This is a genomic window from Stenotrophomonas sp. CFBP 13724 (assembly GCF_014841975.1).
Lineage (GTDB): Bacteria > Pseudomonadota > Gammaproteobacteria > Xanthomonadales > Xanthomonadaceae > Stenotrophomonas > Stenotrophomonas lacuserhaii.
The window spans coordinates 1,030,765-1,146,107 of sequence record NZ_JACYUW010000001.1; the positions used below are offsets into that span (position 1 = coordinate 1,030,765).

Here is a 115,343-nt window from a genome sequence, read left to right on the forward strand (position 1 = left end):
TGGTTGCCGGCCAGTGCGCCGCCCACTGCGCCTGCCGCGGCTGCGATGTTCTTGTTGCCCCGGCTGCCGCCGGTGTGGTCGGAGATTTCATGGCCGGCGACTGCGCCGACGATGCCGCCCAGCACCGCGCCGGTCGCAGAAGGCGCCGCGCGGCCGGAGGCCACGGTATTGATGCGGGTCACGATGCCGCAGTCCGCGCAACGGTTGGTGTTGTAGTTGCCACCGTTGTTGCTGTAGCCGCTGTTGTTGTTGCCGTAACCGCCGCCGCCGTAACCGGGGGAGGTGGCACAACCGGCCAGGGCGAGGGTGGCGATTGCACTTGCGGCAATGAGCTGGATCTTCATGGGTGGTTCTCCTGGCCAGAAAGAGTGGTAAGGCGTCTGGTGCGCGTGGGAGGATCGTCCTTCTTTGAACGTGAACGGCGTGCCAACCCTTCCCGGGTTTCATGGCTGGCGGATGAACCGCGCCCCGCGGACGAGCGACGCGGCACCTGCGCGGGAACGGCCGAAGAGCCGTTAAAATGGCGCGATGAACGATCAGATCAAAGAACGCTTCGCCGGCGTGGAACGGCTGTATGGGCGCGGATCGCTGGAAACCCTGCAAGCACGCCGGGTCGCCGTGGTCGGCATGGGCGGGGTCGGTTCGTGGGTGGTGGAGGCGCTGGCCCGGTCGGCCGTTGGACACCTGACCTTGATCGATGCCGACGACATCTGCGTGTCCAACACCAACCGCCAGTTGCCGGCCCTGGAAGGCAACTACGGGCGCAACAAGTCGGTGGCGATGGCCGAGCGCTGCCGCGCCATCAATCCGGGCATCGACGTGGACCCGGTCGAAGCGTTCCTGACCCCGGCCAACATGGTCGAGCTGCTGGATCGCGGTTTCGACCTGGTCATCGATGCCTGTGACAGCTTCCGGGTCAAGGTGGAAACCATCGCATGGTGCCGTCGGCGCAAGCTGCCGCTGCTCACCGTCGGTGCCGCCGGTGGCCGTACCGATCCCACCCTGGTGCGGGTGCGTGATGTATCGCGCACCGAACACGATGCGATGCTGGCGCTGATCCGCAAGAAGCTGCGCAGCGAGTTCAACTTCCCCAAGAACGCCAAACGTTACTTCGGCGTGCTGGCGATCTATTCGCTGGAAAACGTGCGCTATCCGCAGGCCGACGGCAGCGTCTGCGGCATACGCCCGGAGCTGGGCCCGGATGCCACGCTGAAGCTGGACTGCGGCGCCGGCCTCGGTGCGGCGACCCACATCACCGGCGCGTTTGCTTTCACTGCGGTGGCCAAGGCACTGGAAATGCTGCTTGCGCCGAAGAAGCCGCAGGCGGAAACGGCCGCCTGAGCGGCCGTGGGCCCCGCCCAGGCGGCGGGGGTCAAGCCGCTGTGGCAGGCAGGCCGAACAGCCGCTGCGCGTTGGCGGCGGTCGCCTCGGCAAGCGCCTGCAGGCTGATGCCACGGCGTCCGGCGATGTGCGTGGCGATGTCATGCAGCCGCGCCGGTTCGTTGCGCTGTCCACGGATGCCTGCATCCGGCTGGTCGGGGGCATCGGTTTCCAGCAGCAGTTGTTCCAGCGGCATGGCCTGTACGAGGCGGTGCAGTCGCTGCGCGCGGTCGTAGGTGACCGGTCCGCCCAGTCCCAGCAGGAAACCCGCCTTGTGCAGCTGCGCGGCCTGTTCGGGGCTGCCTGAGAAACTGTGGACCACCCCGCGCAGTCCGCCCACCCGGCGCACCGCGGCGATCACCGCATCCACCGCGCGCCGCGCATGCACGATCACCGGCAGGTCGAACTCGCGTGCCAGCTCCAGCTGCGCCACGAAATAGTGCTGCTGCAGGTCGCGGTCGAGGTCTTCGATGAAGAAGTCCAGGCCGCACTCGCCGATCGCGCATGGACGCTCGCGTTCGATCCACTGCCGGAGCTCGTCCACGTGTTCGCGCGTGTGCTCGGCCAGGAACACCGGATGCAGTCCATAAGCGGGATACAGCCCCGGGGCCTGCAGGCATACCTCGCGCAGCTTCGGCCAGCTCGCGGCAGTGACGGCCGGTACCACCTGCGCCATCACGCCGGCAGCGCGTGCGCGCGCGATCACCTGCGCACGGTCCGGATCGAACTCACCTGCATCCAGGTGGCAATGGCTGTCCACCAGCACGATCAGCGCAGCTCCAGCGGTGGCTTGGCCGGTTGCCGGGTCTTCCAGCTGGCAAGCAGCAGGGTGCCCATGCCGAGCAGCAGCTCGTCCACGAACAGAATCGGGTCCGGTACCACCAGGGTCACCGCGAACAGGCCGGCGGTGAGTTTGAACAGGGTGGGGAAGCGCAGTCGGCGCGCCCAGTTGAGCAGGGGCAGCAGCAGGGGATTGGCCATCGTCGGGGTCCGTGCGGTACGAGTGCAAACGCTATCATGGGCCTTGGGCGTCAGTTTCCTGAATGGGAGGCCGGGCATAAAGGTTCTGTCGATATTCCGTTCAGGCAGCGCATGCTGCAATCCCCATCGTGAACGTTGCGGGTGGTCCGCAAGGAGCAGGTCATGAAATCAACTACTACTACTGTCCTGGTCGCCGCCGGCGCGCTGCTGGTCGGTGGCATCGCCACCGCCGCCTTCATGAAGAGCGGTGACACTTCTCCTGGTTATGTGACTGCTGCCGACGGCACGCTGCTGCCCGATGGCAGCGTGGCCGATGACGGTGCGCGCACCGACGCGCTGGATGTCGATGCGAAGCGCGGGCTGGAATATGCCGACGTGCTGAAGGTCGCGCCGATCACCCAGAAAGAAAAGGCCTACGCGACGGTCATCGGTACTGAAGCCGTGCGCCAGACCTCCAGCACGCAGACCCCGCACGAAGTGTGCGAGGACGTGGTGGTGCAGGAGCGCCTGCCCGAGCGCGACGGCAATGTCGGCGGCACGGTGGCCGGTGCGGTCATCGGTGGCCTGCTGGGCAACCAGGTCGGCGGCGGCAACGGCCGCAAAGTCGCCACCGCGGCCGGTGCGGTGGCCGGCGGCATGATCGGCAACAACGTGGACAAGCGCCACGTTGGTGGCCGCGTGGTCAACCGTACCGAGCGCCAGTGCCACACCGAAACCACCACCTCCGAGTCGAGCCAGGTGACCGGTTACAACGTCACCTACCGCAATGAGGACGGCACCACCGGCACCATGCGCATGGACAGCAAGCCGGGTAACCGGATCGCCATGGGCAACACCGATGTGGTCAAGGGTTACGACGTGACCTACCGCTATGACGGAGCTGAAAAGACCATCCGCATGAACGACAAGCCGGCCAGCGACCGTCTGCCGGTGGTGGATGGACAGCTGGTCACCCAGACCGCCGCGGCTGATGTGGGCACTACCCGCCAGTAACATCGAACGCGCGTGATTGCGGTACAAGGACAGGTCGGCGCAAGCCGGCCTGTTTTCATTTGCCTGCCCAGGAAACCTGCATGAGCATCTTCGATCTCCGCCTTAAAACCGAGCGCCTGATCCTGCGGCCACCGCAGGCCGTCGATCTGCAGCCGTATCTGGAATTCAGTGCAGACGAGGCGGTGATGTCCCACCTGGGCGGTGTGCAGCCGCCATCGGTGGCGTGGCGCAGCTTCTGCGCGTTGTCCGGTGCCTGGCAGTTGTTCGGCGTTTCGATGTTCAGCGTCATCGAAAAATCCACGGGGCAGTGGGTGGGTCGACTGGGCCCGTGGCAGCCGCTGGACTGGCCCGGTACGGAGGTGGGCTGGAGCATCCGCCGCCAGAGCTGGGGCCTGGGCTATGCCCCGGAAGCGGCGACGGCGGCGATCAACTGGGCCTTCGCCAGCCTGGGGTGGGAGGAGGTCATCCACACCATCGCCCCGGACAACGTCAATTCGAAAACAGTGGCCGCCAAGCTGGGCAGCACCCTGCTGCGGATCGGCGAACTGCCGCCGCCGCATGCCGGCAAACCGGTGGAAGTGTGGGGCCAGAGCCGCGCCGCGTGGCAGGCGAGGCGAAGCCGGTGAACCGCTTGGCAGGCGCGCGTGCTTGCCAGACTGCGCCACGGCATCGCGTGGGCGCTTTGGCCCGCCGTCCCGACCGGCAGCGCACACAACGGGCCTTCACCGGCGCCGAAGGCGGGCGGGGCTAGTCTGGCGTGCCCCCGAACGATGAGGTGATCCCGTGGCCGAATACACCATTGCCGTGCTGGTTGGTAGCCTGCGCAAGGCGTCGATCAACCTTCGGCTGGCGCGCGCGCTGGAGAAACTCGCCGCGGGCAAGGCACGCTTCGATTTCGTGGAGATCGGCGACCTGCCGCTGTACAACCAGGACTTCGACGCCGATTATCCGGCGCAGGGCAAACGGCTGAAGCAGCAGATCCGCAATGCGGATGCGGTGCTGTTCGTCACTCCCGAATACAACCGCTCGGTGCCGGGCGTGCTGAAGAATGCCATCGACATCGGCTCGCGCCCATATGGCCACAGCGCCTTCGCCGGCAAGCCGGCGGCGGTGATCGGCGCCTCCATCGGCGTGATCGGCACCGCGCTGGCACAGCAACACCTGCGCAATATCCTTGCCTATCTGGACATGCCGGTGCTGGGTCAGCCGGAGGCCTTCCTGCACTTCAAGGAAGGGCTGATCGACGAAGCAGGCACCATCAGCAACGCCGGCACGCAGGAGTTCCTGCAGGGCTTCGTCGACCGCTTCCTGACTTTGGTGTCGGTACACGGCAAGGGTGCCTGAACCGGCCGCTGAGCGGGGCGGGTGACCGACGCCTGCGATCTGCGATAATGCAGGCCTGCAGGTGCCGCAACGGCGCCTGTCGCAGGTAGTGCGACGCCTCCGCGCCACGCTGGCCGGGCATTGGCGGATATCCCCCGTTTCTCCACGGCTTATCCACAGGCTTGTCCATGGCGGCAGGGTGGCCCGCATGCCTACACTGATCTCGCCACTTCTGTAGGAAATTCCGCCGCATGGCTGCTCGTTCCGGCTTCAAGTCCGACCGCAGGGAGCGTTCCGATCGCTTCGAACGCGATGAATCGCGCATTGATTCCCTGCGCGTGCCGCCGCATTCGGTCGAAGCCGAGCAGGCGGTGCTGGGTGGCCTGATGCTGGCGCCGGACGCGTTCGACCGCGTCAACGACCAGTTGAACGACGTCGATTTCTACCGTCGCGACCACCAGATGATCTACCGCGCGATCCGCGAGCTGTCCGAGCGTGATCGTCCCTTCGATGCGGTGACCTTGGGCGAATGGTTCGAATCGCAGGGCAAGATGGAGCTGGTCGGCGATGGTGCGTACCTGATCGAGCTGGCCAGCACCACGCCGTCGGCGGCGAACATCGTGGCCTATGCGGAAATCGTGCGTGACAAGGCGGTGCTGCGCCAGTTGATCCAGGTCGGCACGGACATCGTCAACGACGGCTTCCAGCCCGAAGGACGCGAGAGCAGCGAACTGCTCGCCAGCGCGGAAAAATCGGTGTTCGCCATCGCCGAACAGGGCGCGCGCGGGCGCACCGATTTCGTGGCGATGCCCGGTGCCTTGAAGGATGCCTTCGAAGAGCTGCGCAACCGTTTCGAGAACGGCGGCAACATCACCGGCCTGCCGACCGGCTACAACGATTTCGATGCGATGACCGCCGGCCTGCAGCCGACCGATCTGATCATCCTTGCGGCCCGTCCGGCGATGGGCAAGACCACGCTGGCGCTGAACATCGCCGAGTACGCGGCGATCAAGTCGAAGAAGGGCGTGGCGATCTTCTCGATGGAAATGTCGGCCTCGCAGCTGGCGATGCGCTTGATCTCCTCCAATGGCCGCATCAACGCACAGCGGCTGCGTACCGGCCAGCTGGAAGACGAGGACTGGAGCCGGGTCACCGGCGCGATCCGCATGCTGAAGGAAACCAAGATCTTCATCGACGATACCCCGGGCGTGTCGCCGGAGATCCTGCGTTCCAAGTGCCGCCGCCTGAAGCGCGAGCACGACCTGGGCCTGATCGTGATCGACTACCTGCAGCTGATGAGCGTGCCGGGCAACAGCGAAAACCGCGCCACGGAAATTTCCGAGATCTCGCGTGGCCTGAAGGGCCTGGCCAAGGAACTCAACGTGCCGGTGATCGCGCTGTCCCAGCTCAACCGCTCGCTGGAAACGCGTACCGACAAGCGCCCGGTGATGGCCGATCTTCGCGAATCCGGCGCTATCGAGCAGGACGCGGACATGATCGTCTTCATCTACCGCGACGATTATTACAACAAGGAAAACTCGCCGGACAAGGGCCTGGCCGAGATCATCATCGGCAAGCACCGTGGTGGCCCCACCGGCTCGTGCAAGCTGAAGTTCTTCGGCGAGTACACCCGCTTCGACAACCTGTCGCACGACTCGGTGGGTTCGTTCGAGTAACGGCGGTTGCAACGGGTAGTGACGGCCGCTGGCCGTCGTGCCCCGGCTGTTCGTCGGCCTATCCCCGGTTTCGTCGCATACCCGTTGCGTGCCCGGCGGCAGGCAGGAAGTATGACCCCCAGGGCGGCACGGCGCCGCCAGGGAGACTGTCATGAAGACCTTGTTCGCGCTGGGTGTGTGGTGCCTGCTGTTCGTGCTGTGCTGGCCGTTGGCGATCCTCGCCCTGCTGGCATGGCCGTTCGTGTGGCTGCTGAGCCTGCCGTTCCGGCTGGTCGGGGTGACCTTCTCGGCGTTGTTTGCTTTCCTGGGCGCGGTGTTGATGCTGCCGGCCCGATTGCTTGGCGGTGGGCGGGCACAGGTGGCCTGATCGCGGAACGCGTTGTCCCGGCATTTCGCCGAGCATGGCTCGGCGCTACCGTGGCGTGGCAACAAAAAACCCCGCCGCGGCGGGGTTTTTTGATGGCAAGCGTGACGGCCAGCGGCCGTCATTACCGCAGGGCAGGATCAGTTCGCCTTGTGGATCGCGCGCTTGCTCACGGCCATGGCCGCGTCGTGCACCACTTCGGACAGCGACGGATGCGCGTGGCAGATGCGTGCCAGGTCATCGGCCGAACCGCTGAACTCCATGGTCAGCACGCCTTCGTGCACCAGTTCGGACACGTTCGCGCCCACCAGGTGCATGCCCAGGATGCGATCGGTTTCCGCGTGTGCCAGCACCTTGACGAAGCCGCTCGGCTCGATCATCGCCACCGCACGGCCGTTGGCGGCGAACGGGAAGCTGCCGGCCTTGTACGGAATGCCTTCGGCCTTCAGCTGCTGCTCGGTCTTGCCGACCCAGGCCAGCTCCGGCTCGGTGTAGATGACCCACGGAATGGTGTCGAAGTTGACGTGGCCCGGCAGGCCGGCGATCAGCTCGGCAACCGCGATGCCTTCCTCGAAGCCCTTGTGCGCGAGCATCGGGCCGCGCACGCAGTCACCGACCGCCCACACGCCGTTGACGCCGGTGTGGCAATGCGCGTCCACTTCGATCTGGCCACGCTCGTTGATCTTGACGCCGGTGCCTTCGGCCAGCAGGCCCTTGGTGGCGGCGCGACGGCCGACGGCCACCAGCAGCTTGTCCACGACCAGCGACTTCTCGCCTTCGCTGTCGGTGTAGGTCAGCGCGACTTCGGCCTTCTTGCCCTTGCCGGTGACTTCAGCCTTGGACACCTTGGCGCCCAGCTTGATGTCCAGGCCCTGCTTCTTGAACTCCTTCAGCGCGACCTTGCCCACTTCGGCATCGGCGGCGGCCAGGAAGTCCGGCAGTGCTTCCAGGATGGTGACTTCGGCGCCGAGGCGCTTCCACACGCTGCCCAGTTCCAGGCCGATCACGCCGGCGCCGATCACGGCCAGCCGCTTGGGGACTTCGGTGAAGTCCAGGCCGCCGACGTTGTCGACGATGGTCTCACCGTCGAACCTGGCGAACGGCAGTTCGATCGAATCCGAACCGGCGGCGATGATCACGTTGGTGCCCTTCAGCTCGACGATCGAACCATCGTGCTGGGTCACCTTGACCACGTTGTCCTTCTGCAGTTCGCCGAAGCCGTAATACGCGGCCACCTTGTTCGCCTTGAACAGCATGGCGATGCCACCGGTGAACTGCTTGACGATCTTGTCTTTGCGGCCAACCATCGCTTCGACGTCCATCTTGGCGTCCTTGAAGCTGATGCCGTGGTCGCCGAAGATGTGGCCCATGTTCCAGTACTGGCGCGAGGAATCCAGCAGCGCCTTGGACGGGATGCATCCCACGCGCAGGCAGGTGCCGCCGAGGGCGGGCTTGCCGTCCTTGCCCAGCGCGGCGTCGATGCAGGCCGTCTTCAGGCCCAGCTGCGCGGCACGGATGGCGGCGTGGTAGCCGGCCGGGCCGGCACCGATGACGACGACGTCGAATTGTTCAGCCATTTGAGAGTCCTTGATGCATTCCTCGACCCGTGCGAGCGGGCCGGTGGCGCGGTGCGCCGGGAGGCGGGCAGGGCCGTTGGCCATGCCCAGGAACGACAGACCCCTCCCGCGGGCGGGAGGGGTCGGCGGGTCTTACAGGCCGAACAGCATGCGGCCCGGGTTTTCCAGCTGGTTCTTGATGTCCACCAGGAACTGCACCGAATCCTTGCCGTCGATGATGCGGTGGTCGTAGGACAGCGCCAGGTACATCATCGGCGCGATCACGACCTGGCCGTTTTCGGCGATCGGACGTTCCTTGATCGCGTGCATGCCCAGGATGGCGCTCTGCGGCGGGTTGATGATCGGGGTGGACAGCAGTGAACCGAAGGTGCCGCCGTTGGTCACGGTGAAGGTGCCGCCCTGCAGGTCGTCCAGGCCCAGCTTGCCGTCACGCGCTTTCTTGGCGTAGTCGGCGATGCCCTTTTCGATGTCGGCGAACGACTGGCGTTCGACGTTGCGCAGCACCGGCGTCACCAGGCCCTTGTCGGTGGACACGGCGATGGAGATGTCCGAGTAGCCGTGATAGATCACGTCGCTGCCGTCGACCGAGGCATTGACCAGCGGGAAGCGCTGCAGCGCGTTGGCAGCGGCCTTGACGAAGAAGCTCATGAAGCCGAGCTTGATGCCGTGGGCCTTCTGGAACTCTTCCTGCAGCTCCTTGCGCGCGGCCGACACCTTGGCGAGGTTGACCTCGTTGAAGGTGGTCAGCATCGCGGTGCTGTTCTTGGATTCCATCAGGCGGTCGGCGATGCGCTTGCGCATGCGGGTCATCGGCACGCGTTCTTCCGGACGCGCACCACCGGCCTTGCCGGCGCCGCCGTTGCGGGCGTAGTTGACGATGTCTTCCTTGGTCACCGCGCCGCGACGGCCGGTGCCGTCCACGTCGGCCGGGTTCACGCCTTCGGTGATCGCCGAGAAGCGGGCGCCCGGGGGCAGCGAATCGGCAGCCGACTTCGATGCGGCCGGGGCAGCGGCAGTGGCCTTCGGTGCCTCGGTGGCCTGCGCCGGTGCGGCTTCAGCCTTCTTCTCTTCAGCGGCCGGGGCCGGCGCAGCGGCTTCAGCCACCGCGCCTTCCTCGATGATCGCCAGCACCTGGGCGCTGGTGACCGTGTCGCCTTCCTGGAACTTGATTTCCTTCAGCACGCCGTCGACGGTCGACGGGACTTCCAGAACGACCTTGTCGGTCTCCAGGTCAACCAGATTCTCGTCACGCTTGACGGCGTCGCCGACCTTCTTGTGCCAGGTGGCGATGGTGCCGTCGGAGACGGATTCGGGCAAAACCGGGACTTTGACTTCGGTGGCCATGCGGGAGCTTCCTGGGTTCGTATTTCTGGAATAGGGGAGGGTTATTCGGCGACCGAGTCGTCGAACGGGTTGACCAGGGCATCGGCGACCAGCTTCTGCTGCTCGATGACATGGTCAGCCATGTGGCCGGCGGCCGGCGATGCCGAACGCGCGCGACCCGCGTAATGGAGGTTCTGGCCATCGGCGACGCAGAACTGCAGGTGGTGGCGGATCTGGTACCACGCGCCCTGGTTCTGCGGCTCTTCCTGCGTCCACACCACGTCGGTGGCCTTGCCGTACTTCTTCAGTTCGGCAGCCAGCAGCGCGCGCGGGAACGGATACAGCTGCTCCACGCGGATGATCGCCACGTCGTCCTGGCCACGCTTGGTCTGGTCTTCCAGCAGGTCGTAGTAGACCTTGCCCGAGCACAGCACCACGCGCTTGACCTTCTTCGGGTCGGCCTTGGCGTCGCCGATCAGGTGCTGGAACTCGCCATTGGCCAGCTCTTCCAGCGTCGACACGGCCAGCTTGTGGCGCAGCAGCGACTTCGGCGACATCACCACCAGCGGCTTGCGGGTGGTCAGGTGCTGCTGGCGACGCAGCATGTGGAACGCCTGCGCCGGGGTGGACGGGACCACCACCAGCATGTTCTCCAGCGCGCAAAGCTGCAGGAAGCGCTCAAGGCGCGCCGAGCTGTGTTCCGGACCCTGCCCTTCGTAACCGTGCGGCAGCAGCAGGGTCAGCCCGGTCAGGCGGCCCCACTTGGCTTCACCGGCGGCGATGAACTGGTCGATGACCACCTGGGCGCCGTTGGCGAAGTCGCCGAACTGGCCTTCCCAGATGCACAGGGTGCCCGGGTCGGTGGTGGAGAAGCCGTACTCGAAGGCCATCACCGCTTCTTCGCTGAGCAGCGAATCGATGATGGTGGCCTTCTCCGGCGAATCCACCAGCTCGCGCAGCGGCAGGTAGTACTGGTCGGTGTTCTGGTCGTGCAGGATCGCGTGGCGGTGGGTGAAGGTACCGCGGCCGACGTCCTGGCCCACCAGACGCAGGCGGTGGCCTTCGTCCAGCAGGGTGGCGTAGGCGAGGTTCTCGGCAAAGCCCCAGTCGCCCGGGATTTCGCCGGCCGCCATCTTGCGGCGGTCCTCGTACACCTTGGCCACGCGCGAATGCACCTGCACGGTGTCCGGAATGGTGGTGATCTGCTTGGCCAGCGCGGTCAGCTTTTCCATGCCGACGGCGGTGCTGATCGTGTCCGACAGCTTGCCGTCCAGCAGCTTGGGCCAATCCACGAACAGCGGGCTGGTCGGCGGGGTCTTTTCCACGGTGGCCAGCTCGGTGGTGTACTCGCCGCTGTCCAGCTTCACGCGGTAGCCATCCACCAGTGCCTTGCCGGCACCGGATTCGATCACGCCGGCCTGTTCAAGCTGCTCGGCGTACATCTCGCGGGTGGTCTTGTGCTTGCGGATCACCTGGTACATCAGCGGCTGGGTGATCGCCGGTTCGTCGGCCTCGTTGTGGCCCCAACGGCGGTAGCACATCAGGTCGATGACCACATCCTTGGCGAACTTCTGCCGGAACTCGAAGGCCAGCTTGGCGGCGAACACCACCGCTTCCGGGTCATCGCCGTTCACATGGAACACCGGCGCGGCGATCATCTTGGCCACGTCGGTGCAATACAGCGTGGAGCGCGAATCTTCCGGGTTGGACGTGGTGAAGCCGACCTGGTTGTTGACCACGATGTGGACCGTGCCGCCGACGGCGAAACCGCGCGCCTGCGACATCTGGAACAGCTCCATCACCACGCCCTGGCCGGCAAACGCGGCATCGCCGTGGATCAGGATCGGCATCACCTGCTTGCGCGCGGTATCGCTGCGGCGCTCCTGGCGCGAGCGCACCGAACCGGCAACCACCGGATCGGCGATTTCAAGGTGCGAGGGATTGAAGGCCAGCGCCAGGTGCACCGGGCCGCCGTCGGTGCTGACGTCGGCCGAGAAACCCATGTGGTACTTCACATCGCCTGCGGAGGCGTGGTTGTCGTGCTCGAACTTGCCTTCGAACTCGTCGAACAGCTTGCGCGGATTCTTGCCCAGCGTATTGACCAGCACGTTGAGGCGGCCGCGGTGGGCCATGCCTATCACCACGTCCTTGACCCCGTCCTTGCCGGCGTCACGGATGATGGTGTCCATCATCGGGATCAGCGAATCGCCGCCTTCCAGCGAGAAGCGCTTCTGGCCCACGTACTTGGTGTGCAGGTAGCGTTCCAGGCCTTCGGCTGCGGTCAGCCGTTCCAGCGTGCGGCGCTTGGTATCGGCATCCAGCGCGTAATCGCCACCGGCGAGTTCGAGCTTCCTGTAGATCCACTGGCGCTGCTCGACTTCGGAGATGTGCATGAACTCCGCGCCGATCGATCCGGTGTAGGTCGCTTTCAGGCGCGCCAGCAGGTCGCGCAGCTTCATGCGCGGCTGGCCACCCACGCCGCCGGTGCTGAACTCGGCGTTCAGATCGGCATCGGACAGGCTGTGGAACGGCAGGCCCAGGTCCGGCGGGTTGGTCGGTTCGGCAAGGCCGAGCGGATCCAGGCGGGCACCGAGGTGGCCACGCGAACGGTAGGCGGTGATCAGGCGGCCGACATTGCGCTCGCGCTCGTCGCCGGCCCCTTCGCCGGTGCCACTCTTCAGCGCGCCCTTGGCGGCGTCGGCGATGTGCGCGATGACGCCCGAGTGCGGAATGTCACCCGCTTCACGGCCCTGGAAGCCGTCGAAGTAGGCCTTCCATTTGGGATCGACACTGTCCGGGGAGACGAGGTACTGCTCGTACAGGTCCTCGACATAGGAGGCGTTGCCGCCGGCGAGCTGCGATGACTGCGCAAACTGCTTCAGTAGATTGTCCACGATGGAGAGTGATTATTCGCTTTGTGGGGTAGGGCTCTGGAAGTACCCGGCCGACTGGATGAATAGCCATGCACGGGCGCGTTCAAACACCCAAATTGTACCCCCATCCGCCGGGGAAGGGGCGTTGCAGCGACGCGATCGGGGCCCCCGGTGTCGCTGCCAGACAGGTTGCGCGGGGCCGGCGGGCTCAGATGCCGAGGGCGCGCAGCTCGCTGCAATCGCGCGAACGGTCCCAGACGCGCTGCAATTGCTGCTCCAGCGGCTGCGAACGTGAAGGCAGTGCGATGCCGGCCTCGCCCTCGAGGCGATGTCCCATCAGACGAAAGTAGTAGTCGCCTGCATCATTGGCGATGCCGGCCGAGGCCAGCGCCCGGTCAACCGGATCGCTCACCTGGCGGACCTGGACCACGCTGGGCAGGCGCTGCAGCAGGGCCAGCAGCGGCGCACCTGCGGCCTGGACCGCGGCGGCATCATCCACGATGACCCGCAGCTGCTTGTCGTGCGCACGGGTGGCGAAGCGGCGCAAGGCCGCCTGTACGGGAGCGGCATCCAACAGGCCGGGATCCAGCTGGCGGCTGTGGATCCACAGCCGTCGGCGCGCCCGGTGGATGACCGCGGTGGTCACCGCCACGGCGGCCTGCAGCCCTTCGATGGCCGCGGCGGCGCCGAGCGTGCGGCGCATCTGAAGGTGCGCGATGCCGGCCTCTTCGAAGTGTCCGCCTTCGGGAATGAAACCCTGGCGCGCGTAGAAATCCGTTGCCGGGAGCTGGGCATGCAGGTGCACGTGCGGCAGCCCGGCCGCCGCGGCGGCACCTACCAGCTCCTCCAGCATGGTCTCGCCGACGCCCCGGCTGCGCCATGCCGCCAGCACCGCCATGCGCCCGATGCGGCCATCGGGCAACAGCCGTCCGGTACCGATCGGCGTCCCGTCTGCGTCGCGTGCCAGCACGTGGGTGCAGACCGGATCCAACGCATCGCGCTCGAGCTCGGCCGGCACGCCCTGTTCGACCACGAATACCTGCTGGCGTACGCCGTGGATGGCCGCGTGGTGCGCGGCGTGGTCGGCCCGCTGAACGCTGAAGGCGGCCATGTTCAGTGGCGGCGCTGGCCGGCGCCGTCCTCCGGCTCGTCCTCTTCGTCCTCCTCGTCCTCCTCGTCGAAGCTGACCACCACTTCCACGCCGTCCTCATGCACATTCACTTCGCGCACGTCATCGGAAAAGTCATCGACCTCGATGGTGTCCACGGTATCCCGCGCGACCACGATCTCCGCGTCGGCATCCAGCACCTCTTCCACGTCGTCCTCGGCAGCGGGATCGGTCAGCTGGTAGAAGCCCAACACCATCAGTTCCTGCAGGGCCTGCCGGCCCTTGGCGGTCAGGCCGTTCCATGCCGACAGCTCAAGCCGCTCGGCGGCGGCGATGCGCTGCGCATCCTTGACCGACACCGCCAGGTCCAGCCCGCTGCAGTACAGGCTGGCGCCACGCTTGGCACGCCGCCAGGCCAGGCGCGCCCAGGGATGGCGTTCCAGTAACAGGCCGTTGGCCAGGGCGTGGTCGACCTCGTCCAGCGACGGCGCCGGGCCGCTCGGCATCACTTCGCCGGCGGCGCGGTAGGTGGTGATGAAGCGGCCGAACCAGTCGCCCAGCTTGTCCGGGTCGTTCATGCGGATGGCATTGAGCGCGGCCACGACGCGGTTCATCGCCGCCACGTCGATCTCGTTCGGATCCTCCGGCAGCTTCAGGTCGGGGTCCTGGTAGCGGATGCCCTCATCGGCATCCACCACCAGGGTGTCCAGATAATCACTGATCAGTTCGGCCGATGCCGGTGCGCGCATGCCGAAGGAGAAGGTCAGGCAGGCATCTTCGGCCACGCCGTTGTGCGGCACGTTCGGCGGCAGGTACAGCATGTCACCCGGCGCCAGCACCCAATCGTGGCTGGGCTTGAATTTCGTGAGCTGCTTGAGCTCGATGTCCGGGCGGAAATCCAGCGGCGGACGCTTGCCCTTGGTGGATTCGCTGGCATCGATCTGCCAACGGCGATGGCCCTGGCCCTGCAGCAGGAACACGTCGTACTGGTCCACGTGGGCACCGACCGAGCCGCCGGTGGCGGCGAAGCTGATCATCACATCGTCCATCCGCCAGCGCGGCAGGAAATCGAAGTGCGCGATCAGCGCGCGCACGTCCGGGTCCCACTTGTCCACGTCCTGCACCAGCAGGGTCCAGTCTTTTTCCGGCAGGGCGGGGAACACCGATTCCTGGAACGGGCCGGTGCGCACGCGCCAGCCGTCGGTGCTGCGGTCATGTTCGATCAGGCGCGCCAGCACGCCGTTTTCGCAGGCCAGCCCGGCGAGGTCTTCGGGCTGCACGGGGCTCTGGAAGCCGGCGAAGGCGTTGCGGATCAGCAGCGGGCGCTTCTGCCAGTAATCGCGCAGGAAGGTCGCCGGGGCCATGCCCAGCGGCTTGGCGGGGGTGGCGTGGACTTCGATGGCGAAGGTCTTGGCAGTGGAAGCGGATTTGCGTGCGGCCATGGGGGAGGTCCTTGCAGCGGAGACAGGGCGCGGCCTGTGCAGCCGCTGATGGCCTATTGTCCGCGTTCGGACGGGGTGGTGTCGAACGGGTGGGACCCCCTCGCGGCGGGCGTTCAAGCAGGTTGCCGAGGGTGGGCCGAGCGGGGTGGGCTACACGGGGCACGCTGCAAGTACGTCCATGTAAGCTCCTTTCCGCCCATCCAGGGCTCCAAGGGCCCCGTGTAACCCACCCCGCCCGGCCCCTGACAGGTTCCGGGGGCCGCCCGCCGCGCAAGAGGAAAAAGAAACGCGGTAGCGCCGAAGGCAGCGGCAGGAGCCGCTGCCAACGTCGCTTGCGACGGCCCGTAGGGTGCCGGTCAGGACGACCGGCATACCCATGGTCGGCGGAATGTTCCCGTCAGCGGCCCGCTGCGCTCGCCGACCATGGGTCGGCGCTACTGAGGCCCGCAGGTCCCATGGCCGCCATGGACCTGTCGAAGGTGGGGTGGGGTGGGGTGGCGGGGGCGTTGAGCGCCATGGATGGCGCGAAACGAGGCCCGCAGGAGCGGCTCCTGCCGTCCCCCGCCAATCCATCCCGCCCCGCCAACAGGCAGCCCTGCAGCTCAGGCTTTTGACGTTGCTCCGGCTTGAAAAAGCAGGTGCCGGGCGCAGCCCGGTCAACCCCCTTACACCGCGCGGGCGAGCTCGGCTGCCAGGCCGACGTAGCCACCCGGGGTCAGCTCGCGCAGGTGCTGCTTGGCATCGGCCGGCAGCTCCAGCGATTCGACGAACGCACGCATCGACTCGGCGGTGATGCCCTGGCCGCGGGTCAGTGCCTTCAGTTGCTCATACGGGTTGGGCAGGCCATGGCGGCGCATCACCGTCTGCACGGCTTCGGCCAGCACTTCCCATGCCGCGTCCAGATCGGCATCCAGCCGCTGCGGGTTCACTTCCAGCTTGCCGATACCCTTGGCCAGCGAATCCAGCGCCACCTGGGTGTGGCCGAATGCCGTGCCCAGTGCGCGCAGCACGGTGGAATCGGTCAGGTCGCGCTGCCAGCGGCTGATCGGCAGCTTGGCGCTGAAATGTTCGAACAAGGCGTTGGCGATGCCGAAGTTGCCCTCTGCGTTCTCGAAGTCGATCGGGTTGACCTTGTGCGGCATGGTCGAGGAACCGACTTCGCCTTCCTTCAGGCGCTGCTTGAAGTAACCCAGCGAAATGTAGCCCCAGACATCGCGCGACAGGTCGATCAGGATGGTGTTGGCGCGGCGCGCGGCATCGCCGATCTCGGCGATGTTGTCGTGCGGTTCGATCTGGGTGGTGTACGGGTTGAACACCAGCCCCAGGCCTTCGACGAAGCGCTGGGCGAAGGTCGGCCAGTCCACGTCCGGATAGCTGGAAACGTGCGCGTTGTAGTTGCCCACCGCACCGTTGATCTTGCCGGTCAGCTCCACCGCAGCCAGTTGGCGGCGCTGGCGCTCCAGGCGGGCGACCACGTTGGCCAGCTCCTTGCCCAGGGTGGTCGGCGAGGCGGTCTGGCCATGCGTGCGCGACAGCATCGGCTGGGCAGCCTGTGCGTGGGCCAGCGAGCGCAGCGATGCGGCGATGCCATCCAAGGTGGGCAGCAGCACCTCGCGGCGGGCCTGCTCCAGCATCAGCCCATAGCTGAGGTTGTTGATGTCTTCGCTGGTGCAGGCGAAATGCACGAACTCCAGCGCCGGGGCCAGTTCGGCATCGTCCTTCAGCTGTTCCTTGATGAAGTACTCCACCGCCTTGACGTCATGGTTGGTGGTGCGCTCGATCTCCTTCACCCGCGCGGCCTGGGCCGGGCTGAAGTCCTTGGCCAGCGCGCGCAGGCGCGCGGTGGCGGAGGCAGAGAAGGCCGGCAGTTCGATCACGCCGGGCTCCGCGCCCAAGGCCAGCAGCCATTCCACTTCCACCGTGATGCGGGCCTTGATCAGTCCGTACTCGGAAAAAATCGGGCGCAGCGCATCGACCTTGCCGGCATAACGGCCATCGAGCGGGGACAGGGCGAGCAGGGCGGATTCGGACATGTCGGCAGGCAGCTGTGAGACGGCGGGGGCCATATTGTAGGGGCGTGCCTGCTCGACTGTCGAAAACACCGGCAGCGGCGCCGAAGTGACGGTCGGCGGCCGTCACGACCCTGTATCCTGAAACCAGATGCCAGCCTGGGGAACCTGCCCGATGCCAGCCGCAGTTTCCCTTTCCCCCTGAAAGCATGCGGAGTTGATCGGATGAGCAAGCGTTCCAGCACGAATTCCACCCCCGGTTTCCGGACCGAACATGACAGCATGGGCGAGCTGCAGGTGCCTGCCGATGCGCTGTGGGGCGCGCAGACCCAGCGTGCAGTGGACAATTTCCCGGTGTCCGGCCAGCGCATGCCGCGCGGCTTCATCCGTGCCCTCGGCCTGGTCAAGGGCGCGGCGGCGGGGGTCAATGCAGAGCTCGGCCACCTGCCCAGGAACATCGCCAAGGCGGTGCAGGGCGCTGCGGCCGAAGTGGCCGCCGGTGAGTGGGACGCGCATTTCCCGATCGATGTCTACCAGACCGGCTCGGGCACCTCGTCGAACATGAACGCCAACGAGGTCATCGCCACGCTGGCCAACCGCGGTGGCAAGGCCGGGCGCACGCCGGTGCATCCCAACGACCACGTCAACCAGGGCCAGAGTTCCAACGACGTGATCCCGACCGCCCTGCGCGTGTCGGCGGCACTGGCCGCGCAGGAAGACCTGCTGCCGGCGCTGGCGCACCTGCGCAAGGTCATCGACCGCAAAGGGCGAAGCCTGCGCAAGGTGGTCAAGACCGGGCGTACGCACCTGATGGACGCCATGCCGCTGACCTTCGAGCAGGAGTTCTCTGCCTGGTCGGCGCAGCTTGCCTCGGCGCAGCAGCGCTTCGACGACAGCCTCAAGCGCCTGCGCCGGCTGCCGCTGGGCGGCACGGCGATCGGCACCGGCATCAACGCGGATCCGCGCTTCGGCGAGCGCGTGGCCAAGGCGCTGAAAGCCAGCACGGGGGTCAAGTTCGAAAGTGCCGCCAACAAGTTCGAAGGCCTGGCGGCGCAGGATGATGCGGTGGAGATGTCCGGCCAGCTCAACGCGCTGGCGGTGGCACTGATCAAGATCGCCAACGACCTGCGCTGGATGAATGCCGGTCCGCTGGCCGGTCTGGGCGAGATCGAACTGCCGGCCCTGCAGCCGGGTAGTTCGATCATGCCGGGCAAGGTCAACCCGGTGATCCCGGAGGCGACGGTGATGGCCTGCGCGCAGGTGATCGGCCACCACACCGCGATCACCGTGGCCGGACAGACCGGCAATTTCCAGCTGAACGTGACCCTGCCGCTGATCGCGGTGAACCTGCTGGACAGCATCACCCTGCTGGCCAACGTGTCGCGGCTGTTGGCGGACAGCGCCATCGACGGGCTGAAGGTGCGCGAGGACAGGGTGCGCGAAGCGCTGGACCGCAATCCGATCCTGGTGACGGCGCTGAACCCGATCATCGGCTATGAGAAGGCCGCGGCGATCGCCAAGCGTGCCTACAAGGAACAGCGACCGGTGCTGGAAATCGCACTGGAGGACAGTGGCCTGGCCGAGGCCGAACTGCGCCGGCTGCTGGATCCGAAGGCGCTCACCGCCGGCGGCATCCACGCAGGAGGCGGCAGCGGCGGCTGATCCACCGACGATCAAAAAAGCGCCGCGGGACGGCCCGCAACCGTCCCGCGTCCGCGGAAATGCCGTGGGACTGCACGGAACTCTGCCGCGTTCGCGGGAATTCCGTAGTGCCGACCTTGGTCGGCAACCGCGCAAAGCGCGGCACAAAACCCCGAAGCCCGTCGAACGAAACGGCCGTTTACCGGTCGCGGTTGATATGCCGGACGGAACCGCGTGACGACCAACGGTCGTCACCCACACATAGGCCGGACGGAACCGCGTGACGGCCAGCGGCCGTCACTACCCACGATCCTCAGCGACGATCGGCCTGCAGGTTGCCGAAGGTTTCGGTGTAGTCCTTGAACTCCGGGATCACCTGCACCAGGTCGGCCGGGATCGGGTTGCTGCCTGCCGGCGGCACGATCTTCACCGGCTTCCTGTCCGGGTCGGCCGGCGCGTCGACCAGGGTGTTCTGGCGCAGCACCTGCAGGTGGCCGAACATCTGCTGCAGCATCTGCTGCTGGTCGGCCCGCAGCGGGATTTCGATCTCATCGACCTTCATATGGCCGTTGGCCAGGATGATGATGTTCGGCGCCGGTGCACGACGCACGGTGACCATGCTGTCGCTGACGGTGATCTTCGGTTTGCTGCGTTCGACGCGGTGGTTGCGGTACTCCTGGTCGCAGCCGGCAAGCACGAGGCAGGACAGGGCGGCCAGCAGCAGGAACAGCTTCTTCATGGCGGTCCACGGGAATGGGGGAGCGCGTTAGTGTAATCCCCGCAGCGCGGGCCGGCCGCCGCCAGATCGCTGGCGACGGCCGGGTGCGCTCATTCGTCGCAGCCGTCCACGTCGGCCTGGTCCATCGTTGCGTACGGCGCGAACGCAGGCAGCGAGGCCGCCAGTGCCTGCTGGGTCGCCAGCATGGCCGGCAGCTTGTCACACAGCCCCTTGGCCTGGACCTTCAGCTTGTCCGCCTCGGCATTGACACGCTGTTCGATACCCTCGGTCTGTCCGGAAAACACGCCTTTCAGCGCCTCGCCAGCGGCCTTGACGCCCAGGTTCGCACCGGCCACGCCGATGTCCATGCCGGCCAGAGCGATGCCTTCCACCTGGTGGCGGTACTCCAGCAACTGGGCGCGTTGGGCGGGCGTGGTCACCACGTCCTTGCCCTCGATCAGCAGGGCACCGGCGGGGGTGATTTCAGCGGTCGGCAGGCCATCGACCGACAGTTTGAAGTTGCCGGTGCTCATTTCCCTGCGGGCCTTGTCGGTGGCCTCCTGCACCGAACGGCCGATGCTGCTGCCGGTATCGCTGAGGGACTTGGCTGCGTCGGTGCCCTGGTCGGTACAGGCCGCCAACGGCAGGGCCAGCAACAGGGTGGACACCAGGATGCGCATCTTCATGGTCGATTCTCCCGTGTGTCTGTCTGGTTACTTGCCGCGGGGAAGGGTAACGGTGCCGCGCACGCCGCTGTGGCGGACATCGCCGCTGCCACTGCGCTGGACAGTGAGGTTGCCGCCCACGCCGTCAACCCGGATGCCGCCCGAGCCGTGGCTGCCGACCAGCAGGTTGCCGCCGACATCACGCAGTTCGACATCGCCGGAGCCGAGCACACCGATCTCCACGTTACCGCGCACCTGGCGGGCGTCGGCGTCGCCGGAACCGATGGTGCGGATGGCAACGTTGCCACCCACATCGCGCAGTTCCAGGTCGCCCGAGCCGATGCTGCCAACGGTTAGGTCGCGGCGGATGTTGGATACCTTTGCATCGCCGGAGCCCACCGACAGCAGATTCAGGCTGTCGGCTCCGTCGATCATCAGGTCACCGGAGCCGACTGCGGCATGCACGCTGCCCTGGGTGCGCAGCACATCGGCATCGCCGGAGCCCACGTCCACGCTGAGCGAGCGCGCGCCTTCCACATGCGCATCACCGGAGCCGACCTTCAGCTGCACCATGACATCGGCCGGCACACTGCCGCGGATGTCCAGCCACGCGTAGTTGTCGCCGATCACGATGCCCTGCTGGCCCTCGCGGCGCAGGCTGACCACCAGCTTGTCGCCGCTGCGCTGCTGGGTCAGGGTCAGGTCGCGCAGCCAGTCGGCACTGGAGGCACACGCCCGGCCGGACAGCTGCGCCGGGCCGCTGCCGGCGACCACGTGCAGGTCATGCTGGTTGACCTCCAGCACCACGGTCTTCGCACCGGCCAGTTCCAGCTTCAGGTCACGGTTGTCGGTGAACTTGCAGGGTGCGTCGTTGGCCAGGGCGGACAGCGGCAGCAGCATCAGGGTGGCGCAGGCAAGCAGGGTACGCATGGCGGGTGGCTCCTTGACTCAGATTTCGCCGGCGCGGCGGCGCAGGCGGATGGCGAGGAAGATGAAGACGATGCCGACCGCGGCGCCGATCCAGAGGTCCGGCATGGCCAGTGCACCGAGCTGGTTGGACGGCGACAGCAGTTCGACGATCGATTCGGCGTCTCTGGCTGCACCGGAGCGGTAGGCCAGTTCCACGCCGGGCACGGTGCCCAGCAACAGGCGGCCGACGATGTGCTGCCAGAACCATCCGCTGGTCATGTCCAGCAGGCCCATCACCTTGGTGGTGCTGACCACGATGCCGGCAAACAGCGGCAGCATCACCGCCCACAGGAATGGCTTGCTCTTGGCCCAGGACGAGCACAGCAGCAGCCAGCCGACGGTCGGCAGCGACCACAGGGCGAACACCGGGATCCAGCTCAGGTGGCCAGCGGCCAGCAGCAGCGGGCTGGAGGGCCCCCAGATCAGCGACATCGGGTCGCCGCCATGGGTCAGGGCGACGATCGAAATCACCCCCAGGAAGCACAGCATGGTCAGGACCGAGGCCGCCACGGCGATCAGCGGAGCGATCACGATCGCGCTGATGACCTTGGACAGCACGGTCTGGGTGTCCGACAGCGGCAACGACTTCCAGAACAGGATGCTGCGGTCACGACGGTCGTCATACAGCGCGCCCAGGCAGTAGAAGAACACAACGAAGGCCAGCACCACGAACGGCCACGCCGAGCTCAGCGCCAGCGTTGCATCCAGGCCGTTGCCGAGGTCCACCAGGTCGTTGGGATCCAGCTGGCGGGTCAGCAGGTCCAGGTCCAGGCCGTTGACCTGGATGTTGCTGTTGTTGATGTGCAGGTCGCCCTGCGAAGCGGCGCGGCGCAGCACGAACAGGCCGATGATGATGCCGATGGTGCTCATCACCAGCGAGGCGATGCCGGCGATGATCGGGGCATACAGGAAGCCGCCGCGGTTTTCCCAGTATTCGCGCTTGAGCAGCCAGCGCAGGGTGCCGGCCTTGCTGATCGGATGGTTCACGGCGTTCATGCGTAGGTTCCCTTCATGATGGCGACGAAAAGGTCGGCCAGGCCGGGGTTGCGGGTTTCGCCGAGCGTTGCCAGCTGGCTGCGCGGCACGTTGTCGAACAGCAGCACGGATTTGCCGAAGGGCAGGCTGCGCTCGTCGATCGGCTTGAGCGCGCGGGCGGTATCGAGCTGGTCGGCGTTCACCAGCACTTCGGTGTAGCGCTCGCCGACCTCGTCCATTTCGGCGCTGAGCACGACCTTGCCGTCACGGATGAACATGACGTCGGTCAGGATGTGCTCGATCTCCTCCACCTGGTGGGTGGTGACGATGATCGTCTTCTGCTCGTCGAAGTAGTCTTCCAGCAGGCGCTGGTAGAACTCCTTGCGGTACAGGATGTCCAGCCCCAGGGTGGGCTCGTCCAGCACCAGCACGCGGGCATCGATGGCCATCACCAGGGCCAGGTGCAGCTGCACGATCATGCCCTTGGACAGCTCGCGCACGCGCTGCTTCGGCTGCAGTTTGGTGGTGGACAGGAAGCGCTCGCAGCGGGCGCGGTCGAAGCGCGGATGCACCCCGGCAACGAAATCGATGGCTTCGCGGACCTTCAGCCAGCGCGGCAGCACGGCCACGTCGGCGATGAAGCAGATATCGTTCATCAGCTCATCGCGGTGGCTGCGCGGATCCTTGCCGAGCACGCTCAGCTCGCCTTCCACCGAGGTCAGGCCCAGCAGCGCCTTGAGCGCGGTGGTCTTGCCGGCGCCATTGGGGCCGATCAGGCCGACGATGCGGCCGGCCGGAATGCTGAAGCTGGTGTTGTCCAGCGCGAGGGTGCGCTTGTAGGCCTTGCGCAGGCCCCGCGCGGTGATCACATCCTGGTGTGCTGCGGCGTTCATGAGAGTTTCCCCTGGGTCAACAGTTCGTTCACGTCCAGGCCCAGGCGCTGGATGCGCTCGAGCACGGCCGGCCATTCTTCGTTGAGGAAGCGATCGCGCTCGCTGCTGCGCAACTGCGTGGCCGCTTCTTCGGTCATGAACATGCCCAGGCCGCGGCGCTTTTCGACCAGGCCTTCGTCGGCCAGCTCCTGATAGGCACGGGACACGGTAATGGGGTTGAGCTGGTAATCGGCCGCCACCTGGCGGACCGAGGGCAGGGCGTCGCCCGGCTTGATGATTCCGTCAAGCATCATGGCAATCACGCGCTCCTTCAGCTGACGGTAGATGGGGGCGCCATCGCTCCACTGGATATCGCTCATGGTCAGCTCCGGGGATTCAGCGACTGTGCGAAAGAAAAATACGGCATGGACAGGGAGCTGTTCAGCCGCCGCGGGGGGGAGGGTGCCGGCGTTGCATTCCCAGCGTCCGGCATTCCTGCGTCCTGCAGGCTGTCGAGGGCGGAGGCGGCTTCGCTTTCGTCGGCACCGCCGTGCGCCACACCGAACCACAAAGACAGGAGCAGCAGGCCCGCCGCGCTGGCGGCCGTACGGGTCATGCGACGTTGGACTGACGTATTCATCGGTTCCCCCTGTCTCAGGTGACTGGTGTTGTAGTCAACTATAACACCACAGATTCAGAGTGCAAGCGTTCCGCGTCACCAACTGATGGCAGGGGTGGTCCGGGCATCGCCCGGCGGTTGCGTTTTCAAGCCGAAGCGAAGCAACGTCAACCTCAAGAGCCGCAGGGCTGCTTGCTGGCGGGACGGGGCGGCTGTGCAGGACACGCCGTGAATCCGTCCATGGAGGCTCGCTTTTCGCATCCATGCGAAAAGACGGTCCTGCACAGCCACCCCGCCCCACCTTCGACGGGTCCATGGGGGCCATCGGACCTTCGGTAGCGCCGACCCATGGTCGGCGGAATGTTCCCGCCAAGGGCCCGCTGCGCTCGCCGACCATGGGTCGGCGCTACCGCTTTTCTTCTCTTTTTCCAACGCGGGTGGCGGCCGCCGGAACCTGTCAGCGGGCCGGGCGGGGAGGCTGTGCGGGGCCTTGAGCGGCAGGAGCCGCGAAGAGCTACATGGACGTATTTGCGCGTGCCCCGCACAGCCTCCCCGCCCGGCCCCAGCAGCAACCCAACTACAGCCACCCGCGAGGGGGTTTCCACCCGTTCGACCCACCCCGACCGAAGCCAGCCAACGCGCGCTGCGCGATCGCCGACAAAGGCCGCACAGGGCCCAGTGGTATAGTCCGTGGCGAAATACGGACCCGCGTCCGGCCCTTTATTCCTGCCAGGAACACCTTCCATGCTGCGATCTGTTTCCCTGCCGCGCCGCGGCCCGGTCCTGCCCCGTCTGCTGGGTTCGCTGCTGCTGGCCGCAAGCCTGGCCTTGCCGCTGATGGCCTCGGCCGCCGGCCTGCTGGACGTCGCCTACCGCCCGCTGGCCGGCAAGGACCCGGTGAACCTGGCCCAGCGCTATCACGGGCGCGTGCTGCTGGTGGTCAATACCGCCAGCAAGTGCGGCTTCACCCCACAGTACGAGGGCCTGGAAGCGCTGCAGAAGTCGTATTCCGCGCGCGGCCTGAGCGTGTTGGGCTTCCCGTCCAATGACTTCAAGGGACAGGAGCCGGGCGACGAGAAAGACATCCAGGAGTTCTGCACCCTGACCTATGGGGTCAAGTTCCCGATGTTCGAAAAGGTGCATGTCGTCGGGGATCAGGCGACCCCGCTGTACAAGGGGCTGACCGCCGCCACCGGCGTAGCGCCGGGCTGGAACTTCCACAAGTACCTGATCGGTCGCGATGGCACGGTCATCGCCCAGTTCCCGAGCCGGGTGAAGCCGGATGACAAGGAACTGGTGGCGGCGATCGAACGCGCGTTGGCGGCCCCTGCGGGTCATTGAACGACGCACGTGCGCCTCGACATATCGGACACGCGTGCGACAATGCGTGTTTTCGCGCCGACGTCGGCGTTTTTTCACTTCCAGGAATGCAACACATGAAGATGGGAATGCGTGGCGCTGCGGCGTCGGTTCTGATTCTGGCGATGGGCACCACCGGCGTGGCGCTGTCGCAGCAACCGGCTGCCGCCCCGGCAGCAGCCAAGGAGACCAGTAATTTGAATTCCAAGCAGAAGCTCGGCTATGCCATCGGCGGCGATGTCGCCCGTTCGCTCGAAGCGATCAAGACGCACATCGACCTGGCCGCCATGCGTGAAGCCGTGCAGGCCACCTTCGATGGCAAGCAGCCGCTGATCACCCAGGCCGATGCGCAGAAGACCGACACGGCGCTGCGTACCTCCATGGCGATCGCCAATGGCCAGCAGGTTCCGGGCCAGGCACCGGGTTCGGCGCCGCCGAAGGTGGACAACCGCCAGGTTGGCCTGATGCTGGGCAGCTACATGGTCGGCCCGTCGCTGGCCGAGCTGAAGGGTGACATTGAACTGGACGCGCTGTTCGACGCGGTCAAGACCGCCTTCGATGGTGGCCAGCCGAAACTGAGCCAGGAAGAGGGCGCGGCGATCCTGCAGTCCTTCATGGCCACCAAGCAGGCTGAAATGCAGGCCAAGGCTGCGCAGCTGGGCCAGACCAACCGTCAGGAAGGCAATGCGTTCCTGGCCAAGAACAAGACCGTGCCGGGCGTGGTCACCACCCCGTCGGGCCTGCAGTACCAGGTCATCCGCCCGGGCAGCGGCGAGCGCCCGCTGCCGAGCAGCAAGGTCAAGGTGAACTACGAAGGCAAGCTGCTGGACGGCACCGTCTTCGACAGCAGCTACCAGCGCGGCCAGCCGGTCGAGTTCGGCCTGGACCAGGTGATCAAGGGCTGGACCGAAGGCGTTTCGCTGATGCCGGTGGGCTCGAAGTACCGCTTCTGGATCCCCGGTGAGCTGGCCTACGGCGAGAACGGCACCCAGGGTGGCCCGATCGGTCCGAACGCCACGTTGACCTTCGACGTCGAACTCATTTCCGTGCAGCCGTAAGGCACGCACGCGCCCTGCCATACCCGCCGGGACAACCGGCGGGACTGGCGCTCCATGTCATTGGCCGGGGACGATCAACGCATGTCTGAAACTTCATCGAGCGAACGCGAGCAGGCGCTTGAAGCGCGTCTGGTCGAGCTGGAAATGCGTGTCTCCTTCCAGGAGCAGGCATTGGCCGAGCTGAGCGAGGCGCTGGCCGATGCACGCATGGAGGGCTCCCGCAACGAGGGCCTGATGCGGGTATTGCTGGAGGACCTGGGCAAGGTCCGCAACGCGCTGTATTCCTCTGATCCGGTGGATGAGCCGCCACCGCCGCACTACTGATCTGTCCTTATGAGCGATACCCTCCGCGACCAGCTGATGGGCCTGGGCTTCAAGCCCGCGCCGAAGCCTGAACGCAGCAATGACCGCAAGCCGGACCGCAAGCCGGAGGCGCGTCGTGATGGCCGCCCCGCGGGCGGCAAGCCTGCGCCCGCCGGTGCCCGGCCGAACCACGGCAAGCCGGGTGAAAACCGCCCAGCGTCTGCCCGCCCGGGTAATGCCGGCAGCCCCGGCAACCGTCCCGGCACGCGTCCACAGGGCGCACGCAAGCCGCGCTCGCAGGAAGAAATGGACCTGGCCAAAGCCTATGCCATCCGTGCGCAGCGTGAGAAGGAAGAGCGCATCGAAGCCGAGCGCCAGAAGCAGGAAGAAGCCCGCGTGCGCCGCGAGGCGAAGGCGAAGCTGGAAGTGCTGCTGAAGGACGCCTCGTTGAACGTGGATGAGGCCGAGATCGCGCGGCACTTCCCGTACGGCGGCAAGATCAAGCGCATCTACGTCACCGCCGACCAGCTGAAGGCACTCAACGCCGGCGAACTGGGCGTGGTGCAGGTCGCCGGACGCTACATGCTGGTGACCGCGGAGATGCTGGCCCAGGCCGAGGCGATCTTCGCCCAGGCCGTGGCGCTGAAGGTGGACCCGAACGCACCGGCCGAGGATGATCCCTACGCCGATCCGCAGTATCAGGTGCCTGACGACCTGGTCTGGTAAGCGCCGCCACGCTATTGCCGAGCCATGCTCGGCGGCTTTTGCCGCTGCGCTCGCCGAGCACGGCTCGGCGCTACCCCCGGCCAGCATCGGTAGCGCCGACCCACGGTCGGCGAGCCCAGCGGGCGGTTCGCGGCATTATTCCCGTCCGGCATCGGTAGCGCCGACCCATGGTCGGCGAGCGCAGCGGGCGGTTCGCGGCCTTATTCCGGATCGTAATCCAGGTTGGAGGCCAGCCAGCGCTCTGCCTGCACGCGGTCCACGCCCTTGCGCCGGGCGTAATCGGTGACCTGCTCGCGGCTGACCCGGCCAACCACGAAATACTGGCTCTTCGGGTGGCTGAAGTAGTAGCCCGAAACCGCGGCCGTGGGCAGCATCGCGAAGCTTTCGGTCAGCTGCATGCCGGCGTTGCCCTGTGCGTCCAGCAGCCGGAACAGGGTGTCCTTCTCGCTGTGTTCCGGGCAGGCCGGATAGCCGGGAGCAGGCCGGATGCCGCTGTACTTCTCGGCGATCAGCGCGTCGTTGTCGAGAGTCTCGTCGTTGGCGTGGCCCCAGAATTCCTTGCGCACGCGCTGGTGCAGGCGCTCGGCCAGCGCTTCGGCGAAGCGGTCGGCCAAGGCCTTGAGCAGGATTGCGTTGTAGTCATCATGGGCGGCCTCGAAGCGCGCCACGTGCGCATCGATGCCGATTCCCGCGGTCACCGCGAACGCACCGATCCAGTCCTGGCGACCGCTGTCGGCGGGGGCGATGAAATCGGCCAGGCAGAAATCCGGACGCTCGGCCGGCTTGTCGACCTGCTGGCGCAGGAAATGCAGCGTGGCCTCGCCGTCTGGGTGCTGGACGCGGACGTCATCGCCCACGCTGTTGGCCGGCCACAGCCCGAACACCGCGCGTGCCTGCAGCCACCGCTCTTTGACGATGCGGTCCAGCATCTGCCGCGCGTCGTGATACAGCTCGCTGGCCTGGCTGCCGACGATCTCATCGGTGAGGATCGCCGGATACTTGCCGGCCAGCTCCCAGGCTTGGAAGAACGGCGTCCAGTCGATGTATTCCACCAGTTCGGCCAAGGGATAGTCATCGAACACATGCAGTCCGGGCTGGTTCGGCGCCGGCGGCACGTAGTCCGCCCAGCCGCCATCGAAACGCTGCCCGCGTGCGTGGGCCAGGCTGACCAGGCGCTTGGCATCGCCGCGGTTGCTGTGGCGCAGCCGGATGTCGGCGTAGTCGGCTTCGTTGGCGGCCACGAAGGCGTCGCGTAGGTCACGCGAGATCAGCGACTGCGCCACGCCGACCGCACGCGAGGCATCCTTCACCCACACCGTGGGTGCCTTGTAATGCGGGTCGATCTTCAGCGCGGTGTGCGCGCGCGAGGTGGTGGCGCCGCCGATCATCAACGGCAGCTCGAAGCCCTGGCGCTGCATCTCGCGGGCCACGTGGCTCATTTCCTCCAGAGACGGGGTGATCAGGCCGGACAGTCCGATGATGTCGGCGTTCTCGGCGCGTGCGGCGTCGAGGATCTTCTGCGCCGGCACCATCACGCCCAGGTCGATCACCTCGAAGTTGTTGCAGGCCAGGACCACGCCGACGATGTTCTTGCCGATGTCGTGCACATCGCCCTTGACCGTAGCCATGATGATCTTGCCGTTGCTGCGCGCGGTGTCGCCGCTGCGCAGTTTTTCCGCTTCGATCCAGGGCAGCAGGTAGGCCACCGCCTTCTTCATCACCCGCGCCGACTTGACCACCTGCGGCAGGAACATCTTGCCGGCGCCGAACAGATCGCCGACCACGTTCATGCCGTTCATCAGCGGACCTTCGATGACATCCAGCGGGCGCGTGGAGGCCTGCCGCGCTTCTTCGGTGTCCTGCTCGACCCAGGCATCCAGGCCGTGCACCAGCGCGTGGGCCAGGCGGTCGGTGACCGGCTTCTCACGCCAGGCCAGGTCTTCGATCCTCGCCGCGCCCTTGCTGCCCTTGTAGCGCTCGGCGATTTCAAGCAGGCGCTCGGTGCCATCGGCGCGGCGGTTGAGGATCACGTCCTCCACGCGTTCGCTCAGCTCCGCGTCCAGTTCGTCGTAGATCGGCATCGCGCCGGCGTTGACGATGCCCATGTCCATGCCGGCGGCGATGGCGTGGTACAGGAACACCGAGTGGATCGCCTGGCGCACCGTCTCGTTGCCGCGGAAGGAGAAGGACACGTTGGACACGCCGCCGGAGACATGGCAGTGCGGCAGCGTGCGCTTGATGATGCGGGTGGCTTCGATGAAGTCCACCGCGTAGTTGTCGTGCTCTTCGATGCCGGTGGCGACGGCGAAGATGTTCGGGTCGAAGATGATGTCCTGCGGCGGGAAGCCGATTTCATCCACCAGGATGCGGTACGCCCGCGTGCAGATCTCGACCTTGCGTGCGCAGGTATCGGCCTGGCCGGCTTCATCGAAGGCCATCACCACCGCAGCGGCGCCGTAGCGCAGGACCTTGCGCGCATGCTCGCGGAACAGGTCTTCGCCTTCCTTGAGCGAGATCGAATTGACCACGCTCTTGCCCTGCAGGCATTTCAGCCCGGCCTCGATCACGCTCCACTTGGAGGAATCGACCATCACCGGGATGCGCGCGATGTCCGGCTCGGACATGATCAGGTTGAGGTAGCGGGTCATCGCCGCCTCCGAATCGATCAGGCCTTCGTCCATGTTGACGTCGAGAATCTGCGCACCGCTGGCCACCTGCTGGCGCGCCACGTCGACCGCTTCCTCGTAGCGCTCTTCCTTGACCAGCTTGCGGAACTGGGCGCTGCCGGTGACGTTGGTGCGCTCGCCGATGTTGATGAACAGCAGGTCCGGGGTGATGACCAGCGGTTCCAGTCCGGACAGGCGGGTATGAGGGGCCTTGCTCATGCCGCCTGCTCCCTTGCGCCAGGTAGCGCACGCGGCGGCAGGCCGGCGACCGCCTCGGCGATGGCGCGGATATGCGACGGGGTGCTGCCGCAGCAGCCGCCGACCAGGTTCAGCAGGCCATCAGTGGCGAAGCCACGCAGGGTGGCGGCCATCTCTTCGGGGGTTTCGTCGTACTCGCCAAACGCATTGGGCAGGCCGGCATTGGGGTGGGCGCTGATGTAGCAGCCGGCCACCTGGGACAGGGTTTCGACATGCGGGCGCATCGCATCGGCGCCGAGTGCGCAGTTGAGCCCGATCGACAGCGGTCGCGCATGCGCCAGCGAGGCATGGAAGGCTTCGGCGGTCTGCCCGGACAGGGTGCGTCCGGAGGCATCGGTGATGGTGCCGGAAATCATCACCGGCAGGCGTGCGCCGCGCGCATCGAAGGCCTCTTCCACGGCGAACAGCGCTGCCTTGGCGTTGAGCGTGTCGAAGATGGTTTCCACCATCAACGTATCGGCACCACCATCGATCAGCCCGTCGATGGCCTCGCGATAGGTGCCGCGCAGCTCGTCGAAGCTGGTGTTGCGGAAGCCGGGATCGTTGACGTCCGGGCTGATCGAGGCGGTGCGGCTGGTTGGGCCGAGCACCCCGATGACGAAGCGCGGCTTGTCCGGCGTGGTCGCTTCCATCGCATCGCAGCAGGCACGCGCCACGGCGGCGCCGGCCTTGTTCAGTTCGTACACCAGATGCTCGAGATGGTAGTCGGCCTGGCTGACCGAAGTGGCGTTGAAGGTGTTGGTCTCCACTAAGTCCGCGCCAGCCTGCAGATACTCGGTATGGATGCCGGCGATGATTTCCGGCCGGGTCAGCAGCAGCAGGTCGTTGTTGCCCTTCAGGTCCTGCTCCTGCACCGGACCATGGTCGCAGCCGGCGCCATGCACGTGGCCGTCGGCACGGGTATCCACGCCGCCGATGAAGCGCTCACCCCGATAATCGTCCTCCTGCAGCCCATGGCGCTGGATCATCGTCCCCATCGCACCGTCAATGATCAGGATGCGTTCGCGCAGGGCGCTCAGCAGGGCAGTGGCACGTTCGGGATGCAACCAGGGCAGGGCGGGCACGGCGACCTCAGGCTTTGTTGGCGATCAGCGAAATGACTTCGAAATGCGGCGGGCGCTTTTCGCGCGTCACCGTCTCCAGGCTCGATACCTGCAGCCCGGCCTTTTCGACGAACTTGCGCAGCTCCTTGTCACTGAAGCCGAGGTTGACGTGGCCGTAGGCGTCCACCGCCGCCTTGTGTTCATGGCGGGCCAAACTGCACAGCAGCAGACGGCCGCCCGGGCGCAGCACGCGCGCCGCTTCGGTCACCGCCTGGGCCGGCTTGGCGGCGTAGGTGAGTGCATGCATCAGCACCACCAGATCGAAGCTGCGGTCCTTGAAGGGGAGGGCATGCATGTCGCCTTCGCGCACTTCCACGTTGGGCAGGCGGCGCAGGCGCTCGCTGGCGGCGGCGACCACGCGCGCGCTCGTGTCGATGCAGACATAGCGGCTGGCATGCGGGGCCACCAGTTCGGCGAGCACGCCATCGCCAGAGGCGATATCCAGCACGTCGCCGGTTTCCAGCAGTGGCAGCGCAGTGCGCGCCAGGGCTTCCCAGGTGCGCCCCGGGGAGTAATGGCGTTCCATGTCACCGGCCACGCTGTCGGCCCAGTTCTGGTCGGCGGCACGGCTGGCCAGCACCGAGGCCACGCGTTCGGCATCCTGGCGCAGCAGCGGGTCGTCGCTGCCGGTGCTCAAGGCATGCCACAATGCGCGCTGTGCCGGGTCCAGCTGGGCGTCGTCGAAGCGGTAATACGCGGACACGCCCGCGCGCCGGTCGCGCACCAGCCCGGCCTCTTTCAGGCGTGCCAGATGCGTCGATACCCGTGGCTGGGCCAGCCGGGTGATCGCCGAAAGCTCGGCCACGGTCAGTTCTTCCTGCTCCAGCAGCGCCAGCAGGCGCACCCGGGTGGCGTCGGCGAACACTTTCAGCCGGGTCGACCAGTCCTCGAGATCCATAAATATCCACCTATCGCGATAGAGAGATATTTTCGCCTGCAGGCGATGAACGGTCAAGCAACCGGAGGTCGGCGGTAGCGCCGACCCATGGTCGGCGAGCGAAGCGGTGCGTGGGCGGAGGGATTCCGCCGAGCATGGCTCGGCGCTACCGGGCGGCCAGACGGTAGCGCCGACCCACGGTCGGCGAGCGCAGCGGTGCGTGGGCTGAGGGATTCCGCCGAGCACGGCTCGGCGCTACCAGGGCCAGACGGTAGCGCCGACCCACGGTCGGCGAGCGCAGCGGTACGTGGGCGGAGGGATTCCGCCGAGCATGGCTCGGCGCTACCAGGCGCTTTTCCCATCCAATGCTGCTTGATCTGCTGATCCCCGCATATGAACGCCTGCCCGAGACTTGGTGTATGTCGAGTCGCCATCTCCACCGCGGGCGCTTTTCTCGCCCAGGCAGCGTCTACGTCCTGACCACGGTTACCCGCGCACGTCGTCCAGTGTTCGAGGTTTCCAGCAATGCCGCGATCGTTGTCGATTGCCTGCGTGACATCGAGCGTGCGGGTACCAGCCATACCTTCGCCTGGGTCGTCATGCCCGACCACGTGCATTGGTTGCTGCAGCTGCGCCAGGGCACGCTGGGTGCCTGCATGCAACGGTTCAAATCACGCAGCAGCCGTCTGATCGGTCAAGCGGCCGGATCCGCGTCACGGCTATGGCAGCCCAGCTACTTCGAGCACGCGCTGCGGTCGGACGAATCGCTGCTCAAGCAGGCGCGCTACATCGCGGCCAATCCCGTAAGAGCGGGTCTTGTCGATCGACTGGGTCTCTATCCCTTTGCCTGGTGCCGCTGGCCCATGGATCCCTGACGCGTTCGGATCGGTAGCGCCGACCCATGGTCGGCGAGCGCAGCGGGCCGTGGGCGGAGGGAATCCGCCGAGCACGGCTCGGCGCTACCAGGGCGGCGAGGGTAGCGCCGACCCATGGTCGGCGAGCGCAGCGGTGCATGGGCGGAGGGATTCCGCCGAGCACGGCTCGGCGCTACCAGGGCGGCCAAGACGGTGGCGCCGACCCATGGTCGGCGAGCGCAGCGGGCCGTGGGCGGAGGGGTTCCGCCGAGCACGGCTCGGCGCTACCAAAGCGGGGAAGGGCGGCCAACAGGGCGGCCAGACGGTAGCGCCGACCCATGGTCGGCGAGCGCAGCGGTGCATCGGCGGAGGGAATCCGCCGAGCACGGCTCGGCGCTACCAGGCGAGCGCAGCGGTGCGTGGGTGGAGGACTTCAAGGTTCAGCGCCCCAGTCAGCTGGCGATACCCCGCCCCCAGTACAATCCCTGATTCATTACTCGGGAGGGGTCGTTGTGGATTTCAGCTTTACCGAAGAGCAGTTGATGCTGCAGGACGTCGCGCGCCGCATCGCGCAGGAAAAAATCGCGCCCAGCGCCGAGCACCATGACCGCACCGGCGAGTTCCCGCTGGCCAACATCCAGCTGCTGGGCGAGAACGGGTTGATGGGCATCGAAGTGCCGGCCGAGTATGGCGGCGCGGGCATGGACCCGATCGCCTACGTGCTGGCCATGGTGGAAGTCGCTGCCGGTGACGCGGCCCATTCGACCATCATGTCGGTCAACAATTCGCTGTTCTGCAACGGCATCCTCACCCACGGCAATGAAGCCCAGAAGCAGAAGTACGTGCGCGCCATCGCCGAAGGGACCGCCATCGGCGCCTTCGCACTGACCGAGCCGCAGTCCGGCTCGGATGCCACGGCCATGCGCTGCCGCGCGGTCAAGCAGGCCGACGGCAGCTACGTGATCAACGGCAAAAAGAGCTGGATCACCTCCGGTCCGGTGGCCAAGTACATCGTCCTGTTCGCGATGACCGATGCGGACAAAGGCGCCAAGGGCATCACCGCGTTCCTGATCGACACCGACAACGCGGGCTTCAGCCGCGGCAAGACCGAGCCCAAGCTCGGTATCCGCGCATCGGCGACCTGCGAGATCGAGTTCAACGATTACGTGGCGCAGGCTGAAGACGTGCTGGGCCAGGAAGGCGAGGGTTTCAAGATCGCGATGGGCGTGCTCGACGCCGGCCGCATCGGCATCGCCTCGCAGGCCATCGGCATTGCCCGTGCGGCGTATGAAGCGACGATCGAATATGTGAAGGAGCGCAAGGCGTTCGGTGCGGCCATCGGCACGTTCCAGATGACCCAGGCCAAGATCGCCGACATGAAGTGCAAACTGGACGCGGCCCTGCTGCTGACCCTGCGTGCGGCATGGGTGAAGGGAGAGGGCAAGCGTTTCAGCAACGAAGCGGCGATCGCCAAGCTGACCGCATCCGAAGCGGCGATGTGGATCACCCACCAGGCCGTGCAGATCCATGGCGGCATGGGCTATTCGAAGGAAATGCCGCTGGAGCGTTACTTCCGTGACGCCAAGATCACCGAGATCTACGAAGGCACCTCGGAGATCCAGCGTCTGGTCATCGCGCGCAACGAAACCGGCCTGCGCTGAGGCTTGGGCGAACGCAATGAAGCGGATCCATGAGCCGCTTCATTGCTGCGATCACCTAGAATGCCCGTCCTTTCAAAACAGGTACGGGCATGGTCATCTATCGCGGTGCAGGGTTCTTTACCCTGCTGACACCGATCGTCGCAGTGCTGTTGCTGCTCTGGCTGTACCCCGATCCGTCCGTCGCCAAGGGCAACATCACCTTGGCGCAGTTCCTGCTGGGTTGCGGCATCGGCGCGGCAATCAACGTGGTGCTGGGGTTCGTGCTCAATCGCGGCGTGCGCCCCGAGGGCGTGCCGGCGCGGCATCACTTCTTCTACCTGCCCATGCAATGGCCATCGCTGACCATCGTGTTGGCGTGCGCGGTGGTTGCCGTACTGCGTTGAGTGGCGGGTGCGAATGAAAAAAGGCCCCGGAGTGATCCGGGGCCTTTTCATTTGAAGCGTGACGGCTGGAAAGGCATGACGCTCAGCGGCCGTCACTACCCTCAGCGGTCCGGGCGGTGTGCGCCCTCTGCTTCGTGCTGGCGCTCCACGAACTCCTTGGAGGGCTCGTCCAGCTTGTCGCCCAGCATGCGGCGGACCACGATGAAGAACACCGGGATCATCAGCAGGCCGAGGAAGGTGGCGAACACCATCCCGCCGATCACGCCGGTACCGATGGCGTGGCGGGAATTGGCACCGGCGCCGGTGGAGATGGCCATCGGGATCACGCCCATGATGAAGGCGAAGGAGGTCATCAGGATCGGACGGAAGCGCAGGCGGGCCGCCTCGATGGTGGCGTCGCGCAGGGTCCTGCCGGCAGCGCGCTGTTCCACCGCGAACTCCACGATCAGGATTGCGTTCTTCGCCGCCAGGCCGATCACCGTGATCAGGCCGATCTTGAAGAACAGATCGTTGGGCAGGCCGCGGGCCATCGAGAACACCAGCGCACCGAGCACGCCCAGCGGCACCACCAGCAGCACGGCGACCGGGATCGACCAACTTTCATACAGCGCGGCAAGGCACAGGAACACCACCACGATGGACAGTACCAGCAGCAGCGTGGCGGCGTTGCCCGCCAGGATTTCCTGGTAGGACATGCCGGACCAGTCGTAGCCGAAGCCGGCCGGCAGTTCATCGCGGACGATGTCTTCCATCGCAGTCATCGCTTCACCGGAGCTGCGCCCTGGTGCCTGCGAGCCCACGATGTTCACCGCCGAGTAGCCGTTGTAGCGGCTCAGCGACGGCGGCGCCGATACCCATTCCGAGCGCACCACAGTGCTCAGCGGGATCATCGTGCTGGTGCCGTCGGCATTGGTGTCCAGCGTGGACGGGCTGTAGAAGCTCTTCAGCGATGCTTCGCCGGTGCGGTACGGCGCATCGGCCTGCATGGTCACGCGCTTGATGCGGCCTTCGCTGAAGAAGTCGTTGACGTACACCGGCGCCAGCATCAGCTGGATGGTGCTGTACACGTCCGACACCGACATGCCCATCGCCTGCGCCTGCACGCGGTCCACGTGCAGGGCCAGCTGCGGGGCGTTTTCCAGGCCATTGGGGCGCACGCCGGTCAGCAGGTCGCTCTTCTGCGCGGCCGCACCCAGCAGGGTGTTACGGGCATTGGTGAGCTGCTCGAAGCCTGCACCGGTACGGTCCTGCAGCCACATGTCGAAGCCGCCGAACTGGCCCAGGCCCTGCACGGTAGGCAGGTTGACCACGAAGATCTGCGCTTCCTTGATGCCGTAGAACGCGCCGTTCATGTTGCCGATCAGCTCGGGCACGGTGACCTCGCGGTCGGCCCAGGGCTTGAGCCGGATGAAGCCCATACCCACGTTTTCGCCGGAACCGACGAAGCTGAAACCTGCGATCTGCAGCAGGCCTTCGAAGCCCTCCTGCTTTTCCAGGATGCCACGCATCTGCGCGAACACTTCGTTGGTCTGGGTCTTGGTCGAACCCGGCGGCAGCTGCACGATGGCCAGTGCGTAGCCTTGGTCTTCCTCGGGCAGGAAGCTGCCCGGCATGCGGGTGAACAGGAACGCGCACAACGCACCGAGCACCACGAACAGGATCATCCAGCGCGGCGCATGCTTCACCGCCGAGGTGATGTGGCCCACGTAGGTGCCGCTGATCCTGTCGTAGTACTTGTTGAAGGTGCGGTAGACGATGTTCGGCTTGTCGTTGTGCGTCGGCTTGAGGAAGGTCGCGCACAGCGCCGGGGTGAAGCCCAGCGCCAGGAACGCCGAGAACGCCATCGAGATGGCGATCGTCAGCGCGAACTGCTTGTAGATCTCACCGGCCGCACCGCCCTGCAGCGCAGATGGGATGAACACCGCCGCCAGCACCACGGTGATGGCCACCACCGCGCCGGTGATCTGGGTCATTGCCTTCTGGGTGGCTTGTTTCGGCGCCATCCCTTCGTCGGTCATGATGCGTTCGACGTTCTCGATCACCACGATCGCGTCATCGACCACGATGCCGATCGCCAGCACCAGCGCGAACAGGGTCAGCTGGTTGATCGTGAAGCCGATCATCCACATGCCCAGGAACGTACCCAGCAGCGCGACCGGGATCACCAGCGTCGGGATCAGGGTGGCCCGGAAGTTCTGCAGGAAGATCAGCATCACCAGGAAGACCAGGATGATGGCCTCGACCAGCGTCTTGATCACTTCTTCGATGGAGATCTTCACGAAGGTGGTGCTGTCGTACGGCGAGAACCAGCTGACACCGGCCGGGAAGCTCGGTTGCAGCTCGTCCATCTTCGCGCGCACCGCTTCGGCCACGTTCAGTGCATTCGCACCGGGCAGCAGCTGGATGGCGAAGGCACCGGTCGGCTTGCCGTTGTACTGCGTATCAAAGCCGTAGTTGCCCGCACCGAAGCCGATCCGGGCGATGTCCTTCAACAGCACGCGCGAGCCATCCGGGTTGGCGCGCAGGATGATGTTCTCGAACTCTTCGGGAGTGCTGAAGCGGCCTTCGGCCGATACCGTGGCGGTGAAGTGCTGGCCCACCGGGGCCGGGTCCGAACCCAGCGAACCGGCGGCGAACTGCACGTTCTGCTCGCGCACCGCCGCCAACACCTGGCTGGCCGACAGGCCGTAGCCCTGCATGCGCTCGGGGTTGAGCCAGATGTTCATGGCGTACTCGCCACCGAACTGCTGGGTGCTGCCCACGCCGGGAATACGCGAGACCTGGTCCAGCACGCGCGAGGCCACGATGTCGTTCAGCGCGTCACGGCTGTTGCCGCCGGTATCCGAACGCAGCGCCACCACCATCAGGAAGCCGGCATTGGCCTTGGCCACCACCACGCCCTGCTGGGTCACTTCGCTGGGCAGTCGCGGGGTCGCAAGCGAGACCTTGTTCTGCACCTGCACCTGGGCGATATCCGCATCGGTGCCGGTTTCGAAGGTCAGGGTGACCGTGGCGCGGCCATTGGACGAGGACGAGGAGCTGAAATACAGCAGGTGATCGATACCGGTCAGCTGCTGCTCGATCACCTGGGTGACCGATTTTTCCGTGGTGTCCGCGCTGGCGCCCGGGTAGGTGGCCGACACGGTGACCTGTGGCGGGGCGATGCTGGGGTAGGACTCCACACCCAGGTTGAGGATCGCGATCACGCCGCTGAGCGAGATCAGGATCGCTACCACCCAGGCAAAGACCGGGTGTTCGATGAAAAATTTAGGCATGACGGAGTTTTCCCGTTACTGCTTGGTCGAATCGGAGGCCGGCGCTGCCTGCTCGGCAGCGGCCGGAGCCTGCTGGGCTGCATCGGGCGCGGCCGCATCGGCGGCGGCATCACCCTGGGCGGCCGGCGCCTGGCCCTGCGCCGGTGCACCCTTGGCAGCGGCGGCAGCCTGCTCCGGGCTCCACGGCTTGGCCGTTGCCGGTGCGCCTTCCTTGACCTTCTGCACGCCGGCGACCACCACCTTGTCACCCGGCTGCAGGCCATCGGTGACCAGCCAGTTGCCGCCCTGCGCGCCTTCGGTCTTGACGTTGCGGCGCACCACCTTGCCATCGGCCCCGACCACCATCAGGTAGCCGCCGGTGGCATCACGCAGCAGCGCCTGCTGCGGCACCAGGTAGGCGTTGTTGCGCTCGCCCAGGGTGGCCTGGAAGCTGACGAAGGCGCCGGGCAGCAGGATCCGGTCCGGGTTCGGCAGCACCGCGCGCAGCGATACCGCGCCGGTGGCCGGATCGACCGTGGTCGAGGAGAAGTCCAGCGTGCCGTTCTGCCCGTAGGTGGTGCCATCGGAGAGCTTGACCTGCACGGTGGCCTTGCCATCGCCGCTCAGCGCCAGGGCCCCCTTGGCCTGTGCGGCACGCAGCTGTGACAGCTCGTCCACGCTCAGCGAGAAGTTCACGTACAGCGGATCCAGCTGGTCCACGGTGGTCAGCAGGGTGACGTCGCCCTGGCCGACCAGCGCGCCTTCGGTGACCTGCTGCTTGCCGGCCACGCCGCTGATCGGCGCGGTGACTTCGGCGTAGCCCAGGCTGATGCGCGAGCTGCTCACGGCGGCTTCGGACTGCTTGACCGCTGCCAGCGCGGTGCGCTCGGCCGACTCGGCATTGTCCAGGTCGGCCTTGGAAACGTACTTCTGCGGGGCCAGCGAACGGGCGCGATCCGCTGCCACCTTGGCGTTGGCATAGCTGGCACGGGCCGAGGCGAGCTGGGCTTCGGAGGCGTTGAGCTCGGCACGCAGCGGCGCCGGGTCGATCAGGAACAGGGTCTGGCCCTGCTTGACCTCGCTGCCTTCCTGGTAGACGCGCTTGAGCAGCACGCCCGGCACGCGGGCGCGGACATCAGCGCTGCGGAACGGCGACAGCCGGCCCACCAGCTCACGCTGCAGCGGCAGGGTCTGCGGCTTGGCATCGATCACGCCCACTTCCGGCGGCGGCGGTGCCTGCTGTTCTTCTTTCTTGCAGCCAGCCAGGGCAATGGCAACAGCGCACGTCAGTACGAGGGTGCGGAGTGGGGCGATCATCAGGAGAAACTCCGGAGTTGGTTTGAATGCGGTTGGGGCGAAGCGGCCGGCGCGAACGCGCGCAGGAAGCTGTCGACGGAAAATCCAGCCCAGCGCCGACGCGTCCCGGCGTCGTCGCGATGAGGCATGTGGAAGCGTTGCCGATCGAAATCCTGGCCACCGATCATGCTGATTAGCAGCTCGGCCATGAAGTGCGGGTCGTCATGCCGAAGCTGCCCCCGCGTGATCGCGGATTCGATCCATTCAGCAAGGTGAAGCGTCAGCGTCCCGGTGCCGTCGCGCCACAGGCTGCGGGCCTCGTCGGGAAACTGCGCCGCATCGGCGGAAATCATCCGGCAGGCCTGGGCGACGTGCGGCTGGTTGAAATGCTCGAGATAATCGGTGGCGAACTGCATCAGGCTGCCGCGCAGGTCGTCTTCGCGCAGGCCGCGCAACCCGGCTGTGGCCCGGCAGACGTGCCGTTCCACTACCCGGCGCATCAGTTCCTGCTTGCTGCCGTAGCGCGAATACAGGGTCTGCTTGGAGCACCCCGCGTGCTGGGCTACTGCTTCCATGCTCATCTGCATGCCATGCCGGGCGAGCAGTTCGCGCACCGCATCGAACACACGAAGATCGCGCGCGTCCATGTCGGCAGCGGGGAGGGGAGCGGGGTTCACGGAGTGGACTATACCGTCCAGTTCAGGATTGTGGAAACGTTTTGAGACGTGTTGCGGCATGTTCTGTCACAGGCTTTGCCGATCCTGTCGGCATCGACCGCCGGTCGCGACAGCCGTACGTGGGTGAACGGTGCGTCCGGTCGCTGCGTCCGATGTAAACCGCACCCAACCCGTATCTGCATATTCCGTCCTGCAGCAAGGCCTTTTCCTGCAACAGGGCTACAATTTCATTTTCCCAACTGGGCAACACGACTCGCTCTGCCATGAAATCGCAAAAGTCTGCAGTCAAAACCGTGAAAACCAAGCCCGCCACGGCGGAAACCCAGCTTGTCCCGGCAACTGGTTTCTCGCTGGAACCGGTGTACACGGCCTTGCGCAAGCGATACCCCGCGGCCGGGCAGGCCGAGGCAGTAGCGTTCGCCGCCGACTTCTACAAGCGCATGGAAGCGGACGAGTTCCCGCACCACAGCGTGGAAGAATGGGCCGCGCTGGCCGCTGACACGCTGGAGTTCGCGCGCAACCGCAAGATCGGCAAGGCCAACGTGCGCGTGTTCAACCCCACCGCCAAGGGCAATGGCTGGGAATCGCCGCATACCGTGCTGCAGATCGTCAACGACGACATGCCGTTCCTGGTGGACACGGTGACCATGGCGCTGGCCGAGCAGGGCATCGGCGTGCATGTGCTGGGCCACCCGGTGATCCGCTTCAGCCGTGACAAGGCCGGCAAGCTGGCCAAGGTCGGCGAGGGCGAGATCGAATCGGTGATGCTGCTGGAGATGGACCGCCAGAGCCCGGAAGCAATGGCCGAAGTCGAGCAGGGCATCGTCAGGGCGCTGGAAGAAGTGCGTTCGATCGTGCGCGACTGGCAGCCGATGCGCGACAAGGCGCTGGCCGTGGCCGACGACCTGGGCAGCCGCCAGCTGCCGGTCGACGATGCCTCGCGCAAGGAGGCGCAGGAGTTCCTGCGCTGGGCCGCCGACAACCACTTCACCTTCTTCGGCTACCGCGAATACCGCGTGCAGAAGGACGGCAAAGAGGACGTGCTGGCGCCGCTCAACGACACCGGCCTGGGCCTGATGAAGGGGCGCGACAAGTCCGCCGCGCGCCCGGTCAAGACGCTCGCCGCGCAGGGCCTGAACACCACCACGGGCCTGAAGGATGCGCTGATCCTGACCAAGACCAACGCGCGTTCGCGCGTGCACCGCGCCGGCTACATGGATTACATCGGCGTGCTGGAATTCGACGCCAAGGGCAACATCATCGGCGAACAGCGCTTCCTCGGCTTGTTCACCTCCAGCGCCTACAACCGCCGCCCGTGGGAAATCCCGCTGGTGCGCCAGCGCTATGAACACGTGATGCAGCGCTCGGGCCTGTCGTTGTCCAGCCACAGCGGCAAGGCACTGCGCCACATCCTGGAAACGCTGCCGCGCGAAGAACTGTTCCAGTCCAGCGAAGACGAACTGTTCCGCACCGCGATGGGCGTGCTGGGCCTGCAGGAGCGGGTCCGCAGCCGTCTGTTCCTGCGCCGCGACAAGTATTCCCGCTTCATTTCCGCGCTGGCCTTCCTGCCGCGCGAACGCTTCAACACCGACGTGCGCCTGCGCATCGAAGCGATGCTGCGTGACGCCCTGCACGGCGAGCACGTGGACAGTTCGGTGGTGCTGGGCGAATCGCCGCTGGCCCAGGTGCACCTGATCGTGCGTCCGAAGGCCGGCCCGGTGGTCGACGTGGACACCAACGCGCTGGAACAGAACCTGGCCCACCTGCTGCGCAACTGGCAGGACGACCTGCGTGAAACGCTGGTATCCCGCCACGGCGAGACCGAAGGCCTGCGCATCGCCTCGCGCATCGGCAAGGCGCTGCCGGCCGGCTACATCGAAGACAACAGCACCGCCGTGGCGGCCAGCGATGTCAGCCAGCTCGATGCGCTGACCGGTCCGGACGACCTGCGCCTGAGCCTGCAGGCGGTGCCGCGCGAAAACGGTGATGGCCTGCGCCTGAAGCTGTATCGCCAGCTGGATGACATCCCGCTGTCGGACGCGCTGCCGATGATGGAAAACATGGGCCTGCGCGTGATCTCCGAGCGTCCCTACCGCCTGACGGTGGATGATGCCCCGGTGTACGTGCAGGACTTCGAGGTCGAATCGGTGGCCGGTGCCATCGACGCGGCCAGTGTCGATGAAGCATTCGGCGAGACCTTCGCCCGCGTGTGGCACGGCGATGCCGAGAACGATGGCTTCAACCGCCTGGTGCTGGCCGCGGGCCTGCACTGGCGCCAGGTCGCGATGCTGCGTGGTTACTGCAAGTACCTGCTGCAGACCGGCGTGCCGTTCTCGCAGGCGTATGTGGAAGGCACCTTCACCCGCTATCCGCTGCTGGCCCGCCTGCTGGTGGAACTGTTCGAAGCGCGCTTCGACCCGGCGACCGGCAACGAGAGCAAGGACGACATAGCACACGGCCAGGCCACGCTGAAGGCGCACCTGGACGTACTGGCCGCCGGCGACGAGGCGACCTTGAAGGTGCTCAAGACCGTGGTCGACGCGCGCAGGGGGCATCGCGACGGTCAGATGCAGGCCGCGCGCGATGCACTGTTGAAGCTGATGGACCGCGTCTCCAGCCTTGACGAAGACCGCATCCTGCGCAGCTTCATGGGTGTGATCGATGCCACGCTGCGCACCAGCTACTACCAGACCGACGCCAACGGGCGTCCGGGCCATGTCATCAGCTTCAAGTTCGATGCCGCCCTGGTGCCGGACCTGCCCAAGCCGCGTCCGTATCGCGAGATCTTCGTCTACGGTCCGCGCGTGGAAGGCGTGCACCTGCGTTTCGGTGCGGTGGCCCGTGGTGGGCTGCGCTGGTCGGACCGTCGCGAAGACTTCCGTACCGAAGTGCTGGGTCTGGTCAAGGCGCAGATGGTCAAGAACACGGTGATCGTCCCGGTCGGCGCGAAGGGCGGTTTCTTCGCCAAGACCCCGCCGGCCAGCGGTGACCGCGATGCGGTGTTCGCCAACGGCGTGGCCTGCTACAAGCTGTTCATCCAGGGTCTGCTGGACATCACCGACAACATCGTCAACAACAAGATCGTGCCGCCCATCGACGTGGTCCGCCACGACATGGACGACCCGTACCTGGTGGTGGCCGCCGACAAGGGCACCGCGACCTTCTCCGACATCGCCAACGGGCTGGCCGTGGCGCACGGTTTCTGGATGGGCGATGCGTTCGCCTCCGGTGGCTCGGTCGGCTACGACCACAAGGGCATGGGCATCACCGCACGCGGTGCGTGGGAATCGGTCAAGCGCCATTTCCGTGCGCTGGGCCATGACAGCCAGAGCCAGGACTTCACCGCCGCAGGCGTGGGTGACATGTCCGGCGATGTGTTCGGCAACGGCATGCTGCTGTCGCGCCACATCCGCCTGGTGGCTGCGTTCGACCACCGCCACATCTTCCTGGATCCGAATCCGGATGCGGCCAGCTCGTTCGTCGAACGCGAGCGCATGTTCACCGTGCCGCGTTCCAGCTGGGCCGACTACGATGCCAAGCTGATCAGCAAGGGCGGTGGCATTTTCCCGCGTACGCTGAAATCGATCGAGATCACCCCGCAGGTGCGTGAGGCGCTTGGCCTGGAAGATACGGTCAAGGCGCTGTCGCCGAACGACCTGATGAGCGCGATCCTGAAGGCCCCGGTCGACCTGCTGTGGAACGGCGGCATCGGTACCTACGTCAAGGCCACCAGCGAGCAGCACAGCGACGTCGGCGACCGCGCCAACAACGCGCTGCGCGTCAACGGCAGCGAACTGCGCTGCAAGGTGGTGGGCGAGGGCGGCAACCTCGGCATGACCCAGCTGGGACGCATCGAAGCGGCCCAGGCCGGCGTACTGCTCAACACCGACTTCATCGACAACTCCGCCGGCGTGGACACCTCCGATCACGAGGTGAACATCAAGATCCTGCTCAACGACGTGGTGCGTGCCAAGAAGCTCACCGTCGATCAGCGCAACAAGCTGCTGGCGTCGATGACCGACGAAGTGGCCGCGCTGGTGCTCAATGACAACTACCGCCAGAACCAGGCCCTGAGCCTGATGGAGCGGATGGCGGTCAAGCGCCTGGGCTCCAAGCAGCACTTCATCCGCACCCTGGAACAGCAAGGCCTGCTGGACCGGCAGATCGAGTTCCTGCCGTCCGATGCCGAGCTGTCCCAGCGCAAGGCGCGCGGCCAGGGCCTGACCCGTCCGGAGCTGTCGGTGCTGCTGTCCTACTCCAAGCTGGTGGCCTTCCAGCAGCTGCTGGAATCGGACATCCCGGAAGATCCGTACCTGTCCAAGGAGCTGCAGCGTTACTTCCCGCAGCCGCTGCAGAAGAAGTATGCCGATGCCATGGAACGCCATCGCCTGAAGCGCGAAATCATCGCCACGGCAGTGACCAACCAGACCATCAACCGGATGGGTGCCACCTTCCTGATGCGCATGCAGGAAGACACCGGCCGTTCCATCGCCGAGGTCGCCAAGGCCTATACCATCAGCCGCGAAACGCTGGATGCGCGCGCGCTGTGGGCGCAGATCGACGCACTGGACGGACAGGTGCCCGAATCGGTGCAGGTCGATGCGCTGGAAGTGATCTGGAAACTGCAGCGTGCATTCGTGCGCTGGCTGCTGTTCCGCCCCGGCCCGATGCCGGGCATCACCGAGGCGGTCAACCGCTACCAGGGTCCGTTCAACGACATCCGCGTGGCTTCCGGCGTGCTGCCTGATGCGCAGCGTCCGACCTACGAAGCGCTGGTGCAGCAGTGGGTCGAAAAGGGCCTGCCGGCCGGCCTGGCGCAGCAGCTGTCCGAGCTGCACTTCCTGGCCCCGGCGTTCGACATCATCGAACTGGCACGTACCCGCAAGCTCAAGCCGGTGGATGTGTCCAAGATCCACTTCCGCCTGGGCGAGGCGCTGAGCCTGCCGTGGCTGTTCGAGCAGGTCGATGCGCTGGAGGTCAACGGCCGTTGGCATGCGGTGGCACGCGGCGTGCTGCGTGACGAGCTGGCGGCCCACCACCGCAACCTGGCCGGCCAGGTGCTGGCCACCAAGGGCGGCACCGCCGAAGCCAAGGTGGCTGCGTGGGTCGGTCGTGACGACAACAGCCTGCGCTTTACCCTGGCCATGCTGGGCGAACTGGCCGAGCAGAAGACCCTGGACTACCCGACCGTCTCGGTCGCGGTGCAGCGCCTGGGCCAGCTGGCCTCGCACGGGGGGTAAGCCCCCCGGTGACCTGGCTCAAGGTGGGTGACGACCGTTGGTCGTCACCGCCCCGCATCAGCCAACGTGGCGCGGATTCCGCGCCACGTCCGGTTATGCTCTACCGGTACCCGCGCACCACCGGACATCCTGCATGAGCGATTCCCCCCGCATTGCCTTCCTGGCCAGCAACACCGAGCCGGCACGGCTTGCTCTGGCCGCCATGGTGGCGCGCCACGGCGAGCATGCGCCCGACGCGGCGGACGTGCTGTGTCCGCTGGGCGGCGATGGCTTCATGCTGCAGACCCTGCACCGGTATGGCCACCTCGGCCGGCCGGTGTTCGGCATGAAACTGGGCACGGTGGGCTTCCTGATGAACCAGTACCGTGACGCGGACGACGTGGCCGCGCGCATCGCACTGGCCGAGCCGGCCCACCTGCGGCCGCTGCAGATGACCGCGCTGACCGAATCGGGGACCTCGACCGGATCGCTGGCCTACAACGATGTCTCGCTGCTGCGCCAGACCCGGCAGGCCGCGCACATCGGCGTGGACCTCAACGGCCAGGAACGGGTGGCTGAACTGATCGGTGATGGCGTGCTGGTGGCCACCCCGGCCGGCAGCACTGCCTACAACTATTCCGCGCATGGCCCGGTACTTCCGTTGGGCTCGGCCACCATCGCGCTGACCCCGTTGGCGCCGTATCGGCCCCGCCGCTGGCGTGGGGCGATCCTGAAGGCCGATACCGAAGTACGCTTCCGCGTGCTCGATCCTTACAAGCGCCCAGTCAGTGTCACCGCCGACTCGCACGAGACCCGCGACGTGGTGGAAGTGACCATCCGCGAGTGCCGCGACCGCCAGGTGACCCTGCTGTTCGACCCGGAGCACAACCTCGAAGACCGGATCCTGTCCGAACAGTTCGTGTTCTGAGCGACAATAGGCCGCCGGCAACCGCCGGTTGCTGCAAGGAATTCCCCGATGGGCGACAACACTCCCCGATTGCTGACCGTCGCGGTGACCTCGCGCGCCCTGTTCGACCTGGAAGAGAGCCACGCGCTGTTCGAAAGCGATGGCGTGGATGCCTACGCCAAGTACCAGCGCGAGCACGAAGACGACGTGCTGGGCCCCGGCGTGGCGTTCCCGGTGGTGCGCAAACTGCTGGCGCTGAACCAGGGTGCCGGCCCGGAGAATCCGCGCGTCGAGGTGATCCTGTTGTCGCGCAATTCGGCCGATACGGGCCTGCGCATCTTCAATTCGATCCAGCACTACGGGCTGGGCATCATCCGCGCCACGTTCACTGCCGGCGAGCCGACCTGGCCCTACGTGAAGCCCTTCGGCACGGATCTGTTCCTGTCGGCCAATCCCGAATCGGTACGCAGTGCGCTGCGCCACGGCATCGCCGCGGCCACCATCCTGCCCAAGCCGCCGGGCGAGACCGCGGCCGCCGCCGCCGACCAGGTAGTGGACACCCGCCGTCCGGCCGGGCAACTGCGGATCGCTTTCGATGGAGATGCGGTGATCTTCGGCGATGAAAGCGAGCGTATTTCGCGCGAGCAGGGGGTCGAAGCCTTCGGCCGGCATGAGCGCGAGCGCGCCCGCGAAGCCTTGAGCGGGGGCCCGTTCCGCGGCTTCCTGTCGGCGCTGCATACGTTGCAGGAAGTGTTCCCGTCGGGAGAAGACGCGCCGATCCGCACCGCGCTGGTGACCGCGCGCTCGGCGCCTGCGCATGAGCGGGTGATCCGCACGCTGCGCGAATGGGGCGTGCGCCTGGATGAAGCGCTGTTCCTCGGCGGCCGCCACAAAGGCCCGTTCCTGCAGGCCTTCGGCGCGGACATCTTCTTCGACGATTCGCAGCACAACATCGACAGTGCCCGCGAACACGTCGCGGCCGGCCACGTGCCGCACGGCGTCGCCAACGAAACCTGACCGGACGGTTCATGGTAGCGCCGAGCCATGCTCGGCGAGCGCGCAGCGCGGGTGTCGCAGCCGCCGACCGTGGATCGGCGCTACCCGTTTATTGCGGCACCGCGTTGCGCAGGTCGACGACCTGCCAGCGCAGGCCCTGCGGCTCCAGTACAACCTGCAACGGTGGCTGTCCGGGTCCACGGTCGACGTCCACCACGAAGCGGTCCAGCCGCTCGAAGCGACCCTTGGCCTGCTTCAACGGCTGCGCAGGCTGGGTCGGTGCCCACGAGTCGTTCCCCTGCAGTTCGTTGCGGCCGCGTTTGTACAGCGCGTGGCCCTGCAGCAGCGCACCGATCCCCATCGGGGTGATCATCGTATCCACCGCAGCGCCGCCCAGCTGGTCGCCGAGGCCATACAGCAGCGCGCCGAACGGACTGCCGGCCACGTCCGGACCGGCCTGGCGCACCATGTAGTCACTGACCTGCGCGCGCAGGCTGAGGCGCACGCGCGGGAAGTCCACGTAGCGCTCCAGCCGCGTCGTGTCGCGCTGTTCTATCGCCTGGGCGAGTCCATGCACGGTGAGGTAGGGGCCACTGAACCACCAGCCGGCCAGTGCCAGCAGCAGGACCAGCACGAAAGCGACGAACTTCTTCATGGCAGCAGGGGGTTTAGGGACAGGCCCACAGCGTGCCGCATCACGCGCGGACGTGGGTTAAGCCTCAGTGACTGGGTGAGCCGCTGCCATCCCCAAACGCCGCGACCAGGCGCGCGAGATCGGCCTCGCCCAAGCGCTCCGGCAAGGTCTGCAGCACCTCGTCCAGGCTGCCCACGCGCGTGGTGCCGAGGATGCCCGCGGCTACCCCGGGATGCTGCAGCACATAAGCGAACGCGGTCTGTGCCGGACGCTGTGAACAGATCGAGGCCACTGCCGCGCGCATCGCGCGGGCGCTGCGCATCAGCCGCCGGCTGCTCGGCTTCAGCCACGCCCGCGCGAGATACCAGGCATCGGCGGGCCGTGGCAGCCGCGGTCGCGTCGGCAGCAGGTGGCCCTGGGCCAGCACGGTGCCGGCCAGCACGCCGATGCCGGCCGCATGCAGGCGGCTGATGTGTGATGCGCGGTCCTGCTGCAGGGCGTTGTAGTCCAGCAGCACCACGTCGAAGGCCTGCGGTCGCGCCAGCATCCAGTCCAGCGTCACCGCCGAATGGGTATTGATGCCGGTGCTGCGGATCAGTCCGCGCTGGCGCAGCTGTTGCAACGCGTGCAGCAGCTCCTCGGTGACCTCTTCGCCCGCGATGCCGTGCAGCTGGTACACGTCCAGATAGTCCAGGCCGAGGTTGCGCAGCGAGGCTTCGCAGCTGGCGGTGATCGCCCCGGGTGAGAAATCGCGCTGCTCGGCGCCGCTGAGGCCGACCTGGCCGGTCAACGTTCCGCCTTTGCTGGAGATCACCAGCGAGTCACGCGGGAAGCGCGACAGCAGCGGCTTGAGGATGCGCCCGAGTCGCGGTTCGGCGTTGAACGCGGAATAGTTGTGGCCGGTGTCCAGCAGGTTGACTCCCCGCTCCAGCGCATGCGCCACCACCCGTGCCGCGTCGGATTCGGGAAAGCGACGATGGCCCCAGAAGCCGGAGCAGCCCAGCCCGATCGGCGACACCTGCAGTCCGCTGCGTCCCAGCGTGCGGCGCTGTTGCGGCAGCGGCGTTGCCATCGGGGTCAGAACTCCAGATCCAGCGCCGCGCACAGGTAATCCACGAACGGACCCAGCGCGACCAGGTCCTTGCCCAGTGTGGACAGCAGGCGCGGACCGGTCATGGTGGCGTCGTCCAGCTGGCGCCACATCACCCAGTTGCGGTGCTTGAGATCGTCGATGAACTCGAAATCCGCCGGGAAGCCGCGCGGCGGGCGCACCAGCTTTTCGGTGTGCTCCATCTCGAAGCGACGGCGCAGCGCCGGGGCATGCGCGGCCTGCTTCCAGCTGCCGGGATTGTCCAGGATGAAGTGGCGGATGCGGCGCTGGGTATCCGGCTCGGGATGCCACACACCCGCACCAACGAAGCTCGCACCGGGCTGCAGGTGCACATAGAACGAGGGAGCGGCGACTTCACGGCGGCGCTCATGGAACAGCCGCGCGCCCTGCCAGTTCTTGTACGGCGATTTGTCGTTGGAAAAGCGCGCATCGCGGTAGATGCGGAACAACGAACCGCCCACGGTGCGCGTATCGGCACGGAACTTCGGGCTGACCTCGGCCAGCGCCGGTTGCAGGTCCGCGAGCAGGCGCAGGAACGGCTGCCGCACGTGGTCTTCGTACTGCTGCTTGTGGTCAGCGAACCACGCCTTGTCGTTGTGCAGTGCCAGTGCTTTCAGGAATTTGAAGCTGGCATCGGAAAAATAAGCGCTCACAGGCTGTCCTCCAGCTGCTTGCCCCAATCGCGCAGCGCCTGCAGCAGTGCCGGGCGGCGCAGGTCGTCGGACGGTTCGGCGGCAAGCGTATCGATCTGTTCGTTGTACTCGGCCAGGTTCACTTCGCCGAGCTTTTCATCGCCGCGCAGGCGCCGCTGGCGGTAGGCCTGCCAACGCGCGCGGGCATCGGCATCCAGGCTGCCGGGATGGTTGCGCGCGCGATAGCGCAGCAGCAGTTCCGGCAGGCGGGGATCGTTGAACTCACCTTCCAGCGCGCCCAGCGCTTCCGGCGGAGTGGTGCGGACGCGTGCCAGGAGGGGCTTGTCGCTGGCGCCGAGGAAGCCATCGTAGATCGAAGCGTCGACATCGGATGGGCCGCCTTCGCGTGGCCGGGCGTAGACCTGGCGCGCCTTTTCGGCCAGCTGCGCGGCATGGGGACGCAGCTGTTCGACCTTGGCTTCGATGGCGGCGATGTCCAGCCCAAGGCGCTGGTGGTCATCGGGTCGCAGGTGGTTCCAGGCCACCAGCGCGGGCACCTTGTTGGCGTGTACTTCCTTCAACGGAATGCGCTGCACGCCTTCAGGCAGCTCACTGGCGCGCAGGTACAGGCGCTCGGCGATGGTCTCGGCCGGCAACTGCAGCAGCGCATCAACATCGCCGTCCAGGTCGAACACGATGTAGCGGTTGGCGATGTGCGGATGCACGGTCAACGGCAGCACCGGCGCGGCGCACAGGCGGCTGGCCGGGTAGCGCATCGAGATGTGCAGCAATGGCCGCAGGGCGGTGACATCCAGCAGGCTGGTGACAAAGCGCTTGTCACGCAGGCGCAGCGCATAGTCCCACAGGCGCGGCTGCGCATCGCGGAACAGCCGGGCCATGCCGATGGTCGCACGCACGTCGGACAGCGCTTCGTGCGCATCGCCATCGCGCACGCCGTTGGCATCGGCCAGGTGCTCCAGCTTGAACGAAGTCGCACCGTCTTCGCGCTTGGGCCAGCTGATGCCGTCGGGCCGCAGTGCATGCATCAGCCGCAGCATGTCCAGCAGGTCCCAGCGTGAATTACCGTTGCGCCATTCGCGCTCGTAGGGGTCGAAGAAGTTGCGGAACAGGCCGTGGCGGATGAACTCGTCATCGAAGCGCAACGTGTTGTAGCCCAGCGCGCAGGTGCCGGGGCGGCTCATCAGGTCGTTGATCCGCGCCAGCGCCTCGGATTCGCCGATGCCTTCGGCCAGCGCATGCTGCGGGGTAATGCCGGTGACCATCGTGGCATAGGGCGAAGGCAGCAGGTCATCGGCCGGGCGCACGTAGAAACTGACGGGGGTGTCGATCTCGTTGAGCTGCGCATCGGTGCGGATGGCGGCGAACTGTGCAATGCGGGTGCGACGCGGGTCCTGGCCGAAGGTTTCCAGGTCGTAGAACAGGAAGCTGTCGGCCATCAGTGCGCGCCCTCCAGCACCGGCAGCTTGGCGTGGACTTCGGCTTCCAGCGCGCGCCAGTCCACCTGCTGCAGGGAATCCAGGCCTTCGGTGGCGTTGCGCAGGATGCGGCGCTGTATCCGCGTGCGCTCCAGCGCGACGGCGTAGGGCGTGTGCAGGAAAGTAACCATGGTGTAGTGTGGCACGAACCGCGTGGGCCACCGCTGCTGCAGCGCCAGCTCCAGTTCACGCTGCAGCAGGAACCCCGGGTCGGCCACCTGGTCGCGCATCTCCGTGTAGTTTTCCAGCGCCATCTGCTGGATCGCCCAGGCATTGGGCGAACGCTCGATCTCAAACGCCGAGTACGCGCTGCGCAGGTCGCTGGCGGTTTCCAGGTGCCGGGCCAGCGCGACGCAGTCTTCAAAAGCACAGTTCATGCCCTGGCCGTGGAAGGGCACCATGGCGTGCGCGGCATCGCCGATCAGCACGGCCTTGCCATCGGTATGCCAGCGCTCCAGGTACAGGGTGCCGAGAAGGCCGGGCGGATGCGCGTCCCAGTCAGCGCGCAGGTCCGGTATCAGTGCCAGCGCATCGGGGAATTGACGGGCGAACAGGGCTTCGGCCTGTTCGCCGGTGGTCACCGTGTTGAACCCCGGATCGCCCTTGTTGGGCAGGAACAGGGTGACGGTGAAGGTGCCTTCGTGGTTCGGCAGGGCGATGCACATGAAGCGGCCGCGCGGCCAGATGTGCAGCGCGTTGGGGTCGATGCTGAACGCACCGCCCGGGCCCGGCGGGATCTCCAGCTCCTTGTAGGAGTGGTCCAGGAATTCGATGCGCTCACCCAGTGGCTGGCGGCGGTTCATCGCCGCGCGCAGCGCCGATCCGGCGCCGTCCGCGCCCACCAGCGTGACGAAGCGGATGTCATGCGGGGTGTCATCGCGGTCATCGATGAAGCGCGCATGCTGCGCGTCGAAGTCCACGGTATGCAGGCGCCGGTGGAAATGCACGACGGCGCCGGCCTGTTCGGCCAGCTCCAGCAGGGTGACGTTGAGCTCACGGCGATGGATCGACCAGATCACTTCGCTGTCGTCGCGGCCGTAGCGCTGCAGCGCAGGGGCGGCGTCGTCGCGCAGGTGGACCATTCGCCCGCGCATCATCACGGCGCGTTCCATCACGGCCGCCTCGACGTGTGCGCCGGCCTGGCGCAGCGCGTTGCGCCCACGTTCGGCCAGTGCCAGGTTGATCGAGCGGCCGCTTTCATAGCCACTGACGCGCGGGTCCCCACGGCGCTCGTACACCGTGATGTTCCAGCCCTGCCGCGACAGCAGGATGGCCAGCAGCGAGCCGGCCAGCCCCGCACCGACAATGGTCAGCGAACGCGGGGCGGCAGTGTTCAGCGATGTGTCCTGCACGGCGTCAGTGCCCGGCCCAGGCATCGACTGCATCAACGAAGTGGTGCAGGTCCTGGTAGCGGTTGTACAGCGGGGTCGGCGAGATCCGGATCACGTCCGGTTCGCGCCAGTCACCGAGCACGCCGACCGCGCGCAGGTGCTCGAACAGGGCCCGGCCGCGCTCGCGCCCGCCGATCACCCGCAAGGACAGCTGGCAGCCGCGGCGCTCGCTGTCGGCCGGTGTGATGCGTTCCAGCACGTGCGGCAGGCGGCTGCGCACCAGCGCATCCAGCATGCCGGTGAGGGCCAGGGACTTGTCCCGCAGTGCGGCCATGCCGGCGCGTTCGAACAGGTCCAACGACGCCCGCAGCGGCGCCAGGCCGAGGATCGGGGGGTTGCTGAGCTGCCAGCCTTCGGCGCCGACGGACGGCACGAACTGCGGCGCCATCTGGAAGCGGGTCGCTTCTTCATGGCCCCACCAGCCGGCGAAGCGCGGCAGGGTGGTGTCGCGATGGTGGCGTTCGTGCACGAAGGCCCCGGCAACCGCGCCCGGGCCACTGTTGAGGTACTTGTAGTGGCACCACACCGCGAAGTCCGGCGCCACCTCATGCAGCTGCAGCGGCAGGTTGCCGACCGAATGCGCGAGATCGAAGCCGATGTTGGCGCCCTGGGCGCGTGCCAGCGTGGTGATCGCCTGCAGGTCGAACGCCTGGCCGGTGCGGTACTGCACGCCGGGCCACAGCACCAGCGCAAGGCGCGCGCCGTGGCTGGCGATGGCCTGCTCGATGGCCTGCAGCGAGATCGTGCCCTCTGCTTCATCCGGCTGCACTTCGACCAGGCACTCGGCGGGATCGAACCCGTGGAAGCGGATCTGCGCTTCCACCGCATGGCGATCGGTCGGGAAGGCGCCGGCTTCCATCAGGATCACCGGGCGCTGCGCGGTGGGACGGTAGAAGCTCACCATCATCAGGTGCAGGTTCACGCTGAGCGTGTTCATCGCCACGACTTCGCTGGGCAATGCGCCGACCACCTGCGCCAGTTGTTCGCTGACCAGACGGTGGTAGCCCAGCCATTGGGTCGGGCCGGTGAAGTGGCCCTCCACGGCCAGCGTGGCCCATTGCCCCATGACCTCCTGCACCGCGGCCTGCGCACCACGTGGCTGCAGGCCCAGTGAGTTGCCGACGAAATAGGTCTGCTCGCCGCCTTCGTGGCGGGGGATCAGGAATTCATCACGGAAGCCGCGCAGTGGATCGGCGGCATCCAGGGCCAGGGCATGGGAACGACTGAGCAGCTCGGACATGATGAAAGCGACACTATTTGGCGTGCCCGAAGTGTACCGCGCGCCATGCCTGCACCGGGGCAGAGCGTGACGACCAACGGTCGCCACTGACCGGGGCAGCACGCCCTCCGGTAGCGCCGAGCCATGCTCGGCGTGTCTCTGTCAGGGCGAGGCTCAGCCGCCGGGCAGCGGATCCACGTGTCCACATTCACTGCAGGTGCGCAGCTGCAGGTCGCCCTGGTAACGGGCGAAGACCTTCGGCAGGTCGGTTTCGATGTTCTGCAGGGTGAACCACTCTTCGTGCAGCTTGTGATTGCAGCGCTCGCAGTGCCAGACCACGCCATCGCGTTCGTGCGGCAGGCGCTTGCGTTCCACCACCAGCCCGATGCCGCCCGGCGGGCGGCGCGGTGAGTGGGGCACGTTGCCTGGCAGCAGGAAGATCTCGCCGGCGCGGATCGGGATGTCCCGGACCTGTCCGTCTTCCTGCACCTTCAGCACCATCTCGCCTTCGAGCTGGTAGAACCACTCCGGGCCTTCGTCGATGTGGAAATCGGTGCGCGAATTCGGGCCGCCGACCACCATCACGATGAAGTCGCCGTCCTCGATCATCTTGTTGCCGACCGGCGGCTTCAACAGATGCCGGTGTTCTTCGACCCAGCCCATCAGGTTGATCGGTGAAGCAAGCATGCGGACGCTCCGGTTGACGCTCAGTCGCGCTTGCCCTTGCGCGGGACGAAGGACAGCGCTTTCTCATAACCCGGCTGCAGCGCTTCCGGGCTGTCGACGTCGATGCCCATCTCGCGCACGCGCCCATCGCGCAGGCTGTAGACCCAGCCATGCACGGTCAGCTTCTGCCCACGTGCCCAGGCATCGCGCACGATGGTGGATTGGCAGGCGTTGGCGACCTGCTCGATCACGTTCAGTTCGCACAGCCGTGCGTGGCGCAGGTCCGGATCATCGATCGCATCGAGGATGGCGGAATGCTTCTGGGCCACGTCGCCGACATGCCGCAGCCAGTTGTCGGCCAGGCCGACGCGGACGTTGTTGAGGCTGGCATGCACGCCGCCGCAGCCGTAGTGGCCGACGATCAGGATGTGCTTCACCTTCAGCTGGTCCACCGCGTACTGGATCACGCTCAGGCAGTTGAGGTCGGTGTGCGCCACCACGTTGGCCACGTTGCGATGCACGAAGACCTCGCCCGGGGCCATGCCGATGATCTGGTTGGCCGGTACACGCGAATCGGAACAGCCGATCCACAGGTATTCGGGATGCTGCTGCGTGGACAGCCGGTCGAAGAACGCGGGGTCTTCCTGCTGGATCCGGTCGGCCCAGTCGCGGTTGTTCTGCAGCAGCTTTTCAACATCTTTCATGTGGGGTCCCTGACGTGGTGGGGGGCAAGGCGCGGCGGGCAGAGCCGCGTCGTCGCGGGAATCAACGGAATATTTCAGTCGCGCGCGGTGTCCGGCGCGTCCAGGAAACGGCGCATCCACTGCGCCAGCTCGTGCGAGGCGGGGGAGGGCAGCCGTTCCAGTTCGGTGATGACCGCCTGCTGGTTGGCCACCGGGTGGTTCTGGCTGAGCTTCATTTTCAGCTGCACGGTGTCCACCACGAAGCGGAAGCCGATGATGCCGCGCAACTGGCTGCGGTGGTCATCGCGCTGCGCCTCGAACTGCCAGTCACGGCCTACCTTCGCTTCGTACAGATCGCCGGTATCGGCGACCACCGCCGCCAGCGCGTCGGTGTCCTCGAAGCGGTGCAGCTGGCCGCGCAGTTCAGCGGCGGCATAGTTCCAGGTCGGCACCCGTGCCATGGCCTCCTTGTCCGGATACCACGACGCCGAGACATACCCATGCGGGCCGTCCACCAGCACCTTGGCGGGCCCGTCGCGGCGCGATTGCGGATTGGCCCTGGCCCAGTGCCCGCGCAGCTCGATCGCCTGCCCTTGGCGGCGGTACAGCACCGGCAGCCGGGTCGGCTCTGGCAGGCCATCGTCACCGGTGGTGAGCAGGGTGATGAACGCATCGCGGGCAAACAGCGCGTCCAGCCACTGCAGGTCGGTTTCAGCGAAGGCGCGCGGGGTGAACATGCAGCTAGACCGTGCGGCCCAGCGACTGCACCATCAGGCCACGCAGCCCTTCATCGGAGCTGGCCCGGGGCGGCTGCACCTCATGCAGCGAGAAGCCACGCACCAGCGCGTCTTCTTCGTCCAGGCCGTCGTATTCCACGAACTCGGCGTCGAACAGCTGCGCGCGCGCGGTGTCTTCACCGTCGTAGCTCAGCGTGTTGCCATCGCTGTCCAGCACTTCGGCGGTGCCGGCCGGGCGGATGCGCAGGCGTGCCCAGATCAGCGTGTTGCCCAGGCTGGCCAGCCACCAGGTGTCCTGCGGAAGGGAGTCGTCATTCATTTCGTGATTACCAGATCGACGCCAGCCAGAGCAGGGCGGCCATGCCCAGTCCGGCCAGCAGGGTCAGCAGCGATACCCAGGCCGGTGTCGCCAGCCCGGACAGCGAACGGTCCGGCTGCGCGCGATAGTCACGCCGCAACAGCCAGGCCAGTGCTTCGGGCTTGAGGAAGGCACCGCTGCCAAAGCGCTGCGACAACGCCGGATGGCGGTCGCGCAGGTGCACCAGGGTCAGCGGCCAGAAGATCACGAAGGCACTGAACCCGGCGATCGCCACGCCGAAGAAACACAGCGCGAAGAACAGGGTCATGGGGGTCGGTACCTCCGTGGATGGAAGGGGATCAGAAGTCGGCGTTGCCCGGTGCGCGCGGGTAGGCGATCGCATCGCGGATGTTGGACAGCCCGCAGACGTACACCACCAGACGCTCGAAGCCGAGGCCGAAGCCGGCGTGCGGCACCGAACCATAGCGGCGGAAGTCGCGGTACCAGCCGTAGTGCTCGCGGTCCAGGCCGAACTGCGCCATGCGCGCATCCAGCACGTCCAGGCGCTCTTCGCGCTGGCTGCCGCCGATGATCTCGCCGATGCCCGGGGCGAGCACGTCCATCGCCGCGACGGTCTTGCCGTCGTCGTTCAGGCGCATGTAGAAGGCCTTGATGTGCTCGGGGTAGTTGGTCACCACCACCGGGCGGCCGATGTGTTCCTCGGTCAGCCAGCGCTCGTGCTCGGTCTGCAGGTCCAGGCCCCATTCCACCGGGAAATCGAACTTACGGCCGGAGTTCTGCAGCAGCTTCACCGCTTCGGTGTAGTCGATCTGCTCGAAGGGTGCATTGATGAAGTTCTCCAGCTTGCTGATCGCGTTCTTGTCCACGCGTTCGGCCAGGAAGGCGAGGTCGTCGCCACGTTCGTCCAGCACCGCGCGGAACAGGTACTTCAGGAATTCCTCGGCCAGCCGCGCATCTTCGGCCAGGTCGGCGAAGGCGATTTCCGGTTCGATCATCCAGAACTCGGCCAGGTGGCGGGTCGTGTTGCTGTTCTCGGCGCGGAAGGTCGGGCCGAAGGTGTAGACCTTGCTCAGCGCCAGGCAGTACGCCTCCACGTTGAGCTGGCCGGACACGGTCAGGAAGGTTTCCTTGCCGAAGAAGTCGCGGCTGAAGTCGACCTCGCCACGCTCGGTGCGCGGCAGATTGACCATGTCCAGCGTGGAGACACGGAACATCTGGCCAGCACCTTCGGCGTCGGAGGTGGTGATGATCGGGGTGCTGATCCAGTTGAAACCGTTCTGGTGGAAGAACCGGTGCACGGCCTGGGACAGGCAGTTGCGGATGCGGGTGACCGCGCCGAACAGGTTGGTGCGCGGGCGCAGGTGCGCCACTTCACGCAGGAACTCCGGCGACATCGGCTTGGGCTGGATCGGGTAGGTCAGGGGGTCTTCGACCCAGCCGACCACTTCCACGTCGCTGGCCTGGATTTCGAAGGACTGGCCCTTGCCCTGCGACTTCACCAGGGTGCCCTTGGCGATCAGCGAACAGCCGCTGGTCAGGCGCTTGACCTCGTCGAAGTTGGCCAGCGATTCCGCTGCCACCACCTGGATCGGGGCGAAGCAGGAGCCGTCGGTGACGTTGATGAAGGCAAGATTCGCCGAGCCACGCACCGTGCGCACCCAGCCGCGTACCGTGACTTCGCCGCCTTCCGGGATCTTCCCGGCAAGCGCATGTTCAACGCTGACCACCGTCATGACTTGAATCCTCTGCTGATCGACTCGATCTGTGAATTCGAAGTTTACCGGTTGCAGCGTTCCGCTTGCGAGGCATTTCTACTGCCCCGGTGGCCTTTATACTCGTCTCGTACCTTCGTGGAGCTCCATCATGGCCGTCAGCCTGACCCCAGTAGCCTTTGAGCGCGTCCAGCGCTTCGTCGCCCAGACCCCGGGTGCCCTGGGGCTGCGCTTTGGCGTGACCCGCACCGGTTGCTCGGGCTGGGGCCACGTGACCGATCTGGCACGTGACGAGCGCGAGGGCGACCGCGTTTTCGACCAGGACGGGGTGCGCATCTACGTGGACGCGCAGAGCCTGCCGCTGGTGGATGGCACGGTCATCGATTTCGGCAAGCAGGGACTGAGCGAGACGTTCACGTTCAAGAACCCGAATGCAGCGGCCGAATGCGGCTGCGGTGAGAGTTTCACCACGGATGAGTCGCACCGCTGAGGGCTGGGGGTTTCCGGCCTGCGGCCGGCTTGCTGTAGCGGCAACGGCAACGGCAACGGCAACGTCAAGAGCCTGCAGGGCTGTGTGTTGGCGGGGCGGGGTGGGTGTGCAGGACACGCCGTGAATCCGTCCATGGAGGCTCGCTTTTCGCATCCATGCGAAAAAACGGTCCTGAACAGCCACCCCGCCCCACCTTCGACAGGTCCATGGGGGCCATGGGTTGGGCATTGGGGAGGGGAAGGAGATGGGGTCAGAGTCCTTTCGCGCAGCGAAAGGACTCTGACCCCATTTTTCATTACGCGGCGGGCCGCCACCGGAACCTGTCAAGGGCCGGGTGGGGAGGCTGTGCGGGGCCTTGAGCGGCAGGAGCCGCGAAGAGCTACATGGACGTACTTGCGCGTGCCCCGCACAGCCTTCCCGCCCGGCCAACCCTCAGATGCAGTTCGAAAGCAGCCCGCCGCGAGGGGGTTTCACCCGTTCGACGCACCCGCTGCGAGCGAGCCAGCGCCACGCCGGCGCTCGATCACCACCGACACCCCCCATAACAGCAGGCCGGCCGCCGCCGTCGCGGCACCTACGTACCCGGTGGAGGCATAACCGAAGCCGCCGCCGATGGCCATGCCCCCCAGCCACGGACCCAACGCATTGGCGGTATTGAAGGCGGCATGGTTGGACGCGGCGGCCAGGGTCTGGGCCTCGCCGGCGGCGTCCATCAGGCGGGTCTGCAGCGCCACGGCCAGCGCGCCCATGGTGCCCACGGCGATGATCGCCGGCACCATCGCCCAGGCCGAATGCGCGGCGAGCGGGAACAGCAGCAGGACCACCACCGACCACGCCAGCAACACGCCGGCGGCGCGGAACTGCAGGCGATCCACCAGCCAGCCCCCCAGCATGTTGCCGATGATCGCGCCCACGCCGAACAGGCCGACGGCCGCAGGCATCCAGCGTTCGTTGATGCCGGTGACGTTGACCAGCGTCGGTGCCAGATAGGTGAACACGCAGAACATGCCGGCAAAGCCGATCGAGCCGATCGCCAGCGCCAGCCACACCTGGGTGGTGTTGAACGCACGCAGCTCACGCATCGGGCTGGTACGGACTTCGTTCGGGTCCGGTGCAAGGTGGCGCGAGACCATCACCACGGTGGCCAGCGCCAGCAGGCTGACCAGCGCGAAGGCAGTGCGCCAGGTGAACTGCTGGCCGAGCCAGGTGGTGAGTGGATTGCCGACCAGGATCGCGATCGACAGGCCCAGCAGCACCTTGGACACCGCTGCGCCGCGCTGTGCGGGCGGGCTGATCGAGGCCGCCACCAGCATCGCCACGCCGAAATAGGCGCCGTGCGGCAGGCCGGCAACGAAGCGCGCCAGCAGCATGGTGTGGTGGTTGGGGGCCAGCGCGCTGGCCAGGTTGCCGATCGCGTAGAAGCCCATCAGCCCCAGCAGCAGGCTGCGCCGGCTGATACCGGCGCCGGCGAAAGCCAGCACTGGCGCACCCACCACCACGCCGATGGCGTAGGCGCTGATCAGGTGCCCGACCTGCGCCTCGGTGATCGACAGCCCGCGGCTGATGTCCAGCATCAGACCCATGCTGGCGAACTCGCTGGTGCCGATGGCGAAACCGCCCAACGACAGGGCCAGCAGGATGAAGGTGCGCTGGCGGGGCGACAGCACGGCGGCCAGCGAGGACGTGGCAACCGGAGGAGCAGACGGGTTCACAGGAGAAATCCGGGGCATTCAAACGAGTACGGATTGTACTGCTGCAGCGCAGCACAGTCGCCCGATTCGCGTCCTGCCGGCTGAACGCTGTATTTCTCCGCCCGTAACCGCCCATCCGGACTCAGCGCCCGCCGAGCATGGCTCGGCGCTACCGCTTCGGCGGCGCCCGGAATCTGTCAGGGGTCGGGCGGTGGGGCTGGGCGGGGGCGTTGAGCGCCATGGATGGCGCGAAACGAGGCCGCATGGACGCAGTTGTTGCCGTCCCCCGACCAGCCCCATCGCCCGGCCCACCCGCAGCCAATGCGGCCTCGGCTTGCCTCAGCCAGGACCAACAGGCATAATTGCCGGCTTCCTGCGCCCAGCGTGGGAACCCTTGCCCCACCGCTGTCACCACCGCGGGGGGCTGTCCGGCCGAAACGGCCACATCCGAAAGGTATATAAACATGAGTCGTCATTACGAAATCGTGTTCCTGGTCCACCCGGATCAGAGCGAGCAGGTCCCGGCAATGATCGAGCGCTACAAGTCGCTCGTCGAGAACGGCAACGGCACCATCCACCGTCTGGAAGACTGGGGCCGCCGTCAGCTGGCGTACCCGATCCAGAACCTGGTGAAGGCCCACTACGTCATGCTCAACATCGAAGTTGACCAGGCCGTGCTGAGCGAGCTGGTGGAAAGCTTCCGCTTCAACGACGCCGTGCTGCGCAACCTGGTCGTCAAGCGCGATGGCCCGGATACCGAGCAGTCGCTGATCATGAAGAGCAAGGACGAGAAGGGCGACAAGCCCGAGCGTGGCGAGCGTCGTCGTCGTGACGACGAAGAAGGTGAGACCACCACCCCCGCCGCTGACAACGATGCCGGCGACGACGCCGCTTCGGCCGCTTAAGGAGCACTGACATGTCCAAGTTCTTCCGTCGCCGCAAGTTCTGCAAGTTCACCGCCGAAGGCGTGAAAGAGATCGATTACAAGGATCTCAACACCCTGCGCCAGTACCTGACCGAGAACGGCAAGATCGTGCCGAGCCGCGTCACCGGCACCAAGTCGAAGTACCAGCGCCAGCTGGCAACGGCCGTCAAGCGCGCCCGTTTCCTGGCCCTGATCCCGTACACCGACAACCACGACATCTGATGCCGGCGGGCGGCCTCGTGCCGCCCTCCTGCACTGATATTCGGACAGCCATCCGCTGCGGGGCATCGCCTCGCTAACGAATACATTCTGGAGTAACACCATGCAGCTGATCCTTCTGCAGAAAGTCACCAACCTTGGCAACCTCGGCGACCTGGTCGACGTGAAGCCGGGCTACGGCCGTAACTTCCTCGTACCGCAGGGCAAGGCCGTGCCGGCCACCGAGAGCAACAAGGCCGAGTTCGAAGCCAAGCGCGCCGAGTACGAAGCCAAGGCCGAGTCGATCCATTCCGACGCTGAGGCCCGCAAGGCCAAGCTGGAAGGCAAGTCCGTGACCATCGCGGCCAACGCTTCCACCGAAGGCAAGCTGTACGGCTCGGTCGGCGCGCGCGAAATCGCCGATGCCTTCACCGCTGCTGGCCTGCCGGTCAACAAGAGCGAAGTCATCCTGGGCGAAGGCGCCTTCCGCAACATTGGCGAGTACGACGTCCTGGTGCATCTGCACGCCGACGTTGAAACCACCGTCAAGGTCGTGGTCGAAGCCGAAAAGGCCTGATCCCACGCCGAAAGGCATGGAATCACCAGAACGGGCGCCCGCGGGGGCGCCCGTTTTGTTTTGCTGCGCGCCGGCCCCCCTGCGTAGAACGCGGCCACATCGGTATACTCGGTGCATTACGCCCGGCCGACGGCCCTGATCCCAGCCGGATCAAGGGGTTGGCGGGTAAATGCAGGCCTCACAACGGCCCCGGCCCGGAAACCCTATGCGTCTTTCCACGATCAAGCTGTCCGGTTTCAAGTCCTTCGTTGATCCCACCACGCTGCATCTGCCGACCAACATGACCGGCGTGGTCGGACCGAACGGCTGTGGAAAGTCCAACATCATCGATGCCGTGCGCTGGGTGATGGGCGAAAGCTCGGCCAGCCGCCTGCGTGGTGACTCGCTGACCGATGTGATCTTCTCCGGCTCGGCCGCGCGCAAGCCGGTATCGCAGGCCACCGTAGAGCTGATCTTCGATAACAGCGACCACACCATTTCCGGTGAGTACGCCTCGTTCAACGAGATATCGGTCAAGCGCACGGTCAGCCGCGATGGCAGCAGCAACTATTACCTCAACGGCACCAAATGCCGTCGCCGCGACATCACCGACCTGTTCCTGGGCACCGGGCTGGGCCCGCGCAGCTATTCGATCATCGAGCAGGGGATGATCAGCCAGATCATCGAAGCCCGCCCTGAAGACCTGCGTGTCTACCTGGAAGAAGCCGCTGGCATCTCCAAGTACAAGGAGCGCCGCAAGGAAACCGAGACCCGCATCCGCCACACCCGCGAGAACTTGGACCGGCTGGGCGACCTGCGCGATGAAATCGGCAAGCAGCTTGAACACCTCAAGCGACAGGCGCGCCAGGCCGAGCAATACCAGACCCTGCAGGAGGAGCGCCGGGTCAAGGATGCCGAATGGAAAGCGCTGGAGTTCCGCGGCCTGGATGGCCGGCTCGGCAAGCTGCGCGAAGGGCTGTCACAGGAAGAGACCCGCCTGCAGCAGCTGATCGCCGAACAACGCGACGCGGAATCGCGGATCGAAACCTCGCGCGTGCGTCGCGAGGAGTCGGCCGAGGCGCTCAATGCCGCGCAGGCCGAGGTCTACCAGGTGGGCAGCATGCTGGCCCGGCTGGAACAGCAGATCCAGCACCAGCGTGAACTGTCGCAGCGCCTGCACAAGGCGCGCGACGAGACGCAGCAGGCGCTTGCCGAGCTCGGCCAGCACATCAGTGGCGACGAAGCCCGGTTGATGGTGCTGCGCGAGGCGGTGGATGCGGCCACCCCGCAGCTGGAACAGCTGCAGGAAGAGAACGAGATCAAGCAGGAGAGCCTGCGCGAAGCCGAAGCCCGGCTGGGTGACTGGCAGGCGCGCTGGGAACAGCACAGCAGCCAGAGTTCTGAAGCATCGCGTTCCGGTGATGTCGAACGCACCCGCGTGGACTACCTGGACCGGCAGGTGCTGGAAGCCGAACGGCGCCGCGAGACGCTGCAGTCCGAGCGCGCCGGCCTGGACGTGGATGCGCTGGAGGCAGCGTTCGAGCAACTGCACATCCAGCACGACACCCAGAAGACCGCGCTGGACGAGCTGGGCGAACAGGTTGAACTGCGCAAGCAGGAGGTCACGGCCGTGCAGGAGCGCCAGCGCGGCGCACAGAACGAACTGGCCGAACTGCGCAAGCAGGCCAATGGCGTGCGCGGCCGGTTGTCGTCGCTGGAAACCCTGCAGCAGGCCGCACTTGGCCAGGAGCAGGGCGCGGCGGTTGCCTGGTTGAAGGCGCGCGGGCTGGATTCGGCAAGCCGCGTCGGCGAGCGGTTGAAGGTTGAAGCGGGCTGGGAAAACGCGGTTGAAAGCGCGCTGGGTCAGTTGATCGAAGGCGTGCTGGTGGATGCGCCGGAACAGCTGGTGGATGCGCTGGGCGAGCTGGGTGATGGCCGCATCGCGCTGGTGGCCGACGACGAAGCGCCGTTGCAGGTGGCGCGCACCTCGCTGGCAGCCAAGGTACAGGGGCCGGCGGCCATCCGTCGCCTGCTGGCGCGCCTGCATGCGGCCGAAGACCTGGAACAGGCGCGCGCACTGCAGGCCACGCTGGGCGAGGGCGACTCGGTGATCACCCGCGGCGGCGAGCGGCTCGGTACGGGTTGGGTGAGGGTATCGCGCTCGGGCGCGGCCAAGCAGGGCGCGCTGCTGCGCGAGCGCGAAATCAACACGCTGCGCGAACAGATCGAACAGCTGCAGCAGCGCGAAGCCGAACTGGAGCAGTTGCTCGGCGGCTTCCGTGACCAGCTGCTTGCCGCCGAACAGCAGCGCGAAGACGTGCAGCGCGCCGTGTACCAGGTACACCGCGGCGTGTCCGAGCTGGCCGGCCAGCTGCAGGGCCAGCAGGGCAAGCTGGAATCGGCGCGCAGCCGCATCGACCGCATCGAAGGCGAGCTGGTGCAGCTGATGGAAACCCTGGAGCTGAACCGCGAGCAGGTGCGCGAGGCACGCGGCCGGCTGGATGACGCGGTCAGCAGCATGGGCGACCTGGAGTCGACCCGGCAGGCGCTGGAGAATGAACGCCGGCAGTTGACCGAGGCCCGTGACCGCGCCCGCGATGCGGCCCGCAGTGTGCGCGAAGCCGCCCATTCGCTGGCGCTGACACTGGAATCGCAGCGTGCCCAGGTGGCGTCGCTGAGCCAGGCGCTGGAACGCATGAGCAACCAGCGCGGCCAGCTGGATTCGCGCCTCGGCGAGCTGCACGCACAACTGGACGAAGGCGATACCCCGGTGGAATCGCTGCAGGCCGAACACCAGCATGCGCTGGAAGAGCGCGTCCGCGCCGATGGCATGCTGTCGCAGGCGCGCTCACTGCTGGATGGTATCGACGTGGAGCTGCGCGAGCTGGAGCAGACCCGCCACAAACGTGACGAGCAGGCGCTGGCCCAGCGCGAGCGCATTTCGCAGCGCCGGCTCGACCAGCAGGCGCTGGTACTCAATGCCGAGCAGCTGCAGGCGGCGGTGGAGAAGGCCGGCTTCGTCTTGCAGGAGGTCATCGCAACGCTGCCCGAGGACGCCCGCCTGGCCGACTGGGAGCAGACCGTGCAGCAGATCGATGCGCGCATGCGCCGGCTGGAACCGGTCAACCTGGCGGCGATCCAGGAATACGGCGAAGCTTCGCAGCGCTCGGAATACTTGGACGCGCAGAACCTGGACCTGAATACCGCGCTGGAGACGCTGGAAGATGCGATCCGCAAGATCGACCGCGAGACCCGCGGCCGCTTCAAGGACACCTTCGACCGGGTCAACGCCGGCGTGCAGGCGCTCTATCCGCGTCTGTTCGGCGGTGGCCATGCCTACCTGGAACTGACCGGCGAGGACCTGCTGGACACCGGCGTGACCATCATGGCGCGGCCACCGGGCAAGCGCGTTTCCAGCATTTCCCTGCTGTCCGGCGGTGAGAAGGCGATGACCGCGGTGGCGCTCGTCTTTGCGATCTTCCAGCTCAATCCGGCCCCGTTCTGCCTGCTCGACGAGGTGGACGCGCCGCTGGACGAAGCCAACGTCGGCCGCCTGGCCAACATGGTCAAGGAGATGAGCGAGAAGGTGCAGTTCCTGTTCGTCAGCCACAACAAGGCGACGATGGAGGCGGCGCACCAGCTCTCCGGCGTCACCATGCGCGAACCCGGGGTCAGTCGCCTGGTCAGCGTCGACCTGGAAGAGGCGGCGCGGCTGGCCGGCGCGGCCTGATACGCCGCGTGCACGGGGGATTGGTGCATTATTCGCGCCACCCCCGGTGCAAGAAGACCTGCATCGTGCCATTCTTGTCTGAACGTATTTAGCCGGAGACCCAACCGAATGTCCGACACCGCACTGCTGCGCATCGGCATCCTTACCGCCGGCCTGCTGTTGATCGCTGCGATCCTGTTGTTCGGCCGGCCGAAGAAGAAGACCCAGGGACGCCGTGTCGAAGGTGACCCCGGCGCCGATGGCGCACAGCGCCGCGAGCCGGTGCTGGGCGGCGGCGTCGACGCGGCGGGCGAGGAGCCGCGCGATCCCGCCGTTGACGGCGAGCAGGCCGAACTGGGGCTGTCAGACAGCGAAGCCAACGCCAACAGTGACCTCGGCAAGCGGGCCAGCCAGGATTTCGACAAGATCGTGTCGTTGTTCGTGGCCGCGCGCGCCGGCGAGCAGCTGCGTGGCGAAGACATCGTGGTGGCTGCGGAAAAGACCGGGCTGGTGTTCGGCCACATGAACGTGTTCCACCGGCTGGTCGAAGGCCACCCGGAGCGCGGTCCGATCTTTTCGATGGCCAGCATCATGAAGCCGGGCAGTTTCGACATGGGCACCATCCGTGAGATGGAAACCCCGGCGATCGCGTTCTTCCTGACCCTTCCGGCGCCGCTGACGGCGCTCGATTCCTGGGAAAAAATGCTGCCGACCGTGCAGCGCATGGCCGAACTGCTGGATGCCGTGGTGCTGGACGACAGCCGCAACGCGCTGGGTCGCCAGCGTATCGCGCACATCCGCGATGATCTGCGCGCCTACGACCGCCAGCACCAGGCGCCCCCGCTGACCAAGACGCCACGCTGGTAGGCGGGATGTTTCCGGCACGCAGGCCGGTGCCCGTGCGGAAGACCTCGCCGAAGCGTTCCGTTTCCGCTTCGCCGTGACGCGCCGCCGCGGCCTGCGCACGCCATGGACGGTAGAATCGCGGTCTGTACAGGAATCACCGGACCCGGCATGAACGTTACTCCCGCCCAGCGTATCGATACGCTTCGCCGTCAGCTTGCCAGCGCGAACGCGGCCTACAACGAGCGTGATGAGCTGCTGATCCCGGATGCCGATTACGACGCGCTGATGCGCGAGCTGGAGGCACTGGAGCAGGCGCATCCGGAACTTTCGACAGTGGACTCGCCCACGGCGAAGGTCGGCGCACGGCCGTCTTCGCGCTTCGCCGAAGTCACCCATGCGGTGCCGATGTTGTCGCTCGGCAATGCGTTCAGCGATGAGGAAGTCGCCGATTTCGTGCGTCGCATCAGCGAGCGGCTGCGGCGTCCGGCGCTCGCGTTCTCCGCCGAGCCGAAGCTGGATGGCCTGGCGATCAGCCTGCGCTACGAGGGCGGGCAGTTCGTGCAGGGCGCCACGCGCGGCGACGGCAGCAAGGGCGAAGACGTGACGGCCAACCTGCAGCAGATACGTGACATCCCGCACCGCCTGCACGGCGCCGGCTGTCCCGACGTGCTGGAAGTCCGCGGTGAGGTCTACATGGCACGCGCCGACTTCGAAGCGTTCAACGAGCGCGCGCGGCAGCAGGGCGGCAAGGTACTGGCCAATCCGCGCAACGCAGCGGCCGGGTCGCTGCGCCAGCTGGACCCGAAGATCAGCGCGCAGCGCCGGCTCAGCTTCTTCGCCTATGGCACCGGCGAAGTGGAGGGCGGCGAGCTGCCCGATACCCATTCCCGGACCCTGCAGCAGCTGCGCGGATGGGGCTTCCCGGTCAGCGAACTGTGCACGGTGGTGACCGGTACCGACGGCCTGCTGGCCTATTACCGCGACATCGGTGAACGCCGTGACGGCCTGGCGTTCGATATCGATGGCGTGGTCTACAAGCTGGATGACCGCGAAGGGCAACAGGCGATGGGCTTCGTCGCGCGGGCGCCGCGCTGGGCCATCGCGCACAAGTTCCCGGCGCAGGAGCAGAGCACCACGGTGGAGGCCATCGAGATCCAGATCGGGCGCACCGGTGCGGCCACGCCGGTGGCGCGCCTGGCGCCGGTTGCGGTGGCTGGGGTGATCGTCTCCAACGCCACCCTGCACAACGCCGACCAGATCGCGCGGCTGGATGTGCGCGTGGGCGACAGCGTGATCGTGCGGCGCGCCGGCGATGTGATTCCGGAGGTGGTCAGCGTGATCGCCGACCGCCGGCCTGCCGGCACCACGCCATGGACGATGCCGACCCACTGCCCGGTATGCGGGGCGGAAATCGTGCAGGAAGAAGGGGCGATTGCGTGGCGCTGTTCCGGCGAGCTGAGCTGCCCGGCGCAGCGCAAGGAGGCGATCAGCCATTTCGCTTCGCGTCGTGCAATGGACATCGACGGCCTGGGCGGAAAGTACATCGAGACCCTGGTGGATGCGGGCATCGTGCGCGGCGTGGCCGACCTGTACCGGCTGACCCGTGACACCCTGCTGCAGTTGAAACTGGTGCTGGATGCCGAGGATCCCTCCGCGCTGGCCGCCAGCTTCACCCCGCACCTGCCGCCCGATGGCAGTGGCGCAGTGCTCAACGGCGTGCTGAAGCTGGAGGCGAGCGATGACGGCTGGCGTGCGAAGGCGCTGGCCCAACCGATCACGTTCAGCTGGAACACGAAGAAGATCGCCACCCGCTGGGCCGACAACCTGGTTGCCGCCATCGAGGCCAGCCGCGAGGCGACGCTGGAGCGGCTGTTGTTCGCGCTCGGCATCGAGCACGTCGGCGAAAGCACGGCCAAAGCGCTGGCGCAGTGGTTCGGCGAGCTGGAACTGATCCGCCACCTGCCATGGCCGCTGTTCAAGCGGGTACCGGACATCGGCGGTGAAGTGGCACGATCGCTGGGTCATTTCTTTGAACAGCAGGGCAACCAGCAGGCCATCGACGATCTGCTGCAGGTCGGCCAGGTGCGCATCACCGATGAGCACCCGCCCAGCGGCAAACTGCGCGGAGGACTGGATCTTGCACAGCTGCTGGTGGAGGCCGAGATACCCGGCATCACCCGCCTGCGCGCGGAAAAGCTTGCCGCCGCGCTGAGCAGTGCGCAGTCGATACTGGATGCCGAACACGGCCAGTTCGTCAATGCCGGGCTGCCTGACGACACCGCGCGCGGCCTGGCGGGGTGGCTGGACAGCGAAGGCCACGGCGAGCTGCTGCTGCAGGCAGAAGCGAAGATGAAGGAGATCCTGCAGCGGGCGCCGCAGCAGGCAGAGCAGGCCGGCGGACCGTTGGAGGGCCAGACCGCCGTGCTGACCGGCACGCTGTCCGCGCTGACCCGCGATGCGGCCAAGGAGCGTCTGGAAGCGCTGGGCGCCAAGGTTGCCGGCAGCGTGTCGAAGAAGACCAGCTTCGTGGTCGCTGGCACCGAAGCCGGTTCCAAGCTGGACAAGGCGCAGTCGCTGGGCGTGCCGGTATGGGACGAAGACCAGCTGCTGGCCTTCCTCGCCGCCCACGAATGAAACGTATCAAAGCCGGGTGCCCGCCCGGCGGTACCCCTTGAAGGAGAGTTGCATGCAGACCGCAACGCTGGATTTCCGCATGGCCACCCGCGCCGATGAAGCGCCGTTGATCGCCCTGATGCGCGCGTTCTACATTGAAGACCAGATCGCGTTCGACGAGGCGCGCGTGCGCCGCGGCGTCGATGCACTGCTGGCCGACCCGCGCAACGGCGAGGTGCTGATGCTGCTGGACGAGAACGGCGCGGTCGGCGGTTACGTGGTGATCGCAATGGGCTTCAGCCTGGAGCAGGGCGGGCATTTCGCGCTGCTGGACGAGCTGTACCTGGCGCCGGGTGTACGCGGGCGTGGCCGTGGCCGGCAGGCGCTGGCGATCGTCGAGCAGCGTGCACGCGCACGCGGTGTTGAACGACTGCGGCTTGAAGTGAACCGCCACAACGAACTGGCGCGCCGGCTTTACACCGCCACCGGCTACATCGACGATACCCGCGACCTGATGACGCTGCCGCTGGACCATCCGCGCGACGGCCTGCTGTGAGCGCGCTGCTGCAGGCGCTGCGCCAGCGCGCCGCGCTCAACGCGATGCTGCGCCGCTTCTTCGCCCAGCGCGAGGTGCTGGAAGTGGAGACCCCGATCCTGTCGGCGGCAGGCAATACCGAGCCGAACATCGACAGTTTCCATACCGATTTCAGCGGCCATCGCGATGCCGGTGCGCGTCGTCGCTGGCTGCGTACCTCGCCGGAATTCCCGCTCAAGCGATTGCTCGCTGCCGGCGTGGGTGACTGTTACGAGCTCGGCCGGGTGTTCCGCAATGGCGAAGCAGGCGGCCGCCACAACCCGGAGTTCACCATGCTGGAGTGGTACCGGGTGGGCTGGGACCATCACCGGCTGATCGACGAAACCGCCTCGCTGGTGCAGCAGGCGCTGGCGTTGGTCGGGCGGGTGGCCACCCTGCAGGTGATCGACTACCGCACGCTGTACCTGCAGCGGGTCGGGGTGGATCCGTTCGAGGCCAGCATCGCCGAACTGCGGCTGCCACTGGCGGGCATCCAGATCGATGCGGCGGGCCTGGGGCGGGATGACTGGCTGGACCTGTTGATGACCCACTGCATCCAGCCGCACTTCGATGACACAGTGATGACCGTGGTACATGACTGGCCGGCCTCGCAGGCGGCGCTGGCGCGGATCCGCGACGATACGCCGCCGCGCGCGGAGCGCTTCGAGCTGTACCTGGGGCCGGTCGAGCTGGCCAATGGCTACCACGAACTCGGCGATGCGCAGGAGCAGCGCGCACGCTTCGAAGCCGACCATGTGCGTCGGCAGGCACGCGGGGATGTGTTGCCGCCGCTGGACGAAGCGCTGCTTGCGGCGTTGCCGGCGATGCCGTCCTGTGCCGGCGTCGCGGTAGGCGTGGATCGGCTGCTGATGGCCATGGGGCGTACCGCGCGGATCGCCGACGTGCTCGCATTTGATTTCAGTCGTGCCTGAACGTCGTAACCGGCGCTTGCGGGGCATTCGCGATGATGCTCTTATCACGCCGGTTGCCGCATGGTGGCAAACGAACCACGATGACAGGGCGGATGAGTCGTTGAACAAGTTGTTGGCAAGCACGGGGGCCTCGTTGGGCGCGCTGCTGCTCTGGACCGTGCTGCTGCCATCGGCGGCCGCGCAGGGGCAGGGCGGCTATGCCGGTGAGGTGGTGCGTTGCCAGTCGCGCGACCTCGGATGGGTGCACTGCAACATGGACGTGGAGGGCGGCGTGGAACTGGTCCGCCAGTTGTCCGACAACGCCTGCGTGCGGGGCAGTGAGTGGGGCACCGACCGTTCCGGCGTGTGGGTCACGCTGGGGTGCCGTGCTGAATTCCGCGCGCGCGGTAGCGCTGGCGCCGCAGCATCGGGTGCACCGGCCAAGGTCGTCAGGCGCGTGGTGCGCTGCGAATCCAACGGCCGCCCGCAGAGCTGTCCGGTGCGCCTGGAAGGTGCCCCGGTGCGCCTGCTGCGGCAGAACTCGCGCATGCCCTGCCGTGAAGGCCACAGCTGGGGTTATCGGCGCAACGAAATCTGGACCACGCGCGGTTGCGAGGGTGATTTCGAGATCGGCGCGGCGGACGGCAGTGGCTTCGTCGATGCGCCGCGCCGGCTCACCTGTGAATCCAAGGATCGGCGCCGGCGTTTCTGCGGGGCCTCCATCACTACCGGCGTCAACCTGCTCAAGCAGCTGTCCGGGCGTGCCTGCGAAGAAGGGCGCAACTGGGGCTGGGACAAGCGTGGGATCTGGGTGGACGACGGGTGCCGCGCCGAGTTCTCGGTGAACTGAGCGCGCATTACAATGGGCGCATGAACACGCCCACCGATATCGACTACGCCCGCTACGACCACATCCGCCCGATCCTGTGGACCGGCGATGCCCTGCAACTGCTGGACCAGCGCAAGCTGCCCTTCGTGGTGGAGCACGTGGCCTGCACCACCAGTGACGAGGTGGCCACCGCCATCCACGCGCTGACCGTGCGCGGCGCGCCGGCCATCGGCATCGCCGCCGCCTGGGGCGTGGTGCTGGCCGCCCGCGAGGTGCAGGCCGATGACGGCCCGCAGGCCCTGCAGAAGCTGGAACCCGCGCTGCAGCGCCTGAATGCATCGCGGCCGACGGCGGTGAACCTGGCCTGGGCGCTGGCGCGCATGCGCCGGGCGCTGGGCGCGGCAGGCAATGACTGGCAACAGGTGCTGGAACGCGAGGCCGAAGCCATCGCCACCGAAGACCTGGCGGCCAATCGGCACATGGGCGCACTGGGTGCCGGCCTGATCGACGCCGGCAGCGGCGTGCTGACCCACTGCAACACTGGGTCGCTGGCCACCGCCGGCTTCGGTACCGCACTGGGTGTGATCCGCGCCGGCATGGCCCAGCAGCGGATCGCCAAGGTGTTCGCCGGGGAGACCCGCCCGTGGCTGCAGGGCGCACGCCTGACCGTGTGGGAGCTTCAGCAGGATGGCATCGATGCCACCTTGATCGCCGATTCGGCCGCCTCGCACCTGATGAAGACCGGCGCGGTGCAGTGGGTGATCGTCGGCGCCGACCGGATCTGCGCCAACGGGGACACCGCCAACAAGATCGGCACCTACCAGCTGGCCATCGCCGCCCGCCACCATGGGGTGAAGTTCATGGTGGTGGCGCCGTCCTCGACCGTGGACATGGACACCGCCGACGGCGGCCAGATCGAGATCGAACAGCGTGATCCCGGCGAGTTGTACGGGGTCGGCGGCAGCCGCACCGTAGCCGACGGCATCGCCGCCTGGAACCCGGTGTTCGACGTGACCCCCGGGGAGCTGATCGACGCCATCGTGACCGAGCGCGGGGTCATCCTGGCGCCGACCGTGGCCAGCATGCGGGCCGCCTTCGGCTGATCCCGGGCGTGGCGGCGAAGCGGATAACCGGTCCCTAAGTTGCTGATTTCTTCCGGTAAAAAGCCGCTGAACAGGGGAGAAAATTCGCGTGGTGTGGTAGACTCCGCCAGTTAATCGAGATTCCGCCGCTGCCGCCCTGAAAAGGGAGTGGCGCGACGGACTGGACCGCTACCAGACAACGGAACCCGAATGGCAGAATCCGCCAAGGAAATCATCCAGGTCAACCTGGAAGACGAGATGCGCAAGAGTTACCTCGATTACGCGATGAGCGTGATCGTGGGACGCGCGTTGCCTGATGCGCGCGACGGCCTCAAGCCTGTGCATCGCCGTGTGCTGTTCGCGATGAGCGAGCTCAACGCACACGCCAACAAGCCTTATTTCAAGTCGGCGCGTATCGTCGGCGACGTCATCGGCAAGTACCACCCGCATGGCGACCAGTCGGTGTATGACACCCTGGTCCGCCTGGCGCAGCCGTTCGCGCTGCGCTACATGCTGGTCGATGGCCAGGGTAACTTCGGTTCCGTCGATGGCGACTCCGCCGCGGCCATGCGTTACACCGAAGCGCGCATGTCGCGCCTCGCGCATGAGCTGATGGCCGACATCGACAAGGAAACCGTCGATTTCCAGCTGAACTACGACGAAAAGGAAAGCGAGCCGACGGTCATGCCGACCCGGTTCCCGAACCTGCTGGTCAACGGTTCGGCCGGTATCGCGGTGGGCATGGCGACCAACATCCCGCCGCACAACCTGACCGAATCGATCAACGCCTGCATCGCCTTGATCGACAATCCGCAGATCGATGTCGATGGCCTGATGGAGTACATCCCGGGTCCTGATTTCCCCACCGCGGGCATCATCAACGGCACCGCCGGCATCATCGCCGGCTACCGCACCGGCCGTGGCCGCGTGCGCATCCGTGCCAAGGCGGACGTGGAAGTGGCCGACAACGGCCGCGAGTCGATCATCGTCACCGAAATTCCGTACCAGGTGAACAAGGCGCGTCTGATCGAGAAGATCGCCGAACTGGTCAAGGAAAAGAAACTCGAAGGCATCAGCGAACTGCGCGATGAGTCCGACAAGGACGGCATGCGCATCTACATCGAAATCAAGCGCGGCGAGTCGGCGGAGGTTGTCCTCAACAACCTCTACCAGCAGACCCAGATGGAGTCGGTGTTCGGCATCAACATGGTGGCGCTGGTCGACGGCCGTCCGCAGTTGCTGAACCTCAAGCAGATGCTGGAGGCGTTCGTCCGCCACCGTCGCGAAGTGGTGACCCGCCGCACCGTGTTCGAGCTGCGCAAGGCGCGCGCCCGTGCCCACGTGCTGGAAGGCCTGACCGTCGCGCTGGCCAACATCGACGAGATGATCGAGCTGATCAAGAGCTCGGCCAACCCGAACGAAGCCCGCGAGCGCATGCTGACGCGCGTGTGGGATCCGGGCCTGGTCGGTTCGCTGCTCGGCGCCGCCGGTGCCGAAGCGTCGCGTCCGGAAGACCTGCCCAAGGGCGTGGGGCTGATCGAAGGCGGCTACCAGCTGACCGAAGTGCAGGCCACGCAGATCCTGGAAATGCGCCTGCACCGCCTGACCGGGCTGGAGCAGGACAGGCTGACCGACGAATACAAGCAGCTGCTGGAAGTCATCGCCGGGCTGATCTACATCCTGGAAAACCCGGACCGCCTGCTCGAAGTGATCCGCGAGGAGCTGATCAACGTACGCGAGGAATTCGGCGACGCACGTCGTACCGAAATCCGCCACAGCGAAGAAGACCTGGACATCCTCGACCTGATCGCCCCGGAAGACGTGGTGGTCACCCTGTCGCATTCCGGCTATGCCAAGCGCCAGCCGGTCAGTGCCTACCGCGCGCAGCGTCGTGGCGGTCGTGGCCGCAGCGCGGCGTCGACCAAGGAAGAGGATTTCATCGAGCAGCTGTGGCTGGTCAACACGCATGACACACTGCTGACCTTCACCAGCGCCGGCAAGGTGTTCTGGCTGCCGGTGCACCAGTTGCCCGAGGCCGGTTCCAATGCGCGCGGGCGCCCGATCATCAACTGGATTCCGCTGGAACCGGGTGAGCGGGTGCAGGCGGTGCTGCCGGTGCGCGAGTATGCCGAAGGACAGTTCGTGTTCTTCGCCACCCGCAACGGCACGGTCAAGAAGACGCCGCTGGGTGAGTTCGCCTTCCGCCTGGCGCGTGGCAAGATCGCCATCAACCTGGACGACGGCGATGCCCTGGTGGGCGTCGGGCTGACCGATGGTGCACAGGACATCCTGCTGTTCGCCTCCAACGGCAAGACCGTGCGCTTCGGCGAAGACAAGGTCCGTTCGATGGGCCGTACCGCCACCGGCGTGCGCGGCATCAAGATGGCCAAGGGCGAAGAAGTGGTCAGCCTGATCGTCGCTGAAAGCGCAGGCGGGATCGAAGACGAGAACGAGGACGACACCAGCATCGACGACACCAGCGTGGACAACGGCGATGCCGTGGTCGAGGTCGGTGACGAGGCGGGCATGAAGTTCATCCTGACCGCGACCGAAAACGGCTACGGCAAGCGCACCCCGCTGCCGGAGTACCCGCGCAAGGGACGTGGCACGCAGGGCGTGATCGGCATCCAGACCACCGAGCGCAACGGCAAGCTGGTCGCTGCGGTGCTGATGGGGCCGGCCGACGAAGTGCTGCTGATCTCCGACGGTGGCACCCTGGTGCGGACGCGTGGCTCGGAAATCAGCCGGGTCGGCCGCAACACCCAGGGCGTCACCCTGATCCGCCTGTCCAAGGAAGAGAAGCTGCAGGCCGTGGAGCGGATGGATGCCTTCATCGAAGCCGACGAGGAGCAGGATGGGGTGGTCGACGCTGCGGCGATCGAGCCGGCGGCTGCTACCCCGGCCGCAACGGACGAGACACCCTCGCAGGACTGACCGCGCTCTTGGTGGTCAACGGAAGACGCCGGCCCCGTGCCGGCGTTTTTCGTTACGGAGGATCGGTAGTGTCGAGCTTGCTCGACACCGCGGTATTGCCCCACATTGCGGTGCGCGCCTTCCGGCACCTCGCCATGGCTTTCGCCGCGCATGCGGGAGCCATGTCCAGTCAGCTTCGCATCGGACGGGTTTCGCTCACGGGGAACTACTACTCCATCACCACTGTCACGGCGCAACGGTCGCCTTGCTTCGTTGATCCCACGCTGGCCGCGCTGATGATTGAACAGCTTGGGCAATGCGATCGGTTCGGCCTGACGCGCTCCTTCGCTCGAGTGGTCATGCCAGACCATCTGCATTGGGAGATGCAACTGAAAGAGGGCACGCTGTCGCGGTGCGTGCAGTCATTGAAATCCCGGTCCGCGATCGCCATCAATTCGGCGCGCGTGGGCGAAGGAACGGTATGGCAACGGGGCTACTACGATCATCTCATCCGGGACGGCAACGACGTTCGGGCGCAGGCCTTGTATGTCATGGCCAACCCGGTACGGGCGGGATTGGCTGAACGGATCGGCGCGATCCTTGGGCCTGGTGCCGATGGCCGCTGTCGTAGTGTCGAGCTTGCTCGACACCCGGCGATCGAGCAAGCCCGACGCCTACAACGCTGGTGCCGGGCATGACGCCAATGCGCGCGCAGCGCGCTCCGCGACGCGGTAATCTTGCAGTCCGCTGTTGAAGGAATTCCCTGTGCGTACCGTGCACGCTCTGCGTTATGTCACTCCGCTCCGCGAAGGCGGGTCGTTGCCGGCGATCGTCGAAACCGACGATGACGGCATGGTCGTGCTCAAGTTCCGTGGTGCGGGCCAAGGGCCGAAGGCGCTGATCGCCGAGCTGATCGCCGGGGAGATGGCACGCACGCTGCAGCTTCCGCTGCCGGAGATCGTGTTCGTCGGACTGGATGCCGAGTTCGCCCGCACCGAGCCCGATCCGGAAATCCAGGAGCTGATCCGCGCCAGCGAAGGCCTCAACCTGGGCAGTGATTACCTGCCCGGTGCGATCAACTACGACCCGGCCGCGATGCCGGTGGATGCGGAGCTGGCCTCGCGGATCGTCTGGTTCGATGCGCTGACCAGCAACGTGGACCGCACCGCGCGCAACCCGAACCTGATGGTGTGGCACCGCAAGCTGTACCTGATCGACCACGGTGCGGCGATGTACTTCCACCACGATTGGGCGACCGCCGGGCAGGCCTGCGAAAAACCGTTCGTGCTGATCCGCGATCACGTCCTGCTGCCGTTCGCCAGCCGGATCGCCGAGGTCGACGCCGGACTGGCAGCGCGCCTGCCGGATCACGAAATCGAACGCATCGTCAGCCTGGTGCCGGACGCCTGGCTGGTCGACGAGCCTGCGTTTGACACGCCGGCCGCGTACCGCCAAGCGTATATCGACTACTTCATCCATCGCCTGCGCGTGCGCGCCGTCTTCGTCCAGGAGGCCGTCCGTGCCCACGCTGCATACGTATGATTACGCGGTGATCCGGGTCGTTCCCCGGGTCGAGCGCGAAGAGTTCATCAATGTTGGAGTCATCGTCTCCTGCCCGGGGGCAAGGCACCTGGAAGCGGCTATCGAGATCGATCCGGCGCGCCTGCATGCCTTTGCCCCCAGCCTGGACCTGGAGGCGTTGCGGCCTTGGCTGGATGCCATCGTGGCGATCTGCCGCGGCGATGCCGGCGCCGGCCCGATCGCGCAGTTGCCGGCGCGTGCGCGCTTCCACTTCCTCACCGCCAAGCGCAGCTCGGTGGTACAGATGTCGAGCACGCATGTCGGGCGCACGGCAGACCCGGCGGGCGTGGTGGAACACCTGCTGACGAAGATGGTGCGCGTGCCGAAGGGGTGAGCCCACTCGGCCCGCTGCGCTCGCCGACCATGGGTCGGCGGTACCGGGCTTGCAGGGGTAGCGTCAGGTCCTGCGTGCATACCAGGATGGCCGGGAACGCCGAGGGCAGCACGGAGCCGATGAACACCGCCAGCACCCCGGTCCAGGCCCAGTACTTCCGTTGATCATGGCGCGTGCGCGCGCACGTGCTCGATCAGCGCGCGCAGCTTGGCCGGTTGGTTGTGCCGGTTCGGGAAATACAGGAAAAAGCCTGGGAAAGGCGGCAGGTAGTCGTCCAGCATGGTGACCAGTTCGCCACGCGCCAGGTACGGCGCAAAGGTCTCCTGCATGCCGAAGGTGATGCCGCAGCCGGCCAGTGCGGAGCGCACCATCAGCAGCATGTCATTGGTGGTCAGCTGCGGCGCCACGGTCACGTCGAATTCGCGGCCGTCTTCAACGAACTCCCACCGGTACGGGGCCACCTCCGGTGAGGGGCGCCAGCCGATGCAGCGGTGCCGGGCAAGCTCACGCGGGTGGGCCGGCGTACCGTGCTCGGCCAGGTAGGCCGGCGTGGCCACCACGACTTCGCGCTGCGGTCCGGTCAGGGGAATGGCCACCATGTCCTGTTCGATCACCTGTCCCAGCCGCACGCCGGCATCGAAGCCGGCCGCTACGATGTCCGACTCGTCATCGGTGACGGTGACATCCAGGGTGATGCCGGGGTAGTGGTGCAGGAAGTCGGCGATCAACGGGCCGGACAGGAAGCGCTCGGCGATGGAGGTCACCGCGACCCGCAGCAGGCCGTGCGGCTGGCCGTCGCTGGCGGTGTCTTCAATGGCCGCGGCGACCACGCTCAGCGGGCCGGCAATCTGCCGGTGCAGCTGTTCACCGGCTTCGGTCAGCCGCACGCTGCGGGTGGAGCGCTGCACCAGCGCAATGCCCAGGCTGTCTTCCAGGCGTCGGATGCCTTGGCTCACGGCAGACCGGGTAACTCCCAGGCGATCGGCGGCCACGCGGAAATTGTGGCCTTCGGCAACGGCCAGGAACAGGCGCAGCAGATTGAGGTCGGTGTCCATTGGTTATCGATACTAACCATTCTGTCCAGCAGGCGGGTAATACCGTGGACGCCCGTCTCTTCGTAGGCTGGCAGCTCCTTCGAACAGACAGCTTCCAGGAGCCTGCCATGAACCTGATAACCGACAAAATCATCGTCATCACCGGCGCCAGCAGCGGCATCGGCGAAGCCACCGCCCGCCTGCTCGCGCGCAGCGGCGCCACCGTGGTGCTGGGCGCCCGCCGCCTGGACCGCCTGCAGCAGCTGGTGGCCGAGATCCAGGCCGAGGGCGGCACGGCGGTCGCGTACGCGCTGGATGTCACCGCGCGCGAGCAGGTGCAGGTGCTCATCGACCGTACCGTTGCCGCGTACGGACGGGTCGACGTGATCATCAACAATGCGGGCGTGATGCCGCTGTCACCGTTGGCCGCGTTGAAGGTGGACGAGTGGGACCGGATGATCGACGTCAACATCCGTGGCGTGCTGCACGGTATCGCCGCAGTGCTGCCGCAGATGCAGGCGCAGGGCCACGGCCAGGTGATCAACATCGCCTCGATCGGTGCGCATGCGGTGTCGCCCACCGCAGCAGTCTACTGCGCTACCAAGTACGCAGTCTGGGCGATCTCCGAAGGTCTGCGCCAGGAGAGTCCTGCGATCCGGGTGACCACGATCAGCCCGGGCGTCACCACCTCCGAACTGGCCGAGAGCATCTCCGATGCGCAGGGGCGCGAGGAAATGCGCAGCTTCCGCGCCACCGCCATTCCCGCAGAGGCGGTGGCGCGCGCGATCGGGTTTGCCATCGCGCAGCCGGCCGACGTGGATACCAGCGAGATCATCATCCGGCCCACCGCCAGCCCGCACTGAGGTCGACGCCCGAGCTCAGGCCGGAACCGGGGCGTCCGCCGCGATCAGCTTGAGCTGCTTCAGCTCGGCCCAGAAGTCGGCGGGGATCGCGATCGCCATCGATTCCACGTTGGCACGCACCTGCTCCGGCGTGCGTGCGCCGGGGATGATCGAAGACACCACGTCCGGTGCATCGGCGAATTGCAGGGCGGCGGTGCGGATGTCGATGCCATGGCGCTGGCAGACCTCGGCGATCTTCGCGCGCTTGGCCGGTGCCCATTCCGGGATCGGACTGCCATACAGATAGCGCTCGCGGCCGGTGAGATAGCCGGCCAGCAGCGGCGAGCCGACCATCACCGACACGCCTTTTTCCGCCAGCCTGGGGAAGGTGTCGTGCAGGGTCGTTTCGTGATCCAGCAGCGAGTACTGGCAGGCCAGCAGCATGATGTCCGGATCCGCTTCGGCCACCGCGCGCAGTGCTGGCTGCGGCCGGTTCACGCCGAAGCCCCAGCCCTTGATCAGGCCTTCTTCGCGCATCTTCGTCAGTTCGGGCATGGCGCCGCGCAGGGCCTCGGAAAAACGCTGTTCCCACGGCATGCCGAGGTCTTTTTCGTTCTCTGGCGACAGGTCATGGATGTAGACAATGTCCAGCTGGGAGACGCCAAGCCGGTTGAGGCTGTCTTCGACCGAACGCCGCGCGCCGTCCGCGGAGTAGTCATAGCGATAGCGGAACGGGGCAGGATCATGCCAGTTGGTTTTCTGCAGCGGGCCGGCGGTGCCGGTGAGCAGGCGGCCGACCTTGGTGCTCAGCGTGTACTGGTCCGCCGGGTGGGTATGCAGCTCATGGCCCATCCGCCGTTCGCTCAGGCCCAGCCCGTACCACGGCGAGGTATCAAACAGGCGCACGCCCGCCGCCCAGGCAGCCGCCATCGTGGCATCGGCGGCATCGCGGGTGGTCGGTGCCAGACTGCCACCGAGCGGGGCGCCGCCCAGTCCGAATCGGGTGGGTGGACGATAGCGGCTGCCCTTCGGGGTGACCTGCGGGGCGGTCTGGTTGCCACGGCGCGGCGTGCCGCGGGTGGGCAGCACGCTGCCCGGTGCCGGCGATTGGGCGAACAGCGGAGAGGCGGCCATCATCGCCGCACTGGCCGCGGCAATCGAAAGAAACTGACGACGTGAGTTCACTGGTGTCTCCTGTGGAGGAAGGCGTTCAGGGCGCTCGCAAGCCGTTCGACGATAGCGTGGGGGCGTGTCAACGCGGTGGGAATGGGATAGCGCAGGCATGGGTAGTGACGGCCGCCGGCCGTCAGCTCCTGCCGTCGGTGGGTGACGCCCGTTGGTCGTCACGCTCTTGGCTTTCCGCTGCGCTCGCCGAGCGTGGCTCGGCGCTACCAGGGCGCGTGCGGTTGCGGCGTCAGCGCGCCAGCAGGCGCGCGTACAACGCGGCACCGTAATGCGGCGCATGCAGGGGCGCGCGCAGCACGAAGTCCGGGCTCGCCGCGTGCAGCGCGGCGGCGAAGGGGCGCATCAACGCATCGCCGGCACTGAACGCGCCGCCCGACCACGACAGCGGCACCGGCTCGCGGGGCTGGAAGCCCAGGGTGACCCTCAAGGCCTCGCCGATGGTCGCCAGTTCCTGCCCGGCACGCTCGAAGATCGACGCCGCCACCGCATCGCCGGCCAGCGCGGCCTGCGATACCAGCGGCGAGAGCTGCGCCAGTTCGCCACGCGAGCCATGGCCTTCACCATATACATGCGCGCAGATGTCCAGGTCGTGCTCGCCCAGCTTGAAATGTTCACGCAGGATCGCGTGCAACGGGCCGCGCGGCAGCCGCCCGTCACTCATCCGCGAGAACGCGTTCAGGCCCTGCACGGCAATCCAGTACGCAGAACCCTCATCAGAAAACGCTTCGCCCCAGCCTCCCGCGCGCGCCGATGCGGCGCCGCGGCGTCCATACCCCATCGAGCCGGTGCCGGCGATGATGTTGATGCCGTCGGCGCAGGCCAGCGAGCCGGCCCAGCCGCAGACCATGTCGTTGTCGCAGGCATAGCGCGCATGCCCCAGCACCTGGCCGGGAATCGCCTGCAGCAGGGCAGTGGCGCGACTGTCTTCGCCGTACGCCGGAAGCCCGAAGAACGCCTGGGTGATATCGGCGTTGTTCGCCTGGACCTGCGCCAGCACCGCCGCGATACCTTCGTCGAGGATCGCGTGCACGCCGTCCAGCCCCACCTGCGGATGGTAGGTGGTGCCCAACTGGGCTTCGGCGAGCAGGCCGGCCTGCGCGCCGATCAGCGCAAACCGGGTCTTGGTGCCGCCGCCGTCCACGCCCAGGTAGAGCGGGCCGGTCATGCGTCCAGCGCGTACAGCTGCACGCCCTGTACCACGCGGTTGACGATGCCGGCCGGGTTCGGATTATCCGGCGTCACGCCGCGTTCCAGAGAATGCAGCAGCGCGTAGATCTGCGCGGCGGCGACATACGGCCACAGCAGGTCCACGTCTTCGGCGCGCTCCATTCCATGCACGGCCAGGGTGTCGTTGAGCGCTCCGGCGCGCGGCTGGGCGCTGATCTCGACCACCCGCGCCGCACAGCCATCGCGGCGCAGTTCGTCGATCAGGTCATGGTCGTAGCGGCGGGTATACGGATCGTTGGACACGAACACGATCACCAGGGTGGTGTCGGTGACAAAGGTCTTCGGACCGTGGCGGAAGCCGAGCGGCGAATCGAAACAGGTCACTACCGCGCCATTGGTCAGCTCGCCCAGCTTGAGCGTGGCTTCGCGCGCCAGCCCCTGCAGCAGTCCGCTGCCGAGATAGACCACGCGGTCGTGACAGGCTGCGGCGAGTTCCTGCAGCAGCGGCATCGCGCCTTCGATCACGCCGTCTGTGGCGGTGGAGATCGCTCCGATGCGGCCATCCAGCGCCGCAGCCGGCGACAGCGCGGCAAGGGTTGCATACATCATGCAGCTGAAGCTGGAGGTCATCGCGAAGCTGGTGTCGTGGGTCTGCTCGGGCAGCAGCAGCGTCATCGCCTGCGCGACCGGGATGCGCGCCAGCGCACCGGCCGGGTTGCAGGTCACCACCAGATGGCGGATGTCGCTCACCAGCGCTTCGGCCAGTTCCACCGCAGCCAGGCTTTCCGGACTGTTGCCGGAGCGGCCGAAGGACACCAGCAGCAGCGGTTGGCCCGGATCCAGGTACAGCTGCGGGGCGCAGACGATGTCGGTGGTGGGCACCGCCTCCACGCGCGCGGCGAGCTGGCGGTCCAGCAGCGGTGCCAGGCATTGGCCGATATAGGCCGAGGTGCCGGCACCGGTCAGGATCACGCGCGCCTTGGGATCGTCCACCAGCGGGGCGATGAAGGCACGCAGCTGCACGGCCAGCGAAGCCACCAGCGCATGGGTGGCCTGCAGCATGGCCGGCTGCTGGGCGATCTCGCGCGCCGTCCACAACGCGCCCTTCGCCTCCAGCAGGGGTTCCGGGAAGCCGAGGATTTCAGGAGAGGTCATGGTCTTGGCATGCATGGTGGTAGTCATCGAGGACAGCGCTGATATGGGCCATGGCCAGGGACTGCGGATCGAACGTAGCAGTTCCATCGCGCACTGCGTGCAGGGCATGGGGTAGGTATTGGCTGATGAGCGGCAGCGGCGGCGGATCGGCACGCAGGTTGTCGAACAGCTGCACGCGCGCAGCTTCAATGGCGGTGTCCGGCCAGTAGTAGCGGATGCGGTCGCTGAGGCTGTACTGCAGGTCGGTGGACAGCGCACGTCCAGCGCCATGGTAGTAGCGCTGCCAGTAGCCCGGCGCCTCCTGCATGCGGCGCAGGGTGACTTCGCGCAGGCGCGCGCGCTTGCCATCCTCGATCCACTCGCGTTCGATCGCATCCAGTGCCCACAGCGCTTCACGCAGGGCGAAGGTCAGGCCCGGGCCGACCTTCAGGATCGCGAAGTGGTCGCGCACCAATGCGGTCAGCGCGTCGCGGGTCTGGTAGTCGGTCGAATGCGCTTCGAACACCAGCCGCGGCACGGTGGTGACCGAGTGGCTGAGCGGCTGCGCCTTGTCGCTGTCGTAGTCGATGACATCGTGGTGGTCGAACTCCACGCCCGGCTGCACCACCGAGGCCAGCACGCGCTGCCAGGCGGCGTCCAGTCCGGCTTCGGCGAAGGCCACCCGGTGCGCCTCGATGGTGGTCAGCGCCGCTGCCGGAGTGGTCAGGGCGAGGCCATCGATGGCCTCAGTGGCGCCGCCCGGCACCGGCACCTCAGTGCCGATCACATACACCGGCGCCTCGCCACCCACGCGGGCCCAGGCGTCTTCGGCGGCGCGGCACAGGCGCACCGCGCGGCGCACGATCTCCGCTTCGGGCAGCGGCTCCGGATCGCCCTTGCAGGCCATCGAACAATCCAGGTGGATCTTGCGGAAGCCGGCAGCCACGTACTCGGCCACCATCGCCTCGGCCTTGTCCATCGCCGCGCCTGCATCGAGTGACGTCCACGGATTCGGGCCGAGATGGTCGCCGCCAAGGATCAGCCGCTCGATATCGAAACCCACCTGCGCGGCGATGCCATGCACGAAGCGCACGAAATCGGCCGCGCGCATCCCGGTGTAGCCGCCGTCCTGGTTGACCTGGTTGCAGGTTGCTTCGAACAGCAGCAACGCCTGGCCGCTGCGCTGGGCGTGGCGCAGGCTGGCTTCGATGACGAGGGGATGGGCCGAGCAGATCGAGGTCACGCCGATGGCGTGGCCCTGCCGATGCCGCGCGACCAGGTCGAGCAGTGCGTGCATGGGGGAGTCCTTCAGGAAAGGGGGCGTTGTGCCGGTTCGCGCTCGGGTTCGAGCACCAGCAGCAGCGAGGCGACCAGCGCCAGCACCAGGCCGACGGTCTTCAATGGACCGGGCACCACGCTGGCGAACAGCAGCGACAGCACGGCGGTGACCAGCGGCGCGCCGGCATTGCTCAGCGGCGCCACCACCATCGCCTTGCCATGGCGGAACGCATACACCAGCGTCAGTGCGCCGACCGCGTTGAGGATCTGGATGCCGGCGGTCATCCAGGGACCGTCCAGGCCCCAGTTGATCGGCTGGCTGAAGTCGGTCATCGCCAGCGCCACCGGTGCCAACAGCAGCGCGCCGACGGTCATGTAGGCGAAGATGCTTTCCGCCCGCACGCTGTCGTTGGCCAGCTTCATGAAGTAGGCCTGCAGGCCCCAGGCCAGCATGATCAACAGCGACTGCAGGAACCAGCCGAGGCCGGCTTCGCCGCTGCCGAAAGAGAAATCCAGCAGCGGCAGTGCGACCAGCGCCAGCACGATGCCCAGCGTGCCCTGCCAGCCGGTACGCTCGCGCAGCAGCAGGAAGGACAGGGCGATGGTGACCACCGGCGACAGCGAGATCACCGGGAACACGAAGTACGCCGGGCCGATGGTCAGCGTATGGAACAGCAGCATCTGCCCGCCTGCACCCAGCAGGCCGATGACCAGCCCGTAGCCGATGGCGCGCGGCGAACGCTCCAGCTGCCAACCGCCGCGCCACAGGATGTACAACGCCGGCGGCAACATGGTCAGCGCCCATACGCAGTACACCAGCGTATCCGGGAAGCCATGCGCGGCCGACAACGGTGACAGCGCGCCCCATACGCCCCACAACGCGACGGTTGCCAGCGCATAGCCGAGCCACGGGCGGCGTCGCGGAGTCACGGACACGGCCACGGCGTCGGCGTTCATGCCGCACTTCCGGCCGGGGTGGCCTGCAGGAACAGGAAGCGTTCGAAGCGCGCGGGCAAGGTGGCCACCGCCCCGCCGTCGACCACGCCCAGATCGGTTTCGTTGAACAGGTCGCGGACCTGCCAGCGGCCGGCCGGCAGGCCGCGCAGCTCGACCTTGCCGTCCCAGCGTGGGGCATAGAAGGTGTAGTACTGCGCACCGTCCTTGCGGATGGCGTGGGCTTCGGGCTTGTCGAAGCCGATGTCATACAGGGTGCCGAGGTACTCGCCCCTGGGCAGCATGTGCGTGTTGTACAGGCCTACCCAGCGGCGCCACAGTGCCTCGCGTTCGTCGGTCAGCACGAAGCCGCCCGGCGGCAGTGGTACCGAAGGTCGATCCGTATCCTTGGGCCAGGTGAACTTGCTGGAAATCACCGCGCCGATGCCCACGCTTGAAGCAAAGTCATCGCGGTTGTCGGACAGCTCCACGTGGTCGCCGGCGTAGCTGCTGCGCTCACCGATCAGCGCCTTGATCGACTTGCCCTTGCTGCGCACCTGCCACGATGACAGCGGGTCAGAGGAGGGGAATTGATCGGTGGCCGGCAGGTTGTGGAAGGCGAACGCGGTGCCGCACGGGCACAGCTCCACCACCGCCTCGGGATTGGCGTCATGGGCGGCGCGGTAGATCGCGTTCCAGAACGTGGCCAGTCCGGTGACCGAGTCCTCCGGGCTGGCGTGTTTGTGCGCCGGGTTGTGGCAGGGCGCCACGGCGTTGAGGTGCTGCCCATCCAGCTTGATGCCCTCGAAGCCCCAGTCGCCGATCGCCTTCTTGACCAGCTCGACATAGAAATCGATGGTCGGCTGGTAGGCCGGACACTGGGTCAGCGCGTTCCACCAGGTCACGGTCTGGAAGGCGCCTTCCTTGTCCAGCAGCAGCATGTCCACATGGTCGTGCAGCACGTCGCTGCCCGGATCGGCCGCGAGCGGGGCCAGCCACAGCCGCGGGCGCATGCCGTGCCGGCGGACTTCGGCGGTGAACGCGCGCATGTCCGCATCGCCGCGCGGGAACTTGCGCCGGTCGATCTTCCAGTCGCCTTCATTGGTCTGCCAGCCATCGTCCAGCACCGCCCACTCAAAGCCGAGCTCCTTGGCCTTGGGCAGGGTCGCGTAGATCTGTTCGACGCGGAAATCACGTTCATAGCCCCACGCGCACCAGATCGGGGCGAACGCTGAATCCGGTGGGCGCGGGCCTTCGATGCCCTCGCCGCGCATGAACACCTGGTACTGCTGCAGCGGCGCGTAGAAATCGCCTTCATGCACGGCCAGCAGGGTGCGTTCGGTGACCAGTTCCTGCCCCGGCGCGAGGGTCAGCGCCTTGGGTGACTCAACCGCGATGGACGCGCCCTTTCCGGTGCGCTTGACCGGCATGTCCAGCGGACGCGGCACTGGTTCGACATGGCCGACCGCCAGCCCACCATCGCGGCGCCAGATGTTGGCCACCGGCGTGCCGCCGCCGTAGTCCGATGAATCCATCGCCAGGGTGTTGCGCTGGTCGAAGTCGGCCGCCAGGGGCTGTACCCAGTCGCGGCGATCGGTGTGGGTGGCGCCGGAGAAACTCCAGAAGCCACCGGGCGCGTCGTCGAGCTGGTAGGCGCTGCTGCGCCAGCCGGTCACTTCAAGCGGCACATCGCCGAGGTTGCGGTAGCGCACCTGCAACAGCGCCAGCCCGGGCTGGGCGTCGAAGCTGCTGACCGAGACCTGTTTCTCCACCCCCGCCGCGCGCGAGCGACCGGTGAATACCGCCTGCCTGCCTGCTCCGTGGCGGGGGTCATCCAGCACATGCGCGGTCTGCTCGACCAGCGCAAAGTCGGTGACATCCCCGCTGGCCAGCAGCAGGGCTTCGCTGGGCTGCCAACCGGTGAGCGGCTTACCGCGGCGCCAGACACGCGTATGCATGCGCTTGTCGAAGCCGATGGAGAGCACCGCATCACCTGCACGGCCATCGGGGGCGGGTGCAGCGGTGGCAGCGCGCACCCAGGGGGCGGCACTCCAGGCCATGCTGCCTGCCACGCTTCCGGCAATCAGCTTCAAGGCGGTACGGCGTCCGATCGGTGGCATAAGCGTCAACCCGGTGGAGATGGCTAGCATTCTGCGCACGCACCGCAGATTGATGCAAGCGTTTTGTTGCGATATGGTTCCACAAAGTTTCGTTATGTATAAGCGAGGGCGTCATGCGGTGGGACCTGCGTAGCTGGAACGGGTGTGCGGTGATGGCAATGGTCGTGCTGGCGGCCTGTACGCCGGAGAAAACGCCGCCAGGTGAGCCGAGGACGACAGCCATGACAGAGGGACAGGGCGGGCCGTCCTACGCGATGGCGGACTTTTCCACGGTGCGCAAATTCGACGCGCACGTGCATGCCAACGACCGTGGCACGGCGCTGCTGGAGCAGGCGCGCGCGGACAACTTCGGGCTTCTCTCCATCAATGTGGATTACCCCGACTTCCCCAGCCTGCTGGAGCAGCACGCCATCGCTGTAGCGCAGGCAAAGCAGGATCCGGGGCACTTCCATTGGGCGACCACGTTTTCAATGAAGGGCTATGGAAGTGAAGGCTGGGCCGGCCAGGTCAACGCTGCGCTGGACCGTGACGTGGCCGACGGCGCGCGTGCGGTGAAGGTGTGGAAGAACATCGGCATGGTGGAAAAAGATGCGCAGGGCAGGGCGATCATGCTGGATGATCCGGGCCTTTCCCCGGTGGCCGAGCACGTGCGCGCGCTGGACGTGCCGTTGATCGCGCACCAGGGCGAGCCGTACAACTGCTGGCTGCCGTTGGACAAGATGACCACCAACAACGATCGCGAGTACTTCGCCAAGCATCCGCAGTACCACATGTTCCTGCACCCCGAGCAGCCTTCGCATGCCGAGCTGATGGCGGTGCGCGACCGCTTCCTCGCCGCCCATCCGCAGCTGCGCGTGGTGGGTGCGCACATGGCCAGCCTGGAGTACGACGTGGATGTGCTGGCCGCCTTCCTGGATCGTTTTCCGCAGGCCACGGTGGACCTGGCCGCGCGCATGAGCCAAGTGCAGTACCAGTCCAACGCCGATCGCACGAAGGTGCGGGACTTCTTCATCCGTTACCAGGACAGGCTGCTGTACGGCACCGACCTGACCCAGTCGCCCGGCGCGGATCCGGCGCAGTTCAAGGCGGAAACGCACGCGGTATGGCAGTCGGACTGGCGCTATCTGGCGACCGGCGAGAGCCAGCGGATCGAGGTGCTGGAGGCGGACGTGGCAGGGCTTGCGCTGCCGCGCGCGGTAATCGACAAGGTGTATTACGGCAACGCAGCGCGCGAGTTCAAACTGTAGAAATGCGGGTAGCGCCGAGCCATGCTCGGCGAGCGCAGCGGGAAGCAGGAGCGTGACGACCCACGGTCGTCACCCACCGACAGCAACGATCAGGCCAGCTGCAGGTCCACGCCCAGCGCACGACAGGCATCGGCGACCTCGCCGGGTGCGCCGGTGTCGGTGATCAGCGCGTCCAGCCCGGATACCGGAATGATCCGGTGCAGGCAGACCTTGCCGAACTTGGAGCTGTCGGTGATCGCTACCACCGCGCGCGCGGCTTCCACCATCTTGCGGTTGAGCATCGCTTCGGGTTCGTAATGCGTCGTGATGCCGCGCTCCAGGTCGAAGCCATCCACGCCCAGGAACAGCAGGTCCACGTGCAGCGCATCGAGCGCCTCCACTGTCAGCCCCCCGTAGAAGGCCATGTTCTTGCGGCGCAGCTCGCCGCCCAGCATCACCAGGTTGATCCGGGTCTTCGGGCTGAGCACGGTCAACACGCCGAAATCGTTGGTGACCACGGTCAGGTCGATGTCCGGAAGCGCCTCGGCCAGCTGCATCGAGGTGGTGCCCGAGTCGATGGCGATGGTGTCGCCTGGCTGCACCATTGCCGCTGCGCGCGCCCCGATCCGGCGTTTTTCATCCAGATAGGCAGTGCGCTTGGCTTCGTAATGGGGTTCTGCCGCCGGGACCGGACCCACCGCGCCACTGTCAATGCCGCCGCCGTAGGCGCGCGCCATCACCCCGCGTTCGGACAGATAGCGCAGGTCCTTGCGCACGGTCTGCAGGCTGACGCCGAACTGCTGGGCCAGAGAGGACACCTGCACGCTGCCGTGCTGGCGTACCAGTTCACTGATCTGTTGACGGCGATGGCTGGTGTCCCGGGTGGCGACCATGCAGAAAGCTCCTTTCAAACGTTCCAGAGTATGGCGGTTTTCGTTACATTTCGCTATTGATGCAAAACGAAACCTCATATACGCTCGGTTTCGTTGTTTCACCAGTCAGGCCCCCACAGCCCGCCGTCCTATGCTTCATGCCTCAGGAGAGAGAGCCCGTGAACGCCGTCCGTCCGAACCGCCACTGTCTTTACCATGGAATCGCCTTGGCCTTGCTGCTGCCCGCTACCGCGTGGTCGCAGCAGGCCACCGAACCTGTCCCCGCCAGCACCTCGACCGGGCAGGCCGCTGCAGCCGCAGGCGAGGGCCCGATCGACCTGCAGACGGTCCAGGTCAGCGGCGTACGCGCCGCGCTGGCGCGTTCCACCGAGCTCAAGCGCGATGCGTCCACCGTGCAGGATTCGATCAGCGCGCTGGAGCTGGGCCGGTTCCCCGATGACAACGTGGCCGATTCGCTCAGCCATATCACCGGCGTGTCGATCACCCGCACCGCCGGTGGCGAAGGCCAGAAAGTCAGCGTGCGCGGACTGGGCCCGGAATACACCCTGACCACCTTCAACAACCGCATCCTGGCCACCGATGGGGCCGGACGTGATTTCGCCTACGACGTGCTGCCCTCCGATGTGATCAGTGGGGCCGACGTGGTCAAGGGCGCCCAGGCCGCGTTGACCGAAGGTGCGATCGGCGGCCTGATCAACCTGCGTTCGGCCAGCCCGTTCGACAACAAGGGCCAGCACGCCATCGTGCGTGCCGAGGGCGACCACAACCAGATGTCCGAGTTGAACGGCCGCAAGTTCTCCGCGACCTACAGCAACACCTTCGCCGATGACACCATGGGCCTGCTGATCGGCGCGGTGTACGCCGAGCGCAAGGACCGCACCGATATCGCCGGCAACGACGGCGGCTGGACCCGCAACCCGGACCCGGCCGACCCCAGCTGGGGCGGCAATGCCTGGGGTGGCAACATCGACCCGAACGGCAACGGCGAACTGGATCCGGAAGAATACGGGCTGATCGCACCGGGCCAGTTCCGCGTCGGTACGGTGCAGGAAGACAAGAAGCGCAAGGCGTTTTCCGGCAAGTTCGAATGGCGTCCCAACGATGACGTACGGATCGTGGTGGACGGCCTGAAGACCCGGCTGGATTCGCCGCAGGTGTCCTACCAGCAGTCGTTCTATCCGCTGTTCGCGCCGGGCCGCTGGTCGGACATCAACGTGCAGAACGGCATCGTCACCGGCTTCACCATGGACAATCCGGATCCGGAGCAGCGGATGAACCCGGAACTGCTCAACCAGACCGAACACCGGGTGGTGGACACCGACCTGTTCGGCATCAACGGCAGCTGGAGGGTCAATGACAGCCTGACCATGACCGGCGATGTGTACCGCTCCACCTCCGAACGCAAGTCCGGCGGCCAGGATACCTACGTGGTGCTGCGCATGAACCAGCCCAACGTCACCCGCATCGATCTGGCCCGCGATGCGGTGCCGAACGTGACCACCACCTTCGATGATGGTCGCGACCTGTCCACCGGTCTGGCCAACGGGCAGTTCAACGACAGCGACTTCAACACGCACTACATGGAACTGCGCGGCGACAACATCAAGGATGAGATCACCGGCGGCACCGTCGGCGGCAAACTATATGTCGGCGAGTGGGGCATCGACAGCCTGAACTTCGGCATGACCCGCACCGAACGCAGCAAGCGTCGCGACCTGGTCAACAACACGCTCAACGGCGGTGCCGACTACTACTCGGTGGACAACGCGATCAACGTCGCCGACCTCGGCGGTGGCGTGCTGGATCGCACCCTGTCGCTGCCTAACTTCATGAACAAGGTCGGCACCCGCTTCCCGCGCAGCTTCCTGGGCTTTGACGTGCCGAACTACCTGCGCAGCCTGGAAGCCTACAACGGCAACCCGCGCCCGGATGGCACGGTCTACGATTACGCCAACGCTGCCCCGCAGTGGAACCCGCTGGAAAGCTATCGGGTGGAGGAGAAGACCAACGCGTTCTACGTGCAGGCCGATCTGTCCGGTGATCGCTGGAGCGCGGACGTGGGCGTGCGCGTGGTCAGCACCCAGACCCGCGCCGAAGCGTGGGATGCGAAGATCATCAGCATCACCGAGAACGGCGCCTTCAACTACACCGCCCGTTATGCCGATCCCACCCCGGTACAACAGGACGGCAGCTACCGCTACATCCTGCCGTCGGGCAACTTCACCTGGCGCTTCACCGATGAGCTGCTGCTGCGCCTGGGCGCGGCCAAGACCATGGCCCGCCCGCCAGTGGACAAGCTGGCCCCGACCAACACCACCGCCAGTGTGTCGTGGGGCGAGTTCACCCAGATCTACGGTGGCAACGTCGACCTCAAGCCGTATACCGCCAAGCAGGGTGACGTCTCGCTGGAGTGGTACTTCGCCGAACAGTCCATCGCCAACATGGCGGTGTTCTACAAGCGTATTTCCAACCAGATCACCACCAGCTGGGAGCCGGGCCAGGACATCGGCGTGCCGGGATACCTGTTCAACGTGATGCGCCCGATCAACGGCGACTACGCCAAGGTGCACGGCCTGGAAGCCGGCCTGCAGCACTTCTGGGAGAACGGACTGGGCTTCCGCGCCCAGTACACCCGCAATTGGTCCAAGAGCTTCGTGGCTGGGGAAGAACGTCCGTTGGAAGGCATCGCCCCGTCGGTCTACTCGCTGGGCCTGATGTATGAGAAGGGCCCGTGGTCGATCAGCACCACGGCCGACTACAGCGATGGTTTCGTGACCGCCACCAACGTGCTCGGTGCGGGCTACAACGAACAGGCCGATGAGATCACCTGGCTCACCGCCAGCATCTCCTACGAGATCAACGACATGTTCAGCGTCAGCCTGCAGGGCCAGAACCTGCTGGACGAAGCGCAGACCTACAGCATCAACGGCAATCCGCTGCTTTCGCAGGGCTACTACCGTTACGGCCGTTCATTCACGCTGGGCTTCAGCGCGCGCTTCTGATCTCGATGGCGTGCCGGTTGGTCGGCCGGCACGCCATGCGCAACGCTGGGCAGATGGTCATCATCGGCCATTACACTATCCCGTCTTTGTCACGGGGCCCCCGATCATGAAACTGCATGCTGCAGGCCTGTGCTGCCTGCTCCTCACCAGCGCGCCCGCATGGGCCGACGCGGTCACCGTCAGTGGACGGGTCTACCAGGAACGTGATGGCAAGTCCGGTCGCGGGCCGACCGATCCGGGCATGGGCGGCGTACAGGTCTCCAACGGCCGCAGCATCGTGCGTACGAGTGCCGATGGCAGCTATCGCCTGCCGGTCGAGGCCGGCGATACGGTGTTCGTCATCAAGCCCGACGGCTACCGCATTCCGGGCGCCGCCGATGGATTGCCCGCGTTCTGGCGCCATTACGTCCCGCAGGGATCGCCCGCGTTGAAGTACCGCGGCATCGCGCCGACCACCACACCGGCCACTGCCTACGATTTCGCGCTCGTCCCGGAAAGACACGACAACCGCCGCGGCTTCCAGATGCTGGTGTTCACTGATCCGCAGACTGCAACGCGGGGTGACATCGGCTACTACGAGCAGTCCATCGTCGGACCGCTGGCGGGGAAGACCAAGGCGCGGCTGGGCACCACGCTGGGCGACATCGTAAACGACGACCTGTCGCTGTATCCGGCCATCAACAAGGTGACCACCCAGCTCGGTGTCCCGTGGTTCCATGTCCCCGGCAACCACGACCTGGATTTCGACGCCGGCCACGACGCGCACTCGTTGGACAGCTGGCGTGCGGTGTACGGACCGGACACCTATGCAGTGGAGGAGGGCGGGGCGAGCTTCGTTTTCCTGGACGATGTGGTCTACGATCCGGCAGCCCGACCGACCTACATCGGCGGCCTGCGCGAGGATCAGTTCGCCTTCCTCGGCCAGTACCTGAAGGGCCTGCCGCAGGACCGCCTGTTGGTGCTCGGGATGCATATCCCGCTGTTCGACGCCGCGCCGGGCCGCGAAACCTTCCGCCATGCCGACCGCCAGCGCCTGTTCGAGATGCTCAAACCTTTCAGCAACGTGCTGGTGTTGACCGGCCACAGCCATACCCAGCAGCACTACTACCATGGCGCGGCCGATGGCTGGCACGGCGACAGGCCGCTGCACGAGTACAACGTCGGCGCCAACTGCGGCGCGTTCTGGTCCGGGGTCAAGGATCGCCATGGCGTGCCGGACAGCACCATGAGTGATGGCACGCCCAAGGGCTATGCGCTGCTGGACGTGGCCGGCAACGGGGCGTACCGACTGCAGTACCGCGTGGCCGGCGCGGCGGACAGCGAACAGATCGGCCTGCATGCGCCGAAGGTGCTGCGGCAGGGCGCTTACCCGGCGTGGGGCGTGTTCGCCAATGTGTACATGGGCGAGGATGCCACGCGCGTGGAGTTCCGCATCGACGGCGGCCCCTGGCAGCCGATGAAGCAGGTACGCCAGGGCGATCCACGGCTGCTGGCGGAAAACGTGGCCGACGACCTGGCCCCGGCCCTGCGCGGGTATGACCGTTCGCCGGAAGCCACCCCGTCGCCGCACCTGTGGCGCGGCGCGCTGGCTACCGACCTGGCGCTTGGCGAGCACAACGTGGACGTGCGCGCGACCCAGCCGGATGGTTCGGTATTCACCGCGAGCACCCGTTACGCGTTGCAGGGAGCCCAGCGCTGAGCAGCAGGCGAGGGTAGCGCCGACCCATGGTCGGCGAGCGCAGCGGCAGCAGAAAAAAAGAACGGCAGCCGCCCATCAAGGCGCGGCTGCCGCGGAGAGAACGGACCCCGCCGCGAGGCGGGGTTTTTTCAGGTCAGAACTTGTAATTCAGGCCGAAGTACAGCTGGCGGCCACTGTAGATGTTGGAGATCAGGCGGGCCTTGGTGTCGCCCCCCAGGTGCATGCGCTGTTCGGACTTGGTGGCATTGAGCACCGAAGCGGTGAGCGTCAGCGCCTCGGTCAGGTTGTAGGCCGCATTGAGGTCCAGCTGGTCGTAGGGCTCGGTGAACACGGTCATGCCGTTGTTGAGCCCACCGACCACTTCGCCGCGGCGGTTGTAGGACGCGCGCGCGAGGAACTTGTCGTTCTCGTAGAACAAGGTCACGTTGGCCTGGTTCTTCGCACTGCCGACCAGCGGCGAGGCGCCGATGTTCTCTCCGTCCAGCACGATCGAGGCCAGGTTAGTGTCGTTGTAGGTGTAGTTGGCCTGCATGCCGAAGCCCATGTCGAAGGTGTACTGGCCATACAGCTCCACACCCTGCGAAACACCATCGCGGCCGTTGGCTTCGGTGGAATAGTTCTGCACCGTCACCATCTCACCGCCCACGTCCATCTGCTGGTCGGTCACCACCGGCACGGTGAAGTTGTCCACGTCCTTGCGGAACAGGGCCACGCCGGCCACGGCGCCCGGCTTGAAGTAGTACTCCAGGCCGAGGTCGTACTGCAGGGCCTCGAACGGCTCCAGCTGCTTGTTGCTGCCCGACCCGTACCAGCCCGGGGTGGTGGTGCCACCGGCCACGCGGCGGTCGTTGCTGTATTCCTCGCTGATGTAGTCCAGGCCGCCCGGGTAGGCGATGCTGGTGTACCCCGGGCGGGCGATCACCTTGGAGGCCGCACCGCGCAGCACCAGGTTTTCAGTGATGTCCCAGGCGATGTTGAAGCTGGGCAGGACGTCGGTGTAAGTCTTGCTCAGGCTGGACTGTTCATAGGTCTTCTCGCGCACGTCGCGGCGCACGAAACCGGATTCGCAGACCGTGCCGGCCGGCGGCGTGCCGGTCGGGCAGGCCAGCGGATTGCCATCGGCACCATCGACGAAGTAATCCATGAAGCGTTCGACCGAATCACTCGACGAAGCCATCTGCTTGGTCTGCACCAGGCGCACACCCAGGTTGCCGCGCACGCGTTCGGTGCGGAAGTTGGCCTGGAAATAGGTCGAATAGATCTTCTCATTGACGTCGTAGACGAAGTCCGGCTCGATCCGCTTCTGCATCCCGCCGTAGCGTTCGTTGAGGTAGGCCAGGTAAGCCGGGTAATTGATGCCCGGCATTACGTTGGCGTTGAAGCCGCCGGCGATGTCGTCGATCGGGCTGGACAGGAAGAAGCCCGGCTGTGCGACGCTCTTTTCCGGGTCGGCACAGTTGCCGGCCTGGTAGCGCGCCTCGTAATCGTTCGGATCAGCGCCCTGGCAGGCCCAGTAGGTGTTGCCGGTGTTGCGATGGACCTTGCCGTCGCGGTACTTCACGCCGAACTGGAACGAATCGATGAAGCCGCTTTCGAACAAGCGGGTGAAGTCGGCCTGGAAGTAGTTCTGTTCGATGCTGGTTTCGCGCCACGACGAATCGGTCGAGCCGGTGTCGATCTCGGCGATGCCAGCCATCAACTGGTCCTGAAGGTCCGGCGAGAACGTGGCCGACGGGGTGCCGGTCAGGTCATACGCGCTGTAGCTGTTGCCGGACTGCCACACGCCATCGACCTGGCGGCGCGGCTTGGCCGACATGCGGAAGTTGATCGACGGTCCGCCTTCGGACCAGGTGCGGCCTCCCTTGAAGGTCACCTTGGACAGCGGGCTGATTTCCCAGTCCACGGTCAGGTCGCCGGTCTGCGACAGCGCCTTTTCACGGCTGTAGGCACCACTCAGTTGCGGGGTGGGGATGGTGCAGTCATCCGGGCCCCAGCCACCCGGCGCCATGCCGGCGGCGGCGGCCTGTGCTTCGCTGCAGTAGTACGCCTTGCCCGGCAGCTTCTCGAACTGCGCGCCGGTGACGATGCTGCCGCTGGAATCGAAGTCCATGCCATTGAGCAGGCGGCCGCCGGCCCAGTTGCCGTCGCCGTTGTAGCGGGCGATGTTCCACTCCGGGATCTTGGCCTGGTTCAGCGTGTAATCGCCGGACAGCTCGAAGCGGAAGTAGTTGGCGGTGACGGTCAGGTTGTCGACCGGCTTGAACTGGAAGGTGAACTGGCCGCCGGTGCGCTCGCGCTCTTCTTCGCGCACGCCGAAGTTGACCGAGGTCGGCATGAAGAATTCGCTGTAGTTGCCACCGGTCTGGTTGTTGAAGCCGGACTCGCCCCACCAGTAATGGATGCCATCCTGCGGCAGCGTATTGCCGTAGGCATCCTTGGCTTCGGTGCCGGCGCCGTACCACTGGTAGTCATCTACGGTGACTTCCATGCTGCGGTTGGTGCGCTTCTGCTTGGTCGCCCCGATCAGCACGCCGAAACGCTCGTCCTTGCTGTGCCAGGCGTACATCGCCGACAGGTTCGGATCCACGCTGTCGCTGGTATCGGAGGTGACGCCTTCGATGTTGACGAAGCCGGAGTTGGCTTCCATCTCCAGTGGGCGGCGGGTATGCAGGATCACTGTGCCGCCGATGCCGCCTTCGTCGATGCGCGCTTCGGGCGACTTGAACAGCTCCGCGCTCTCCAGCATGTTCGACGGCAGCAGGGTGTAGTTGAACGAACGCGAAGCCTCGTTGTTGGTTTCCGAGGTGGCGATGTAGTTGCCGTTCAACTGGGTCAAAGTCAGGTCGGCATCCAGCCCGCGCACGCTGACATTCTTGCCTTCGCCGCCATCGCGGGTGATGACCACGCCGGGCACGCGCTGCAGCGCATCGGCGACGTTCTTGTCGGGGAACTTGCCGACGTCTTCTGCGGTGATGACTTCGACCACCGCGTTGGCGTCACGCTTCTGCTGCAGGCTCTTTTCGATGGCGTAGCGGTAGCCGGTGACATTGACGCTGTCCAGCGTGGTGGCGCTGGGCGAGGCGGCGGGGGTGGCGGGTGCTGCGTCCTGGGCGAACGCCGGCGCCGCAGTGGCCGCCAAGGCGAATGCGATGGCTGCCGACAGGGCGTGGCAACCGTGCTTGTGTGACATGTAATTCATTCTCTCCCTCTCCTGGATCGAACCGTTGGCTGATACGAAATACTTGAATCGATCTTATGTTTTGACGCGAGACCGCAAGCGTGGGGCGGGAGAGACAGGGCACCGGGTGGCGTTGCTGTCGGATTCCGAACCCGGCAATCGTGACCGTTTGAAGTTGGATCGATCTAAACGATTGCCGCGCATTTTTTAACACGGCCTGACTGAAGTCGCATGCTGCTGCGCAATATGAAAACGTTTGCAGCTCCACCCCTCGCCACCGCATGGTCCGCCATGTTGCGCTGCAGGATGCGCGAGGGCGGACGTTCATGTTTACTTCAATCGATCTAAATCGACCGAACAGGTATCGCGCCGGCATCGCGCGACGCGGGCCTGTCGGCTCGGATCCTGACCCGCCAACGCCCGCCAAGGAGCCCGTGAACGTGACCTTCCGACGTTGTTTCCCCCTGCGTGCCTTCACGCCCATCGCCTCGCTGGCGTGCGTGATCGCTTTGTCTGCCGCGTCCGCCCTGCAGGCTGCGCCGGCCGCGCTGGAGCGCGAAGTGAACACCTTCATCGGCAGCAAGGATGATGGCAACACCTTCCCGGGCGCCTCGGCCCCGTTCGGCCTGATCCAGGTCAGCCCGATCGGCAGCCATTACGCCGGCTGGCGGTATGACGACGAAAAAATCCGCGGCTTCGGCCATTCGTTCCTGTCCGGTGCCGGCTGCTGGGAGCAGGGCGGGCAGGTCTCGGTGCTGCCGGTCACCGGCACCATCGGCGCCGGCGGCGATTTCGATATCTCCAATCCCAAGGCCTTCGACCACAAGGCCTATGCGTCCACCTATGAGCATGCCGGTGAAGTCGGCCAGGCCGGCTACTACCGCGTTCGCTTGACCGGCTACGGCGGGATCGATGCCGAAGCCACCGCGCGTACCCGCGCCGCCGCCGAACGCTACACCTTCGCCGCCGGGCAGAAAGAGGGCCACGTGCTGGTGAATGTTGGCCAGGCCAACGAGCGCCATTCGGTGATCGGCAGCGTGATCGACGTCGTCGGCGACCGGGTGGTGGAAGGCAAGCTGGTCACCAAGAGTTTCTGCGGTGGACATCAGTACACGACGTGGTTCCGGATCGAGTTCGACCGTCCGTTCACCGCGCATGGTGTGTGGGGCGAAGAGCGCGGCCTGCCGGGCGCGCGCCACAGCATGGAAGGCGAAGCCAAGCCCAATGGTGCGTGGCTGAGCTTCGACCTGGCCGACGGCCGTGCGGTGACCGCGGTCAGTGCGATCTCGCACGTGGATGCCGAAGGTGCGCGCACCAACCTGCGCAGCGATGGCATGCAGGGCGGCAAGCTGCTCGGCTTCGATGGCATGCGCCGCCTGGCGCAGGACGCCTGGCGCGAAGAACTGTCGACGGTGAAGCTCGACGGGGGCAGCAAGGACGACCGCACGGTGCTGTATACCGCGCTGTACCACGCGCTCCTGCAACCGCTGACCGGCAGCGATGCCGACGGTCGCTATCGTGGCTACGACGATGCGATCCATCGCGCCGACGGCTGGACGTATTACGAGTATTTCTCGCTGTGGGATACCTATCGCGCGCAGAACCAGTGGCTGGCGCTGACCCGCCCGCAGGTGGCCCGTGACATCGGTCGCACGCTGCTGGCCATCGATGCACAGGGGGGATGGCTGCCGCGCTGGGGCTATGCCAACTTCGAAACCAACATCATGACCGGCGATCCGGTCACGCCGTTCATGGCCGATCTGTGGCGCTTCGGCGCACTGGAAGGCCGCGAGCAGGAAGCCTGGTCGGCCCTGCGCCGCAATGCCTTCAGCGTGCCGCCGTTGAACTCGCGCGCGGCCGGCCGCTCGGGCAACCCGTCCTATCTGGACAAGGGTTACGTAGTGTACGACCGCGCGTTCCCGTCCAAGGGCATGGACGTGGACCCGCACCATGGCGGTTCGGCGACGCTTGAATACGCCTTGGCCGATTGCGCGCTGGCGCAGATGGCCGATGGCCTGGGCCACGCCGCCGATGCGGCGACGCTGCGTGCCCGCGGGCGCAACTGGCGCAAGGTATGGGATGGCTCGGTGCGTGATGCGGAAACCGGCTTCACCGGCTTCCCGCGTCCGCGCACCGAAGGCGAGCAGTGGTACACCCCGTCCGATGGACACTACAGCCCGCGCTCGCACCATGGCTTCCACGAAGGCACCGCCTGGCAGTACCAGTGGCTGACCCAGCAGGACGTACCGGGCCTGGTGGAGGCGATGCACGGCCGCGAACAGGCCGGCAAGCGCCTGGATGCGTTCTTCGCGATGGATGCGCTGCTGGCCGATCCGCTGCAGGCCGCGCGCAAGGAATGGGTGGTGGGCCCTTACAGCTATTACAACCAGTACCGCTACAACCCCAACAACGAACCGGACCTGCATGCGCCGTGGATGTACACGCTGATCGGCCAGCCGTGGAAGACCGCCACCGTGGTCCGCGCAGCGCAGCAGTTGTTCACCAACGCCCCGAACGGCGTGACCGGCAACGATGACCTGGGCACGATGTCGGCCTGGTACCTGTTCAGTGCGCTGGGCCTGTACCCGGCGGTGCCGGGCAGTGGCGAGTTCCTGCTGCACGCGCCGCGTTTCGCCAAGGTGGATGTGGCGCTGGGCAACGGCCGCACGCTGAAGCTGCGTGCCCCCGGCGCGGACGGCCGCACGCTGCAGTACGTGCAGGGCGTGGAAGTGGACGGCGCCGCGCGATCGGCAGTGTGGCTGGACTGGGAAGCGCTGCGCGCTGGCCCGACCCTGCAGTGGTCGCTTGGCACCCAGCCGGCGGAACAGGGTTGGGGCACGGCGGTCAACGACCTGCCGGTCTCGTTCTGCGCCGCACCCGGCAGCGTCCTGAAGTGAGGCATTCGGCTCCCCGTGCTGCGCATGATCGTGCACGCGCGGCTGGGGCCGTTATGATTCAGGTACCTATCCAGAGCTCAGGGTCCATTACAGGATGAATGACGCCACCGGCAGCAAGGGGCCACGCAAAAGCGGCGACCGCGCGGTCACCGTGACCGACATCGCGCGCGCGATCGGCGTGTCACGGGCGACCGTGTCGCTGGTGCTGCGTGGCAGCCCGCTGGTGAACGTGGATACGCGCGCCAAGGTGGAGGCCGAACTGCGCCGCCAGCGCTATGTGTACAATCGCGCGGCGGCCAACCTGCGCCGGCGCACATCCTCCAGCGTGGCGCTGGTGATCAACGACCTGTCCAACCCGTTCTTCGCCGAGTTCGCCGCCGGCGTCGACGAAGCACTGGGCGACCAGGGCTATGTGACCCTGCTCGGCAGCACCGGCGAATCACCACAGCGCCAGCAGGCGGTGCTGGGCACGCTGATGGAGCACACTCCGGCCGGATTGATCCTGTCACCGGCCGAAGGCAGCGATACCGCGCAGGTGCGCCAGGCCCTGGGCCCCACCGCCAACGTGCTGCTGTTCAACCGTGCACTGGTCGGCGCGGACTGGGATTTCCTCGCGCTGGACAACCAGCAGGGAGCCTATCTGGCGACCCGCCACCTGATCGAACGCGGTCACCGCGAGATCGCCTTCTTCGGTGGCCACGCCGATTCCAGTTCCTGCGAACAACGCCGTGCCGGCTACCAGCAGGCACTGGGCGAGGCCGGCCTGTCGGTCACGCCGCAGTGGCTGATCGAATCGGCGCCGAACCGCCTGGAAGCCGCGCGCCGGGTTGACGAGCTGTTCGTCGGTGGTGGGCGGCCCAGTGCGGCGGTCTGCTACAACGACACCGTCGCGCTGGGGCTGATGCTGGGCCTGACCTCGCGCGGGATCCGTCCCGGCGGCGATTTCGCCGTCACCGGTTTCGATGACATTCCCGAGGCGGCGGTCGCCGTGCCGCCGTTGACAACCCTCACCGTTGATCCGCGGGCGCGCGGACGCCAGGCTGCCGAGCTGCTGCTGCAGCGTGTGCAGGCCCCGGATGCGCCGCCGCAGCGTACCGTTGCCCCCGTGCAGCTGCGCATACGCGAAAGCAGCGCCGCCCGCCCGAACTGATTCCCCTTCCTCATTCAACCACGCGCACCGAGGCGCGAACCCGCATGCCGATTTCATCAACGCCCCGTTTGAACACCACGCCCGGGCAAGGCGCACCGCCGGTCAACACCCGCATGGCGCTGGGCGTGGCCACCACCATCTTCTTCATGTGGGGCTTCCTGACCTGCCTCAATGACATCCTCATTCCGCACCTGAAGGCGGTGTTCGAACTGAATTACGCGCGCGCGATGCTCGTGCAGTTCACCTTCTTCGGCGCCTATTTCCTGATGTCCCTGCCGGCCGGTCGGCTGGTGGCCCACCTGGGGTACAAGAAAGGCATCGTGGCCGGCCTGTTGATCGCCGGCGTCGGCGCGCTGGGCTTCTGGCCCGCCGCAGAGCTGCGCGAGTACAGCGCCTTCCTGGGCGCGCTGTTCGTCCTGGCCACCGGCATCACCGTGCTGCAGGTGGCCGCCAACCCGTACGTGGCGCTGCTGGGTCCGGTGGAAACCAGTTCCAGCCGCTTGACCCTCGCCCAGGCACTGAACTCGCTGGGTACGGCGATCGCGCCGATCTTCGGCGGACTGTTGATCCTTGGCAACACGGTCAAGAGCGCCGATGAGATCAATGCGCTGTCGGTAGCCGAACAGGCCGCCTACCGTGCAGCCGAGGCGCAGTCGGTGCAGGGCCCCTACATCGGCCTGGCGATCGCCCTGGCGCTGCTGGCGCTGTTCGTTTACCTGTTCCGCCTGCCGACGCTGAGCGAGGCGTCCGAGCAGGTCGACGACGGTAAGCAGCACACCTATGCTGCCGCACTGCGCCACCGCCACCTGCTGTTCGCGGTGCTGGGCATCTTCTTCTACGTGGGTGCCGAAGTCTCCATCGGCAGCTTCCTGGTCAACTACCTGTCGATGCCGACCATCGGTGGCTTCACCGAACAGCAGGCCACGCATTACGTGTCCGCCTACTGGACGATGGCGATGATCGGCCGCTTCGCCGGTTCGGCGCTGCTGACCCGCTATTCGCCGCGGCACATGCTGGCCCTGTTCGCCGGCATCAACGTCGTGCTGCTGGGTGCCACGATGGCCAGTTCGGGCCAGGTCGCGCTGTACTCGGTGGTGGCCATCGGCCTGTTCAATTCCATCATGTTCCCGACCATCTTCGCGCTCGGCATCGAGCGTCTGGGGCCGCTGACCAACAAGGCCTCCAGCCTGCTGATCATGGCCATCGTCGGTGGCGCGCTGGTGCCGTACCTGCAGGGCGTGCTGGCCGACCACATCGGTCTGCAGCCGAGCTTCATCCTGCCGCTAGTGTGCTACGGCTACGTCATCTTCTTCGGTCTGGTGGGTGCACGCCTGCCGGCTGACACGACCCGCGGAGGCTGATGCAGATGGGCACCATTGTCTGTTTCGGCGAGATTTTGATCGATCTATTAGCGCAGCCACCGGCCTCGCCGGCCGAACCGCGCGCCTTCCTGCAATACGCCGGTGGCGCGCCGGCCAACGTCGCGGTTGCCGCCGCACGGCTGGGCGTGGATACCCAGTTCGTGGGCATGCTGGGTCGGGACATGTTCGGTGATTTCCTCGCCGACAGCCTGCAGCAGCACGGCGTGGGCATCGACTACATCGCACGTACCGATGCGGCCAAGACGGCGCTGGCGTTCGTCGCGCTGGATCCGCATGGCGAGCGAAGTTTCAGCTTCTACCGGCCGCCGGCGGCGGACCTGCTGTTCCGCGCCAAGCATTTCCAGGCGGACTGCTTCGCGCAGGCACGCTGCTTCCACGTCTGCTCCAACAGCCTGACCGAAGCGGCCATCGCGCAGGCGACGTTGGAGGGCATGCAGCGTGCGCGCGCGGCCGGTGCCCTGGTCAGCCTGGACCTCAACCTGCGTCCGGCGCTGTGGCCGGCCGACACCGATCCGCTGCCGACGTTGTGGCAGGCGCTGGCGCTGGCCGACGTGGTCAAACTGTCACGTGAAGAGCTCGACTTCCTGGCCGCGCCGCTGGGCGAGGGCGGTGCCGAACAGGTCCTGCAACAGCTGTTCGCCGCGCAGGCGCGCTGGGTGGTGGTCACCGATGGCGCCGCCGCACTGCGTTGGTACACGCGCAGCGCGCAGGGCCGGGCCACCAGCTTCCGTGTCGCCACCGTGGACAGCACCGCTGCCGGCGATGCCTTCGTCGGCGGCCTGCTGACCGCACTGGTCGAACGCGGCGTGGATGCCAGCAACCTGCCGACCTTCTGCAACGACGAAGCGGCGATGCACGAGGTGTTGCGCTTCGGCGCTGCCGTCGGTGCGCTGGCGGTGACCCGCAAGGGCGCTTTCGCGGCCATGCCCTCGCGCGATGAAGTCAACGACCTGCTGCTGCAAACCGAGGAATCGCACTGATGACCCAGACTCCGGACTTCCGTTCGCCGGCTTTCCTGCGCGGCCACATCGCCCACACCATGGCGTTCTACCATCCGCGTTGCATCGATCCGCAGGGTGGCTTCTTCCATTACTTCCGTGACGACGGCAGCGTCTACGATGCAGGGCATCGCCATCTGGTGAGCAGCACGCGTTTCGTCTTCGACTACGCCATGGCTTACCGCGAGTTCGGTGATGCGGCTTACCTGGACGGGGTCAAGCATGGCGTGCGCTACCTGCGCGAGGTGCATCGCAACCCGGCCACCGGCGGCTATGCCTGGACGCTGCGCGATGGCGTGGTGGAAGACGATACCAACCACTGCTACGGCGTCGCCTTCGTGCTGCTGGCGTACAGCTGCGCGCTGAAGGCCGGCATCGAAGAAGCGCGCGGCTGGATGGAGGAGACCTGGCAGCTGCTGGAAACGCGGTTCTACGAGCCGGCGCACGGTCTGTACCGTGACGAAGCCGACGCGCAGTGGAACTTCAGCGGCTACCGCGGGCAGAACGCCAACATGCACATGTGCGAGGCGATGCTGGCCGCGTTCGAGAGCAGTGGCGAGCAGCGCTACCTGGATCGTGCGCTGCAGCTGGCCGACATCATGACCCGCCGCCAGGCCGCCAAGGCCGACGGGCTGGTGTGGGAGCACTACGACAGCGAGTGGAACATCGACTGGAAATACAACCTGGATGATCCCAAGCACCTGTTCCGTCCGTGGGGCTTCCAGCCGGGTCACCAGACCGAGTGGGCCAAGCTGTTGCTGATCCTGGATCGCCATGTGCAGGCGGACTGGCTGGTGCCGACGGCGCGCCATCTGTTCGACGTAGCGGTGGAACGCAGCTGGGACAACGAGCGCGGTGGGTTGTATTACGGCTTCGCGCCGGATGGCAGCGTCTGCGACGACGACAAGTACTTCTGGGTGCAGGCGGAGTCGCTGGCGACCGCGGCGGTGTTGGCGCAGAGGACGGGTGATGCGGTGTACTGGGAGTGGTATGACCGGCTGTGGGCGTATGCGTGGGAGCACTTCGTCGACCATGAGTACGGTGCGTGGTTCCGCATCCTGGATGCGGACAACCGCAAGTACAGCGATGAGAAGAGCCCGGCGGGCAAGGTGGATTACCACACCATGGGCGCGTGTTATGAGGTGTTGAACGTGGTGCGTTCCGGTTGAGTACAAGCGCGGCGCCTGTTTGATCCTGGGGCGCGGCGGCGGGGAGGCCTGCGCAGGACACGCCGCAAGTGCCTCCCTGCAGGCTCGTTTCCGCCCGTCCAGGGCTCCAACGGTCCTGCGCAGGCCTCCCCGCCGCCGCTCAGCCGGGTTCCCGCGTGCGCGGCGGGTTCAGAGCCAGACACGTTCGGTGTGGGGCTTTCGAGGCGGGATCATTGTTGCGACGGGGGTTGGGATGCAGATCCGGGATGCGTGGGTGCGGTTCGGTGCGGTAGTGCTGGCGTGTCTGTTGCCGGTGCTGGCGCAGGCCGGTGTGCTGGAGGCGCGCTGGGAATTCCGGCTGCTGCCGGGTGGGGCGCAGGTGGCGGCGCATCCGGAAGCGGCAGGCTGGGGCGCGGCGCAGGTGCCGGGCAGTGTGCATACCGATCTGCTGGCCGCCGGCTTGATCCGCGATCCGTATGTCGGTTCGCCCGAGGCGCAGCTGCAGTGGATCGGGCTGGCGGACTGGGAGTATCGCGCCGGCTTCGATGTGGACCCGGCAACGCTGGCGCGCCCGCACGCCGAGCTGGTGTTCGAAGGGCTCGATACCTTCGCCGAGGTGGAGCTCAACGGCCAGCCGTTGCTGCGTGCTGACAATGCGCACCGGACCTGGACGGCGCGTGTCGACGGCCGCCTGCAGCCGCGGGGCAACGTGCTGCGCATCGTCTTCCGTTCGCCGATCACCCGGTTGCTGCCGGCCGTGCAGGCGATGCCGCACAAGATCGCGGGCAACTATCCCTCGCCTTATGGGGATGAGCCGCGCGATGCGATGGTCGGCAACTTCGTGCGCAAGCCGGCCTACCATTTCGGGTGGGACTGGGGCCCGCGCTATGTCACCGCGGGCGTGTGGAGGCCCGTACGGCTGGAAACGTGGGGCGCCCAACGGGTGACCGACCTGGCGGTACGCACTGAGGCGCTGGATGCCAACCTCGCTGCGTTGACCGCTCTGGTCGAGGTCGAACATGCCGGCGCCGAGGCGACGCTGCCACTGCGGCTGGAGGTGCGCGATCCGGACGGCAAGCCTGTGGTGCAGGTGGTCCGCGATGTGCTGCTGAAGGCGGGAACGCAGACGCTGCAGGTGCCGTGGCAGGTCCCGCAGCCGCGTCGCTGGTGGCCGGCCGGGCAGGGCGCGCAGGACCGTTACAGCGTGCGGGTTGCGCTGGGTGCGGGCGACGAGCCAGCACTGCAGGCCAGCCGCCGGATCGGCCTGCGCAGCGTGGAGCTGCGGCGCGACACGGATGCCCAAGGTGGCCAGGGCTTCGCCTTCGTGATCAATGGGCGCGAGGTGTTCGCCAAGGGGGCCAACGTGATTCCCTTCGATGCGTTCCCCGCACGCGTGGACACCGCCCGCCTGCGCACCCTCCTCACCGCCGCGCGCGATGCCAACATGAACATGCTGCGCAACTGGGGCGGCGGTTACTACGAAGACGACGCGTACTTCGAGCTGGCCGACGAGCTCGGGCTGATGGTCTGGCAGGACTTCATGTTCGGCGGCGGCATGCAGCCGGGGTTCGATCCGGCGTTCCGGCAGAGCGTGGTCGCCGAGGCCCGCGACAACGTGCGGCGGCTGCGCCATCACCCGAGCATCGTGCTGTGGTGTGGCAACAACGAAGAAGAAACGGCGTGGAAGGATTGGGGGCATGGCCGCGATCTGGAAAAGGCCGATCCTGCGTTCGCCGCCCGCGTGTGGCAGGGCTACGTGGACCTGTTCGGGCATGACCTGCGCGCCGTGGTGGCCGAACAGGGCCTGGGTGTCCCGTACTGGTCCAGCTCGCCCAGCAACGACCTGGATGACAAGGCCAACGACTCCACCCGCGGTGACAAGCATTACTGGCAGGTATGGGGCAATCCGGCGTTGCCGGTCGGCGCCTACCTGAAAGAAACGCCGCGCTTCATGTCCGAATATGGCCTGCAGTCCTGGCCGTCGCAGGCGATGGTGGACCGCTTCGCCACGCGTGCCGAACAGCGCATCGACAGCCAGGTGATCCAGGCACACCAGAAATTCATGGCGGGGCTGGGCAACGAACGGCTGCTGCATTACATCCGACTCGGCTATGGCGAGCCGGCTGATTTCCCCGCGTTCCTGTATCTGTCCCAGGTGATGCAGGCTGAAGGCATCCAGTTGGCTGCGCTGCACCACCGGGCATCGCGTCCGTACACCATGGGTTCGCTTTACTGGCAGCTCAATGATGTGTGGCCGGGTGCGTCGTGGTCGGGCATGGACCACGACGGCAACTGGAAGGGATTGCATTTCCAGGCGCGTCGCTTCTTCGCCGACCTGGCCGTGGCGGCGCTGCGTGACGACGGGGTGACCCGCGTGAGCCTGCTCAACGACACTGCGCAGCCTCACTCGGTGCGCTGGCGGCTGCAGGTGATGGACCTGCAGGGGCATGTGCGGGGTACGCAGGAACAGGCGGTGGTGCTGGCGCCGGGATCAGCGACCGAGGTCGGGCGTTTCAGCGATGCGCGCCTGCTGGGTGGGGCGGATCCGGCACGCACGATTGCGGTGGTGGAACTGTTGCAGGACCAGCGGCTTCTGTCGCGGCAGGTGGTCGGCTTCGTCGGGGCGCGCGATCAGGCGTTGCAGCCCGGACAGCTGCAGGCAAGCCTGCAGGGCGAGGGCGATGCGCTCGAAGTGGTGCTGCAGGCACGCGGGCTGGTGCGTGCGGCATGGATCGATTTCGGGGCAAACGAGGCGGTGCTGAAGGACAACCTGCTTGACCTGCTGCCGGGCGAGCGCCGGGTGCTGCGTGTGCGCTCGGCCAGTGACGCCGAGACGCTGCGCGCAGCCCTGCGCGTGCAGACCCTGGGCGACGTGCTGGAAGAGAGCCGGTAGCGCCGAGCCATGCTCGGCGGCTGCGCGCGGGAGGGCCCCCGCCGAGCATGGCTCGGCGCTACCAGGGCCGTTCCGCGCCGCATGCGGCGGCGCTACCAGGACCGCTCGCTCAGAGCGTGATCTGCTGGAAGTTCTCTACCCGGTCATGGCCGTGCGTACCCTCGCCGCTGCGCGGCAGCGGGTAGTCGTCCAGGCGGTCCAGCAGGCGCGTCTGCAGGCCGGCTTCGCGCGCCGCATCGAGTTCTTCCACCACGTCGGACAGGAACACGATCTCCGCGGCGGGCACGCCGATGGCCGCCACGATACGGCGGTAGCTGTCCGCCTCGCGCTTGCCGCCGATTTCGGTATCGAACCAGCCGGACACCAGCGCGGTCAGGTCGCCGGCCTCGCTGAAGCCAAAGAACTGCTTCTGCGCCGGCACCGAGCCGGAGGAATACACGTACAGCGGCAGCCCGGCGGCATGCCAGCCCTTCAGCACCGCGGCGACTTCCGGATAGAAGTGCGCCTTGTAGTCACCGTTGCGGTAACCGGATTCCCAGATCATGCCCTGCAGCGCCTTCAGCGCCGTGTGCTTGCGGTCCTGGTCGATCCAGCCCTGCAGCGTTTCGGCCACCACGCTGTCCTGGCAGGCGCCACCGATCTCGGTGGCCACCGCATCCAGCCAGCGCCGGACCTGCGGTTCGTTGCCATGGGCGGCGATGAAGCCGGGCAGCGCCTGGCGTGCATACGGGAACAGCACGTTCTTGACGAACGAGATGCTGCTGGTGGTGCCTTCGATATCGGTGAGGATGACGCGCGGCTGCATGGATCTTCAGGCCTGGGTAGGGACGTAACGGGGGAACTTCTGCGCGATGTCGGTGCCGGTGAAATGACCGACCCAGCCATCGGCTTCAGTAAAGAAGCGGATCGCCACGAAGCTTGGTTCATCGCCCATGTCGAACCAATGGTTGACGCTGTCCGGCACGGCGATCAGGTCGTCCTTCACGCATTCGATTTCGTAGACCTTGTCGCCCACGTGCAGGGTGAACAGGCCGGACCCCGCGACGAAGAAGCGGACTTCGTCTTCCTTGTGGAAATGCTCGTCGAGGAACTTCTTCCGCAGTTCGGCACGGTTCGGGTTGTCCGGCGCGATCGACGCGACATCCACGCTCTTGAACCCGCGTTCGGCGACCAGCCGGTCGATGTCGGTGCGGTAAGCGGCGAACACCTCTTCCTGGCTGGCGCCCGGGGCGACCGGCTGGCTGGCCTGCCAGCGCTCGAAGGTGACGCCGATCTTCTGCAGTTCGGCGGCGATCAGCGCGCCGTCCTGGGAGTCCAGCAACGGGGCGTCGGGGGCAGTGTCGTTGTAGATGCGCAGTCGGCTCATGGCGGCAGCTTGAACGTCGGGGGGACGGGTAGGGTAGCAGCGCGGCGCGGCGGGGTCAGATTCCAATCGGCCATGTGACCCCTCCGGATTCAGCCTCGCAGGCGGCGCAGTTCCAGTTCGCAGTGGAACAGGAACTCGAACGCTTCCAGGTGACGGCGCGCTTCGGCCATGTCGCGGCCCCAGGCGTACAACCCATGGCCGTCGATCAGATAGCCCCACAGGCACTGGGTATCCAGCAGCGCGTCGACCTGGGCGGCCAGCACGTCCATGTCCTGCGTGTTGGCGAACACCGGCACCTCGATGGCCATCTCATGGGTGCTGTTGCCGGCGAAGGCCTTCAGCAGCTCGTAGCCTTCCAGCCGGATGTGGCCCTGCGGTGCGTACAGCCGCGAGGCGATGGTCTGCACCGGGGAATGGGTATGCAGCACGCAGCCGACTTCGGGGAAGCGGCGATACAGCTGGGTATGCAGCAGGGTTTCGGCAGACGGGCGCAGCGGGCGGCCGACGGCCTTGCCGTCGAAGTCCACCACCATGATGTCGTCTTCGATCAGCCGGCCCTTGTCACGGCCGGACACGGTGATCGCCGCATGCTGGTCGTCCAGCCGATGCGAGAAGTTGCTGCTGGTCGCGGGTGTCCAGCCGGCCTGGGCCAGCTCGCGGATGTTGTCGATCAGCAGCTGCGCCAGTTCACTCAGGCGCTGGCTGTCATACGGAGAAAGGGGCGCGTTCATGCGCCCCATTCTATCCGGTCCCGCCGGGCCGGGCGCGTGCCCGGCTAGGTAGTGACGGCCGCTGGCCGTTGGTGGCTGAGGACCGCGGGTCGTCACGCTGTCGCTTGCCGCTGCGCTCGCCGAGCATGGCTATGCCGGTCGTCCTGACCGGCACCCTGCGGGCCGTCGCAAGCGACGTTGGCAGCGGCTCCTGCCGCCGCCTTCGGCGCTACCCGCTACCCGCTACCCGCTGCCTGTTACCGGCGCAGGCGGCTGTGGCGGAAGCCGTAACCGAAGTAGATAGCGAAACCGACCACGGTCCACACGCCCATCAGCATCCAGTTGTGGAACGTCATGGCCGACAGCAGCGCCATGCAGCTCAGCACGCCCAGGCTGCAGACCAGCCAGGCACCGCGGATGCGGAACGGCCGCGGCAGGTCCGGCTGGGTGCGGCGCAGTACCAGCACGCCGGCACACACCGCGGCGAAGGCGATCAGGGTGCCCATCGAGGTCAGCTCGCCCAGCACGTCCAACGGAAACAGCGCGGCCAGCAGGGCGATGCCGATGCCGGTGATCACCGTGTTGATGTGCGGAGTGCGGTACGTCGGGTGGATCTTGGTGAACAGGGGCGGCAACAGGCCGTCACGGCCCATGATCATGAAGATTCGCGGCTGGCCGATGATCATCACCAGCACCACAGAGGACAGGCCGACCAGCGCGCCGATTTCCACCACTACGCGCAGCCAGCCCAGCGACGGGTGGGCGGCCACGGCCGTCACCACCGGCTCATCGGTGCCCAGCAGGGTGTACGGCACCAGGCCGGTCATGACCGCGGCCATGGCGATGTAAAGGATGGTGCAGATCACCAGCGAGAGCATCATGCCGATCGGCATGTCACGCTGCGGACGGTGCGATTCCTGGGCCGCCACCGAGACGGCCTCGAAGCCGATGTAGGCGAAGAACACCATCGCCGCACCGCGCAGCACGCCTTCCATGCCGAACTGGCCGGGGCCCGTGTTTTCAGGAATGAACGGCTGCCAGTTGGCCGGGTCCACGTACTTCCAGCCCACTGCGATGACCAGGACGATCAGGCCGGTTTTCAGGATCACCATCGCCATGTTCATCGCCGAGGACTTGCGGATGCCGACGTAGCACAGCCAGGTCAGCAGCAGCACCAGGATCGCAGCGGGGATGTTGGCGATAGCCCCGGTGGGGCGCAGCTGGCCGTCCAGTGGCGCGCTGACCAGCGCGGCGGGCAGGTGGATGTCGAAATGGCTGAGCAGGCTGAGGAAGTAGCCGGTCCAGCTGACCGCCACCGCCGAGGCGGAGACGCCGTATTCCAGCACCAGCATCCAGCCGATGAACCACGCCGCCAGCTCACCGAAGGTGGCATAGGTGTAGCTGTAGGCACTGCCGGATACCGGCACCATCGCGGCGAATTCGGCGTAGGCCAGCGCGCAGAAACCGCAGCAGATGGCGGCCAGAACGAACGACAGCATGATCGCCGGACCGGCATGGTTGGCGGCGGCCTGGCCGGTGATGACGAAGATGCCGCCGCCGATCACTGCGCCGATGCCCAGTGCGGTCAGGCCCCAGGGTCCCAGCGTACGGGTGAGGCTGAGGCCGTTGGCATCTTCGTGGGCGGCGTGCGGGTGCTTGGTGGCCCACAGTTGCTTGAGCATGGGTGTGTGTTCTTGTCGGTGCGTGCAGGCATGCGGTGCCTGCGGGATGTGCTGGTATCAAAGCAGACGGGCCGGCCAGGAGCCGACCCGTCGATGTATCAGGAGGACTTGGCCAGCTTGCTGTTGCGCATGCCGTAACCGAAGTAGATCAACAGCCCAAGCACGGTCCAGCCGATGAACAGGTGCCAGTGTTCGCGGAAGGCCATGGCGAACAGGGTAAGGCACGCCAGCGCACCCAACGGACAGATCAGCCAAGCCATCGGCACGCGGAACGGACGCACCAGTTCCGGACGGGTGTAGCGCAGCACCAGCACGCCCACGCAGACGGTGGCGAAGGCCAGCAGGGTGCCCATCGACACCAGTTCACCGAGTACGTTCAGCGGCATCATGCCGGCCAGTGCCGCGGCGATGACACCGACGATGATGGTGGCCACGTAGGGCGTCTTGAAGCGCGCATGGACCTTGCCCAGGAAGCCCGGCAGCAGGCCGTCGCGGGAAATCGTGTAGGCGATGCGCGTCTGGCCCATCATCATCACCAGGATCACCGAGGACAGGCCGGCGATGGCGCCGATCTCCACGGCGGTTTTCAGCCATGCCAGCTGCGGATAAGCTTCCAGCGCGGTGGCGACCGGCTTGGCGGTTCCCAGCTGCTGGTAAGGCAGCAGGCCGGTCAGCACCAGGCACACGATCACGTAGATGATGGTGCAGACGGCCAGCGAGCCGAGCAGGCCGATCGGCATGTTGCGTTGCGGATCCTTGGTCTCGCCGGCGGCGGTGGACACCGCATCGAAGCCGATGAAGGCGAAGAACACGATCGAGCCGGCGCGCAGTACGCCACTCCAGCCGAACTCACCGAAGGTGCCGGTGTTCTCCGGGATGAAGGGCTGCCAGTTGGCCGTGTCGATGTGCGAGGCGCCAAAGCCGATGAACAGGCAGATCACGCTGACCTTGATCGCGACGATGATGCCGTTGACGAAGGACGACTGGGAAATGCCCACATACAGCAGGCCGGTCAGCACCGCCACGATCAACACCGCCGGCAGGTTGAACAGCTGCCCCGAGGCGACGAACTGGCCGCCTTCCCAGGCGATCGGGGCCGAACTGAGGGCGGCCGGGAAGGGCATGTCCAGCGTGGTGGTCACGAAGCTCAGCAGATAGGCCGACCAGGCAACGGCCACCGACGCAGAGGCAAACAGGTACTCCAGTACCAGGCACCAGCCGATGAACCAGGCCATGCCTTCGCCCAGCGTGGCATAGGAATAGGAATAGGCACTGCCGGAGACCGGCATCATCGCGGCGAACTCGGCATAGCACAGGCCGGCCAGTGCGCAGGCCAGGCCAGCGGCCACGAAGGACAGGGTGACGGCGGGGCCGGCATGGAACGCCGCGGCCTGGCCGGTCATCACGAAGATGCCCGCACCGATCACCGCACCGATGCCGAGCAGGATCAGGTGTTTTGCCGTGAGCGTCCGTTTCAGGGTGGCTTCGCCGTCCAGGCGGCCTTCGATGGGTTCGCCAGCGTCAACGTGTCCGGCTGGCTCAACCGGTTTGACCCTCAACAGAGCTTTCAGCATGCGGTACTTCCCTAGGTGGTCGTGGGGTGGCCGGCGATGCGTTGCCGCCGGCGCGTATGGTTGGTGAAGGCCATGCGAATGGCTCGCTGTACCTTAGCCAAAGCTGAAGGTGATGCACAAGCCGCATGTGCAACATTTTCTGGCGATAATGGCCGATACTTTTGCTGAACGCGTGGCGGACATGTCGGAAACTGTCGCAACCCTTGCCCTGCTTGACGATCCGTTGCGTCAACTGCTTCGCCGCTACGCGCTTGAAGTGCCTGTGCAGGGCGACTTGTCTGACGAATTCAGCACACTTCTGGATGATCCGTTGGATCCGTTTCTTCGCGAGCGGCTGGAAGGCCATTTCACTGGCAGCGCATGGCTGGTCAGCGCCGATGGGCAACGGGTTCTACTGACCCACCACCGCAAGCTGGACCGATGGCTGCAGCTGGGTGGCCATGCCGATGGCGATCACGACCTGGCGCGGGTGGCCTTCACTGAAGCCGTAGAAGAATCGGGCCTGTCCGGGCTGTCACTGGACGATCCGGCGATCTTCGATCTGGACAAGCATTGGATCCCGGAGCGTCACGACGTGCCGGGGCATTGGCACTACGACGTGCGTTTCGTGATCCGCGCGGGCGCTTCGGAAGCCTACGCGATCAGCGAAGAGTCGCTGGCGCTGGCCTGGCGCGACATCGCGCAGATCGTCGCCGACCCGCAGGCGGATGAGTCGCTGCGGCGGATGGCCCGCCGCTGGCTGGCCCGGTAGCGACGGCCGCTGGCCGTCCTCTATCCTTTGACCGTTGACCGTTGACCGTTGACCGTTGACCGTTGACGGCCAGCGGCCGTCACTACCCATCCGCTGGTCAGCTGTACAGCACGCGGGTGCGCAGGGTGCCGGGGATGGCGGCCAGTTCATCGCGAACGGCGGCCGCCTGCTCCACGCTGGCGGTGATGTCGATCACCACGTAGCCCACCTTCGCGTCAGTGCGCAGGAACTGGCCGTCGATGTTGACATTGTGGCGCGAGAAGATCTCGTTGACCTTGGACAGCACGCCCGGCACGTTGCGGTGGATGTGCAGCAGGCGCAGGCTGCCGTCGTGCTCGGGCAGGGTGACTTCGGGGAAGTTGACCGCGGTCAGGGTGCTGCCGTTGTCGCTGTAGCGCACCAGCTTGGCCGCCACCTCGATGCCGATGTTGTCCTGCGCTTCCAGCGTGCTGCCGCCCACGTGCGGGGTCAGGATCACGTTGTCGTGCGCGGTCAGCGGGGATTCGAAGAGGTCGCCGTTGCCCTTGGGTTCCACCGGGAATACATCCAGCGCCGCACCGCCGATGTGCCCGGAGCTGAGCGCTGCATCCAGCGCCGCGATGTCGACGATGGTGCCGCGCGCGGCGTTTATAACATGCGCGCCGCGGCGCATCTTCGCCAGTTCCGTCGCGCCGATCATCCACTGCGTGGCGGGGGTCTCCGGCACGTGCAGGGTGATGATGTCCGAGCGTTCCAGCAGGTCGTCCAGGCTGACCGCGGCGCGCGCGTTGCCCAGCGCCAGCTTGGCCTCAACATCGTGGAAGATCACCTGCAGGCCCAGCGATTCGGCCAGTACGCCGACCTGGGTGCCGATATGGCCGTAGCCGATGATGCCCAGCGTCTTGCCGCGCACTTCGTGGCTGCCGGCAGCCGATTTGGACCAGCCACCGCGGTGGCATTCGGCGTTCTTCTGCGGGATCCCGCGGGTCAGCATGATGGCTTCGGCGATCACCAGTTCGGCCACGCTGCGCGTGTTGGAGTAGGGCGCGTTGAACACCGGGATGCCGGCCAGTTCAGCTGCGTCCAGGTCGACCTGGTTGGTGCCGATGCAGAAGCAGCCCACCGCGATCACGCGCTTGGCCTCGGCCAGTACCTCGGCCGACAGCTGGCTGCGCGATCGGATGCCGACGATGTGGGCTTCGGCGATGCGCGCCTTGAGCTCCTCTTCCGGCAGGGCCTTGGAATGCAGTTCGATCTGGCTGTAGCCGGCCGCAGAGAACACGTCCACGGCGGTCTGGCTGACCCCCTCCAGCAACAACACGCGGATATCCTGCTTGGGGTAGGAGGTCTTCTTCGGCGACATGGGACGGCACGGCCAGTGGGACAAGGGCTCATCACTATGCCAGATGCAGCCGCCCATGGTGCACTGCGGAATTGGTTGCAGACGTAGCCATTCCTGATCGCGCGCAGGGCTGGACGCTGGGCTGCCGCGCTGGCACGCTTTCCCGTTCTGCCTGCGTTTGCCTGGACTGACTGGACTGCCATGACCGATCCCCGCGTTGCCTCCCTCCAGCAGGCCGTTCCCGACCTGCGCCTGAAGACCGACGCGGCTGATCTGGAGCATTACGGGCGCGACTGGACCCGGCGCTGGACTCCGGCACCATTGGCCATCGCGTTGCCGGCCAGCGTGGAAGAGGTGCAGGCGGTGATGCGCTGGAGTGCTGCCGAAGGCGTCGCCGTGGTGCCGTCGGGCGGACGTACCGGCCTGTCCGGCGGCGCGGTGGCGGCCAACGGCGAACTGGTGCTGAGCCTTGAGCGCATGAGCAAGGCGCTGTGCTACGACGCGGTGGACCGGACCCTGGTGGTGCAGGCCGGCATGCCGCTGGAGGCGCTGCACAACGCGGCGCTGGAGCACGGGCTGATCTACCCGGTGGATTTCGCCGCGCGCGGCTCCTGCTCGATCGGCGGCAACATCGCCACCAATGCCGGGGGTATCCGCGTGATCCGCTACGGCAACACCCGCGAGTGGATTGCCGGGCTGAAGGTTGTCACCGCTGACGGTGAGCTGCTGGAGCTCAACAAGGGCCTGATCAAGAACTCCAGCGGCTATGACTTCCGCCAGCTGCTGATCGGCTCGGAGGGCACGCTGGGGGTGATCGTGGAGG

93 protein-coding genes (2 of these 93 only partly in view) are annotated in these 115,343 nt (G+C 66.5%); 44 read left to right on the forward strand and 49 right to left on the reverse strand.

Features of this window, described 5'->3' with window-relative positions; genetic code table 11:
• Positions 1-344, reverse strand: partial view of a glycine zipper 2TM domain-containing protein gene (locus tag IFT63_RS04500; protein WP_042615391.1) — the 5' portion only. It extends 148 nt beyond the left edge of the window; the window shows 344 of its 492 coding nt (coding positions 1-344); the start codon lies at positions 342-344; its stop codon lies off the left edge, out of view.
• Between the two features lie 184 nt (positions 345-528).
• On the opposite strand from IFT63_RS04500, the gene IFT63_RS04505 reads away from it, so the two are divergent.
• Positions 529-1,341 carry a tRNA threonylcarbamoyladenosine dehydratase gene (locus IFT63_RS04505; protein ID WP_192083361.1) on the forward strand — a complete coding sequence of 271 codons (813 nt, stop codon included), beginning with the start codon at positions 529-531 and terminating at the stop codon, positions 1,339-1,341.
• A 31-nt stretch (positions 1,342-1,372) separates the two neighbouring features.
• Here IFT63_RS04505 and IFT63_RS04510 read toward each other — a convergent pair whose 3' ends face one another.
• Entirely contained in the window at positions 1,373-2,152 is a 780-nt protein-coding gene (locus tag IFT63_RS04510; RefSeq protein ID WP_192084132.1) for a TatD family hydrolase, read from the reverse strand.
• The gene (locus tag IFT63_RS04515; RefSeq protein WP_042615395.1) at positions 2,149-2,361 is read right to left on the reverse strand and encodes a DUF6116 family protein; all 213 of its coding nucleotides are present in this window, start codon (positions 2,359-2,361) and stop codon (positions 2,149-2,151) included. Before IFT63_RS04515 ends, IFT63_RS04510 begins: the two co-directional genes overlap by 4 nt.
• Positions 2,362-2,523: 162 nt before the next feature.
• On the opposite strand from IFT63_RS04515, the gene IFT63_RS04520 reads away from it, so the two are divergent.
• The 5 genes from IFT63_RS04520 to IFT63_RS04540 all read left to right on the forward strand — a co-directional run bounded on the left by IFT63_RS04520 (position 2,524) and on the right by IFT63_RS04540 (position 6,720).
• Positions 2,524-3,354, forward strand: coding sequence for a glycine zipper 2TM domain-containing protein (locus IFT63_RS04520; protein ID WP_042615389.1), 831 nt, complete (start codon positions 2,524-2,526; stop codon positions 3,352-3,354).
• 80 nt (positions 3,355-3,434) lie between these two features.
• On the forward strand, positions 3,435-3,980 hold the full coding sequence (locus IFT63_RS04525; protein WP_192083362.1) for a GNAT family N-acetyltransferase: 546 nt from the start codon (positions 3,435-3,437) through the stop codon (positions 3,978-3,980).
• A 157-nt stretch (positions 3,981-4,137) separates the two neighbouring features.
• On the forward strand, positions 4,138-4,698 hold the full coding sequence (locus IFT63_RS04530) for an NAD(P)H-dependent oxidoreductase (protein WP_192083363.1): 561 nt from the start codon (positions 4,138-4,140) through the stop codon (positions 4,696-4,698).
• 230 nt (positions 4,699-4,928) lie between these two features.
• A complete protein-coding gene (locus IFT63_RS04535; protein WP_042615386.1) occupies positions 4,929-6,353 on the forward strand; it encodes a replicative DNA helicase in 1,425 nt (474 codons plus the stop codon).
• Positions 6,354-6,504: 151 nt separating this feature from the next.
• Positions 6,505-6,720, forward strand: coding sequence for a hypothetical protein (locus tag IFT63_RS04540; RefSeq protein ID WP_042615385.1), 216 nt, complete (start codon positions 6,505-6,507; stop codon positions 6,718-6,720).
• A 137-nt stretch (positions 6,721-6,857) separates the two neighbouring features.
• On the opposite strand, the gene lpdA is transcribed toward IFT63_RS04540, so the two are convergent.
• The 6 genes from lpdA to purB form a co-directional block, all read right to left on the reverse strand.
• Positions 6,858-8,294 carry a dihydrolipoyl dehydrogenase gene (lpdA, locus tag IFT63_RS04545; RefSeq protein ID WP_192083364.1) on the reverse strand — a complete coding sequence of 479 codons (1,437 nt, stop codon included), beginning with the start codon at positions 8,292-8,294 and terminating at the stop codon, positions 6,858-6,860.
• 132 nt (positions 8,295-8,426) lie between these two features.
• Positions 8,427-9,638, reverse strand: a complete 1,212-nt coding sequence (sucB, locus tag IFT63_RS04550) for a dihydrolipoyllysine-residue succinyltransferase (RefSeq protein WP_192083365.1) — start codon at positions 9,636-9,638, stop codon at positions 8,427-8,429.
• Between the two features lie 41 nt (positions 9,639-9,679).
• The gene (locus IFT63_RS04555; RefSeq protein WP_192083366.1) at positions 9,680-12,511 is read right to left on the reverse strand and encodes a 2-oxoglutarate dehydrogenase E1 component; all 2,832 of its coding nucleotides are present in this window, start codon (positions 12,509-12,511) and stop codon (positions 9,680-9,682) included.
• 187 nt (positions 12,512-12,698) lie between these two features.
• Entirely contained in the window at positions 12,699-13,601 is a 903-nt protein-coding gene (locus tag IFT63_RS04560; RefSeq protein ID WP_192083367.1) for a GNAT family N-acetyltransferase, read from the reverse strand.
• A 2-nt stretch (positions 13,602-13,603) separates the two neighbouring features.
• Complete coding sequence (locus IFT63_RS04565; RefSeq protein ID WP_192083368.1) at positions 13,604-15,040, reverse strand: cupin domain-containing protein; 1,437 nt, start codon at positions 15,038-15,040, stop codon at positions 13,604-13,606.
• Positions 15,041-15,705: 665 nt separating this feature from the next.
• Positions 15,706-17,073, reverse strand: coding sequence for an adenylosuccinate lyase (gene purB / locus IFT63_RS04570; protein ID WP_192083369.1), 1,368 nt, complete (start codon positions 17,071-17,073; stop codon positions 15,706-15,708).
• Positions 17,074-17,274: 201 nt separating this feature from the next.
• Between purB and IFT63_RS04575 the strand changes: the two genes are divergently transcribed.
• A complete protein-coding gene (locus IFT63_RS04575) occupies positions 17,275-18,711 on the forward strand; it encodes a class II fumarate hydratase (RefSeq protein WP_192083370.1) in 1,437 nt (478 codons plus the stop codon).
• 292 nt (positions 18,712-19,003) lie between these two features.
• Here IFT63_RS04575 and IFT63_RS04580 read toward each other — a convergent pair whose 3' ends face one another.
• The 6 genes from IFT63_RS04580 to IFT63_RS04605 all read right to left on the reverse strand — a co-directional run bounded on the left by IFT63_RS04580 (position 19,004) and on the right by IFT63_RS04605 (position 23,269).
• Positions 19,004-19,429: a hypothetical protein gene (locus IFT63_RS04580; protein ID WP_042615505.1), complete on the reverse strand. Its 426-nt coding sequence runs from the start codon at positions 19,427-19,429 to the stop codon at positions 19,004-19,006.
• A gap of 89 nt (positions 19,430-19,518) precedes the next feature.
• Positions 19,519-20,094, reverse strand: a complete 576-nt coding sequence (locus IFT63_RS04585) for a hypothetical protein (protein ID WP_192083371.1) — start codon at positions 20,092-20,094, stop codon at positions 19,519-19,521.
• A 27-nt stretch (positions 20,095-20,121) separates the two neighbouring features.
• The gene (locus IFT63_RS04590) at positions 20,122-21,003 is read right to left on the reverse strand and encodes a DUF2807 domain-containing protein (RefSeq protein ID WP_192083372.1); all 882 of its coding nucleotides are present in this window, start codon (positions 21,001-21,003) and stop codon (positions 20,122-20,124) included.
• An 18-nt stretch (positions 21,004-21,021) separates the two neighbouring features.
• Positions 21,022-22,038 carry an ABC-2 transporter permease gene (locus IFT63_RS04595; protein ID WP_192083373.1) on the reverse strand — a complete coding sequence of 339 codons (1,017 nt, stop codon included), beginning with the start codon at positions 22,036-22,038 and terminating at the stop codon, positions 21,022-21,024.
• The gene (locus IFT63_RS04600) at positions 22,035-22,910 is read right to left on the reverse strand and encodes an ABC transporter ATP-binding protein (RefSeq protein WP_042615509.1); all 876 of its coding nucleotides are present in this window, start codon (positions 22,908-22,910) and stop codon (positions 22,035-22,037) included. Before IFT63_RS04600 ends, IFT63_RS04595 begins: the two co-directional genes overlap by 4 nt.
• Positions 22,907-23,269: a GntR family transcriptional regulator gene (locus IFT63_RS04605; RefSeq protein WP_057687616.1), complete on the reverse strand. Its 363-nt coding sequence runs from the start codon at positions 23,267-23,269 to the stop codon at positions 22,907-22,909. Before IFT63_RS04605 ends, IFT63_RS04600 begins: the two co-directional genes overlap by 4 nt.
• A 1,076-nt stretch (positions 23,270-24,345) precedes the next feature.
• On the opposite strand from IFT63_RS04605, the gene IFT63_RS04610 reads away from it, so the two are divergent.
• The 4 genes from IFT63_RS04610 (at position 24,346) to IFT63_RS04625 (ending at position 26,954) form a co-directional block, all read left to right on the forward strand.
• Positions 24,346-24,849 carry a glutathione peroxidase gene (locus IFT63_RS04610; RefSeq protein ID WP_192084133.1) on the forward strand — a complete coding sequence of 168 codons (504 nt, stop codon included), beginning with the start codon at positions 24,346-24,348 and terminating at the stop codon, positions 24,847-24,849.
• Between the two features lie 95 nt (positions 24,850-24,944).
• A complete protein-coding gene (locus tag IFT63_RS04615; RefSeq protein WP_192083374.1) occupies positions 24,945-25,925 on the forward strand; it encodes an FKBP-type peptidyl-prolyl cis-trans isomerase in 981 nt (326 codons plus the stop codon).
• Between the two features lie 81 nt (positions 25,926-26,006).
• Positions 26,007-26,249 (forward strand): SlyX family protein, encoded by a 243-nt coding sequence (locus IFT63_RS04620; protein WP_101100590.1) that lies wholly within the window; start codon positions 26,007-26,009, stop codon positions 26,247-26,249.
• Positions 26,250-26,258: 9 nt separating this feature from the next.
• On the forward strand, positions 26,259-26,954 hold the full coding sequence (locus tag IFT63_RS04625; RefSeq protein WP_192083375.1) for a DUF2058 family protein: 696 nt from the start codon (positions 26,259-26,261) through the stop codon (positions 26,952-26,954).
• Positions 26,955-27,154: 200 nt separating this feature from the next.
• On the opposite strand, the gene metH is transcribed toward IFT63_RS04625, so the two are convergent.
• The 3 genes from metH to IFT63_RS04640 are packed head-to-tail and all read right to left on the reverse strand — an operon-like array spanning position 27,155 to position 31,879.
• On the reverse strand, positions 27,155-29,839 hold the full coding sequence (gene metH, locus IFT63_RS04630; protein ID WP_192083376.1) for a methionine synthase: 2,685 nt from the start codon (positions 29,837-29,839) through the stop codon (positions 27,155-27,157).
• The gene (locus IFT63_RS04635) at positions 29,836-30,942 is read right to left on the reverse strand and encodes a homocysteine S-methyltransferase family protein (RefSeq protein ID WP_192083377.1); all 1,107 of its coding nucleotides are present in this window, start codon (positions 30,940-30,942) and stop codon (positions 29,836-29,838) included. The genes metH and IFT63_RS04635 overlap by 4 nt, the downstream gene beginning before the upstream one ends.
• Positions 30,943-30,949: 7 nt before the next feature.
• The gene (locus IFT63_RS04640) at positions 30,950-31,879 is read right to left on the reverse strand and encodes a metalloregulator ArsR/SmtB family transcription factor (RefSeq protein ID WP_192083378.1); all 930 of its coding nucleotides are present in this window, start codon (positions 31,877-31,879) and stop codon (positions 30,950-30,952) included.
• A gap of 344 nt (positions 31,880-32,223) precedes the next feature.
• On the opposite strand from IFT63_RS04640, the gene IFT63_RS04645 reads away from it, so the two are divergent.
• The 3 genes from IFT63_RS04645 to IFT63_RS04655 all read left to right on the forward strand — a co-directional run bounded on the left by IFT63_RS04645 (position 32,224) and on the right by IFT63_RS04655 (position 34,756).
• Complete coding sequence (locus tag IFT63_RS04645) at positions 32,224-32,733, forward strand: transposase (RefSeq protein WP_342450460.1); 510 nt, start codon at positions 32,224-32,226, stop codon at positions 32,731-32,733.
• 491 nt (positions 32,734-33,224) lie between these two features.
• Entirely contained in the window at positions 33,225-34,373 is a 1,149-nt protein-coding gene (locus IFT63_RS04650) for an acyl-CoA dehydrogenase family protein (RefSeq protein WP_192083379.1), read from the forward strand.
• Between the two features lie 89 nt (positions 34,374-34,462).
• Positions 34,463-34,756: a hypothetical protein gene (locus tag IFT63_RS04655; protein WP_192083380.1), complete on the forward strand. Its 294-nt coding sequence runs from the start codon at positions 34,463-34,465 to the stop codon at positions 34,754-34,756.
• Between the two features lie 101 nt (positions 34,757-34,857).
• On the opposite strand, the gene IFT63_RS04660 is transcribed toward IFT63_RS04655, so the two are convergent.
• From IFT63_RS04660 to IFT63_RS04670, 3 genes are read right to left on the reverse strand one after another with little or no spacing between them, the layout of a single operon-like run.
• Positions 34,858-38,031: a multidrug efflux RND transporter permease subunit gene (locus IFT63_RS04660; RefSeq protein ID WP_042614880.1), complete on the reverse strand. Its 3,174-nt coding sequence runs from the start codon at positions 38,029-38,031 to the stop codon at positions 34,858-34,860.
• 15 nt (positions 38,032-38,046) lie between these two features.
• Entirely contained in the window at positions 38,047-39,327 is a 1,281-nt protein-coding gene (locus IFT63_RS04665) for an efflux RND transporter periplasmic adaptor subunit (protein ID WP_192083381.1), read from the reverse strand.
• On the reverse strand, positions 39,327-39,983 hold the full coding sequence (locus tag IFT63_RS04670) for a TetR/AcrR family transcriptional regulator C-terminal domain-containing protein (RefSeq protein WP_192084135.1): 657 nt from the start codon (positions 39,981-39,983) through the stop codon (positions 39,327-39,329). The genes IFT63_RS04665 and IFT63_RS04670 overlap by 1 nt, the downstream gene beginning before the upstream one ends.
• 263 nt (positions 39,984-40,246) lie before the next feature.
• On the opposite strand from IFT63_RS04670, the gene IFT63_RS04675 reads away from it, so the two are divergent.
• The 3 genes from IFT63_RS04675 (at position 40,247) to IFT63_RS04685 (ending at position 47,126) form a co-directional block, all read left to right on the forward strand.
• A complete protein-coding gene (locus IFT63_RS04675; protein WP_192083382.1) occupies positions 40,247-45,223 on the forward strand; it encodes an NAD-glutamate dehydrogenase domain-containing protein in 4,977 nt (1,658 codons plus the stop codon).
• A gap of 133 nt (positions 45,224-45,356) precedes the next feature.
• Complete coding sequence (locus IFT63_RS04680; protein WP_057507938.1) at positions 45,357-46,130, forward strand: NAD kinase; 774 nt, start codon at positions 45,357-45,359, stop codon at positions 46,128-46,130.
• A 48-nt stretch (positions 46,131-46,178) separates the two neighbouring features.
• Complete coding sequence (locus IFT63_RS04685) at positions 46,179-47,126, forward strand: 5'-nucleotidase (protein WP_042614885.1); 948 nt, start codon at positions 46,179-46,181, stop codon at positions 47,124-47,126.
• An 88-nt stretch (positions 47,127-47,214) separates the two neighbouring features.
• Here IFT63_RS04685 and IFT63_RS04690 read toward each other — a convergent pair whose 3' ends face one another.
• From IFT63_RS04690 to asnS, 12 genes are all read right to left on the reverse strand, one after another.
• Positions 47,215-47,760: a DUF2939 domain-containing protein gene (locus IFT63_RS04690; RefSeq protein WP_042614886.1), complete on the reverse strand. Its 546-nt coding sequence runs from the start codon at positions 47,758-47,760 to the stop codon at positions 47,215-47,217.
• Between the two features lie 64 nt (positions 47,761-47,824).
• Positions 47,825-48,811, reverse strand: coding sequence for an aldo/keto reductase (locus IFT63_RS04695; protein WP_192083383.1), 987 nt, complete (start codon positions 48,809-48,811; stop codon positions 47,825-47,827).
• 5 nt (positions 48,812-48,816) lie between these two features.
• On the reverse strand, positions 48,817-49,503 hold the full coding sequence (locus tag IFT63_RS04700) for a TIGR02453 family protein (protein WP_192083384.1): 687 nt from the start codon (positions 49,501-49,503) through the stop codon (positions 48,817-48,819).
• Positions 49,500-50,939: an exodeoxyribonuclease I gene (sbcB, locus tag IFT63_RS04705; RefSeq protein ID WP_192083385.1), complete on the reverse strand. Its 1,440-nt coding sequence runs from the start codon at positions 50,937-50,939 to the stop codon at positions 49,500-49,502. The genes IFT63_RS04700 and sbcB overlap by 4 nt, the downstream gene beginning before the upstream one ends.
• Positions 50,939-52,315 (reverse strand): NAD(P)/FAD-dependent oxidoreductase, encoded by a 1,377-nt coding sequence (locus tag IFT63_RS04710; protein WP_192084136.1) that lies wholly within the window; start codon positions 52,313-52,315, stop codon positions 50,939-50,941. The genes sbcB and IFT63_RS04710 overlap by 1 nt, the downstream gene beginning before the upstream one ends.
• Before the next feature lie 19 nt (positions 52,316-52,334).
• Positions 52,335-53,609 (reverse strand): kynureninase, encoded by a 1,275-nt coding sequence (gene kynU / locus IFT63_RS04715; protein WP_192083386.1) that lies wholly within the window; start codon positions 53,607-53,609, stop codon positions 52,335-52,337.
• Positions 53,610-53,762: 153 nt separating this feature from the next.
• A complete protein-coding gene (locus IFT63_RS04720) occupies positions 53,763-54,275 on the reverse strand; it encodes a 3-hydroxyanthranilate 3,4-dioxygenase (RefSeq protein WP_192083387.1) in 513 nt (170 codons plus the stop codon).
• A gap of 20 nt (positions 54,276-54,295) precedes the next feature.
• The gene (can, locus tag IFT63_RS04725) at positions 54,296-54,958 is read right to left on the reverse strand and encodes a carbonate dehydratase (protein ID WP_042614893.1); all 663 of its coding nucleotides are present in this window, start codon (positions 54,956-54,958) and stop codon (positions 54,296-54,298) included.
• 74 nt (positions 54,959-55,032) lie between these two features.
• The gene (locus IFT63_RS04730; protein ID WP_192083388.1) at positions 55,033-55,674 is read right to left on the reverse strand and encodes an FMN-binding negative transcriptional regulator; all 642 of its coding nucleotides are present in this window, start codon (positions 55,672-55,674) and stop codon (positions 55,033-55,035) included.
• 4 nt (positions 55,675-55,678) lie between these two features.
• Entirely contained in the window at positions 55,679-55,993 is a 315-nt protein-coding gene (locus IFT63_RS04735; RefSeq protein WP_042614895.1) for a hypothetical protein, read from the reverse strand.
• 7 nt (positions 55,994-56,000) lie between these two features.
• A complete protein-coding gene (locus IFT63_RS04740) occupies positions 56,001-56,300 on the reverse strand; it encodes a hypothetical protein (RefSeq protein ID WP_042614896.1) in 300 nt (99 codons plus the stop codon).
• Positions 56,301-56,331: 31 nt separating this feature from the next.
• On the reverse strand, positions 56,332-57,726 hold the full coding sequence (gene asnS / locus IFT63_RS04745) for an asparagine--tRNA ligase (RefSeq protein WP_042614897.1): 1,395 nt from the start codon (positions 57,724-57,726) through the stop codon (positions 56,332-56,334).
• A 130-nt stretch (positions 57,727-57,856) separates the two neighbouring features.
• On the opposite strand from asnS, the gene IFT63_RS04750 reads away from it, so the two are divergent.
• A complete protein-coding gene (locus tag IFT63_RS04750) occupies positions 57,857-58,195 on the forward strand; it encodes an iron-sulfur cluster assembly accessory protein (protein ID WP_101100562.1) in 339 nt (112 codons plus the stop codon).
• 470 nt (positions 58,196-58,665) lie between these two features.
• Here the strand turns inward: IFT63_RS04750 and IFT63_RS04755 are convergent, their stop codons facing one another.
• Positions 58,666-59,871 carry an MFS transporter gene (locus IFT63_RS04755; protein ID WP_274602593.1) on the reverse strand — a complete coding sequence of 402 codons (1,206 nt, stop codon included), beginning with the start codon at positions 59,869-59,871 and terminating at the stop codon, positions 58,666-58,668.
• Positions 59,872-60,350: 479 nt separating this feature from the next.
• Here IFT63_RS04755 and rpsF point away from each other — a divergent pair, with 479 nt between their 5' ends.
• The 14 genes from rpsF to IFT63_RS04825 all read left to right on the forward strand — a co-directional run bounded on the left by rpsF (position 60,351) and on the right by IFT63_RS04825 (position 76,957).
• Positions 60,351-60,791, forward strand: coding sequence for a 30S ribosomal protein S6 (rpsF, locus tag IFT63_RS04760; RefSeq protein ID WP_042613984.1), 441 nt, complete (start codon positions 60,351-60,353; stop codon positions 60,789-60,791).
• Between the two features lie 11 nt (positions 60,792-60,802).
• Complete coding sequence (gene rpsR, locus IFT63_RS04765; RefSeq protein ID WP_005926280.1) at positions 60,803-61,033, forward strand: 30S ribosomal protein S18; 231 nt, start codon at positions 60,803-60,805, stop codon at positions 61,031-61,033.
• Positions 61,034-61,133: 100 nt separating this feature from the next.
• Entirely contained in the window at positions 61,134-61,586 is a 453-nt protein-coding gene (gene rplI / locus IFT63_RS04770) for a 50S ribosomal protein L9 (RefSeq protein ID WP_042613983.1), read from the forward strand.
• 205 nt (positions 61,587-61,791) lie between these two features.
• A complete protein-coding gene (smc, locus tag IFT63_RS04775) occupies positions 61,792-65,295 on the forward strand; it encodes a chromosome segregation protein SMC (RefSeq protein ID WP_192083390.1) in 3,504 nt (1,167 codons plus the stop codon).
• A 108-nt stretch (positions 65,296-65,403) separates the two neighbouring features.
• Complete coding sequence (gene zipA, locus IFT63_RS04780; RefSeq protein WP_182656776.1) at positions 65,404-66,141, forward strand: cell division protein ZipA; 738 nt, start codon at positions 65,404-65,406, stop codon at positions 66,139-66,141.
• Between the two features lie 147 nt (positions 66,142-66,288).
• The gene (ligA, locus tag IFT63_RS04785; protein ID WP_192083391.1) at positions 66,289-68,754 is read left to right on the forward strand and encodes an NAD-dependent DNA ligase LigA; all 2,466 of its coding nucleotides are present in this window, start codon (positions 66,289-66,291) and stop codon (positions 68,752-68,754) included.
• Between the two features lie 52 nt (positions 68,755-68,806).
• Positions 68,807-69,289, forward strand: a complete 483-nt coding sequence (locus tag IFT63_RS04790) for a GNAT family N-acetyltransferase (RefSeq protein ID WP_192083392.1) — start codon at positions 68,807-68,809, stop codon at positions 69,287-69,289.
• Entirely contained in the window at positions 69,286-70,239 is a 954-nt protein-coding gene (gene epmA, locus IFT63_RS04795; RefSeq protein WP_320505873.1) for an EF-P lysine aminoacylase EpmA, read from the forward strand. Before IFT63_RS04790 ends, epmA begins: the two co-directional genes overlap by 4 nt.
• Positions 70,240-70,396: 157 nt before the next feature.
• A complete protein-coding gene (locus IFT63_RS04800; protein ID WP_042613992.1) occupies positions 70,397-71,068 on the forward strand; it encodes a DUF3011 domain-containing protein in 672 nt (223 codons plus the stop codon).
• A gap of 20 nt (positions 71,069-71,088) precedes the next feature.
• A complete protein-coding gene (mtnA, locus tag IFT63_RS04805) occupies positions 71,089-72,150 on the forward strand; it encodes an S-methyl-5-thioribose-1-phosphate isomerase (RefSeq protein WP_192083393.1) in 1,062 nt (353 codons plus the stop codon).
• A gap of 189 nt (positions 72,151-72,339) precedes the next feature.
• Positions 72,340-75,063, forward strand: coding sequence for a DNA gyrase subunit A (gyrA, locus tag IFT63_RS04810; protein WP_192083394.1), 2,724 nt, complete (start codon positions 72,340-72,342; stop codon positions 75,061-75,063).
• A gap of 68 nt (positions 75,064-75,131) precedes the next feature.
• On the forward strand, positions 75,132-75,740 hold the full coding sequence (locus IFT63_RS04815; protein ID WP_342450462.1) for a transposase: 609 nt from the start codon (positions 75,132-75,134) through the stop codon (positions 75,738-75,740).
• 67 nt (positions 75,741-75,807) lie between these two features.
• Positions 75,808-76,584: a HipA family kinase gene (locus IFT63_RS04820; RefSeq protein WP_192084138.1), complete on the forward strand. Its 777-nt coding sequence runs from the start codon at positions 75,808-75,810 to the stop codon at positions 76,582-76,584.
• Positions 76,562-76,957 carry a DUF3037 domain-containing protein gene (locus IFT63_RS04825; RefSeq protein WP_192083395.1) on the forward strand — a complete coding sequence of 132 codons (396 nt, stop codon included), beginning with the start codon at positions 76,562-76,564 and terminating at the stop codon, positions 76,955-76,957. The genes IFT63_RS04820 and IFT63_RS04825 overlap by 23 nt, the downstream gene beginning before the upstream one ends.
• A 164-nt stretch (positions 76,958-77,121) precedes the next feature.
• Here the strand turns inward: IFT63_RS04825 and IFT63_RS04830 are convergent, their stop codons facing one another.
• Positions 77,122-78,012, reverse strand: a complete 891-nt coding sequence (locus IFT63_RS04830) for a LysR family transcriptional regulator (protein ID WP_192083396.1) — start codon at positions 78,010-78,012, stop codon at positions 77,122-77,124.
• A gap of 107 nt (positions 78,013-78,119) precedes the next feature.
• On the opposite strand from IFT63_RS04830, the gene IFT63_RS04835 reads away from it, so the two are divergent.
• Entirely contained in the window at positions 78,120-78,854 is a 735-nt protein-coding gene (locus IFT63_RS04835; RefSeq protein ID WP_192083397.1) for an SDR family oxidoreductase, read from the forward strand.
• A 15-nt stretch (positions 78,855-78,869) separates the two neighbouring features.
• Here IFT63_RS04835 and IFT63_RS04840 read toward each other — a convergent pair whose 3' ends face one another.
• The 6 genes from IFT63_RS04840 to IFT63_RS04865 form a co-directional block, all read right to left on the reverse strand.
• Positions 78,870-80,018, reverse strand: a complete 1,149-nt coding sequence (locus IFT63_RS04840; protein WP_192083398.1) for an aldo/keto reductase — start codon at positions 80,016-80,018, stop codon at positions 78,870-78,872.
• 229 nt (positions 80,019-80,247) lie between these two features.
• Positions 80,248-81,183, reverse strand: coding sequence for a BadF/BadG/BcrA/BcrD ATPase family protein (locus IFT63_RS04845; protein WP_192083399.1), 936 nt, complete (start codon positions 81,181-81,183; stop codon positions 80,248-80,250).
• Positions 81,180-82,340 (reverse strand): SIS domain-containing protein, encoded by a 1,161-nt coding sequence (locus tag IFT63_RS04850; RefSeq protein ID WP_192083400.1) that lies wholly within the window; start codon positions 82,338-82,340, stop codon positions 81,180-81,182. The genes IFT63_RS04845 and IFT63_RS04850 overlap by 4 nt, the downstream gene beginning before the upstream one ends.
• The gene (locus IFT63_RS04855; RefSeq protein ID WP_192083401.1) at positions 82,327-83,616 is read right to left on the reverse strand and encodes a D-tagatose-bisphosphate aldolase, class II, non-catalytic subunit; all 1,290 of its coding nucleotides are present in this window, start codon (positions 83,614-83,616) and stop codon (positions 82,327-82,329) included. Before IFT63_RS04855 ends, IFT63_RS04850 begins: the two co-directional genes overlap by 14 nt.
• An 11-nt stretch (positions 83,617-83,627) precedes the next feature.
• Positions 83,628-84,554 (reverse strand): DMT family transporter, encoded by a 927-nt coding sequence (locus tag IFT63_RS04860; protein ID WP_042613968.1) that lies wholly within the window; start codon positions 84,552-84,554, stop codon positions 83,628-83,630.
• Complete coding sequence (locus IFT63_RS04865) at positions 84,551-86,650, reverse strand: glycoside hydrolase family 36 protein (protein ID WP_042613967.1); 2,100 nt, start codon at positions 86,648-86,650, stop codon at positions 84,551-84,553. Before IFT63_RS04865 ends, IFT63_RS04860 begins: the two co-directional genes overlap by 4 nt.
• A gap of 221 nt (positions 86,651-86,871) precedes the next feature.
• On the opposite strand from IFT63_RS04865, the gene IFT63_RS04870 reads away from it, so the two are divergent.
• A complete protein-coding gene (locus IFT63_RS04870; RefSeq protein ID WP_249404331.1) occupies positions 86,872-87,897 on the forward strand; it encodes an amidohydrolase family protein in 1,026 nt (341 codons plus the stop codon).
• A gap of 89 nt (positions 87,898-87,986) precedes the next feature.
• On the opposite strand, the gene IFT63_RS04875 is transcribed toward IFT63_RS04870, so the two are convergent.
• Positions 87,987-88,769 carry a DeoR/GlpR family DNA-binding transcription regulator gene (locus IFT63_RS04875; RefSeq protein WP_042613965.1) on the reverse strand — a complete coding sequence of 261 codons (783 nt, stop codon included), beginning with the start codon at positions 88,767-88,769 and terminating at the stop codon, positions 87,987-87,989.
• A 158-nt stretch (positions 88,770-88,927) separates the two neighbouring features.
• On the opposite strand from IFT63_RS04875, the gene IFT63_RS04880 reads away from it, so the two are divergent.
• Positions 88,928-91,771, forward strand: coding sequence for a TonB-dependent receptor (locus IFT63_RS04880; protein WP_342450463.1), 2,844 nt, complete (start codon positions 88,928-88,930; stop codon positions 91,769-91,771).
• Positions 91,772-91,877: 106 nt separating this feature from the next.
• On the forward strand, positions 91,878-93,470 hold the full coding sequence (locus IFT63_RS04885; RefSeq protein WP_192083404.1) for a calcineurin-like phosphoesterase family protein: 1,593 nt from the start codon (positions 91,878-91,880) through the stop codon (positions 93,468-93,470).
• Positions 93,471-93,603: 133 nt separating this feature from the next.
• On the opposite strand, the gene IFT63_RS04890 is transcribed toward IFT63_RS04885, so the two are convergent.
• Positions 93,604-96,669, reverse strand: a complete 3,066-nt coding sequence (locus IFT63_RS04890; RefSeq protein ID WP_192083405.1) for a TonB-dependent receptor — start codon at positions 96,667-96,669, stop codon at positions 93,604-93,606.
• 479 nt (positions 96,670-97,148) lie between these two features.
• On the opposite strand from IFT63_RS04890, the gene IFT63_RS04895 reads away from it, so the two are divergent.
• The 6 genes from IFT63_RS04895 to IFT63_RS04920 all read left to right on the forward strand — a co-directional run bounded on the left by IFT63_RS04895 (position 97,149) and on the right by IFT63_RS04920 (position 107,116).
• Positions 97,149-99,545 carry a GH92 family glycosyl hydrolase gene (locus IFT63_RS04895; RefSeq protein WP_342450484.1) on the forward strand — a complete coding sequence of 799 codons (2,397 nt, stop codon included), beginning with the start codon at positions 97,149-97,151 and terminating at the stop codon, positions 99,543-99,545.
• 94 nt (positions 99,546-99,639) lie between these two features.
• Positions 99,640-100,695, forward strand: a complete 1,056-nt coding sequence (locus IFT63_RS04900) for a LacI family DNA-binding transcriptional regulator (RefSeq protein ID WP_042613961.1) — start codon at positions 99,640-99,642, stop codon at positions 100,693-100,695.
• Positions 100,696-100,739: 44 nt separating this feature from the next.
• Positions 100,740-102,056: a sugar MFS transporter gene (locus tag IFT63_RS04905; protein WP_042613960.1), complete on the forward strand. Its 1,317-nt coding sequence runs from the start codon at positions 100,740-100,742 to the stop codon at positions 102,054-102,056.
• 5 nt (positions 102,057-102,061) lie between these two features.
• Positions 102,062-103,057, forward strand: coding sequence for a carbohydrate kinase (locus IFT63_RS04910; RefSeq protein ID WP_192084139.1), 996 nt, complete (start codon positions 102,062-102,064; stop codon positions 103,055-103,057).
• Positions 103,057-104,244, forward strand: a complete 1,188-nt coding sequence (locus tag IFT63_RS04915; protein ID WP_042613959.1) for an AGE family epimerase/isomerase — start codon at positions 103,057-103,059, stop codon at positions 104,242-104,244. Before IFT63_RS04910 ends, IFT63_RS04915 begins: the two co-directional genes overlap by 1 nt.
• Positions 104,245-104,476: 232 nt before the next feature.
• Positions 104,477-107,116 (forward strand): glycoside hydrolase family 2 protein, encoded by a 2,640-nt coding sequence (locus tag IFT63_RS04920; RefSeq protein ID WP_042613958.1) that lies wholly within the window; start codon positions 104,477-104,479, stop codon positions 107,114-107,116.
• 109 nt (positions 107,117-107,225) lie between these two features.
• On the opposite strand, the gene mtnC is transcribed toward IFT63_RS04920, so the two are convergent.
• From mtnC to IFT63_RS04945, 5 genes are all read right to left on the reverse strand, one after another.
• A complete protein-coding gene (mtnC, locus tag IFT63_RS04925; RefSeq protein ID WP_042613957.1) occupies positions 107,226-107,921 on the reverse strand; it encodes an acireductone synthase in 696 nt (231 codons plus the stop codon).
• Positions 107,922-107,927: 6 nt separating this feature from the next.
• Positions 107,928-108,482: an acireductone dioxygenase gene (locus IFT63_RS04930; protein ID WP_182656796.1), complete on the reverse strand. Its 555-nt coding sequence runs from the start codon at positions 108,480-108,482 to the stop codon at positions 107,928-107,930.
• An 89-nt stretch (positions 108,483-108,571) separates the two neighbouring features.
• On the reverse strand, positions 108,572-109,213 hold the full coding sequence (locus IFT63_RS04935; RefSeq protein WP_042613955.1) for a methylthioribulose 1-phosphate dehydratase: 642 nt from the start codon (positions 109,211-109,213) through the stop codon (positions 108,572-108,574).
• Positions 109,214-109,449: 236 nt separating this feature from the next.
• Positions 109,450-110,874 (reverse strand): amino acid permease, encoded by a 1,425-nt coding sequence (locus tag IFT63_RS04940; protein ID WP_042613954.1) that lies wholly within the window; start codon positions 110,872-110,874, stop codon positions 109,450-109,452.
• Between the two features lie 98 nt (positions 110,875-110,972).
• Positions 110,973-112,448, reverse strand: coding sequence for an amino acid permease (locus tag IFT63_RS04945; RefSeq protein ID WP_192083407.1), 1,476 nt, complete (start codon positions 112,446-112,448; stop codon positions 110,973-110,975).
• A 181-nt stretch (positions 112,449-112,629) separates the two neighbouring features.
• Between IFT63_RS04945 and IFT63_RS04950 the strand changes: the two genes are divergently transcribed.
• Positions 112,630-113,199 (forward strand): NUDIX hydrolase, encoded by a 570-nt coding sequence (locus IFT63_RS04950; protein ID WP_192084140.1) that lies wholly within the window; start codon positions 112,630-112,632, stop codon positions 113,197-113,199.
• Between the two features lie 97 nt (positions 113,200-113,296).
• Here IFT63_RS04950 and serA read toward each other — a convergent pair whose 3' ends face one another.
• A complete protein-coding gene (serA, locus tag IFT63_RS04955; RefSeq protein WP_192083408.1) occupies positions 113,297-114,541 on the reverse strand; it encodes a phosphoglycerate dehydrogenase in 1,245 nt (414 codons plus the stop codon).
• 180 nt (positions 114,542-114,721) lie between these two features.
• Here serA and IFT63_RS04960 point away from each other — a divergent pair, with 180 nt between their 5' ends.
• Positions 114,722-115,343, forward strand: partial view of an FAD-binding oxidoreductase gene (locus IFT63_RS04960; protein ID WP_192083409.1) — the 5' end (the start) only. Its footprint extends 767 nt past the window's final position; the window shows 622 of its 1,389 coding nt (coding positions 1-622); it begins with the start codon at positions 114,722-114,724; its stop codon lies off the right edge, out of view.

Excerpts from the sequence above, each read along its gene's own strand:
- IFT63_RS04505 (WP_192083361.1), top strand. The coding sequence starts at position 529 with ATGAACGATCAGATCAAAGAACGCTTCGCCGGCGTGGAACGGCTGTAT.
- IFT63_RS04515 (WP_042615395.1), bottom strand. The coding sequence starts at position 2,361 with ATGGCCAATCCCCTGCTGCTGCCCCTGCTCAACTGGGCGCGCCGACTG.
- IFT63_RS04520 (WP_042615389.1), top strand. The coding sequence starts at position 2,524 with ATGAAATCAACTACTACTACTGTCCTGGTCGCCGCCGGCGCGCTGCTG.
- IFT63_RS04525 (WP_192083362.1), top strand. The coding sequence starts at position 3,435 with ATGAGCATCTTCGATCTCCGCCTTAAAACCGAGCGCCTGATCCTGCGG.
- IFT63_RS04535 (WP_042615386.1), top strand. The coding sequence starts at position 4,929 with ATGGCTGCTCGTTCCGGCTTCAAGTCCGACCGCAGGGAGCGTTCCGAT.
- IFT63_RS04540 (WP_042615385.1), top strand. The coding sequence starts at position 6,505 with ATGAAGACCTTGTTCGCGCTGGGTGTGTGGTGCCTGCTGTTCGTGCTG.
- lpdA (WP_192083364.1), bottom strand. The coding sequence starts at position 8,294 with ATGGCTGAACAATTCGACGTCGTCGTCATCGGTGCCGGCCCGGCCGGC.
- sucB (WP_192083365.1), bottom strand. The coding sequence starts at position 9,638 with ATGGCCACCGAAGTCAAAGTCCCGGTTTTGCCCGAATCCGTCTCCGAC.
- IFT63_RS04560 (WP_192083367.1), bottom strand. The coding sequence starts at position 13,601 with ATGGCCGCCTTCAGCGTTCAGCGGGCCGACCACGCCGCGCACCACGCG.
- IFT63_RS04565 (WP_192083368.1), bottom strand. The coding sequence starts at position 15,040 with ATGGCCGCACGCAAATCCGCTTCCACTGCCAAGACCTTCGCCATCGAA.
- purB (WP_192083369.1), bottom strand. The coding sequence starts at position 17,073 with ATGTCCGAATCCGCCCTGCTCGCCCTGTCCCCGCTCGATGGCCGTTAT.
- IFT63_RS04575 (WP_192083370.1), top strand. The coding sequence starts at position 17,275 with ATGAGCAAGCGTTCCAGCACGAATTCCACCCCCGGTTTCCGGACCGAA.
- IFT63_RS04580 (WP_042615505.1), bottom strand. The coding sequence starts at position 19,429 with ATGAAGAAGCTGTTCCTGCTGCTGGCCGCCCTGTCCTGCCTCGTGCTT.
- IFT63_RS04585 (WP_192083371.1), bottom strand. The coding sequence starts at position 20,094 with ATGAAGATGCGCATCCTGGTGTCCACCCTGTTGCTGGCCCTGCCGTTG.
- IFT63_RS04590 (WP_192083372.1), bottom strand. The coding sequence starts at position 21,003 with ATGCGTACCCTGCTTGCCTGCGCCACCCTGATGCTGCTGCCGCTGTCC.
- IFT63_RS04595 (WP_192083373.1), bottom strand. The coding sequence starts at position 22,038 with ATGAACGCCGTGAACCATCCGATCAGCAAGGCCGGCACCCTGCGCTGG.
- IFT63_RS04600 (WP_042615509.1), bottom strand. The coding sequence starts at position 22,910 with ATGAACGCCGCAGCACACCAGGATGTGATCACCGCGCGGGGCCTGCGC.
- IFT63_RS04605 (WP_057687616.1), bottom strand. The coding sequence starts at position 23,269 with ATGAGCGATATCCAGTGGAGCGATGGCGCCCCCATCTACCGTCAGCTG.
- IFT63_RS04610 (WP_192084133.1), top strand. The coding sequence starts at position 24,346 with ATGGCCTCGGCCGCCGGCCTGCTGGACGTCGCCTACCGCCCGCTGGCC.
- IFT63_RS04615 (WP_192083374.1), top strand. The coding sequence starts at position 24,945 with ATGAAGATGGGAATGCGTGGCGCTGCGGCGTCGGTTCTGATTCTGGCG.
- IFT63_RS04620 (WP_101100590.1), top strand. The coding sequence starts at position 26,007 with ATGTCTGAAACTTCATCGAGCGAACGCGAGCAGGCGCTTGAAGCGCGT.
- IFT63_RS04625 (WP_192083375.1), top strand. The coding sequence starts at position 26,259 with ATGAGCGATACCCTCCGCGACCAGCTGATGGGCCTGGGCTTCAAGCCC.
- metH (WP_192083376.1), bottom strand. The coding sequence starts at position 29,839 with ATGAGCAAGGCCCCTCATACCCGCCTGTCCGGACTGGAACCGCTGGTC.
- IFT63_RS04640 (WP_192083378.1), bottom strand. The coding sequence starts at position 31,879 with ATGGATCTCGAGGACTGGTCGACCCGGCTGAAAGTGTTCGCCGACGCC.
- IFT63_RS04645 (WP_342450460.1), top strand. The coding sequence starts at position 32,224 with ATGCTGCTTGATCTGCTGATCCCCGCATATGAACGCCTGCCCGAGACT.
- IFT63_RS04655 (WP_192083380.1), top strand. The coding sequence starts at position 34,463 with ATGGTCATCTATCGCGGTGCAGGGTTCTTTACCCTGCTGACACCGATC.
- IFT63_RS04660 (WP_042614880.1), bottom strand. The coding sequence starts at position 38,031 with ATGCCTAAATTTTTCATCGAACACCCGGTCTTTGCCTGGGTGGTAGCG.
- IFT63_RS04665 (WP_192083381.1), bottom strand. The coding sequence starts at position 39,327 with ATGATCGCCCCACTCCGCACCCTCGTACTGACGTGCGCTGTTGCCATT.
- IFT63_RS04675 (WP_192083382.1), top strand. The coding sequence starts at position 40,247 with ATGAAATCGCAAAAGTCTGCAGTCAAAACCGTGAAAACCAAGCCCGCC.
- IFT63_RS04680 (WP_057507938.1), top strand. The coding sequence starts at position 45,357 with ATGAGCGATTCCCCCCGCATTGCCTTCCTGGCCAGCAACACCGAGCCG.
- IFT63_RS04685 (WP_042614885.1), top strand. The coding sequence starts at position 46,179 with ATGGGCGACAACACTCCCCGATTGCTGACCGTCGCGGTGACCTCGCGC.
- IFT63_RS04690 (WP_042614886.1), bottom strand. The coding sequence starts at position 47,760 with ATGAAGAAGTTCGTCGCTTTCGTGCTGGTCCTGCTGCTGGCACTGGCC.
- IFT63_RS04695 (WP_192083383.1), bottom strand. The coding sequence starts at position 48,811 with ATGGCAACGCCGCTGCCGCAACAGCGCCGCACGCTGGGACGCAGCGGA.
- sbcB (WP_192083385.1), bottom strand. The coding sequence starts at position 50,939 with ATGGCCGACAGCTTCCTGTTCTACGACCTGGAAACCTTCGGCCAGGAC.
- kynU (WP_192083386.1), bottom strand. The coding sequence starts at position 53,609 with ATGTCCGAGCTGCTCAGTCGTTCCCATGCCCTGGCCCTGGATGCCGCC.
- IFT63_RS04720 (WP_192083387.1), bottom strand. The coding sequence starts at position 54,275 with ATGCTTGCTTCACCGATCAACCTGATGGGCTGGGTCGAAGAACACCGG.
- can (WP_042614893.1), bottom strand. The coding sequence starts at position 54,958 with ATGAAAGATGTTGAAAAGCTGCTGCAGAACAACCGCGACTGGGCCGAC.
- IFT63_RS04730 (WP_192083388.1), bottom strand. The coding sequence starts at position 55,674 with ATGTTCACCCCGCGCGCCTTCGCTGAAACCGACCTGCAGTGGCTGGAC.
- IFT63_RS04735 (WP_042614895.1), bottom strand. The coding sequence starts at position 55,993 with ATGAATGACGACTCCCTTCCGCAGGACACCTGGTGGCTGGCCAGCCTG.
- IFT63_RS04740 (WP_042614896.1), bottom strand. The coding sequence starts at position 56,300 with ATGACCCTGTTCTTCGCGCTGTGTTTCTTCGGCGTGGCGATCGCCGGG.
- asnS (WP_042614897.1), bottom strand. The coding sequence starts at position 57,726 with ATGACGGTGGTCAGCGTTGAACATGCGCTTGCCGGGAAGATCCCGGAA.
- IFT63_RS04750 (WP_101100562.1), top strand. The coding sequence starts at position 57,857 with ATGGCCGTCAGCCTGACCCCAGTAGCCTTTGAGCGCGTCCAGCGCTTC.
- rpsF (WP_042613984.1), top strand. The coding sequence starts at position 60,351 with ATGAGTCGTCATTACGAAATCGTGTTCCTGGTCCACCCGGATCAGAGC.
- rpsR (WP_005926280.1), top strand. The coding sequence starts at position 60,803 with ATGTCCAAGTTCTTCCGTCGCCGCAAGTTCTGCAAGTTCACCGCCGAA.
- rplI (WP_042613983.1), top strand. The coding sequence starts at position 61,134 with ATGCAGCTGATCCTTCTGCAGAAAGTCACCAACCTTGGCAACCTCGGC.
- smc (WP_192083390.1), top strand. The coding sequence starts at position 61,792 with ATGCGTCTTTCCACGATCAAGCTGTCCGGTTTCAAGTCCTTCGTTGAT.
- zipA (WP_182656776.1), top strand. The coding sequence starts at position 65,404 with ATGTCCGACACCGCACTGCTGCGCATCGGCATCCTTACCGCCGGCCTG.
- ligA (WP_192083391.1), top strand. The coding sequence starts at position 66,289 with ATGAACGTTACTCCCGCCCAGCGTATCGATACGCTTCGCCGTCAGCTT.
- IFT63_RS04790 (WP_192083392.1), top strand. The coding sequence starts at position 68,807 with ATGCAGACCGCAACGCTGGATTTCCGCATGGCCACCCGCGCCGATGAA.
- mtnA (WP_192083393.1), top strand. The coding sequence starts at position 71,089 with ATGAACACGCCCACCGATATCGACTACGCCCGCTACGACCACATCCGC.
- gyrA (WP_192083394.1), top strand. The coding sequence starts at position 72,340 with ATGGCAGAATCCGCCAAGGAAATCATCCAGGTCAACCTGGAAGACGAG.
- IFT63_RS04830 (WP_192083396.1), bottom strand. The coding sequence starts at position 78,012 with ATGGACACCGACCTCAATCTGCTGCGCCTGTTCCTGGCCGTTGCCGAA.
- IFT63_RS04835 (WP_192083397.1), top strand. The coding sequence starts at position 78,120 with ATGAACCTGATAACCGACAAAATCATCGTCATCACCGGCGCCAGCAGC.
- IFT63_RS04845 (WP_192083399.1), bottom strand. The coding sequence starts at position 81,183 with ATGACCGGCCCGCTCTACCTGGGCGTGGACGGCGGCGGCACCAAGACC.
- IFT63_RS04850 (WP_192083400.1), bottom strand. The coding sequence starts at position 82,340 with ATGACCTCTCCTGAAATCCTCGGCTTCCCGGAACCCCTGCTGGAGGCG.
- IFT63_RS04855 (WP_192083401.1), bottom strand. The coding sequence starts at position 83,616 with ATGCACGCACTGCTCGACCTGGTCGCGCGGCATCGGCAGGGCCACGCC.
- IFT63_RS04860 (WP_042613968.1), bottom strand. The coding sequence starts at position 84,554 with ATGAACGCCGACGCCGTGGCCGTGTCCGTGACTCCGCGACGCCGCCCG.
- IFT63_RS04865 (WP_042613967.1), bottom strand. The coding sequence starts at position 86,650 with ATGCCACCGATCGGACGCCGTACCGCCTTGAAGCTGATTGCCGGAAGC.
- IFT63_RS04870 (WP_249404331.1), top strand. The coding sequence starts at position 86,872 with ATGACAGAGGGACAGGGCGGGCCGTCCTACGCGATGGCGGACTTTTCC.
- IFT63_RS04875 (WP_042613965.1), bottom strand. The coding sequence starts at position 88,769 with ATGGTCGCCACCCGGGACACCAGCCATCGCCGTCAACAGATCAGTGAA.
- IFT63_RS04885 (WP_192083404.1), top strand. The coding sequence starts at position 91,878 with ATGAAACTGCATGCTGCAGGCCTGTGCTGCCTGCTCCTCACCAGCGCG.
- IFT63_RS04890 (WP_192083405.1), bottom strand. The coding sequence starts at position 96,669 with ATGAATTACATGTCACACAAGCACGGTTGCCACGCCCTGTCGGCAGCC.
- IFT63_RS04900 (WP_042613961.1), top strand. The coding sequence starts at position 99,640 with ATGAATGACGCCACCGGCAGCAAGGGGCCACGCAAAAGCGGCGACCGC.
- IFT63_RS04905 (WP_042613960.1), top strand. The coding sequence starts at position 100,740 with ATGCCGATTTCATCAACGCCCCGTTTGAACACCACGCCCGGGCAAGGC.
- IFT63_RS04910 (WP_192084139.1), top strand. The coding sequence starts at position 102,062 with ATGGGCACCATTGTCTGTTTCGGCGAGATTTTGATCGATCTATTAGCG.
- IFT63_RS04915 (WP_042613959.1), top strand. The coding sequence starts at position 103,057 with ATGACCCAGACTCCGGACTTCCGTTCGCCGGCTTTCCTGCGCGGCCAC.
- IFT63_RS04920 (WP_042613958.1), top strand. The coding sequence starts at position 104,477 with ATGCAGATCCGGGATGCGTGGGTGCGGTTCGGTGCGGTAGTGCTGGCG.
- mtnC (WP_042613957.1), bottom strand. The coding sequence starts at position 107,921 with ATGCAGCCGCGCGTCATCCTCACCGATATCGAAGGCACCACCAGCAGC.
- IFT63_RS04930 (WP_182656796.1), bottom strand. The coding sequence starts at position 108,482 with ATGAGCCGACTGCGCATCTACAACGACACTGCCCCCGACGCCCCGTTG.
- IFT63_RS04935 (WP_042613955.1), bottom strand. The coding sequence starts at position 109,213 with ATGAACGCGCCCCTTTCTCCGTATGACAGCCAGCGCCTGAGTGAACTG.
- IFT63_RS04940 (WP_042613954.1), bottom strand. The coding sequence starts at position 110,874 with ATGCTCAAGCAACTGTGGGCCACCAAGCACCCGCACGCCGCCCACGAA.
- IFT63_RS04945 (WP_192083407.1), bottom strand. The coding sequence starts at position 112,448 with ATGCTGAAAGCTCTGTTGAGGGTCAAACCGGTTGAGCCAGCCGGACAC.
- IFT63_RS04950 (WP_192084140.1), top strand. The coding sequence starts at position 112,630 with ATGTCGGAAACTGTCGCAACCCTTGCCCTGCTTGACGATCCGTTGCGT.
- serA (WP_192083408.1), bottom strand. The coding sequence starts at position 114,541 with ATGTCGCCGAAGAAGACCTCCTACCCCAAGCAGGATATCCGCGTGTTG.